We start from the raw sequence: 115,343 nt of genomic DNA on the forward strand, positions 1-115,343 counted from the left end.
TAATTCAGGGTCTTCTAACGACTACCACAGCTTTTACTCAAAGTCGGACGGGAACGCGGATAAGCCGAGAGGCCGGCCCGAACTTCCAAGTCAGTTCAAACATATCCTCAACCGAAAACCGGTCAAGGCAAGGATCGTCCAGATCGGAGAAAAACCCGAGAAGTGGTACCCGGATATCACCATCGATGCCGGAAAGGACAAAGGCGTGATCGTCGGGATGAGCTTTTGGCTGACCGGAGTAAAGAACACCGAAGTAAAGATCTCGGTCGCCTCGGTGAGTGAGAAGACCGCTGTCGCGAAGGTTGTGAGTGCGGGCTATAGTTACGAATACGACGACGACGGCAATCTTAAAGGGCCTGAACCCAAGGAATTCAGCCTCGCGGCAGGAATGAGGTTTTCAAGCCAAAGCCCGAAGAATTAATAGCGGCTGGCTTCGCGTAGCCACGCCCGTTTACGGCGTGGACACTCTCATACGAAATGCGATTTTCTACTGACCACTCCGAATATCGGATGTCGGCTGATTGATATGGGTAAGGGCGTTAAACGCCCTCGGGCCCGTCTTTATCGACGTTTCCACGCCCTAAAGGACGTGGCTATGCTCGATCGGGCGCTTTATTGAGCCGGTTTTTTTCGGCACTCGCATATCAGATCAGGGTAGACTGCTGCGACGGAAACAATGAAAAAGCCAAAAATAATCCTGACTTTTCTCTGTCTTCACATTTTCTTCACCGTGGCCCTGTCCCAATCGGGCAAGTTCGACATTGTTACATTCACCGCACCGGCCGGATGGTCGACTGAAAGGGACGCCAATTCGGTCCGCTTCAGCAAGGAAACGAGCTCGGGCTTTTGCACCATCTCGCTTGTCAGATCGATCGATGCCACTGGTGACTCGGGCAAAGATTTTGATCTGCTTTGGGAACTGATGGCGAAGGACGGCCTCAACGCCACCTCTGCTCAAGGGCGAAGGTCGGCCGAAAAAGATGGCTGGCTGGTCGAGGCCGGTGGAGGCGCGTTTGAGAAGGAAGGAGTAAGCGGGGCGGCGATCTTGACCACCTTTTCCGGCAACGGCAAGGCCGTGGCAGTGCTTGTGATTACGAATACCGACGCTTTCGAGTCCGACATCGCCGCCTTTATCGAATCGATCAAGCTGCCGCCGCTCACCGCCCCAAAAGCTCCGGCCGCTCAGCCCGCGGCCGCTCCCTCAGGCGATGCCGCAAAGCTCATCGGACGGTGGCAGCGTTCGAGTTCGAGCAGTCCGGCCTATGCCGATCCCGCAAGTTGGGGCACGGCCGGATACACTCGGAGCCGCTACGAATTCAATTCCGATGGAACTTATATCTACACCGAGCGGACGTTCAGGATGACCCATCCGCGGATCTTCATCGTCAAGGAAAACGGCCGCTATGCGGTCACCGGTAATACTTTGACCATCACGCCCGCCAAAAGCACTATTTCGGCATACAACAAGGCAGGCGGCAGCGACGCTCTCGGGACGCTCGCAACAACGCAAAACCGTAAGATCGAGAAGATCGCGTACAAGTTCACATTCCATTATTTCTCCGGAATCCAGGAATGGAACCTCGTTCTCCAGGCCGACGCCCCGACCCATCGAGACGGCCCGTTCAGCGGAAACACCACATTCAGTAACGCCTGGTACTTTGACCAGAAGTACACTAATACCGACCTGACTGCCGTACGGGTGAATTAGCCCGTTCCGTACCGATTTTGCTACCATTACCCTTTTTGAAAGAGTAATGAGCAATCAAGAACCAAACAAGATCATCTTTTCGATGGTCAAGGTATCAAAGTTTTACGACAAGAAGCCGGTCCTTAAGGACATTTATCTTTCGTTCTTTTACGGAGCGAAGATCGGCGTGCTTGGGTTGAATGGATCGGGTAAATCGTCGCTGCTGCGGATCATCGCGGGCACTGATAAGGAATTTAACGGCGAGGTCGTTTTTTCGAAAGGGTATTCCGTCGGCCTGCTCGAGCAGGAACCGAAGCTTGACGAAACGAAGACGGTCAAAGAGATCGTCGAAGAAGGCGCCCAGGAAACCGTCGATCTGCTCAAAGAATTCGAAGAGATCAATGCAAAGTTTGCCGAGCCGATGGACGACGAAGCTATGAACGCGCTGATCGAACGGCAGGGCGAGGTGCAGGAAAAGCTCGATGCCGCCGACGCCTGGGACCTTGATTCGCGGCTCGAGATGGCGATGGACGCTCTCCGCTGCCCGCCGCCGGAAACGCCGATCAAAAACCTGAGCGGCGGTGAAAAACGCCGAGTCGCTTTGTGCCGGTTGCTGCTTCAAAAGCCCGATATTCTATTGCTCGATGAGCCGACGAACCACCTCGACGCCGAGTCGGTCGCGTGGCTTGAACAGCACCTTCAGCGGTATGAAGGAACGATCATTGCCGTTACGCACGACCGCTATTTCCTCGACAACGTCGCCGGCTGGATTCTCGAGCTCGACCGCGGGGAGGGCATTCCGTGGAAGGGAAATTATTCAAGTTGGCTCGAGCAAAAGCAGAACCGCCTTGCCCAGGAACAAAAGACCGAGGACAAACGCGCCAAGACGCTTGAACGCGAACTTGAGTGGATCCGAATGTCGCCGAAGGGCCGCCATGCGAAATCAAAGGCCCGCATCAACGATTACGAAAAGCTGGTCGCGAGTGAATCTGAGAAACGCAGCGAGGAGCTTGAGATCTTCATTCCGCCCGGCGAACGGCTCGGCGATCTGGTGATCGAAGCTCATGGCGTTTCGAAGGCTTACGGCGACAAGCTGCTTTTTGAGAACCTCGAGTTCTCGCTTCCGCCGGGCGGCATCGTCGGCGTCATCGGCCCGAACGGCGCCGGCAAGACGACGCTTTTTCGGCTGATCACCGACCAGGACCAACCCGACGCCGGCACTTTCAGGGTCGGGCCGACCGTCAAGCTCGGCTACGTCGATCAATCACGCGATTCGCTCAATGCCGACAAGACCATCTTTGAAGAGATCGCCGATGGGCTCGATTTTGTTACGCTCGGCAAACGCGAGGTCAATGCCCGCGGTTACGTTTCGCGGTTCAACTTCTCGGGCTCGGACCAGCAGAAGCGCGTCGGGCAGCTTTCGGGCGGCGAGCGCAATCGTGTGCATCTCGCCAAGATGCTTAAGTCGGGTGCAAATGTTATTCTTTTAGACGAACCGACGAACGACCTCGACGTAAACACGATGCGCGCGCTCGAGGAAGCATTGGAGAACTTTGGCGGCTGCGCCGTCGTAATTAGTCACGACCGCTGGTTCCTTGATCGCATTGCGACTCATATCCTGGCCTTTGAAGGCGATTCTCACGTCGAATATTTCGACGGAAATTACAGCGAATACGAAGCGGACCGAAAACGCCGGCTTGGCCATGATGCCGACCAGCCGCACCGGATCAAATATAGAAGCTTGACCCGGGCTTGAGACCGATAAGTGTTTTTGTTGAGCAATTTTCCCCAAGCGAACCATCAGGCCGCCCCCGCGGCGGCTCTCTGCAGCAAGATGATGAAATATCGCATTTGGGTGTTTTTTGCGTTTCTCTCTGTTTCAATCGTCGCGGCCGGGTGCGGCTCGGCGGTCGATTCCGCACCGCCCGAAACCGCCGAAACTCAGCAGGTCGCCGCCGAGCCTGCAGTTCCGCCGAAGCCGACACCGGAGCCTACACCCGAGATACCAGACCTCCAGACCGAGATCTCAGACGGCCGCTTTCGCGAGACGGCCTCGCCGCTCGGCAGCTACGATTTTCTCAATCATTCCTATCCGTTGCCCCGCGGTTGGCAAAACCCCGACGGTAGCGATATTCGGCTCGAGAACGGCAAGGTCGCGGCCGTTTCCGGTACCGTTTCCGACGACATGAGCGAGGACGAGAAGGCCGAGGCACGGGCCGAACGACGAATCGGGATGTCGCATGTCGTGACGAAGTACTTTGATGCGACCGGCGACGGACAAGATGAAGCTATAGTTATTTTAAAGATAGAAACGGCCGGCAACGCGATTCCGCAGGTCATTTACGTTTTTACGTGGAAGGACGACAAGCCGGAACTTTTATGGCACTTCCGCACCGGTGACCGAACCGACGGCGGGCTGAAGGATATCAGGCCCGAGAATGGCCAGCTCGTCATCGAGCTCTATGGCCAGGATCGCTACATGCTCGGCGAGGTCGAGACCGGCAAGATCACCGGCGACGAGGCCCAGCTCTGTTGCCCCTCGCACTTCACACGCTCATCATATAAGTGGAACGGCCGCCACTTCATTCGCCAGGGCGACCGTTTGACGTTCTCAATGTCCGACCCCTCAACACCGCCGCTTAAGAACTACGGCGACATCGTCAACAACCCGAAGAACCAGCAGAAAAAACGAGGATAGCCGGCAAGGTTAGGTCAGCGGGCCTTAGGGTTATGGCTTGTCGCGCTTTGTAACACAAAGTACTTGACATCACCGACTACTTGGCATATATTCATCTTCGCGATGGCGAAGACATCTCCTCTACAGAAGACCGAACGCGATGAGCCCGTCAGCCTCGGCGATAGGGCGCTCGATAACCTCGACTTTATCCGCTCGACAATGGAACGCTCGACGAGCTTTACGGCCGTTCCGGGTTATGGCGGGATGCTGATGGGCGCGACCGCGATCGGCGCGGCGGTTTTTGCTAACCAGCATATCTACCTTCGCAACTGGCTTGTCATCTGGGTCGTCGAGGCATTTCTTGCCTTTGCCATCGGCCTTTTGGCGATGTGGCAAAAGGCAAAGCTCGGCGGGCAGTCGCTTTTCTCGGCTCCGGCACGCAAGTTTGCGATGAGCTTTGCCCCGCCGATCATTGTCGGGGTCGCGCTCACCTTCGGGCTCTGGCGGTTCGATCATTACGGCGTGATGGCCGGAATGTGGATGCTCTGCTACGGAGCGGCGGTCGTCGGCGGCGGCGCGTATTCGGTGCGGGCGGTGCCGGTGATGGGTTGGTGCTTCATCGTGCTCGGGGCGATCACTCTCGGCCTTCCAAAGGGTTCGGGCGACGAGATGATGGCCGCAAGCTTTGGCCTGCTGCACATAATCTTCGGCGCGATCATCGCCCGCAAATACGGTGGATAGCTTGCAGAAGCCCGCACGTAAGTAAGGGCGTTTCATCCGATGGCGAATGGTGAATGGTGAATCAAGAAACTGGACTCACTGAACACAGAACATGGAAAACGTAATTCAAATGAACAACAAACGGCTTGTGTTATTGATGTTGGCGGCGGCGGGTTTGCTTATGGTGCCGCTGATCGCGATGCAGTTCACTAGCGAGGTGGACTGGGGTGTCTTCGATTTCATCGTTGCCGGGGTGCTGCTTTTGGGGACCGGCCTCGCGATCGATCTTGCGCTCAGGATCGTGACGGGGTTCTGGACCCGGGTCGCCGCGGTGCTCGGTTTGCTCTTTATTCTCTTCTTGGTCTGGGCCGAACTTGCGGTCGGAATTTTCGGAACGCCGCTCGCTGGCAGTTAGTCTGATCGGCTTTTCCCTTTTCTTCTTTTTACGTGGTTGGAAAGAGATATTAACCACGGAAAAAGAAAAGAAGAATCAAAGAAAGCGGACAAGTGCCGCTCGTTAGTTATGGCGAAGTCTAATTTGGCAAAGGTAGAAAAGAACGAATCGCCGCCGCGGCTTTCGGTGGCGAAGGCGGCCGAGACCGTCTCGAACGACCTCGACAAGGTGATCCACGAGCGGATGCGGCTCGGCATTGTCAGCGCGCTGGCGGCAAATGAAAAGCTGAGCTTCGGCGAGCTGAAAACGCTGCTCGATACGACCGACGGCAACCTAAGCGTCCACGCTCGCAAGCTTGAGGACGCGGGCTACGTGACGATGAAGAAGTCCTTCGCCGGACGCATGCCGCTGACCGAATACAAGATCACTCCGGCGGGCCGCAAGGCCCTGACCCGCTACCTCGACCACATGGAAGCGCTGATAAAAGCGATGAAGGGCAGATGAGGACAGTTGAGAGTGGACAACGGACAGTGATCAGTGACGAGTGACGAGTGCGGTGTCAGAGGCCCGCGCGTAAGCAAGGGCTTATTGAATATAAGCAACTTGCCCGCAAGATATGGCGGGGTTTTCGTTCAGAGATAAAGAGACGTAGCGAGGCAATAATAATGAACCGACGAACACGGACCGGGCTTGAGATACTTCTTATAGCGATGCTTTTCGGCGTCTTCGGCAATGTGATGTTGCGGCAGACGCCCTGGGGCTTGAACGCTTTTCTTTTCGTCACGGTCTTTACGGCCGCGATGGCGGTGATAATGCTCCGCAACCGGCCGGAGCTTATGACGGCACGGACGCTCGGGCTTCAGGCGGCGATGCTCTTTTTCGGGGCGATGTTCGTGGTCCGCGATTCGATCGAACTTCGGATCTATGACACCTTTGCCATCATCATAATAATGGGCGTGCTCGTCCTGCCCAATTTCGGCATCAACCAGCGGATCGCGGGTGTATTTCACTACGCCGTCGGGTTTTTGTGGTCGGGTGTGATCTCGCTGCTCGGGCCGTTCTTTTTGATCGGTGCGGATATTGACTGGAAAGAGATTCCCGGCAATCGGCTGAGCAAGGGCATCTTTTCGGTGCTTCGGGGCTTGGCCGTCGCGTTGCCGCTGGTGCTTATTTTCGGTGCGCTATTCATGGCGGCGGACGCGGCGTTTGAGGATTTTGCCAATCGGGCCGTCAATTTCGATCTGGACACATTGCTCTCGCACGTAATGCTATCGTCGCTTTTTGCCTGGCTTGCGGCCGGTTACTTACGCGGTTCGCTAATGGAGCATTTCTTCGCGGCGGGAGTTGCCGCGGCCTCGCCGATCCCGACTGCGGATGAGAAGAAGCCGGCCGAGCCGACAGCGGCCGCGGGCGATTCGAGCTATGTTGACAAGTTCACGGCCGAGCCCGCTGAGGAGACTTCGCTCCCGAACAACGCCACGATTCTTGAGCACATAAACATCAGCGACCCGCCGAATGCAGAGGTCAGAACCGGGAGCGGTAGCGACCGGGCCCAAGAACCCGCACCGGCCGCGAAAAAACGCGACTGGCAAAATTGGGACAACACAAAATTTCCGCAGGTCTTTACGCTCGGCCGCATTGAGACGATCATCATTCTCGGCCTTGTCGATCTGCTTTTTGCGAGCTTTGTCGTCTTTCAGCTTCCGTATCTTTTCGGCGGGATGGACCTTGTGCAGACGACGCCGGACCTCAAGCTGGCCGATTTTGCCCGCCGCGGCTTTGGCGAGCTTGTCGCAGTCGCGTTTCTCGTCCTGCCGCTGCTGCTTGCCTCGCACTCGCTGCTTCGCCGCGATGAACGGCGAAACGAGACGCTCTTTCGCGTGCTCGCCGGGGTTCAGATCGTGCTGCTTTTTGTCATCATGGCCTCGGCGATGCAGCGGCTTGTACTGCTGACCGGCGAACTCGGCTATGGTTGGACGGCCGTCCGGTTTTACCCGATGGTCTTCATGCTCTGGCTCGCGGTGGTCTTCGTCTGGTTCGGCTGGACGGTGCTTCGAGGACGCCGGAATAACTTCGCCTGGGGAGCACTCTGGTCGGCAATAGTGATACTCGCCGCGACCAACCTGATGAACCCGGACGATTTCATCGCCCGCAAAAACATTCAGCTAATGCAGCAGGGGCGGGAATTTGACGCATGGTACCACTCGTACCAGTTGAGCGACGACGCGGTCCCGGTTCTCATCGAGAGCCTGCCAGTGATGAACGCCAAGGACGCGTGCTCGATGAAGCAATCACTATATAGTCGGTTGGTCGAGGCCCGCGACGAGAGCGACGTCCGCTCGCTCAATTGGTCCCGCGAGCGTGCCTTCCGCCTGCTCGAAAGCAACTCCGGACTGCTAATCAACCGCCCGGAGTGCGAGGTGCCGAATGCCGTTGGTGTAAAATAGCAGGAATGTCACGAGACCTCATCCGCGAGTATATTTCTTTCGTCCGGGTCGAGAAGGGCCTGGCGAAGAACTCACTGGCGGGTTATGAGGGCGACCTGCGGAAGTTCGAGGCCTGGGCGGGGAAGAACCGGATCGAGCCTGTTGCGGCTACTCGTGAAGACCTTCGCGAGTTTTTGATCGACCTGACCAAGCAGAAGATCTCTGAGAGTTCAAAGCGGCGTATGGTCAGTTCGCTCCGCGGTTTTTACGGCTTTCTGGCGATCGACGGCCACTTGCCCAAGAGCCCGGCCGAGGATCTTGAGACTCCGCGAAAGAGCTTTTATCTTCCGCGGTTTTTGAACCAAGCTGAGATCGAGCAACTACTTGCCGCACCCGATGTCGCAAGCGAAACAGGCCTCCGCGACCGGGCCGTGCTCGAGTTGATGTATGCCTGCGGGCTGCGGGTTTCCGAACTCTGTACGCTGCGGCTCGCCGATGTCGATCTCGAATCGGGAATCTTGACGACCACCGGAAAGGGCAACAAGACCCGCCGCGTCCCCATCGGGAAAAGTGCGATCGAATGGCTGCGGAATTATCTCGCCGCCCGCCGCGAGAAGGAACCGCAAGACACCGACCCGAACCTCTTCATCAAGCCAAAGGGCGGCCCGCTCTCGCGGCAGATAGTGCACGGCTTCATCAAGCGATATGCCGAGCAGTGCGGCTTCAAGGGCGTTTCGCCGCACACGCTCCGGCATTCATTTGCAACGCACATGGTCCAAAACCGAGCCGATATCCGCAGCGTCCAGCAGATGCTCGGCCACGCCGATATCTCGACCACACAGATCTATACCCACATCACCGACGCCCATCTAAAAAAAGCATACGAAAGCTTTCACCCGAGGTCGAAGAAGTAAACGGACGAAACTAGGCTCTGAGGACGCAGTTTTTCTGTGTTTCGGCGGCGGGCTGTGCTAACATCTTAGTTCCAAAATAAAACTATGCTTGACGAGATAAAACCTCCTGAGGAGCAGGATCTTTCTGTCGATGGTTCCCGCCGCGATTTTCTTAAGAAGAGTGCGGTTGCGGGTGCCGGGGTTGCGGCGATAAAGCTTGGCGGAGCGGCGCCGCTGGTGGCGATCGAGCCGGCGGTCGAAGGCGGCATTCCGGTTGAGAAGCTGACCGTGCGGCTCAACATCAACGGCAAGGAGCACTCGCTGCCGGTCGATACTCGGTCGTCGCTGCTTGATGCGCTTCGCGAGCAGCTTGAGATGACCGGCTCGAAGAAGGGCTGCGACCATGGCCAGTGCGGTGCGTGTACGGTGATCGTCGACGGCCGCCGACAGCTTTCGTGTCTGACGCTTGCCGCGATGTGCGACGACCGAAAGGTGACGACCATCGAGGGGCTCGCCGAGGGCGACAAGCTCCACCGATGCAGGCCGCCTTTATCGAGCGCGACGGAATGCAGTGCGGCTATTGCACACCGGGCCAGATCTGCTCGGCCGTCGCAATGCTTGAAGAAGCGCGGAACGGCGAGGCGAGCTTCGTTACGGAAAATCTCAACGCCGTTGCCCGCGGGCAGAAGCTGACCAAGGCCGAGATACAGGAACGAATGAGCGGCAATATCTGCCGCTGCGGAGCTTATCCGAACATCGTCGCCGCCATCGAGGACGTACAGGCAGGAGGTGCGAAATGAGGCCATTTGCTTTTAAGCGTGCGGCCGCACCTGCCGATGCCGCTAAGCTCGTCGCCGCCAATAAGGACGCACGGTTCATCGCCGGCGGGACAAATCTCATCGACCTGATGAAAGAGGGCATCGACCGCCCGAACGAGCTGGTCGATATCTCGCGGCTTTCGCTTTCGGTGGTTCGCTCGCTCGCGGGAGGCGGAGTTTCGGTCGGCGCACTCGCTCGGAACACTGACACGGCAAATCATCCGCTTGTAAAGAAAGACTTCCCGATGCTCTCGCAGGCGATCCTTTCCGGTGCCTCGCCGCAGATACGCAATATGGCGACCAACGGCGGCAACCTGATGCAGCGGACGCGATGTGCATATTTTTACGACCTCGGGACGCCCTGCAACAAACGCCAGCCGGGCTCGGGCTGCGGTGCGAAGGACGGGCTCAGCCGCTACTCCGCCATCTTCGGCTGGAGCGAGTCGTGCGTGGCCGTGCATCCTTCGGATATGTGCGTCGCACTCGCCGCACTCGATGCGGTTGTCAATGTTCAGTCGCCCGATGGCAGCGAGCGGAAGATCAAGTTCACCGACTTTCACCGGCTGCCGCTCAATTCGCCGGAGAAGGACAACGCTTTGAACCACGGCGATCTGATCACCTCGATCGACATCCCGAAAAACAACTTTGCCGCCAATAGCTATTACCTCAAGATCCGCGACCGCTCGAGCTATGCCTTCGCGCTTGTTTCGGTTGCGGCCGGGCTTGAGATCGACAAGGGCGTCATTAAGCAGGCTCGCATCGCACTCGGCGGCGTCGCTCATAAGCCATGGCGAGCCTCAGAGGCCGAACGTTTTCTTGTTGGCAAGAAGGCCGAGCCCGGAGTATTCCAGCAAGCCGCCGAACTCACACTCCGCGGAGCAAAGCCGCTCTCTGAGAATAAATACAAGATCAAGCTCGCCGAGCGTGCGATCGCCCGGGCATTGAGGAGGGCAGCGAACGTATGATGCAGGACGACCTAAAGAAACAACCGAGCCGCGTTGATGGCCGTGCGAAGGTGACGGGCAAGGCGACCTATATCGCCGAGTTTCGCTTTCCGGAACTGGCGTATGGATACCTTGTCCAATCGACCATCGCCCGCGGCACTATCCGAGATATCGAAACCGCCGAGGCCGAGAAACAGCCCGGCGTCGTAAAGATCTTGACGCACAAAAACGCTCCCCGGCTTGCGAACCCGCAGGCCGATGAGGACTTTGGCGAAAAGAGCCGGCCGTTTTTTGCCCTGATGACCGACCGCGTGCTTTTTAGCGGACAGCCGATCGCGGTCGTCATTGCCGATACATTCGAACAGGCCCGCTATGCGGCGTCGCTCGTAAAGGTCAGCTACGCCGAAGAAAAGCCCTCGACCGACATCCGCAACGTTATGGATAAAGGCTTCGCGTCGGGTAGGCCGCGGCCCGTTCGCGGAACGCCGGACGAGGCATTTGCGGCGGCCGACGTAAAGGTCGATCTTGAATACACGATCCCGATCGAGCACCACAATGCGATGGAACCGCACGCTACGGTCGCAAATTGGGACGGCGAACGGCTGACGGTTTACGACAAGACGCAGGGCGTGACCGGAGTTCGCAATTACCTCGCGACCAATTTCGGCATTGACCGCGAGAAGATCACGGTACTTTCGCCCTTCGTCGGCGGAGCGTTCGGGGCCGCACTTCGGCCGACGCCGAACACGCTGCTCGCCGTAATGGCGGCTCGCGAGACCAAACGGCCGGTCAAGATCGTTTATTCGCGCCGCCAACTCGCGACCGCCCACGGCTATCGCCCGGCGTCGATCCAGAAGATAAAGATCGGTGCGGACAAGGCCGGAAAACTTAATTCGATAATCCACGAGGCCGTTCATAACACGTCCGCGCACGAAGACTTTTCCGAGGACCTTGTCGGCATCTCGCGGACGCTTTACGCCTGCCCGAACGTCCGGACCGATGCCAAGATCACCCGGACCGACCTCCAGACACCGCTCTGGATGCGGGCTCCGGGCACGGTCTCGGGCGCTTTTGCCCTCGAATCCGCCCTCGACGAGCTTTCATACAAGCTCAAGATCGACCCGCTCGAGCTTCGACTTATCAACTATGCCGAAACGGATCCGGACTCGGGCCGGCCATTTTCAAGCAAGGAACTTCGCGAATGTTATCGGCAGGGAGCCGAAAAGTTCGGTTGGAAGAACCGCAAACCCGAGCCGGGGTCGATGCGCGACGGGCGGTTTATGGTCGGCTATGGCCTGGCGACCGGAACGTGGGGCGCGTTTCTCGCACCTTCGTCAGCCCGCGTCACATTGAAGGCCGATGGGACGGCTTTGGTCGAAAGCGGCACGACCGACATCGGTCCCGGAACTTACACGACCATTTCGCTAATTGCCTCTCGCCAACTCGGGCTGCCGCTCGAAAAGGTCACCTTTAAACTCGGCGACAGTAATCTGCCCGCGGCACCTTCGCAGGGCGGTTCGATCACGACCGCGAGCGTCGGCTCGGCGGTGCAGGAATGTGCACAGATCGTCCAGAAAGAGCTTTTGAGTGTTGAATCGAAGCGGGAAGCCTCGCCGTTCTCGGGTGTTCCTTTTGAGAATGTCGAATTTGTCGATGGCTCGGTAGGATCAAAGGCCGGCCGGAGACATCGATGACCATCGGCGAGATCTTAAGCCGCAACGGGCTGCCGGAGGTCTCGGCAACACACACGACGCGGCCGGATTTTGGCGAGCGTGCAAAATACGCCACCGCTTCACATGGAGCACAGTTCGTTGAGGTAAAGGTTGACGCAGATATCGGCATCGTCCGTGTTACCCGCGTGGTTCAGGCAACCGCGGCAGGCAGGATCATCAACCCGAAAGGTGCCCACAGCCAGGAAATGGGCGGCGTCGTTTGGGGCATCGGAATGGCGCTGATGGAGCATACCGAGATCGATCACCGGATCGGGCGGATAATGAACCCGAACCTTGCGGGCTATCACGTCCCGGTCAATGCGGACATCGGTTCCATCGAGACGATCTTTGTTCCCGAAGAGGACACCATCGTCAATCCGCTCGGTGCCAAAGGGCTCGGCGAGCTTGGGCTGGTAGGCATCCCAGCGGGCATCGCCAATGCGGTCTATCACGCGACCGGCATCCGCGTCCGCGATCTGCCGATAACACCCGACAAGATCACCCAATAAAAAGAAAAGGCCGCCACATCGGACGGCCTTTTGTTTCCTTCCTTGATTTACGCTTATGGGGCTACAGCAAAGGCAGCGGTCGCCGGGCGATCCGTTGCCAGGCCCCATACCGGAGAGTCAAATGAATCATAAGTTCCGTTATTGCTGTTACTTATGAACCAAGTCCCGGTTGCGGGCCTGAAGATCGCATAGTCAGTACGCCCGTCACCGTCATAGTCAGCCGGCTGCGGTATGTCGCCTGCGGTTCCCCACTGAAAACCGCTTGAGGTCGTGGCTACTGCATTTTGGGCCACGCTCGGGACTGTGTACCAAACGCCGTTCGACGGCCGGAAGACCGTAACGTCAGCCTTTCCATTTCCATCGTAATCACCCGGGACGACGATATCGCCCACGATTCCCCAGCTCGAAACTAACGTAAACCCGAAGTTGAAATTGGTCAAACGCTGATACCAACGGTAGTTTGGCGTGATTCCAACCTTGTCCGGCCGAACCACTACGCGATCGGTAAAGTGATCGCCATCGTAGTCAGCCGGTGCAGGAATATCGCCGTTTCGCCCCCATTGCACGAAATCAACGGTCGAATTCGACGACCTGAGTACATACCAGAAGCCGTCCGATGGACGCCAGATGGCAACGTCATTGCGTCCGTCGCCGTCATAGTCGCCCGGTACCGCAACGTCACCGGCCACGCCCCACGGCGTCGCTGTGAAGTTTGCCCCCGGATTCACCGTACTGTTCCCGTAATACCAAATATTCGTGCTTGGCCGATAAACTGAAACATCAGTCTGTCCGTCGCCGGTGTAATCGCCTGGGGTCAGAATGTCGCTAGAAAGTCCGAAGTTCTGGGTCAGCGTGCCGCCGGCGGAATTGAGCGTAAGCCAATCGCCCGTGCTCGGCCGAAAGACGACAGGATCTGCCTGGCCGTCATTTGTTTGATCGAAGCCCGGCTGACGGCAATTTTGCCTGTAGGTCACGGTAAATGAATAGTTCGGGCAAAACAGATTTGTTGCTTCCACGATGTCATGGACGACGACCGTGTAATTCTGTCCCTGTGTTACAGGGAAACTGAACGAAGCCGTTCCGGTAGTACTGAAGCCGAAGTCGCCGATAACGTTGGTCCCCGGGGTCGCTGGGTTGTAAGTGGAGTACGCTACGACCTGAGTGGTCGCTCCGGCGCATTGAGTCGCATCGAAGTTGACCGTTGCACAGCCTGTGACAGGTGCGTTGTAGGTGTAACTGTCATGGACGACCGGAGACGCGGTAAAAAGAGTGTTTGTCTTTCCCGTCGGACATGAACCGGTTATTCCGTTGCGGTTGACGCGACCCGTTTGAACTGCGTCGCCCGCGGTCAGCGCACCGGTCTGAACTACCGGGGCTCCAGAAATTTGGCACACGAGCTGTGAAAATCCGACCTGATTTACGGTCAGGACCAATCCGACGAGCAATGCCTTTGAAAAAAGGGACCTTAACGACAAGGTAAGTGAAACCATAGAAAACCTCCAAAAAGTTCGGCGTGAAATGCGGAGGGGAACCTGAACAAGAGCCGAAATCTAGTCCAGGCAATAAATTACGTGCAAAACGAGTGTGTTCGTTTGCAAACAATATCTCAATTCTTATTCTCACGCAAGGTTTTTTTGAAGTGTTAAGAAGCTCATTTCAGCAGACCGTAAGCGGCCCGGATGCTTCGCCACTACCCCCAACGCAATGATTCGTTCCTTACTTTATAGTTAAGCAGGTGAGCCGTCATCTGGCGGTGTCTTGGCTAAGCGGCAAAACCCGTTGACGCGGGCTTGCAACATATCTGCTTATTGGATATTATTGGAAATTTGCTAATTAGCTCTGAAAGCGGCTGGTTGCATTAATTTAAATTAGGCATGGGTGGTCGAGCGGTCAAAGGCAACGGGCTGTAAACCCGTCGGGTTAATTCCCTACGTAGGTTCAAATCCTACCCCATGCACCATTAGCGGGAGTAGCTCAGTTGGTAGAGCGTCAGCCTTCCAAGCTGAATGTCGCGAGTTCGAGTCTCGTCTCCCGCTCCATTAATTTATTTGGGCTTCGGCCCGAGTAGCTCAGGGGTAGAGCGCTTCCTTGGTAAGGAAGAGGTCACGGGTTCAATTCCCGTCTTGGGCTCCATTTGGTTTTAGCACTCTGATCCGATCAGAGACATTTAAGAGAGAAAAGATGAGCAAAGAGAAATTCGACCGGAGCAAGCCGCACGTGAACATTGGGACCATTGGGCACGTGGACCACGGCAAGACGACATTGACGGCAGCGATCACGAAGGTGATGTCGAAGCACAATCCGAAGATGATCGTGCGGGCATTTGATTCGATCGACAACGCGCCAGAAGAGAAGGCACGTGGTATCACGATCGCGACGGCCCACGTTGAATATGAGACGGCGAACCGCCACTACGCCCACGTTGACTGCCCGGGCCACGCTGACTATGTCAAGAACATGATCACGGGAGCGGCGCAGATGGACGGAGCCATTCTTGTGGTGGCAGCGACGGACGGTCCGATGCCGCAGACGCGCGAGCACATCCTGCTCGGAAGGCAAGTTGGCGTGCCGTCGATGGTCGTGTTCATGAACAAAGTGGACATGGTCGATGACGAGGAACTGCTGGAGCTGGTCGAGATGGAAGTGCGTGAGCTTCTCTCGAGCTACGAGTTCCCGGGCGACGACATCCCGGTCATCCGTGGATCGGCCCTCAAGGCACTCGAAGGCGACCCGGCATGGGAGCCGAAGATCGACGAACTGATGCAGGCGGTGGATGACTACATCCCGACACCTGCCCGCGAGACGGACAAGCCGTTCCTGATGCCGGTCGAAGACATCTTCACCATTCAGGGACGCGGCACGGTCGCAACGGGAAGGATCGAACGCGGCGTCATCAACGTCAACGAACCGGTCGAGATCGTCGGTATCAAAGATACCCGCAACTCGGTCGTGACCGGCGTCGAGATGTTCAAGAAGCTTCTCGATTCGGGAATGGCAGGCGACAACGTCGGGCTGCTGCTCCGCGGTGTTGAGCGTAAAGAGATCGAACGCGGACAGGTCATCGCCAAACCGGGCTCGATCACGCCGCACACCAAGTTCAAGGCCGAAGCGTACGTTCTTACAAAAGAAGAAGGCGGCCGCCACACGCCGTTCTTTACCGGCTACCGTCCGCAGTTCTACTTCCGCACAACCGATGTGACGGGAGTCGCGAACCTGCCGACGGGCGTCGAAATGGTGATGCCGGGCGATAACATCCAGATGGAGATCGAACTGATCGCCCCGATCGCGATGGAAAAAGGACTCCGCTTCGCTATCCGCGAAGGCGGCCGCACAGTAGGTGCCGGAACCGTCTCGGAGATCGTTGAATAAGATAGCAGTCAGCAGTAAGCAGTGAGCAGAAACGGTCTGCTCACTGCTAACAGCTCACCGCTTACAGAGGTAATATGCCGAGAGATAACATTATTTTGCAGTGCACGGATTGTAAGGAGCGCAACTACGTGACGACCAAGAACAAAAAGAACACGCCGGGTCGGCTGGAGTTCAAAAAGTTCTGTCGCCGTTGTCGCTGCCACACGCTGCACAGAGAAAACAAGTAAATGATGAATGATGAATGATGAATCAAAGCAACGAATTCATCATTCTGCATTCCGAATTCATCATTGGACACAGGGGTATGGTGTCAATGGTTAGCATGGAGGTCTCCAAAACCTTAGGTCCGGGTTCGAGTCCTGGTACCCCTGCCATAAAGTTCTGGGCTCCGTCCGTTTGAGCAGGACAAGTTAGTACGTGCCGGCGGGCTTTGCGGCCAAGGAGATAGAGAGTGTCAGAAACAGCAACCCTGGAAAAGGGCAAGAAAAAAGAAAGCGTTGGCGAATTCATCCAACACACCCGCGAGGAAATGTCGCGGGTCAGCTTTCCCTCGAGCGATGAGGTCCGAAAGACGACGATCATCGTCATCATCGGGGTCATCTTTTTCGCCATTTTCCTTTATTTGATCGATATTTTCTGGGGCTACGTTCTCCAGGGCATAACCTGGGTGTTCAATCAGCTCATCGGTGCATAGGGATATTTGAAGATGAAGCAGTGGTATTTTATCCACACTTATTCGGGGCATGAAAACAAAGTGGTCGAGAGCCTTGCGGCTCGCGTCCGCGATATGGAGCTTGGTGATTTGATCACCTCGATCCTTTTGCCCAAAAAGCCCGTGCTCGATGTTCGGGGTGGTAAGGAGCATGTCAGCGAGGTGCTGATGTACCCCGGATATGTACTTGTCGAGATCGATTGCGACGAAAAGGGCAAGGTTCCGGACAATGTGTTTCACGTTATTCGGGCAACGCCGAAGGTAACCGGCTTTCTTGGCGGCAAGGCCCCGACCCCGCTCAGCCACGAAGAGGTCGAGCAGATCATCCGCCACATGGAAGAGGCGGCGGAGAAGCCGAAACCGAAGTTTACCTACGAGGTCGGCGAGGTCGTCCGGATCAAGTCGGGCCCGTTCGCGAGCTTTACCGGTAAGGTCGAAGAGGTCAATGAGGACAAAACGACCCTCAAGGTCTCGATCACGATCTTCGGCCGTTCAACGCCTTACGAGCTTACTTTCCTCGAGGTTGAGAAGGTAACCTTCTCCGAGGACGAATAGGTAGGTTTTACAAGTTTTGAAGACGGCCCGGCATTGGCCGCGAGTTAAATTGAATGAGGACATTCCCCGCTTTAGGGGATCGTTAATCTAAGATGGCAAAGAAGATACAAGGTTATATCAAATTGCAGATCCCGGCGGGAAGGCCAATCCTGCACCGCCGATCGGACCCGCGCTCGGTCAGCACGGCGTCAACATCATGGAGTTCTGCAAGGCGTTCAACGCCAAGACGCAGAACGACGACCCGGATATGAAGATCCCGGTCGTCATTACGGTTTACGCCGATCGCTCGTTCACTTTTGAAACAAAAACGCCGCCGGCAGCAGATCTTTTAAGAAAGGCGTCCGGCATCCCGAAGGGCTCGGGCAAACCGAACCGCGAAAAAGCCGGCACCATCTCGCGAGACAAGATCCGCGAGATCGCCGAAAAGAAGATGCCCGACCTCAACACGACCAACATCGAATCAGCGATGAAGACGATCGAGGGAACGGCGAAGTCGATGGGACTAACTGTAGAAGGATAAAGGATAAAGGATAAAGGATAAAGTTTAAGATTTTGTCCCTGATCCTGCGGACTTTGCCCTGAGGGAGGGAATTGAACATTCCCGCTAACACCTGGAGGTAAAATGAAACGAGGAAAGAAATACCTCGCTGCGCTTGAGAAGATCGAGCCCGGCAGGAAACATTCGCTTGAAGAGGCGGTCGCAAAGCTCAAAGAGATCGCCTTTGCCAAGTTCGACGAAACGGTCGAATTGACAATGTGGCTCGGCGTTGACCCGCGTAAGGCGGATCAGCTTGTCCGTGGAACGGTCGTGCTTCCGCATGGCCTCGGCGGAGCTGCAAAGCGTGTGGTCGTTATCGCTCAGGGCGATAAGATCAAAGAAGCCGAAGAGGCCGGTGCCGATATGGCCGGTGGCGACGATATCGTCGATAAGATCAAAGGCGGCTGGCTTGATTTTGATGCGCTGATCGCAACGCCCGATATGATGGGCAAGGTCGGCCAGCTCGGAAAGGTCCTCGGTCCTCGAGGCCTGATGCCCAATCCCAAAACAGGAACGGTCACGATGGACGTTAAGACGGCCATCGAAGAGACCAAGGCCGGTAAGGTCGAATACCGCGTCGATAAGACGGGCGTTATTCACTCGCCGGTCGGCAAGGTCTCGTTTGATGATGCAAAACTGGCCGATAACGCCAAGGTACTCATCACCGCCGTTATCAAAGCGAAGCCGACGACCGCAAAGGGCCGCTACGTTAAGAAGATAAATCTTGCGGCGACGATGAGCCCGGGCGTTCTGCTCGATGAGCTTAGTTATTCTTAGTCAGTGAGGTGCGAAAAGAGAAATGAAAACCAGAGAAGTAAAACAAAGAGACCTTACCGCCCTCACGGAGTCGCTCCAGACCGCGAAGTCGGCGATGATAGTCAGCTTTCAGGGACTGTCGGTGGCTAAGGACCAGGAATTCCGAAACAATCTGCGAGCCGCCGGTGCGAAGTACCAGGTGGTCAAGAATACCCTTGCACGCATTGCGGTCAAGGGAACGGATTTTGAACAGGCGAGCGATCACCTCAAGGGTGTTACCGCTATCGCCTGGACGGACAGCGATCCGGTCGTACTTGCTAAGGCGATCTCAAAGTTCATGAAAGACAACGCCGACGTCTATAAATTCAAGACGGGCGTTGTAGATGGAAAGCTGGTTGACTTTAGTCAGGTTAGCGAGATCGCGAGCCTTCCTTCGAAGGAAGAGCTTATCTCGAAGCTGCTTTACGTGATCAATGCTCAGGCGCAGCGTATCGTTACGGTTATCAACGCGGTTCCGCGTGACCTCGCGATCGTGATCAAGCAGATCGGCGATCAGGAAGGCCGTGCCACGGGAGCTCCCGCGGTTGAGGCCGCTCCGGCTGTCGAAGCAGCTCCGACCGAGGAGACTCCGGCGGAAGCGGCACCGGTTGCTGAGTCAGCACCGGCTGAAGAAGCTCCGGTAGCGGAAGCAGCTCCGGCAGAGGAAACTCCGGCTGCTGAGGAAGCTTCGGTCGAAGAAGCTCCGGCTGAAGGGGCTCCGGTCGTTGAGGCTGCTGCCGAAGGCGGTGACGACAACAACGAAGAGGCCGCCGAGGAAGCTCAGGAAACGCGCGAGAATGAACAGGACCCTGGTTCAGAAGAGGCCGAGCAGGCCGCTGAAGCCGAGGGCGGCGAGGAAGCCGAGAAGTCCGAATAAGTTTTAGCCCGGGCGATGCTTTGGCTCGCCCGGGCCGAAAAAGCCGTACTCAGGGAAAACGAGCCGGGTGATATGTCAGGTCACCTGTGCTGCTCGGGTTCAGGTGAAAAGGAGATGCACCCGGTTCATTTGGCCCCATGGGTTCTAGCGGCAAGGCGAGGTAAATAGTGAATCGAAAATAGTGAATAGTTTTTTCTATTCACGATTTACTATTGACCATTTACAACGAGAAAAGAACCCTAAACAGGAGATAGAGTAAATATCATGGCAATCACGAAAGACGACGTAGTCGAATATCTAAAAGGAATGACGCTTCTCGAAGCGTCGGAATTGGTCAAAGAGCTTGAAGAGGTCTTTGGAGTATCAGCGGCCGCTGCCGCAGCTCCGATGATGGTCGCCGCTGCCGGTGCCGGTGGTGATGCAGGTGCTGCCGCTGAAGAGAAGGATTCATTTGATGTGGTCCTTGCTTCGCCGGGTGGCAACAAGATCGCCGTCATCAAGGTAGTCCGCGAGATCGTCTCCGGACTCGGCCTCAAGGAGGCTAAGGAACTGGTCGACAGTTCTCCGAAACCGGTCAAGGAAGGCGTTTCGAAGGACGAGGCCGAACAGATCAAAGCCAAGCTCACCGAAGCTGGAGCTACGGTCGAGGTCAAATAAATTAATCCTTAGGCCAGGGCCGGTTCCGCTATATTTTTGTGCGGAGCCGGTCCGGCTTTCGGTTTTGTTTGGAGTTTGAGAGAAAGACTGCTAAACTCTAAGTTTCAGCAACGGTCGGCCGATTTTCAAAAGACCTCTCGGATAGACGTTCAGGGCAAGGGCCCGGCAGAGCAAAAGCGGCATTTTCTCTGCAGAGCCCGGTACAATTTGGAGAGTGGGTGTCTCTTTTTTCGCGGCACGCTCGTAACAAAACAATCAGCTAAAAGCTGCTTAGAAAGCGGCCGGGGAAAATTTTGCCCTGGGCCGCAATTGGTGTCTTCGGACAAAAAAGCAGCAGGAAGTAACAACTTCCGGCGAATTTTAACAAGGCAAACATAAAGCATTTGCAGGCGAACTGCAACACTTTAACACCATGATCAATAATCCGCTACAACAAGGTTCGGTCGGTCTCGGGGTAAGGACCAGCAAGTCCCCCGAACGCGTCGATTTCTCAAAGATCCAGACCTCGGCACAGATCCCGAACCTGATAGAAGTTCAGCGTGAATCATACAACCGCTTTCTTCAGATGGACCTGATCCCTGAAGAGCGGGATAAGACGGGCCTGAATTCCGTGTTCAGCTCGATCTTTCCGGTGACCGATTTTCGCGAGACGGCGACGCTTGAATACGTCGAGTACCAGATCGGAAACTGGCAGTGCAAGTGTGGCAATCTTGAGGGGCTTGAGCACCTGCGTGCCAATTGTAAGAACTGCGGCTCAAAGATAAAGGTCGACCCCTTCAGCCCGGCCGAGGTCCTGTGCAATAGCTGTATGACCTTTAACGCCGTTCGCCCGAAGCTTTGCTCAAACTGCGGCGAACCGGTCGGCCTGAAGCACAAGCACGACCAGCAGGAATGCCAGGAGCGGGGAATGTCGTACAGCGTTCCGCTCAAGGTCAAGATCCGCCTCACGGTTTATGATAAGGACCCCGAAACGGGAACCTCGACCATCCGCGACATCAAGGAAGAGGATGTCTTCTTTGGCGAGATCCCGCTGATGACCGAGAACGGCACGTTCATCATCAATGGAACGGAGCGAGTTATCGTCTCGCAGCTTCACCGCTCGCCCGGAGTTTTCTTTAAGGGCGACCGCGATGAGTATCTCGCGAAGATCATTCCGTACCGCGGTTCTTGGGTCGAATTTGAGTATGACCAGAAGGGCCTGCTCCATGCACGGCTCGGCAAGCGAAAGATCCTTGCGACCATTTTCCTGCGGGCACTCGGCCTGTGGCTCTCGCCGCAGATCGATATGAAGACCGTCTCGGACAGCATTCTCGAAGAGGTCGTCAAGAGTGCCGAATATACCAATGCAGATATTTTGAAGCTCTTTTACACCATCGATGAGGTCGAGCTCGATAAGGGCAAGGTCTTTATCAAGGTGAAGAAGGACGGTGCCTCGCACCTTGCCGGCCTGCGTGCGGCCGAGAACATCAAGGACGGCAAGGAAGACGTTGTCCGCACCGGCAAGAAGATCACCAAATCGGCCCTTTCCGACCTTCGAAAGCTGAAGACGACACGGGTCGAGATCGACCCAGCAGACCTCGAAGGAGCGGTCGCTCTGGCAGACATCGTCAACACCGAGACCGGCGAGGTCCTGATGGAGTCGAACACCGAGATCTCGACGGCAAAGCTCCAGCAGATGATCGACGAGGGCGTCGGCAGCTTCGAGATCTTTTTCCCGAAGGGCGACGATATCGGCGAGGTCATCGCCAACACGCTCAAGAAGGACTCGATCAATAAGCCGGTCGATGCTCTGCTTGAGATCTACCGCAAGATGCGGCCCGGCGATCCGCCAACCGTCCCGACGGCTTATCACCTGCTTGAAGGGATGTTCTTCGATGCTCGCCGGTTCGACCTCTCGCGGGTCGGGCGGTTGAAGTTCAATATCAAGATGGGCCGCCCGGAGCGCGACCGAATTGACGATCCGCTCCTCGAAGCAAAGGATTTCATCGAAGTCGTCAATTATCTTCTTCGGATGAAGAGGGACAGCGATCACTATTCGCAGGACGACATCGACCACCTCGGTAATCGCCGCGTTCGCGCGGTCGGCGAGTTGCTCGAGAACCAGTTCCGCATCGGCCTTGAGCGGATGGAGCGTGCGATCAAGGAGAAGATGTCGATCCAGCAAGACATGTTCACCACGATGCCGCGCGACCTCGTCAACGCTAAGCCGGTAACGGCCGCGGTCCGCGAATTCTTCGGTTCATCGCAGCTTTCGCAGTTCATGGACCAGACGAACCCGCTCTCCGAAATTACGCACAAGCGTCGTCTTTCGGCTCTTGGGCCGGGCGGGCTTTCGCGTGAGCGTGCCGGATTTGAGGTCCGCGACGTCCACCCGACGCACTATGGCCGCATCTGTCCAATCGAGACGCCTGAAGGCCCGAACATCGGCCTCATCTCGTCGCTTTCGTGCTTTGCCAGGATCAATGAGTTCGGCTTCATCGAGTCGCCTTACCGAAAGGTCGAGGAAGGCCGCGTGGTCGAATACGTGAAGGTTTACAATGGCGGCGATACGCCGTTCAAGCCGCACGAGCACGTTCCGCAAGAGGCTGTCGAGAAGGCAAATAGAAAGGTCGCAAAGGAAGGCGGAAAGGAAGCAGTGTTTGAGCCCTTCCCGTTCTACCTGACGGCTTGGGAAGAAGATCGCTACGTCATCGGACAGGCGAACATCGAGCTCGACGCTAAGGGAGCTATCGTCAATGAACGAAATGCGGCCCGCCGCCGCGGAGAGTTCATCACGGCCGACCGCGACGAGATCCAGTATATGGACGTCTCGCCGAAGCAGCTCGTTTCGGTAGCCGCATCGCTTATTCCGTTCCTTGAGAACGACGACGCTAACCGAGCTCTCATGGGCTCGAACATGCAACGTCAGTCGGTGCCGCTGCTTCGTGCTGAGGCTCCTTATGTTGGAACCGGAATGGAGCGGATCGCCGCCCGTGATTCGGGTGCGGTGGTTATCGCCAAACGTGACGGCGTGGTCGATTATGTCGATTCCGAACGCATCATCGTCAAGGCTGACCATAACGTTGACGGCACCATATCGCGTGAGGTGACGGCCGACATCTATTCGCTGGTCAAGTTCACGCGTTCGAACCAGAACACGTGTATCAACCAGCGGCCGATCGTCCAGGTCGGCGAACGCGTCCGCAAGGGACAGGTCGTCGCCGACGGGCCTTGTACAGACCGCGGCGAACTTGCTCTCGGCCGAAACGTGCTGGTGGCATTTATGCCATGGCGCGGATATAACTTTGAGGACGCGATCCTCGTCTCCGAGCGGCTCGTTAAAGACGACTACTATACGTCGATCCATATCGAGGAGCTTGAGATCGAGGCGCGTGACACAAAGCTCGGCCCCGAGGAGATCACCCGCGATATTCCCAACGTCGGCGAGAATATGCTTCGCGACCTTGATGAATCGGGCGTTATCCGCATCGGTGCTCAGGTCAAGCCGGGCTCGATCCTGGTCGGAAAGGTAACGCCGAAGGGCGAGACCCAATTGACCGCTGAAGAAAAACTTCTCCGTGCGATCTTCGGCGAAAAGGCCGGCGACGTTAAGGACGCTTCGCTCACATGCCCTCCGGGCATTGACGGAACGGTCGTTGACGTTCAGGTCTTTACCCGCAAGGGCCAGGAAAAAGACCAGCGTAGCCTCGATATCGAGGGGATGCAGGAAGATGCTCTTCGCCGCGACCTTGAGGACGAGATCCGCATTCTGCAGGAGCAGCGTGACGAGCGTATCAGTGAGCTATTCGATGGCCGCAAGCTGACGAAGGACCTGACCGAGGACAAGGAAGTCATTCTCAAAAAGGGAACGGCCCTTGACCGCGAAACGCTCAAGACCATTTCGCTCAAGGTGCTTAAGACGGCAGAGGTCGCCGCGGGCAACATTGATATTAAGAGCGAGGTCAAGGAATACGAACAGCGGACCGAACGTCAGATCAGCATCCTCTCGGACATCTACGACGAGAAGATCACCAAGCTGAAGCAGGGCGACGAACTACCGCCGGGCGTTATCAAGATGGTCAAAGTCTTTGTCGCGATGAAGCGTAAGCTTTCGGTCGGCGACAAGATGGCCGGTCGCCACGGTAACAAGGGCGTCATCGCCCGCATTCTGCCGGAAGAGGATATGCCGTATCTTCCCGATGGAACGCCGGTCGAGATCGTTCTCAATCCGCTCGGTGTGCCCTCGCGTATGAACGTCGGGCAGATCCTTGAAACCCATCTCGGATGGGCGGCCCGCGTGCTCGGGTTCCACTTTGCGACCCCCGTTTTTGACGGAGCAAGCGAAGCGGAGATCAAGGAATACATCAAGCAGGCGAACGATAAGTTCGATGACCTTAACCTGCCGAATTCGGTCGGCCCCTCGGGCAAGACTCGGCTTTACGACGGGCTTACGGGCGAGGTGTTCGAGCAGAAGGTGACCGTCGGGTACATTTATATGCTCAAGCTCTCGCACCTTGTGGACGACAAGATCCACGCCCGCTCGATCGGGCCGTACAGCTTGATCACGCAGCAGCCGCTCGGCGGTAAGGCACAGTTTGGCGGACAGCGGTTCGGTGAGATGGAGGTCTGGGCACTTGAGGCCTACGGTGCCGCCCATATCCTTCAGGAACTGCTGACCTGCAAATCGGACGATGTGGCCGGTAGGTCGAAGATCTACGAGACGATCGTTAAGGGTGTTTCGGATTTCGAACCGGGCATTCCGGAATCGTTCAACGTGCTTGTCCGCGAACTGCAGTCGCTCTGCCTTGATGTTGAGCTGATGACCGAGGACATGATCGACCCCGATGCCGTCGTTGCCGGTGTCGATACTTTGGTCGGAGTTGATTAATCAGTCGAGAAAGTCTTGGAAGTCTAGACAGTCTAGGAAAAACTAGGTGTCAATAGCAGCAGACTTCCAAGCTTCCTAGACTTCCTAGACTGTCCAGACTGTCTAGACTTACGGAGATAAAATGTTTCGTTTTAATACTGAAAGCAAAACGCAGCTGACCTCGAACTACGAGGCCATCCGCATCAGCCTCGCATCGCCTGACAAGATCCGTTCATGGTCGCACGGCGAGGTTACCAAGCCCGAGACGATCAACTACCGGACCTTTAAGCCGGAGCGCGACGGGCTTTTCTGTGCCCGCATTTTCGGACCGGTTTCGGACTGGGAATGCCTTTGCGGAAAGTACAAGCGGATGAAGCACCGCGGCGTTATCTGCGACAAGTGCGGCGTTGAGGTAACTCAATCGAAAGTCCGCCGCGAGCGGCTCGGCCATATCGAACTGGCAAGCCCATGCTCGCATGTCTGGTTCTTTAAGGGCCTGCCGTCGCGTATCGGCCATTTGCTCGATATCACGCTTCGCGACCTCGAAAAGATACTTTATTTCGAGACCTACATTGTGGTCGATCCGGGCGAACTGCCGGACCTCAAGGAAAAGGACCTGCTTGCCGACGACCGCTTCCGCGAGCTCTCGCGTGAGTTTCCGGGCCAGTTCGTCGCCAAAATGGGCGCCGAGGCGATCAAAGACCTGCTGATGAAGATCGACATCGAGGAACTCGTCGAGGACCTTCGCCAGCGGATGAAGGACGAGACCTCGCAGCAGAAAAAGCTCAAGTTCTCAAAGCGGCTCAAGGTCGCGAGTTCATTCCTCCGCTCGGGCAATAAGCCGGAATGGATGATCCTGGACGTGCTTCCGGTCATCCCGCCGGAGCTTCGTCCGCTCGTGCCGCTTGATGGCGGCCGCTTTGCGACCAGCGACCTCAACGATCTTTATCGCCGCGTCATCAACCGCAACAACCGGTTGAAGAAGCTGATGGAGCTTCGGGCTCCCGAGGTCATCGTCCGTAATGAGAAGCGTATGCTTCAGGAAGCGGTCGATGCTCTCTTCGATAATGGCCGCCGCGGCCGCGTGCTTCGCGGTGCGAACAACCGCCCGCTCAAATCGCTTTCGGGTGCTCTTAAGGGCAAGCAGGGCCGCTTCCGTCAGAATCTGCTTGGCAAGCGTGTCGATTATTCGGGCCGTTCGGTCATCGTCATCGGGCCGGAGCTCAAGCTGCATCAATGCGGATTACCGAAAAAGATGGCGCTCGAGCTCTTCAAGCCCTTCATCTACAGCAAGCTTGAAAAGGACGGCCACGCCGCCACGATCAAGCAGGCCCGCGAGATGGTCGAGCATCAGGAACCGATCGTTTGGGACATCCTCGAGGATGTGATCCGCGAGCATCCGGTGCTTCTCAACCGTGCTCCGACGCTTCACCGCCTCGGTATCCAGGCCTTTGAGCCGGTGCTGGTCGAGGGCAAGGCGATCAAGATCCACCCGCTCGTCTGTACGGCGTTCAACGCCGACTTTGACGGCGACCAGATGGCGGTCCACATTCCGCTCTCGCCCGAGGCGCAGATCGAGGCAAGCGTTTTGATGCTCGCTTCAAAGAATCTACTTTCGCCGGCGAGCGGCCAGCCGATCACAGTACCTTCGCAAGACATCGTTCTCGGCTGCTATTACCTAACGCTCGACCGCCCCGAACTCGGGGGCGAAGGCAAGACCTTCGGCTCGGTCGATGACATTCTGCTCGCCCTTGATGCCGGTGTCATCGAAACGCAGTCGCGGATCAAGCTTCGCTGGCGTGGCGACCTGATCGACATGCTGACCGAGCATAACAATCAAGACGTTCTCCGTGCGACCATCCAGAAGGATGTTGACCGGCTGATCGAGACGACTCCCGGGCGCGTCATTCTTAATGAACGGCTGACCCGAGACGGCCTACCGTTCGTCAACGGAACGCTTAAGAAGAAGGGCTTGCAGTCGCTCGTTCAATTCTCGTACCTGATGCTCGGCCGCGAGAACACGGTCGCTCTTCTCGATGACCTCAAATCGATGGGCTTCCTTTATGCGACGAAGTCCGGTATGTCGATCGGCATCGATGACATGGTGACACCGGCAAGCAAGCCGAAGATCATCGAAGACGCTCGTAAAGAGGTCGATAAGCTCCAGAAGCAGTACGAGGACGCGACCATGACCAACATGGAACGCGAAAATAAAGTTACTGCGATTTGGTCCGAGGTGACCGACCAGGTCGCCAAAGAGATGTTCAAGGCGATGCACGCCCGCGAAGATGAGCGGAAGGAACTTAACCCGATCCTCGTCATGGCCGATTCCGGAGCCCGCGGTTCGGAAGCACAGATCCGCCAGCTCGCCGGTATGCGCGGCCTGATGGCCAAGCCTTCGGGCGAGATCATCGAAACGCCGATCGTTGCCAACTTCCGCGAAGGGCTCAACGTTCTGCAGTACTTCATCTCGACGCATGGTGCCCGAAAGGGCCTCGCCGATACGGCGCTCAAGACGGCCGACTCCGGCTACCTGACCCGCCGCCTTGTGGACGTCGCACAGGACGTCATCGTCTCCGAGCAAGATTGCGGAACGATGAAGGGCATCTGGGCAGAGGCGATCATCCGCAACGGCGAAGAGGTCGAATCTCTTCGTGACCGAATTGTCGGCTGCACTTCGCTCGACGACATCATTGACCCGGTCGACGGCACGACCATCGTTGAAGCGAATGTCGAGATCAACGAAGACCTGGCGGCTGCGGTTCAGCTCTCCGGTCTGCAGAAGGTCCGCATCCGCTCGGCGCTAACTTGTGAGAGCCGCCGCGGCATCTGCGTGAAATGCTACGGCCGCAACCTGGCGACCGGAAACACCGTCGAGATCGGCGAAGCGGTCGGCGTTATCGCCGCTCAGTCGATCGGTGAACCGGGAACGCAGCTCACGATGCGTACCTTCCACGTCGGCGGAACCGCACGGCTTGAGTCTGAGACCAAGCATGAGGCCGCAATGGACGGAACGGTCAAGTTCCTCGGCGATTGGAACGTAATTAAGAACCGCAAGGGCGAGATGATCTCGATGAAGCGGCAGCCCTCGGAGCTCGGCCTGCTCGATGAGCGCGGCCGCGAGGTTGCTCGCTATAAGATGGTTTACGGTGCCCAACTCCACGTCAAGGACGGGCAAAAGGTCAAGCAGGACGACGTGCTCGCCACGTGGGATCCGTTCACCTTCGCCATCCTGACCGAGGTCTCCGGTACGGTCAAGTTCCAGGACCTTAAGGAAGGCAAGACGGTCGAGCAGGAGATCGATAAGGTTACCGGCCAGATCCGTCTCGTCGTCAAGGACTCGGACGAAAAGAACCAACCGCGACTTGAGATCCGTAAAGGCACAAAGATCCAGAAGACCTATCAGATGCCGATCCGGGCAAACCTTCAGGTAGTTGATGCTCAGGAGGTCGAGGCCGGCGACGTCATCGCCAAGATCCCGCGTGAAACCACCAAGACGAAGGATATCGTCGGCGGTCTCCCGCGTGTCGTTGAGCTCTTCGAGGCACGGCGTCCATCGGAAACGGCTGTTATGTCCGAGATCGACGGAATCGTTACGCTCGGCACCATCTCAAAGGGTAAGCGAAAGCTCTTCATCACCGGCGAGGACGGCGAGCAGCGTGAATACGACATCCCACGCGGTGTGCATATTAACGTGCAGGAAGGCGACCACGTTAAAGCGGGTGAACCGCTGATGGACGGGCCGCTCAACCCGCACGATATTCTCCGCGTGCTTGGTATCGAGGCTCTTCAGAACTACATCGTTAGCGAGATCCAAGAGGTTTACCGCCTCCAGGGCGTTACGATCAACGACAAGCACATTGAAGTGATCGTTCGTCAGATGCTTCGCTGGGTCAAGATCAAGGACGTCGGCGACAGCAACTTCCTGATGGAAGAGCAGGTCGATCGCTTCCGTTATGAGGACGAAAACCGGCGTGTTCGCGATGAGGGCGGGACGGCCGCCGTTGGCGATCCGCTGCTGCTCGGCATCACGAAGGCATCGCTTTCGACCGACTCATTCATCTCGGCCGCGAGCTTCCAGGAAACGACCCGCGTGCTTACCGAAGCCGCCATCTCCGGCCGCGTGGATTATCTCCGCGGGCTTAAGGAGAACGTTATCATGGGCCGTTTGATCCCGGCGGGAACCGGTATGAAATACTACCGCAACGTCAGGATCGATCCGGATGCGACCGAGAACCGCAAGGTCGAGGATGAGTTTGATGAACTCGACATCCGCGGCGGATTTGATCTGCCCGTGATCGCCGATGTTCCCGGCATCATTGAACCGGACCTGGAAGATGATGACGATCTTGAGGAAGATGACATCATCGAGGACGACTCGGAAGACCTCGAGCTCGAAGAGACAGTCGAACTCGAGCTTGATGATGATGACGACATTTAGTCGATCTTCGAGCCTTCGGGTTCGTTAGCAAAATGGGAAAAGCCCCGGCGTTTCGCACGTCGGGGCTTTTTGCTTAGATCGAGGCGAGTCCGGAAACTGGCCGTTGATCGCCTACCAGATCGAACAGCGGTTCGCCCGGACCATCGGTTGTCCGGCCGAGCAACTGAACGCCTGCTGGAACTGCGGCATGTTCGAGAGCGGCCCGTTGACACGCCATTTCGGCAGCGAGTGCGGGCCGGTCTGTACCTGCCGCCGCTCGGCTTCGGGCGTATATTTTGAGGCCCAGATCTGTCCCCAACCGAGGAAGAACCGCTGCTCGGGCGTAAAGCCGTCGATCTCGGCGGGCTTCGGCTTTCCTTCGAGCGATCGCATAAATGCATCCCACGCAACACTTAGCCCGGCAAAGTCACCGATGTTCTCGCCGAGAGCAAGACGTCCCTGCATAAAGAGCCCCGGCTGCACCTCGTATTCATCCCACTGCTTGATGAGGCACGCCGCCCGCTCTTCGAACTGCGCACGGTCGGTCGAGGTCCACCACATTTTCAGGTTGCCTTCGGAGTCGAAACGGCTGCCCTGATCGTCAAAGCCGTGCGTGATCTCGTGGCCGATAACGCCGCCGATCGCTCCATAATTGACAGCATCGTCGGCTGTGAAATTGAAGAAAGGCGGCTGCAGAATGCCGGCCGGGAACGTGATCTCGTTATTCACCGGCGAATATGAGGCGTTGACGGTCGAAGGCGTAAAGCCCCAGCGCGTCTTGTCACGCGGCTTTCCGAGGTCCGCGAAATTGCGGCGGACCTGAAAGCGATTCGCTGTCAAAACATTGCCGGCAAATGAGGCACGGCCGACCCGCAGCCCCTTGTATCCGCGAAGCTTGTCCGGGTATCCGATCTTTCGCTTAAAGGTCGAAAGCTTCGTCTGTGCTTCCTGCTTTGTCGCCGGGCTCATCCATTCGAGGTTTTCGATACGGTTCTTCATCGCGACCATCAGGTTGTCGATCAACTCGTCCATCCTCGCCTTCGCCTCGGGCTTGAATTCGCGGCGGGCATATTCCATCCCGAGTGCCTCGCCGAGAACGCCGTTAACGGTCTGCACACACGTCCGCCAACGCGGCTGCTGTTCTTTCTGTCCGCTCAGATAGCGGCCATAGAATTCAAAATTCGCATCGCGAAAATCTTTCGAAAGCGACGGGGCAGCCGAGTTGACCAGCATCCAGCGGAAATAGGTCTGCCAGTCTCGCACCGGCGTTTCGGTCATCATTGAATTGACCGCGTCAAAAAATTTCGCCGGTGCCATATTGAAACGCCTTTCCGGAGCGATCCCGCGGGCACGCATATAGCTTGCCCATGCGACATTCGGAGCCGCCTTTTCAGCCTCGGCGAGCGTAACCATGTTGTAGCGATTGTCCGGGTTCCGAAGCTCGATGGGCGTGAGTGAAGCATTCGCGAGTGCCGTTTGCAGCAGCATAACGGTGTTCGCATTCGCCTTTGCCTGCGCGGGCTCGTCGCCCATTAGCTCGAACATCTTCGCCACATGCTCGACAAATTTTTGTCGCGTCTCGATGGTCTTCGCGTCTGTATTCGTATAGTAATCGCGGTTCGGCAGGCTCAGTCCGCCTTGATTGGCGTTGATGATAACGGCGTTCGAGTCCTTGAGGTCCGGGCCCGCACCGAAGCTATAGATCGAGGGAATGCCGGCGTTGTGAAGCATCGCGAGTTGCCGGCGGACATCGGCCGTGGAACGCATCGCCGCGATCTGGCCGAGCATCGGTCTGATGGGCGTGATGCCGGCTCGCTCGATCGCCTCTTCATCCATACAGGTCGCGTAGAAGTCACCGATCAGTTGCTGGTCGCTTCCTCTGCGTGCCTTCGCGGCCGAGGCGGTCTCAAGTACTTCACGCAAGATCTCATTATTTCGTTCGCCGAGGATGTTGAATGTACCCCACCGAGCTTCGGCCGCCGGTATCTCGGTCGTCCGCAGCCAGTTGCCATTGACGTATTGGTAAAAGTCGTTGCAGGGTGAAACGCTTCGGTCCATCCGCGAGGGGTCAAAGGCCGGAACGTCCGCAAATGCACTTACCGAGAAACTGAAGGCCACGGCAAATGCGAGCACTGTACGCAAGGGTCGAGTGAACATAGATATCTCCTGAAATAGCCAGATTTGCAAATAAATACGCGGGCGAAAGCCAAACGGTTTCGGCTTTCTGACCTAAAGGACCGGGATAAAGCTTTGCTCGACCTTTCGGTGAAGCTCGCCTGCGAGTTCCTTTCGGTCGGTCCGGATGATCGGCTCCGAGCCGAAGACGACCGTTGCCTCGTATCCCGATAGCGAAAACATCCGCAGCATATGCCTGAGAAACGGCGTATCGTCCCACCAGCAGATGTAGTCGCTCGCCGGGCCTTCGCCCTCGGGTGTGCGATAGCTGATCGCGGCATATGAGACCGGCACGTCGCTCTTGGCCGCAAACTCAAAAAAAGACGACCGGAAGGGAAGCACCTCTTCACCCTTTGTGCTCGTGCCCTCGGGAAAAACGATGATGCCTTCGCCGCCAGAAAGTCGATCAATGATCGCCCCGCCCGCTCGCGGAATATCCCGCCGATTGCCGCGGTTGATAAAGACCATTCCCATATCGCGCATCATTCGCCCGGCGAGAAACCAATCGGCCAGGTCGTGCTTTGCGACAAAAACGCCGCTTGCCGCCGCCCGCAATATCGGGATATCAGCATAGCCAAGGTGATTTGCGGCGAGAAAGAAGGGAGCTGTCGGCGGTTCGCCGATCACATTGAGCCGAACTCCAGCGATGCGGATGAACGAGCGTGACCAAAGGCTAAATGCCAATTGCCGCCAGTATATTTTGTTTGGAATGAAGAAAGACGAGACCCACCACGCGTAATAAATGCCGAACGAGGCAACGACGAAAAGCACGAAACGAATTATGGCTCGAATGTGATTCATGGAGAGCAGGCTGTGGCGATCCTTTGGAAGACCCTCAGAAAGCCCGCCAATGAGGCATCAGGGTTCTTCGCGTTCGACTTTCGTAAAATTGTAACGCAGGAGCACGCGTGCGGGCAATGGCTTGCCGTCACGCTCGCCGGGCCGCCAGTTCATCGCTCGGATGGCCTTATCGACCGAGGCCTCGAGGCCATAACCGGCCCAACGGGTGAATTCGATCCGGGCGACACGGCCCTCGGCGTCAATATCAACTTCGGCATCGACCGTCGCCTGAAGGCGGAAACGCGAAGCTTCGACCGTATATTCAGGCCGAAGGCGGCGATAGGGCATCGGCGGGCGAACGCCCTTGGCGGACGGCGTGTCGATCACTACAAGCCCCTCGATCTCATCATTAGAGTCAAGCGATGTGTCTTCCCGAACCGCGATCGAACCGCTCTCGCGGATGCGGGCGGCGATCTCTTTCGAGCGAGCTAGGAGCTTGTTCGCTGCCACGCTTTCCGAATCCTCTTCAGCCGATACGAGAAACCATTCGGCAAGCCTACCGGTCCGAGCACTTACGACAAAGACCGCCGCCGCCGCTTCAAAATAACGGTCGCGGCCGAAGGCACTCCGTCTTATGATCTCGGCGTGTATCAAAACAATGATGTCCGCTCCGATGACGCGGCCTGCACGCCGGGCGTCCTCGGCCGTTTGATTGAATGGTGTTTCGATACCAAGCGTGCCGAACGCGGTCTCGGCGGCCAGCCTGTCAACCGCATCGGTTCCAAGAGTTGTGATAACGCCATCCGCAAGCCGGGCCGAAAGCTCGCTCTTGTCCGGTGCGATCACCGCATAGCGTGCCGCAAAGCTCGGCACCGCCGCGAAACATATCGCGAGAAAAACGGCGGCGAGCGATGTGCGGCGTGTCGTCATCGGCGGTGGTAAAGGTCGGCGATCTCGCGGCGGAGTTCATCCGGGAAGCAGAGTCGATGGATTCGGTAGCCCTGCTGAAGCCCGCGGACAGCAGAGCTGACCTCGGAGATCTCGCGTATCTGCGGACGTGCGTAGCCGTCTTCAACGTAGATCAGGTTCTTCGGCTGCGACGAATCGGCGGTGTAAAAATTATGCTCAATGTCCCCGCCCGTATCCTCAAGAAGGTAAAACTCGGGGTCGAGGCCCGCGGCCGCGACGGCCTCGCGGGATCGCTCAACAAACTCTATCCGTTCGGTCTCCGGCATATCGAGGTCAAGGGCCTTGAAAAGCCGCCGATTCAGGAACCGAAAGGCAAGATCCGCAAGCACCGCATCGGCAGAACTCTGCCATTGCTTTATGTGAAAAATGAAGTCCGAATCGTCGATCGCCAAATGTTCTCCGAGCGAAAGCTTCGTTCCGGAGAGTATCTTTTCAAAGGGCGTCCCGCTCGCGAACCAGATGTCGCCGCCCTCTGCAAAGACCTTGAGGGCACGTCGGAGCAGCGACTTCAGGACCATCTCCGCTGCACGCAACGTCCGGTGGAAATAGACCTGGCGGAACATATAGTAACGCGCCTGCAGATAATCTTCGACCGCGTAAATGCCTGGTGCCGAGACGTAAAGCTGGTCTTGGTCCCCATTGATCTCAAGCGATTTCACGATCCATTCAAGGTCGTAAACGCCGTACTTGACGCCCGTCATCAGCGAATCGCGAAGGAGATAATCCATCCGGTCAACATCTAGCTGCGACGAGACGAGCTGAGCGAGCGCCATCGGGCGAAACGTTCCCTGAATGATCGCGGCGACGCGGCCGGGAAGTTCCGTGTCCACTTCGCGAAGCACTTGGCCGACTTCCGTATCGCTGCTCAGGACGCATTCGACCGTGAAGTCCTCGTGATGAAAACCGAGTATCGATTCAATGACGTGCGAGAAGGCCCCGTGGCCGACGTCATGGAGCAGCGTTGCGGCAAGAACGGCCGTGCGGTCGGCGGGCTCGATAGGGTATTTTTCTCCGAGCCGCCAGATTATCCGCGAGGCGAGATGATAGGCACCGAGGCTGTGCGTGAACCGCGAGTGCTCGGCTCCCTGATAGGCAAAATGCGCCAGCCCGAGCTGCCGCACCCGCCGCAGCCGCTGGAACTCAGGCGTATCGATCAGACGAATGATCAACCGCCCGTCCGGCTCATCGCCCCGGACGCGAATAATATTATGGACCGGATCGCGGTATATACGTTCTGACAGATTAATGTTACCTCACTAAAAACGGTTCGCAGGAGTCGCGCCGATTATGCTGATTCTATCAGCAATAAGACAAAAAACTATGCCACACGTTAAATTGGTGCTACTATAATCCCAATCTAATACTATATTTGACCCGGTCATTTGGAGGTTCCTATGGGAAATAGAAGTCGGCTGTTCGATGCAAGACGCGTCGTGATCGTTCTTTCGGTTTTTGCCCTATTGAGTGCGGCCGCTTCGGTATTTGCGGCAAGCACCATACAGGGTACGATCTACGACAAACGGCGAACCCCGCTTATTGATGTAGATGTAGAGTTGCTTGATCAGTTCAACCGTCTCGTTCAGCCGGGTGGGCGTACAAAGACCGACGGGGCCGGGACCTATATTTTTGGGGGCCTTTCTGATGGCCGCTATACGGTTCGCGTTTTGCCGTTTCGGTTCGACCTCGAGGATCAGGAACGATTGGTCACCATTGAATCGCAGAACATCCGCGGAGGGGAAGGCACGGTATTTCTTGTCGAGGATTTTTTCTTATCGCCCAAGAAAGGCGGTTTGGCCGACTCGGAATTGGGGGTTGTTTTTGCACAGGAAGTGCCGGAGGCCGCTCGCAGGGCCTTCGAACGGGCCGAGCGTGACTTTTCAAAGGGCCGCCGAAATGAAGGCTTCGCTGCATTGAATGAAGCGCTTTCAGCGTTTCCGAAATACTTTGACGCCCTCCATCGTGCCGGGAAGGAATTATTTTTCATGGGCAAGTTTGAGGACGCTGTCCCTTTTCTCTTGCGTGCCGCCGATGTCAACAATAAGAGTGCGTATTCTTTCTACTACCTCGGTGTTTGTCTAAGCTACCTGAAAAAGGACTATCACAAGGCGGCAAATACTGCCCTGACACAGGCAATGTTGCTCGCTCCGCAATCAGCTCAAGTTGCCTTTAGTCTAGGGAAGGTTCAAAGGTCTCTGGGTAAGTTTTCTGAAGCGGAAGCGAATCTGCTTAAAGCGAAAAGACTGACTCGTACAAGTATTCCTGAGTACCACAAGGAGCTCGCTCAGTTGTATGCGAATGATATGAAAAAGTTCAAGGAAGCAGCAGATGAGCTTGATGCTTACTTGAAGGCATCGGACGCCAAAGGCCCCGAAGCGGACGAGGTGAAAAGGTTGATATCTACTCTGCGTGAAAAAGCCAAAACGCAACCCGGTAAGAGCTGATCAGGGAGCTAAATGAAAAGATAAAAGATGCCCGAACCCGATGTGGTTTCGGGCTTTTTCTTTGGATTTGAGAGTGCCTGTCGATACCTAACTAGCCCCTCGGGGCCGTCTTATGCCGAGCCGTCCTGCGCAGGATCAGTTAACGGGAACGGATGACCAATTCGAACCGATATGAAAAAAGGCCCGTCCGAAACCGGACGGGCCTGAGTCGCTTTCTAAATCAGAATTAGAAGAAGAAGCGGAAACCAAAACGCACGCTTCGCGGGCTCTGGAAAGAATTAGCAAGACCATAAGTACTGCTTCGGCCGTTGCTGCCAGTGCCCTGAGCGGCAATGTAGTTGTTGACGAACTGCTGGATACCGCCAAGGTTGAAGATCGTGTTAAAGACCGCTGTTTCCTGCACTGCGCCGGAATCAGTCGGCAATCCACACGTCGTACAACCGCCGGTCCTCAACGTGCCAGCATTGAAGTTGGTCGTGTTGATCGCCGTCTGGGCTCCAAGGACGTTGTTTTCATCAAACAGATTCTGGAAATCGATGAACCCTTCAAGAGTGAAGCGTGCATCGCGTCCGAATTTGTAGCGATGGTTGATCGAAAGGTCCGTTTCCGTGAACATCTCCGTGCGACCGAGGTCGCCGCGGCCGTTCAGGATCGACGTTGTAACACTATAAAGGTTATAGATCGTCGTCAGCGGCGTTCCCGACTGGAATGTGGTGAACGCTGAGACCGTTGTCCGGTTGATGTTCGACCCCATCCAGTTGAAGCTGTAACCACCGTATGCCTTGAAGACATGCGGACGGTCAGTAGCCAAACGGCCGTCGTCCGGCTCGCCATTGGCGTTGAAGCCAAGCATCGGCAAGTCGAAGAAACGGTTTACGTTCGGGCTGTTGCGGCCGCCTTCATCCGAGCTGGCCAGACCTGAATAGTTGCCGAAAAGACGGCTCCAGGTATAGCTGGCACTGAAAAAGTAATCGGTCGCACGCTTGTCGAGACGAACCTCGACCGCGTCATACTCTCGGATAGCTTTCGGACACGGAAGGCCTCCCGAAAGTGCGATCTCGCAAACGAGTCCGCGTCCGGGATTTCCGATGATGTAAGCTTCCGATCCTTGGTCATTGAAAACACCTACGTCTTCGATCGCACGGTCAACATTCTTATGCGTGTACCGTCCGCCGATGAGGAAGTTACGACCAAGTTGATGGTCGATGCCGAAGGTGTATTCGCTCTGCCGGGCAGCAACAATATCCGGATCGATGGCACCGGTCTCGAAGATGTCGGCACCTGCGAGATTGGTAGCGATACGGAAGTCGAACTGACAGACAGAGTATCCCGGTCCGCCTACGATCGGGCATGTACCGCCGATCGGATCCGGAGCTCCACCAAGGATGTTGTTGAAGTTGTAGCTGGTGTAAAGGGCACCGCGAGCCGGCGTGAGTTCAAAGAAATCGCGGCGGAAGAAATCTCCACCGAACGAACCACGCGGAAGCTCATACTTGAAGCGGTCATAGAACCAGCCATAGTTACCATAGAGCTTGGTCTTGCCATTACCGGTAAGGTCAACAGCAAAGCCAAGACGCGGCGAGATCTTGTCTCCCCAGCCAAACTCAATGGCGTTCGAACCTTCGCTTCCAAAGTTGGGAACCACTTCGTTCTCAAAACGGACGCCAAGGTTGAGGGTCAACCGACGAACCGGCTGCCACGAGTCCTGAACAAAGATACCCGTGTTGTCGCTGCTGGCTTCGCCAACCGTTCCAAATCGGGTCATTAGGCCTGCACCATAAACGCAGCCGGGAGCCGGCGGTCCACCCGCAACGCAAAGCGGGCCCGACGCAGCAACCGGTGCAAGAGCACTGATCAAACGACCGTAGAACAACTGGATCAGACCGAGATCGGTATATCCGCGTTCGACGGTATTGAAGAGTCGATTGTACTGGAAGCCGACCTTGATGTTGTGTGTTCCGCCGGCTTCAACGCCAACGAAACCTACGTCGCCGTCCAACGTTGTACGAGTTGAAACGTCAAAGTTTACCTGTGAGTTGCTAGCAACGTTCTGGAAACCCTGAGCACAGCCTGTCTCGGCCGGTGTGATCACCGTCTGCGTAACCTGGCTGCAGAGAACGCGTGTCACACGGGCAAGTCCGTATGAACCAAGCTTCTCATTCAAGAAGCTGCGACCGCCACGAACATTGATAATGATCTTGCTCGTCGGCATATAGGTCATCTGACCATTGATCGCGTTTGCGTTCTGACGTCCGCCCTGTTGACGAAGGAGTTCGGCACCGCTAAGTACGCCGGTCGTTCCGCCAAAGTTAACCGACTGCGGGGCCGATAGGCCTTCGGTCGAAGCAGGAAGCAGACCCTTCTGAACCGTCGGGTTCCAAAGAAATGTTCCGAAAAAGCGTAACTTCTGGGTCGGGGATGCGTCGAGCCGAATGTTTGCATACTCCTGACGAACCGTATTGTTGTACGAGATCGTTTGGAGGGGCGTGCGGTTCACATTCGGGTTCGGCGTTCCAAAATAATCAATGGTTCGGGTCGTTTCAAAGATCTGGGGGGCATATGTAGCCTGGAACCAGAATTTATCTTTAACGATCGGTCCGCTGAACTGGAAGGTAGGGAAGTAATCCGTTCCACCGTCTGACGGGGGCTGGAAATACTCGAAAGTGCCGGGGCCGTTCGTTGAGTCGAATTTATTCAGAACCTCACGCCGGTCACCTTGAAGCTGACCCGGACGGAACGAGATACCGAAGTTTCCGCGCCACTGATTGTTGCCGCCGCTGGTGACAACGTTGACGATACCGCCGGTGGCTCCGCCGTATTCAGCTTCGTAACCGGTCGATTTTACCTGGACTTCTTGAACTAGCTCGAATGGAACGTTGAAGTTGCCATCAAGCGATCCGGTGCGGAAGTTCGTTACTTCCTGGCCGTCGATGATGAACACGTTCTCTGAACCTGATGCACCGTCGATCTGGAATCCACCGCCGAGAGCCTCAGGGCGAACGTTCGGAGCGATCTTGAGCAAGCTGGCAAAGTTGTTGCCGCTCGGCAGATCCTCGATCACGCGTTGTCCAATGGTGGTGTCCACCTTGGTTCCGCCAAGGTCGATCTGAATCGTATCAGAGGCAACGACATCAACGGTTACGCCCTGCTCACCAATTTCTAGTTGAGCACTCGCATTTGCCGTCGAGTCAATGCTTACAACGACCTCTCGACGCGAGGTCTTAAAGCCCGTGCCGGTCGCTGTAATTTCGTAGGCTCCAGAAGGAACCTGGCTAAAGCGGAAAACACCATTCGAATTGGTCGTCGTAGTTTGCGAGAAACCAGTCGTCGTACCAATACTGCGAGCCGTCACGGTAGCGTTGGGTACAACGGCTCCGTTCGGGTCTGTGATGGTGCCTTCAATGTTACCTGACGTTCGCTGCCCAAATGTCATTGCCGTGAGGCAAAACATAAAGGCAAGAACCGTAACAATAGACTTGAAGTTCTTTATCATTTTTTTCTCCTGTAGAAATTAAGAATCCGCTCTAAAAGAAAATCCCGCGCCTTTCTTACAAGCAAAGGCAAGCAAGTGCGGCAAGCGGTCCTCCTCGAGGCAGTTCTATAAAGGAAGGGGAAGCCTTTCTTTTTTCAAATTTGTAAGACCGAAAGTCGGGGAAGCTATCCTCCCAAAAACGATCTCGAGGCTGTTTCAGTTATCCAATGTGCTCAATTGTGTGGGAAGCACTATCTTAGGCCGAAACAGGCTCGAAATACTAACCGTCTTACTACTCCTATTTAATGCAACGAACGTGCCAAACTCTAGACCAGCGTATAAACCGTACAAACAGGGCATTTACACGTATTCGGCAAAAAATGCGACGGCGGAATAATTCAAAAAAATGGATATAATTACGGAATTGTGAACTGCTAGAAATTCAGCAAATGCCCGAGCTTTTCCTTTTTTGTCTTGAGGTAGTGGGCGGCGGGTTCCTGAGTCTCGATCTCGATCGGGATTCGTTCGACTACATTGAGGCCCGCTTCTTCGAGAGCCTCGAGCTTATCAGGGTTATTCGATATGATGCGGACCTTGCAGAGGCCGAGGTCAAAGAGAATTTCGGCACACTGCCGGTAGTTGCGGGCATCGATGGCAAAGCCGAGAGCTTCGTTTGCCTCGACCGTGTCGGCACCTTCGTCTTGGAGTGCGTAAGCCCTGATCTTATTGATAATTCCGATGCCGCGGCCTTCCTGCTGTTGATAGACGATGGCTCCACGGCCTTCGGCCTCGATCATTCGCATTGCCTGTTCGAGCTGCGGTCCGCAATCGCATTTGACCGAGCCGAAGACGTCGCCAGTCAGGCACTGTGAATGTATTCGGACGAGCGTCGGGACATCCGGCCGCATTTCGCCCTTATGGAGTACGACAAACTCCTCGGTGCTGTTGGTCGAACGATAGCCGGAGATAAGGAACTCGCCGAAGGTGGTCGGAAGCTTTGCGGTCGCGACGTGCTCTACGGTCAGCGGCCCCGTTTCGGGCGGGCATTTGGGTTCTGGTTCGGACAAGTAGCAATAACCTCTACGATCACTAAAGTTGCGGCATCGCGATCACACTACGCCGGCGAAACGAAAAGTATTTCACACTTCACGGCCAAAAGAAATAGCCGCTGCCGTATGGTAGCGGCAGCGGCGCGGTGTGGAGGAGTAACCCGTTCCGTTATTTCTCTTCTTCGTCGGAGCTTTCCGTGTCCTTCTCTTCTTTTTCCTTCTGCTCGTCCTCATGATGAGCGAAGACCGCTCCATCGGAGGTTCCGAAGATCTTGGCGAAGAGTCCGCTAAGGACCTCTGAGACCTTTCCGGGTTCGCCAGCAGTTTCAGTTACCATTGCCGGAATTTCGGCGAATGCAGTATCGAGCCGGATAAGTTCGGCAGAAACGTGCAGGCAGAAGCCGCAGTCGCCCATATGGCTGATCACCGGGCCAGCCTCTCGCTCGCTCAGGTTGCCGTCAACGAAAGCGGCGATGGTGTCCTGCTCGATGTGTCCGCCGGCGGGGTTTGTTCCTCTGCGAGTAGCCAGATATCCGCCAAGCAGTGCCTGGATCGCTTCATACTGTGGGTGAATTTTCTCTTCGTTAGCCATTGTTCCGGTTTTCCTCCCGTAACTTAGACGTCACGCTTGGAAATATTTTGCGTAACTTCTGTCGGCACCCGCAAAAAAGTTTTCGATGCCTAAGATGCTACGCTATGTTGCCGACAATTTTGCGAAAAGATCGCCCGAGCCAAGGTCTCGGGTGGCCAATTCCATGCAAATCGCTGATTCCTCGTGGGAAAGACCCTGCGTCGCCGAAAGCTCGTGTTTGAAGTTTTCAAGCACTCGGGCGTAGGACTTCTCAAGCCACCGCATCACTGTCGATTCGTGCGTGCGGCCGCCCGTTTCGCGGGTTTGCGACCGCCGCTGAAACCATCCGCGGAGCGGCGAATCTTCATTCTCCAAAAGCCGTGCGATCTCGCGCAGCTTCAGATTCTCATGGTGGTAATAAAGCAAAAGCAGCCGCTCGTGCGGTTCGAGCGATGCAAAGGCCGCTGAGAGCGATTCTATCGTTGCCTTTCGGTAACGCTTCTCAGCAAGCTGATCAACGGCTTCCTGCTCGCCATCATCAACGCCTGCGAGAAAAGCCGCATGAGCAGCTCCTTCGCCGACGTTTTCCGTCATCTCATCGAGCGAAACTTCGTCTGGGCTCGAGCGATGAAGATCGACCAGCGAATGCCAGACGACAGTCCGGAGCCATCCTCGGATCGAGCCACGACCGCTGTAGGTTGCAAACTTAGAAATGCGTTCGCCATCGACGACCCGCGTCCCGTAAAGCTCTACGTAAACCGTGTCGATCACGTCTTGGGCATCGACTTCGGTCTTGGCAAGGTGGCGGGCAACGCGTTCGAGGTACGGCCGATGTTGCTGGTCAAACTCCCACCAGGCACGCTCGCTGCCGTTCGAGCAGGCGATCGCCATAAACAGGTCATCGGCCTGAAGCTGCTCAATAAAGGCGTTTGCTTCCTCGGCGGTCGGCGGCGATTCTGCGGCCGAGCAGAATCTCTGAAGGCTGCGTTCGACCGAGCCCCGAAACTGCTCATCGGTCACGCCAAAATTCGGCGCGTTTTCATGACAACGGGCATAAAGGTCGCCGATCGAGGGGCCGGCCGCGGCAATGATTTCAGTAAATTGAGAGTCGCCTTCGTGCATCGCCCGAACATTATAGCGGAGCGGCCACAAATAGACTAGTAACTAACAAATACGGCACTTTGCCGCGATCAGTCAGGCGGCGTCCGGCTGCAAATCAGGAGCGAAACCGCCGGAAGAATGGTCGAGGTCAGTTTCGGAATATTGCAGCCGAAACAGCTTCCAATAAAGCCCGCGAATCTTCAGTAGCTCATTGTGGCTTCCCATCTCGCGGAGCTCGCCGTGGTGGAAGACCATGATCCGGTCGCACTTCTGGACGGTCGAGAGCCGATGGGCGACGACCAGCGATGTCCGGCTTTCCATCACGCGTTCGACCGCGATCTGGATAAGCTGCTCGGTCTCGGTGTCGATGGAGCTTGTCGCTTCGTCGAGAACAAGAATACGCGGATCAAAGGCAAGCGCACGGGCAAACGAGACAAGTTGTTTCTGCCCGACCGAAAGCCCCGCACCGCGTTCGCGGATGCCGTGGGCATACCCGCCATCAAGCTCGGAGATGAACGTATCAGCATGAACCTCTTTCGCCGCCCATTTTATGCGATCGTCGTCGATCGCCGGATTGCCGAGGCGAATATTGTCCTCGACCGAACCGCTGAAAAGGAATACGTCTTGTAGTACGACGGCGAAGTTCGACCGCAGATCAGCGAGGTCCCAATCGCGGATATCGACGCCGTCAAGCAAAATGCGGCCCTTCTGAATATCGTAAAACCTCATCAAGAGATTCGTGACGGTCGTTTTGCCCGAACCGGTGTGCCCGACCAATGCGACATTCTCGCCGGGCTCGATGATGAAGCTTACGTCTTTGAGCACCCAATCGTCTTCTTTATAAGCGAACCAGACATTGCGAAATTCAATCCGCCCTTCGGCCTTGCCGGTCTTTTTCGGATTTTCCGGGCTCTTGATGGCGATGTCCAGATCGAGCAGGATGAAGATGCGGTGCGAGGCGACGATGGCCGCCTGAAGTACATTAAATTTGTCTGATAGATCGCGGATCGGCTGGAAAAGCTGGAGCGAGTATTGGATGAACGAGGCAAGAATGCCGACCGTTAATCCCGCCTCTGCCGCGGAGAAGCTCGATATCTGCCCCCACGCAAAGAAAAAGATCACGGCCGCGATGCCGACCGCCCCAATGAAATCGACGAGCGGGTAGAAGACCGAGTAATAATAGATCGTCTCGATGTTCGCCTGCCGATAGTTGTCGTTTATCTTTGCAAATTTTTCCTGCGAGCCTTCCTCGGCGTTCATCAACTGAACTGTCTGCGCACCCGAAGTGTACTCCTGCAAAAACGCGGCAAGCCGGGCGTTGCGGGTTCGGACCTTGTCGAACCCCACGCGGGCATGCTTGCGGAACCAGTTGGTCGCGGTGAAGAGCAGCGGAACGGTAACAAGCGAGACGATCGCGAGCTTCCAGTCAAGCCAAAACATCCAGCCGATGATGGCGATGATGATGACAAGATCGCCGAGCACGTCGATGACGCCGGATGTGAAAAGCTCATTTAGCGCATCGACGTCCGAGGTCAACCGGGTGATGATGCGCCCGACCGGATACCGGTCGAAATATGCTACCTCTTGCCTCTGGAGCTTCGTGTAGATCTGGCTGCGGAGGTCGTACATCACCCTTTGGCCGACGCGGTTGAGCAAGATCTCCTGTAAATAAGAAAAGATGAAGCGGAAAAGAAAAACGCCGAAAAATGCGAGGGCGAAGAGCCAGATACCGTCGGTCGTCCGCGGCGTGATGTAGCTATCGACCGCGACCTTTGTGAAGAAAGGCTGGGTGCTGATCAACGCATTCGTTAGGAATGTCAGCACCAACGCAAGCGCCGCCAGGTGCCAGTAAGGCCGAAGATACCCGAGCAGCCGCTTGACGATGCGAAGATCGTAGGTCTTCCCGATGGCCTCTTCTTCGTGATATTTGGTTACTTCGGTTGACACGGTCTTTACCCGATTCTAGTTTGGTAAAAGCATTTGCGCCAATTTAGAATGCAGAAACGTGAACCGCTTTATTGACGAAAATAAGGATAATTGGCGGCGGCTTGAGGACCTGCTCGGGATGCTTCAGGGCTCGGGACTTCGGGGGCTTTCAAAGCTCGAGGTGCGCGAGTTTGGCGAGCTTTATCGCCGGGCGGCGGCGGACCTTGCGATAGCCCGTGCGGAGACGCGCGATCCGAAGGTCATCAATTACCTTAATAGCCTCGTCGTCCGTGCCCATGGCCGCATCTACCGGGCCGAGGGCGGTGCGGTCGGCATCTTCAAGCGCTATTTTCGCCGCGATCTTCCGGCGGCGTTTCGCTCCGTTCTGCCATTTTCGGCATTTTCGTTTTTTCTGTTCATGTTCTTTGTCGTCGCGGCCTTTGTGCTCGCTTTTCGTGATCCTGACTTCACCAATCTGCTCGGATTAGCCGATGTAGAAACAATGGCTGCCTCAAATAACCGCTGGTGGCTTTCGCTGAATGAAGCGAATCAGGTCGGGTCTTCAGCGATATTGACGAACAACATTCGTGTCGCATTTTTCGCGTTTGGGCTCGGGGCTTTTTTTGGTATCGGGACGATCTACGTTCTTGTTTTTAACGCACTCTTGATCGGCGGCGTGCTCGGCACATGTTATCGCGTTGACCCGAACTTCGGTGCGGGGCTTGCAAACTTCATGGTCGCCCATGGCGTCGTCGAGTTGATGTGCATCTTCATCGCCGCCGGAGCCGGGCTGTCGATCGGCTATGCCATTCTCGTTCCGGGCGACCTGACGCGGGCCGAGGCGTTGAAGAAGCGAGGTGTCGAGGCGGCAAGGATCGTCATCGGCATCGCTCTTTTCCTCTTTGTGGCGGGTGTTATCGAAGGCTTCATCTCACCCTCCGACCTGCCGGTCCCTGCAAAGATCGCAACCGGAGTCCTGACCGGAACTCTTATGCTGCTTTATCTCGGGTTCGTCGGGCTGAAGCCGGTAGCCGAAGCGGTCGAAAACTAAACGCCCCTCGTTGGTCAAAGCTCGAAGTTGTTCAGCGCCTGACTCCCTTCACATTGAAATGCCGGGAGTTTTCCGCAGATAAGTACCATCGGAAAGTTGGCGAAGCATGAACTCAGCAACATCAGCCCGCGAGACCCGGGTTGCCGGATGTTGGTTATCGATGGCGTCGCCGTGGCGGTACTTTCCTGTGCGGCGGCCGTTCGTTAGGCCGCCCGGGCGGACGAGCGTCCATTCCAGCGAGCTATCAAAAATATATCTTTCCTGGACCTCTTTATCTTCGAGGATATTCTTGATCACAAGCGGAACAAAGATGTACTTCGCAAACCATGTGAGGTGATCCTTGCTATCACCGACGCCGACCGATGATTCGAAGATCAGCCGCTTCGGCCCGAGCCGCTCCATTACATCGATGATGTTCTTTGTGCCCTCAGAAAGCTCGTCGCTCTTGCCGAGTCCGGGCGAACCTAAAGCAGAGAGTACCGCGTCGTGGCCCGGAAGGGCCGCTTCAAGCGAAGCCTTGTCCAAAATATTGCCGCGAGCCACACTCAACCGCGCGTTCTCGATTTTGAGCTTTTCAGGGTCGCGGACAAAGGCCGTGACATCGTGCCCGGCCTCAAGCGCCTGTGCAACAAGCTCCCGTCCCGTCAACCCGGATGCACCCAGAATTATCAATTGCATAGAAAATCCTCAGTATTAGTATCAAAGTAGGCCGCGTTCCTTTACTCGCAGATAACTTTCGAGCAGCCTTGGGCCGAGGGTTTGGGTGGTTACGTCGAGTGCGAGTCCGCCGAGCGATTCTACGAGCCTGAGAGCGGATTCGCGTTGGTGTATTATCTCTTCGGCGGCGGATTGCAGAAAGACCTCGCGGATCTCTTCCGGCTTTGCAGAGACCATCGCGTTCAGGTCGCGGTCGCCGATCGTTGCGACGAGCGGCAGGTGTCTCGGCCGGAGCAGCCGCAGGGAATTGATCAGCTCACGCGAACTGTCCTTATCGACCACGTCTGTCAGGATAACGACGAACGCACGCTTTTTGAGGTTTGAGGCGATGAACTGAAAAGCCCGGGCGTATGAGGGCTCGATGAGTTCCGGCTCCATGTCGTGCAGAGCCTCTAGCACCGCGTCCATGTGCTCAACTCCACGCTTCGGCGGCAGATATTTGCGAACACGCCGGCCGAAGACGACGATGCCTGCGTTGTCTCCGCCGCGTGCACAGGCGGACATCAGTGCGAGGGTTGCGTGGATCGCTGTGTCAAACTTCGTCTCGCCATCGATGCGGCCTGTCATCATTCGCCCGGCGTCGATGGCGATCATCACCGTTTGGTCGCGTTCGATCTGATACTGCCGCGTCGTCAGCTTTGAACGCCGGGCCGTTGCTGTCCACGAGATATGCCGCAGCTCATCGCCGCGGACGTAATCGCGCATTGATTCAAACTCGCGACCCTCACCGCGACGGGTCGAGCGCCGCTGAACAGCGATGAACGATTGATTCCCGAGGGCCTTCAACTCTATCTCGCGGGCACGCCGCATATTTGGGTAAACCTTTATGGCCTCCGGTTCGCCGATCTCCGCCTGGCTCCAAACGAGGCCCAACGTTGATCGAAACCGAGCCGCGATCCGTCCAAATTCGTAACGGCCACGCCGCGTCGGCCGAAGCCGGTATGAGAACTCTGCTTGTCGCTTTCCCGGTAACTCAAACTCGCTCTCGCGCGGATCGAGCACTTCAAGTCCGGGCGGATACTCGTCCTTTATCCTGATCAGGATGTCGCGTGTTCCCGTATTCTCGAGTAAAAGCCGCACCTCGTTGGCATTGCCGATAGCGAAACGCACCGGAAACTCACGCACGGCCGCAACGTCATCGATCCGCTTTCGGCTCAGGAAATGATCGGCGACGGCTGCGGTTATCAGCAGGATGTTGTAGGCAAGTGCAACCCATCGCAGGAACGGGAAGTTCCACGAAAGCGAGAGCGGGACAAGGCTGAGCACCGCGAGGAAGTAAAATCGTCCGGAGAAGACAAATCGCATCGGTTCGTCGGATTATACCATTGACGGAGCTGCTTGCCGCAAAATTAGCCCGAGCCCACAACCTTTGCTACCATCCTCGTTAAACGCTTGGTCCGGCATGTTTCAAAAAGGGCCGCCAAAACACAGATGCTCGAACAACTTAAGCGAAAGATCTACGATGTCCTGGTAGAGACTGATGATGGGGAAACGATAGACCGCATCGTTGCGGTCCTGTTAATGATCCTCATTTTCCTGAATGTGATCGCTGTCGTGATCGAGTCGGTCGAGTCGGTCGCCGTTCGCTATGCCGGTTTTTTCTTCGCATTCGAGCTCTTTTCCGTCGCGGTTTTCTCGGTGGAGTATTTGCTCCGCCTTTGGATCGCTCCGCTCGACCCGCGCTACGCGGGTGCGGTCCGCGGCCGCCTTCGGTATGCATTGACGCCGATGGCTGTCATCGATCTGCTGGCGATCCTCCCGGCGTTCCTGCCGCTGTTCATGGCGGTAGATCTCCGGATGATGCGCGTCCTTCGCCTTTTCCGGCTTTTTCGGTTGCTCAAACTTGGCCGATACGTCGATTCGCTCGATGCTCTCAGCCGCGTGGTTAGGGCAAAGCAGGAAGTCCTGCTCGTTTCGACAACGATGATCGTCATCCTCCTGCTTTTCGCCGGGAGCCTGATGTATGCCGCCGAAAATGAAGCTCAGCCCGATAAGTTCTCCGACATTCCTTCGGCACTTTGGTGGGGCATCGCGACCCTTACGACCGTTGGCTACGGCGATGTTTTCCCTGTTACGCCCATCGGCAAGGTGCTTGGCGGAGTGATCGCATTTCTCGGCATCGGAATGTTCGCACTCCCGGCCGGCATTCTGGCAAGTGGCTTTGCCGAAGAGGTCGAGAGCCGACGAGCGAAGTCGCGAGCCGAGGGCACCTGCCCGCACTGCGGTGAGCCTCTAGAATAGGTTCCGAGAATCACACAGAACAAAGCAACCATTTCCGCCCGTCGCGGCACTAAGAGTGCATTGACCTGATCGGAGCCGTGCCGAAATATGCGTAGAGTCTTGCTTCTCCTAATGTTATTGCTTTGCCCGGTGGCTGCCGAGGCTCAATCTGAGCCGATCACGGGCGCCGTTGCGGACGCGTTTTTGGCGTTAGCGAATGGCGACGACGGGCCCGGTGAGGAATCTGCCGAGTTTAAGACGACCGATAATCCGATCTACTGCGTTGTGAACCTAAGCGGCACCGACCCGCAGACCGTTCGGATGAAGCTTGTTGCCGTCCGCGTCGCCGGGCTTCGTGAGGGCTCGCAGATAGTTTCGACCAGCTATACGACCAAGGACGGCGAAAACATCGTTCAGTTTACCGGTGGGCCGAGCAAGGTCTGGTTTGTTGGGAAATATCGAGCGGAGATCTTTGTTGACGATAAGCTGGAAAAGACGCTTGAGTTTGACGTAAAGGGCCCTGCCGCCGTTCCATCATCCGCGTTTACCGAAAAGCCGAAACAGCCACCCGCTCCACGAAGGCCGCAGCGAAAGAATTAACGCACCCAAAGCAAAAGTAAAAGGGCCGCCCGCGAAGGCAGCCCTTTTCTAGTTCAGTTTCGTTTCCGGAACTTACCAGCGGTTACGTCCGCCGCCACCGCCGCCGCCGAAGCCGCCGCTGTCACGGCCATAGCCGCCGCCACCGCCGCCGCCACGGTTTCCACCGCGTCCGCCGCCGCCACCGCCGCCAAAGCCGCGATTTTCGCGGGGCTTAGCTTCGTTGACTTTCAGCTCGCGTCCGTTGTGCTCGGTTCCGTTAAGTTCCGTGATGGCCTTTTCGCCGTCTTCTTTGGTCGCCATTTCGACGAAACCAAATCCGCGCGAGCGGCCTGTGTCACGATCTTCAACTACTGTCGCTGATTCGACGGTTCCAATGCCTGAAAAGAGTTCCTGGAGATCAAAGCTCGAGGTCTGGAAGGAAAGATTTCCTACGTAAAGTTTCATTCTAAAAATTCATCCTTTGTCGCGCCATCCGACGGACAATTCAAGAGAAGCGTTAAGATAACGAAGGGTACTTTGGAGTAACGGCCTGCCCGCAAAGAATCGTATCTGGTTGCTCAAGAGCTACTTCTCAGCCTATCAACATAACCCGCTCTCGAACTTCCAAACGCCGTCGAACAAAACCTTATCGTATCGGGGCGCATCACCGTTGATGCGCGAGAGTAGGACCAACACTGCTAATAATGACGACGAACAATGCGTATAGCAAGCGGGTAAAGACGATTTTATGCCGGTTTGCTTACTGGCTCATGATCCGGCCATCGCGAGGATCTCCTCGAGTTTTTCCTCAGCCGCCGCCTCGCCGAGCTCGATCAGCTCATCGGCGCGCTTTATCTCATCGGGGCGGATGTGGGCGATCGCGGGTTCGATGATGATGTCAGCCCGGTAGTGGTGGCTTTTTGAGGAGTTGCGGATCATCATCATCGCGGCCTGAATAAACGTACCGACAAGCGTATTCGGTGTGCCGGCATCGACCGAGCCGCAGGTCAGCAGGTCAACGGCTATGACCTTATCGGCACCAAGTTTCCTGACGGCCCGCGTCGGCATCGGCGAGGCAATGCCACCATCGATCAGCACTTTTCCGTCAGTGCCGATAACCGGCACGAAAACGCCCGGTATCGCACAGCTTGCCCTTACGGCCTCCGCAACATTTCCCTCATCGCGAAAAACGACCTCCTTTCCGGTCGCGAGGTCGCAGGCAACGATCGCCAGCGGTATCTCAAGTTCCTCAAACCGTGTCAGCGGAAAATTATTCTCGATAAAGCGGCCAAGCGGTTCATTGGTCAGCAGTCCCTTGGGCGAATAAGAAAACGCGGAAACGTCGAACCAACCGAGCTTTCGGCTAAACTTGATTATGTCGTCGGCCTTAAGCCCGGCCGCGATGGCCGCACCGACGATCGAACCTGCGGAGCATCCCGCCGCCATGTCGATCTGGATCCCGGCACGCTCAAGCACCCGGAGCACGCCGAGATGTGAGTATCCGCGTGCACCGCCGCCCGAAAGAGCAAGGCCGATCTTCTTTCTTTCCATAAAGGTAAACGCAGGGAAGCGAACACTTTGATTTTACCGACCCTTTGTGGAAAACTTAAGCCTCGACGAACGTGAAACCTCAAGAAACCTTCTCATTTACGCGACATAAAACCAGTGCAGATATGGCCGCGGGCGAAAGCGTCTGCCCGGTATGTTCGCGTGAGACGCTCGATGAGTTCGTCCCGATGCGCGTGCTTGAGGACGATTTCCAAAGTCTGATCGCGGCCAACGCTCCGGATACTGCAGAGTTTAGAGCGATCTGTTCGCGGTGTCTTCGGCTTTTTGAGAAGGCGAAGGACCAAATAGTTCAGGATGCCGCAGTTCAGAAGGACGGCTCGCACGTCCTTTCAACGCCGCTCCGGCTCGATGCCGACGAACGCTTCACCGGCCGCGGCGTGACCATCGCCTTTCTCGACTCGGGCTTTTATCCGCACGTTGATCTGACGACCCCGCGGAACCGCATCGTCGGCTATCGCGACCTTCTCCGGGCCGATGGCGACCTCAGCTCGCTCTTTCAGCCGGACGTTGCAAGCTGGCACGGAATGATGACCTCGGTCGTCGCCGCCGGCAACGGCTCGCTCTCGAACGGCTTTTACCGCGGGCTTGCTCCGGAATCGGACGTGGTGCTTATCAAGCTGGCGCGGACCGGCCGCATCACCGACCAGAATATTCTCGATGGGCTCGAGTGGGTGTTTGAGAACCGCGAGCGTCACCGCATCCGTGTCGTCAATATCTCGGCCGGCGGCGATGACGAGCAGCACTACCTTTCCGACCCGCTTTCGCAGGCGGTGGAGCACTGCACGGCCGCGGGCATAACGGTCGTTTGTGCAGTGGGGAATGCCGGCCACTTGCCGAACCATCCGGTCGTGCCGCCGGCGAGCGCGCCTTCGGCGATAGCGGTCGGCGGCCTGGATGATAAGAATTCGATGAACCGTGCCAAACGCGGAATGTATCGCTCGTCATACGGCCCGACGGTCGACGGCCTCCAGAAACCCGAGGTGATCGCGCCTTCGATCTGGGTGCCGGCACCGATACTTCCGAACACGCCGACCGCCCAACAGGCATCTTTTCTCGAAAGGCTCGATAAAAGCGAAGACTCGGAGCTTCACCAGATCGTCCGCGACCATCCTGGCGTCGACGCCGAGCTCGATGCCGCTCTCGACCGGCCGATTCATACCATCCGCCAGATCATCACGCTCAAGCTCCAGCAGGAGAATGTGATCACCAAGCACTACAAGTACGTTGACGGCACGTCGTTCTCCGCACCGATCGTTTCGTCGCTTGTCGCGCAGATGATCGAGGCAAACCCGAACCTCTCGCCCCAACAGATCAAGCGCATCCTGATCACAACGGCAGAACGGCTGCCGCACTACGAAGTTGACCGCCAGGGATGGGGTGTTATCGATCCCAGGCGGTCGGTCGAAGCTGCTCTGAACTTCACTGAAAATTAATTGTCGCGGTCAGGCGTCGGCGTTCGCCGCGGGGTCGGGCTTGAGCCCGGGCGTATCACCGTCGGCGAAAGCACCGGTGCCGGAGTTCTTCCCGGCGTAGGTGTCCTTACCGGAGTGGCCGTAGCTGTCGGACGCGGCGTTGCGTCGTCGTCCGGGCCCGCGGTCGGCGTCGGGCTCGGAGTTGCCGTAGCCGTGGGGCTTGGCGTCGGCGTTGGAGTCGGCGTTCGCAAATTGGCGTTGGTGTTGGTGTTTGTATTTGTATTTGCCGGGCGGTTGGCGTTGATATTGACGTTCCAGTCAAAGAAGTCGCCCATGCCGGTGTTCGTATTGACGTTGGTGTCCACGTTCGCAAAGTTCGCATTTACGTTCGTGTTCGCATCACTTCCGCCGCGGGTCAGCAGCCAAAAGCCGCCCGCTCCGAGTCCGACCAAAGCCAAAGTCGCGATCATCGTTAGCATTACAACCACCGCAGTGCTCGGGCCTTTCGGGGGCGCTTGAAACTGCGATGCTGCAGGAGCCGCTGCTCGTGCAGGCGGCGGTGTGGTCGGGACAATTATCTTCGGCGGCGGAGCGGGCTCGTCTTCAAAATTGTCATCGTCAAAGCCCGGCGGCGGAGTTGGCGGTGCGATGTCCCGCTTTTTGCGGATGACGGTCACTTCGCCGGGATCGTCTTCATCGGGCGGCGTCCCGAGATCCTGGCTCGGCATCTCGATAAACTTCGGTTCGGCCTCATCGACGAGCGGCGAACCGTCCTTCATACAAAAACGCAAGATCTCTTCGTCGTAGCGGGTATTGCACGTCGGGCAATATTTCATAAGCGGGTTCGTGCCGCTGGACCGCGGCCTTCGTGACTTTCAGGAATATTACCACGTAAACCGCATCGCCCGGAATCCGCCCGCGTTGAGAAGCGAAACGCCGCCCTTAATTGTCCTCGCCGTCGTCGTCCGCTTCCTCGTCTTCTTTGGCAAATCGGTTCGGCATCGAGCGGGTTGCCCCGAGGCTTATGAGATATGCCTCGACCGCTTCATCTGCAACCTGGTCGAGCAAATTCTCGCCTTCCTTATCAATAATGTGAATGTCCGATCCGGCTTCGACCAGCATCCGAACCTTTTCGAGATCGTCGTCAAAGGCGGCGTGCATCAGAGCCGTCCAGCCGTTATCGTCCTTTGCACGGACGTCGGCTCCAGCATCGAGCAGCAGCTTCACCGCGTCAGCGTCCAGATCCTCGGCGGCACGCAGCAGGGGCGTTCGACCGCTCCGGTTTGCGGCGTTCACATCCGCACGATTTTCGAGCAGCAACTTTATGAGTTCCGGCGGCGTGTCGTCATCGATGCGGAAAAGCACGTTCTCGCCATTCTCGTTTCGGTGATCGGCATTTGCGCCAAAGAGTATCAGCCTTCGCACGATCCCCGTGTTTCCGGTCCGGACGGCAATGAAAAGCGGCGTCGAACCGTCGGACTCCTGCTCATCAGCGAATACGCCACGGGCGAGAAGGTCGCCGACCAACTCGAGATCGTCATCATCGACCGCCCTCGCGAGCTCATTTTCGATCTCGATCTCAACTTCCGACGAAATAGCTACTGCTCCTGTTAACACGAACTGCTGGATCGAAAGAGTTAAGGGCTGAATTCGTTCCGTGCCAGTGCCGATCACAATGTTATTCATCTGAAGCGCCATGAATCCATCGGATCGTGCCTCGATCGAGTACGTCCCGTCCGGAAGAGCCTCGAATCTATACGTGCCGTCATAGCCGGAAAGGACTGCCTTGATCTCATCCCCCTCGCCGTCCAGCAATCGCACCGAAGCACCCGGAATGACGGCGCCTGCCGGGTCTGTGACCGTTCCCCAGATGACCGCCGTTCCGGTTCCCGCCGGCAACTCTTTATCAATATTGATGGCGATTGCCGTGTCAGTTTGTTGCGGCGTCGTACGCGTTCCGCCCTGGGCATAGCTCATCGCAGAAAGGCTGAGCGTCGCTCCGACCACGCCCGCGGCGAGTGCCGGTGCACGGCGAGCGATCTGGTAAAGCCGGCCGGCAATGACCGGCTCTTTTGTCACCGGGTGCTCGATGTAGCGGATGCAAATATTGCCCCGCGAACGCTTTACGAGCCGAAGAGCTTCCTTTGGTGACATTGCCGAGATGTCGTTGACGCTCTTCGCACAATGGCCGCAGAAACGCACACGGTCGTTTCCGAACATCTCGTTCCAGTTCTCGCTGCAGGGCTCTGCTACTCGCAGCTTTCGGAGCTTCTCAAATTTAGACATAGGAATACCCTCCACATCGCATTTCGAGGAATGCGTATGACCACAAAGTTAGACAAGTTTTTCTGAGTTTTGTTCCCGCCGTCCGGTACGGCGTATTCGCGATGAACCGTTAGTGCCGCGGCCCGCGGATTTGGTTGCTTTGGCGGGCAAAAATTATTATCTAGCCATCACCTTGAAATTCGCCGCGAATGTAGCTGTGATATTGCGGACTTGAGAGCAGAGTCCCTTGCAGCTCTTGCATTATCTCAGAATCCGGCTCGCCGTCTCGGACGATCGAATCAACAAGAAGGACGCCCAGATAAGGCTGGCCTAGCTCATCAAGCCGTGAGCGGTGGAAACCGGAATTGCGCAGGTAATAACCTTGAGCGATATAGGCAGCAGTTTCGTTATCGAGCCAAGGCAGGCGTGAGCGGGCAAGATCGAAGGCGGCGTGGACCGCCTCATGAACGAGAAGAGCGTTGTATGCCCTCGACCATTCCTGTCCGCGGGCTACGCGAAAAACGTTGCTACGTGCGTTGTACTGCGCCGTGCCGGGCGGCACTCCGCCTTCGGAGACAGAAATTCTATCCGAGCGGATCGCGTCCGCTACGCGAATAAAGCTCGACGGCTTGACCTCAATGTTCAAGCCCGTCGAGCCGCTGAAAGAGAAACTGATCCGGCTCGTTTGCCGGTCGGTCAAGACCTGAAGCATCTGGCTCTGCAATGACATGTTGTCCGCCTCCTATCTCGCTGACGATTTTAGGGGCAACATTTTGTCATAATTTCTGAACCGAGGGAAGACTTTTTTTCTTCCGCATCTCCGCTTACAGGTAAGAGGCAATCCAAGCTACGAAGCCGAGCCACGGTTCCGGATTTGCGATCAGCGGACGGAGCGGAACCGCCGCGACTATCACCGCAACGCCCGCGGCGAAAACGCGATTGACCTTGCCGTGCTTTACCGAGTGCCAGATAAGTGCCGCCGTCGCCATCAGGGCAGGCACGCCAAACGCCCAGATGTTCGCGTACTCGGGCGGCACAACAGGCATCCGGAAAAGGGCCGCCGGTAGAAAGGCGATCGCCGTCAGGAACATCATGCTCTTGTGCTCTGCGGGCCGCTTGCGGAAATAGATCGCCGTCGCAAAGAGCCCGGCGAAGATCGCCATATCGCTCACCGGCAGGAAAAAGAAAGCGTGCGGGTTCGCTCCCGGAGGTGCCGCACTGCGGACCAGCTGGGCATCGACCGCAGTCGCGAGACCGACGACAATAACTAGCACCGCAAGAGCAACGCCGATCATTCCCGTCGTCATATGAAGCTTGACGTTGCGAGTTCGGATGAGCGCCGTCTGCATCACAAAGTAAAGCACCCAGGCGGACATTATTATGCCGTGTGCGTGGACAAGAGCATTCGCGACCGCCGGCACATCGAACAGGAAGCTGAAATAATACGACTTGAAATAGCCGATAAGGACAATTAGCGGAAAGCCGATCGCCGTCGCAAGGTGCAGCTTTCGCTCCGCCAGCCGTGGACTCAAAACTGAAACATTCGCAGCCATAAAAACTCTCCCGCAAACTTACGCGAAAGACGTGGCCGGGAAATATCAGCGGAGCTTATTTCAATTGAGGAACTCGGTAACGGGTGGCTCGGCGAAAACCGGAGCGTCGAACGCGGGCTGCTCTTCTTCAAGGTCCCAGACCTCAAAAAGTTCCGCCGGGCATTCGGTGATGAAACGCGAAGGTTTTTGGAGCACGGTCTGCCGGTTGTAGTCGGTCATCAGCAGCGGATAGGTCAGATAAAGCTCGTCCTTTGCCCGCGTCAGGGCGACGTACCAGAGCCGGCGTTCTTCCTCTTCGGCGTCGATCTCGCGGAGCGATTTGGGCGAGGGGAATTTGCCCTCGGCCGCCCAAATGATGAACACCGCTTTCCACTCAAGGCCCTTTGCCTGATGGACGCTGGTGAGCGTCAGCAACTCGTCGTCCTCGCCGCCCTCGACCACCTCTTCACCGACGATCGGCTGCGGCTCCTTGAACCGCTCGGTCGCGAGCAGGGCAAGTTCGGAGAGCAATCCTTCGGTCGATTCATATCGCTGGCCAAACTGCGCCAGGCCGCGGATGTCTTCGCTCCGGGCCTCGGCGTTCTCAAAATTTTCGAGCAGATACTGCTCGTAACCATTCCCAAAGATATGCGTGATCTGGCGCGCCGGCCGGTCGCGGAATTCGTCGGAGACGAGGGTTTCGAGGAGCTTTATCAGGTCTTCAAGCCCGCGGCGTGCTCCGCGCGATGCGTTGGTCGATGCCTTTAGCCGAGAAATCGCGGTGACGATTAGCCCCGCCGTCAGCGTAGGCGAGTCATCCGAAAATACAGGTGGCTGTAATTGAACGAACTGGCCGCCCGCTAACGCAGGCGGTTCTGACAGGCTGATCGCCTCGAAGACTCGGTTGGCCGTTACGTTGCCGACGCCCGGTATCAGTTTCAAGATGCGTTTCCATGCAAGCTCGTCACGCGGGTTGATCAGCACGCGGAGATAGGAGACGACGTCCTTTATGTGAGCCTGCTCGAAGAACCGGACGCCGGATTGCACCCGATAGGGAATGTTCCGCCGCGAGAGTTCGAGTTGGAGTTCGATCGAGTGATAGTGCGAGCGGTAAAGAACGGCCATTTCCTCGAGGCTCGTGCCCTCATCGCGAAGTTCGAGTATCCGTGAGGCGACGAATGCCGACTGCTGCTCGACGTCAGAGCAGGGCACAAGCGCAGGCTTGAAGTCCCGCGATCGCTTAACGGCCTTAAGCATTTTCGGGAACTGCCGACGGTTCGCTGCTATGGACGTATTTGCAAGGCCGAGTATCTCAGGCGTTGACCGGTAGTTCGTTTCGAGCTTGAAGAGCTGTGCCTCGGGGTAACGCTTTGGGAATTCGTAGATGTTCGTGAATTCCGCTCCCCGCCATGCAAAGATCGACTGGGCATCGTCGCCGACGACCATCACGTTGCGGTGCTTTACCGCCAGCAGGTCGATGATCTCGGCCTGCAGCCGGTTCGTGTCCTGATATTCATCGACGAGGATGTGCTGAAACTGCTCGGCGTAAAGCTCGGCGATCTCGCGTTTTTCGACCAGTAGCTGTTTGAGCTTGAGCAGCAGATCGTCGTAGTCCATCAGGTTCCGCTCGTGCTTGCGGGCCTGATAAACGGCATCTACGCGTTTGATCTGCGAGGTCAGCATCTCAAAATACGGGTACTTTCCCGCGATCACATTCTCAAGCGGCAGGTCCGTGTTGTTGGCGTAGCTGATGATGTCCTGGATGACCTCGGCCTTTGGGAAACGCTTTGTTTTCGTGTCGATGGCGGCTTCGTCGATGCAGACGTTGATAAGGTCCTTGGCGTCTTCGCTATCGAGTATCGAATAGTTCGCGTCGTAGCCGAGCGAAGAGGCGTGTCGGCGGAGAATGAGGTTGGCGATGCGGTGAAACGTCCCGCCCCAAACGCGGTGGACGTTTTGCGAACCTGTTAAGGCCTCGACCCGGCGGAGCATTTCACGCGACGCCCGGTTCGTAAAGGTCGCAAGCAATATCCGCTGCGGCGAAACGCCCTGCTCAAGCAAATACGCCACGCGATATGTTATCGCCCGCGTCTTGCCCGTCCCGGCCCCCGCAACCACCAGCGTAGCCTTCGGCTGAGCCGTCACCACCGCAAACTGCTCCTCATTCAGCTCGCTCTTGTACCGAGTAAGCCGCTCCGGCAGGGAACTCGCGTCCCGCTTGATAACATAGCGTGCCATAAATCTCGTTTCATTTATAGCACGCTATGCCGAGAGTTAGAAGTCTGTTTACGGGATCAATCGACCTCGAAGCTTACGTTGACGACAGCGGTCATGTCCTTTTCTATGGTCGAGGTGTCGTACATTCCATAGTCTGAGACCTCGGTCGAGTCGGCGGCGGTTATCTGGAGCACGCCCATCTTTGCCGAGCGGACGGAGCCGATGGAGTTGCCGGTCGATTGTGCGATCCGCTCGGCGCGTTCCTTGGCGTCCTTGGCGGCCTCGCCGAGCATTTCTATCTTCAAGTCGCCGATCTTCGTGTAGTAATACTGCGGCGTCTTTGATTCGATAAGAATGCCCTGGTTGATAAGCTCCGTTGCCTCGCGGGCGATCTGGGCGATCTTTTGCACATCGTTGGACCGAACCTCGATCTGTTGCGAGAGGGTGTAGCCGGTTATCTCGCCGGTGTCGTTTCCTTCCGAGTCGCGGCGTTTGAGCGTATTGGTCGAGATGGCCGAAACGGTCATCTGGTCCTCAGCGATGCCCTTTTGCAAGAGATACTGCTTGATCCGCGGAATGTTGTCGGCAAGCTGGCGATAGGCATCGGCGAGCTGCGGCGACTGGGCCGCAATGCCGGCGTTCCATAAAACAAGGTCCGACGTGATTCGCTTTTTGGCGGACCCGGTAACGGTTATCGCCTCGTCGCCGCGTTTCGCCGCGGAATAGAACCAGCCGAAGATCAAGGCGGAGAGCACCATCGCGATCGCGATGGCCAGTCCGCCATTTTGCCAGATCGGAGATCTCATTTCACTCATATATTTACTCCTGCCGCAGGGCAAGCGGCGGCAATGCAGGTGCGCGTTCGACGAGATGACGATATACCCGTCGGGCTCGCGTGTCAATGAAAAGTTTCCGCCGCGTCCATCGCCGAGGTGTTTGCAAATGCTGACCTCGGCGGTTACGATTGCGGTTAAAGAAAATTCTCTTTAAAGGGGCGACAAAACGATGAAATTTCCGGGTGGAATGGACATAAATTCAATGATGAAGCAGGCTCAGCAGATGCAGGAAGAGATGAGCCGGCAGATGAAAGAGACGGTCGTCGAGGCCTCGGCCGGCGGCGGAGCCGTCGCGGTAAAGATGCGTGGTGATTTTCAGGTTGTTGAAATGACGATCTCGCCCGATCTGGTCAAAGACGGCGACGTGGAGATGCTCCAGGACCTCGCGGTCGCCGCTCTCGGCGAAGCCCACCGCAAGGTCGAAGAATCGCTCAAGGGCAAGCTCGGCGGAATGCTGCCACCGGGTTTGATGTAGGTTTGGATCTAGTTCGGAGTACCGCCTTCAGGCGGCCTCCTTACGTATTTCAGGAAGCCGGCTAAAGCCGGAACTCCGAACACAATGTTGGATTATTCAGAGCCTGTCGCTCGGCTTATCGACGAATTCAAACGCCTGCCGGGCGTTGGTGGCAAGTCCGCTCAGCGGCTGGCGTTCTATATTCTCCGCCGGCCGCAGAGCGAGGTCGATAACTTCATCGAGGCGCTTCGCGAGGTAAAAGAGAAGATCGTTTTTTGTTCGGTTTGCAACAACCTTACCGACGTCGATCCATGCCTTTATTGTGCCAATCCGAAACGCGACCGCTCGGTCATCTGCATTCTTGAAGAGCCGTACAACCTGCTGGCGATCGAGAAAACCCGTTCATTCAAGGGGCTTTATCACGTGCTCCATGGCTCGCTTTCGCCGATCCGCGGCATCGGCCCGGATGAGCTTTTGATCGCCAATCTCCTGCCGCGTCTGCTTCCGGCAAATAACGAGGGCGTTGAGGTAACCGAGGTCATTCTCGCCACCAATCCTACGACCGAAGGCGAGGCGACGGCGAACTATATCGCCCGTCTGCTCAAGCCGCTCGGCGTCCGCGTCACGCGCATCGCGATGGGAATGCCGGTCGGCAGCGACCTTGAATACGTTGACGAGGTCACCATGGACAAGGCACTCTCGAACCGCCACGAGATCTAGCCGCACCGCACGCCCCGAGGATTTTCTCTGATGACCGACCGAGCGAAAGAGCTGACCTTCAGAGACGTCGTCATTAACCGCCGCGGAGGCCTGACCTATCGCTTTCTCCTCACCGTTTTCGGCGGAGCACTGCACCTCTTTTTCCGCCGGATCGAGACCGTAAACGCCGAGAGTGTCCCCGAAGGCACGGGCGTTATCTTCGTCCTCAATCACCCAAATGGCCTGATCGACCCCGCACTTGTTTTCGTCGCGCTACCGCGGCGGATCGCCTTTCTAGCAAAGTCCACGCTCTTTCGAATGCCGGTCATCTCGTTCCTGCTAAAGACGGTCGAGGCTTTGCCGGTCTATCGCCGCATCGACCCCGGCGAGGACATTACGAAGAACTTCGACACATTTGAGGCTGCCCATCGCCGGCTCCGCGAGGGCGGATCGATCGCCCTTTTCCCCGAGGGCGTCTCGCACAATTCGCCGAAGCTTCTGCCGATGAAGACCGGAGCAGCGCGTATCGCTCTCGGGGCCGTCGCGGTTGGCGAGGGCATCGAGCCGATAACGCTCCGCATCGTCCCGGTCGGGCTTTACTACAGCAATAAGACCACGTTTAGAAGCGAAGCACTGCTTCACTTTGGCGAGTCGTTCGAAGTCGTTCCGGCTGAACTTGACGCGGATGGCCAGCCTTCCCGCGAGGCCGTTCGCGAACTCACCGACCGCATTGAGAACGCCCTTCGCGAGGTAACGCTCAACGCCGAAAACGACGCCGAGCTCGCCGCCGCGGCCTTTGCCGAGCAGATCTTCCGCACAACGCTCGAGACGGACGACCTCCGCTCCCGCCTCGCGTTCAAACAGAAATACATCGAGGCAGAAGATCCCGACGGCGACGCCGAGGGCGGTTCGCGTCTGGAACGCAGTCTGAACAGCTTTGCCGCAAAGCTACACGCGGCAGGGCTTGAGCCCGAGCATCTTTCGCTCGCGAATCTTACCCGCGGCTTCGTCATCCGCCGGGCCATCGTCGGCACATGGTATCTGCTGATGCTATCGCCGGTTGCTATCATCGGCACTATACTTCACTTTCCGGCGTATCAGCTCTCAAAGCTCTTCTCGCATCTGATCACGCGACACGGAGCGGACGATGTCGCCTCGACCGTAAAGGTGCTCGCGGGCATCGTCTTTATGCCGCTGACCTGGCTGATCGGTGCGGGCTTTGCTTTTTACTTTTATGGGTGGGAATGGGCGTTGCTTAGCCTTCCGCTTGCGTTCCTCAGCGGCTACGTCGCCCTGGTCTCGCTTGAGAGTTTTGTCGAATTGAGCGGTTGGGGGCGGGCGATCCTTCGCTTCTTCTTTGACCGCGACGGCTTCCTGCGGCTTTACGTCGAACGGCGCGAGATCCAGCAGGAGCTTTCAAGACTCGACGCCGAAAACACGAAGGACGGCTGAGGCGTCAATTCGCCCCGCCGTCCATTCGCGTCTCGAAAAGACCCTACTAAGCGCGAACGCGTTCTTCGGGCGCATCTGAGGCGCTCCGCGAGGTGCTCCACTCTTCGCCGTTTTCGTAGAAATTTACATCGAAGCTCATCAGCGATTTCAGCGGTATGCCGTCGAAATCATTTGGCGAATCCTCAAAGCGGACGATCGTGCCGATGCCGATCACCTCCGAGCCGACTTCTTTTACCAGGTCGATCGTTTCCTGGATGGCCCGCCCTGAGCGGACGATGTCGTCAACGATTATCGCCGGGTAAACGTCGCCCTGGCCGATATATTGCCGAAACTGCCGTTTGCCTTCTTCCATCTCGGCCCAATAGATCTGATCGGCCCCGAGTGCCTCTCGAACGCCGAACGAGACCATGATGCCGCCTGCGCTTGGGCTGATCACAGAAACGTTCGGCAATCGGCTTGAGATGGCCTTTTGCATTCGAAAGAGCCTGCTCAGGCCCACTGAAAGCACGCGGGCGTTGTCGTAATAGCGAAATGCCAGCGGCATCTGAAAATAGTGCGAGGCGTGTTTCCCGCTCGGGTAAACAAAGTGGCCCCGGCGGTAAGCACCGGTTTCCTTTAGGATGTCCATTACGGATTCCGGCGAAGGTACGAGATCAACCATTCTTAACTCCTTTGTCTTGGATAATTGCTATAAACAATTGTACCATTCTAGTCAGACCCACACGTCGAATCAATCTTCCCCATCAAGAACCTTTTCGAGTATACGACGCTCACGTCGAGTAAGCCCTTCGGGAACCTCGCTTACGGCGAACCAGCGAAGGTCGAGTATCTCGTTGCTAAGCACCTGGCCCGGGCCTTCCCCGCGGGCACTGTAGATAAACTCTAAATGGCGGTCAACCGTCCGGACCTCAACTAACCGGACGTCCGCGATCTCAATACCCGTTTCCTCGCGAACCTCGCGGATAACTGCCGCTGACGGTGATTCGCCGTGGTCGATAAATCCGCCGGGAAAGCCCCACCCCGAATATGGCCTGAGGAGATGCTCAAGAAGGAGCACCTCGCCTTCGCTGTTAACTACAACCGCCGCCGCCGAAGCTGTAAACCGCGGCTGCGTCAGCCGGACGATACGTTTGCGAGCCGCCGGCGGCAGGCGTTTCCAGGAAAGTTTTATCAGCCGTCGTATCAAAAGTTGTTCAAGTTGCTCTGTTAGTTAGGGTTAACCGGACTCAATAAACATGGAACCCCACCATGCTTAGTCGTTTATTAATAATGAGCAGAAATTTTCTTTTTCGCTCCCCCACATCGTCCACTCTATACCGAAAAAGAGGCCTAACCGAAATGAAGTTTTATCGAAGTGTTCTCACACACCTTTTCACAGGTGCTGTTCTCGCCGTCGTGTCGGCAACGGCATTTGCTCAAGAAACAACGCTCAAACGCGATCTAGACACCGCTTTCGACCGCTACGAAGTCACCCAGATACGGCTGCCGGAATCAGCCGTGGAAAACGGGTCTTTCAGCTTAACGGTTCCCGCGGGCGGGCAGAATGCAACGCTCCGGCTTGAAAGGCACGATCTGCGCGCTCAAGATTTCATCGCCGAAGACACCGGCCCGATGGGCAGGACGCCGCTCGAGATGGGCGTTATCAATACCTTTAAGGGCTCGGTCGATGGCGTTGCGGGCTCCGAGGTTCGTGTCAGCATCGGCCGCGACGGGATCGAAGGATTTTTTGGAACGGAGTCTGGCCGATTTTTCATCGAGCCCGCCTCAAAATACAGCGAAAGTGCGGGGCCTGGACTCGCCGTAATTTACCGGGCGGAGGATTCGAAGAACGGGTCCGACTTCTGGTGCGAATCGGACATCCCGAGCAAGATCGAGTATGGCAAAACGCTCGCAGCGAGCTCATCGGCCGAGGCAGTGGCCTCGTTGCGGCGGATCGATCTTGCGACGGATGCCGACCAGGCTTACGTCAACATATTCGGAAGTGCAGCCAATGCGAACGCCGAGATACTAAGCATTCTGAACATGGTCGAGGGAGCTTATGCCTCTGAGCTGAACCTGACCATCCGTGTGACGTTCATGCATACGTGGTCGGTTGCTGATCCTTACAACGGAGCGAACACGTCGCAGATGCTCGATGCTTTTCGCATCCATTGGAACGCGAACTATTCGGTCTTCAACTATCCGCGCACCGCGGCACATCTTTTCTCCGGCAAGAGCACGGCCCAGTCTCAGGGCATCGCATATCTAAGTGTGATGTGCTCTAACAGCTCATTCGCCTATGGCATCAGCGGATATATCAGTTGGGCGCCGGGCAAATATCTTATCTCCGCCCACGAACTCGGCCACAACCTCGGGGCGAACCACGCCGAGGCGGCCCAGGGGTGCAGCAATACGCTTATGAACTCGACGCTGAGCGGCTCTACGCCGGTCAGTTTCTGCCCATATTCCCGCAACGAGATAACGAACTTCGTTTCTGCTTACGGACAATGTATGGCGTCCGTATCATCGCCGCGGTTCGATTTTGACGGCGATCGGCGAGCCGACATCGCACTCTTCCGGCCCGAAACAGGTGCATGGTATTTGAACCGCAGCCAGGCGGGCTTTGAGGCGTTTACGTTCGGAGCGGCAGGTGACGCGGTCGTTGCCGAAGACTATGACGGCGACGGCAAGGCCGACGCGGCAATTTTCCGAGAGGGACAGTGGTGGATGATCCGCAGCGGCACAAACACGATCGATGTCCGCAGCTTCGGAATGGCGGGCGACGTCCCGGTTCCGGCAGATTTTGATGGCGACGGCAAGGCCGATCTCGCGGTTTTCCGGCCCTCGAACGGCGTTTGGTACCGGCTCTTTAGTTCAACCGGCAGCTTTACCGGAGCACCTTTCGGCCAGGCCGGTGATATTCCGATGCCCGGCGATTACAGCGGCGACGGCAAGGCCGACCTTTCGGTCTTCCGGCCTGGGGGCGGTGTCTGGTTCCGGCTCAACAGCGGCAACGGAAATGTCGTTATAACGCAATTCGGAATGCTCGGCGACAAGCCGCTAACTGGCGATTTTGATGCCGACGGACGGCTCGACGTGGCCGTCTGGCGGCCGGCGACGGGAGCGTGGTATGTGCTCCGCAGCAGCAACGGCTCGTTCTATGCAACGACCTTCGGGATCGCCAGCGATGTTCCGGCACCTGCCGATTATGATGGCGACGGCAAGACCGATATCGCCGTCTATCGGCCAGCGGACGGCATCTGGCACCGGCTCAATAGCTCGAACGGTGCATACAATGCCATGCAGTTCGGGCTGCCGTCGGACGTTCCGGTTCAGGCAAGATAAGTATTACTCCAACCGAAAAAACTCGGGCGGCCCCGCAGCCGCCCCTTTTTTGTTTTGCTACCGGACGGGCCATTTCAAGGTTGTCAGTATGAGATCCGCACGACGTCCTGGCTGTGCTGTGTATTTGATATCACGATCCGTTTGCCGTCTTTCGACCAGTTGAATGAATTCGTCCGCCCGGAGCCAAGCCCTGCGATCTGTACAGCCTCGCCGCCGTTGATAGGGATCAGCAAGAGTCCAACATCATCGCCATCATAGACGATCTGCCCGATCGAATTCCCACTCGGATGCCAACGCAACTGACGCTCCTCGATCGTTCTCGGAATAGTGAGTTTGCCCAGAAATTTGCCCTCATCGCTCGACATCAGCCCGATCTTCCATCGGCCATCTGTTTCTGTGTCAATAAAATAATATGCAATAGTCGATCCATCCGGCGAGACCCTGGGCCGTGCGGCGTAGCTCTCGCCTACTGGCGTTCGCGAACCATCGTTAAGATCGATGCGTTCAGCCACCAAAGGAAGCGAGCGAAGCCCCCGCTGAAAAACCACAGATCGTCCGTCGGGCGAGAATGAGGGAAACATATCCTCTGGCCCCTCAGAAAGTTTCCGCAAATTCTTGCCCCCTTTGTCAGCGATCTTCAAAAAGTGCTTCCCATCTTCGGTCGCCGCAAAAACTATCGATCCATCGACCGGCGAAACTGCCATGCCAAACGTCGGGTTAGCATTTACGGTGAGCTGCTGCTGTCCGCTGCCGTCGGCTTCAATTTGCCACAGCTCGCGGCGGCCGGACGCGTGTGAGAGATAGAGAACCTCGCCTTCCGGTCCGAAATCCACGAGTTCGATCAAACCGGATTCGCGCAGTATCTCGCGGCCGGTGCCGCGCTTCGCTTTTTCATCTATCTCGAAGATCTCGACCGTTGACGTCGGACGCTTTTGAACGGCCAGGAGTTTTCCGCCCGAACTGGCAAGCCAGTTGTAGGCGTTCAAGTCGTTTGTGACCTGAGTGGCGGCACCGGTCCTCACCGCAATTGTCCAGATCTGGCTTGCCGAAGGCTCGATGGAATGTGCAATGAAGGCGATATTCTCGGCGTTGGTCCAGGTTAGATTTTCGATTATGTCCCATCGATGGTCCGCTACAGATATTTCGTCGCCTTCCCTTGGGTCAACAAGTATGATCCGCGAACCGCCTGCCTCATCATGCTCGTTTATCGCGGCTGCTATCGTCGTTCCATCCGGCGACCATGCGACCGGACTCGCACTAAAGTTAGCAAAGGACCGCTTGCCGTAATCCGCGCCTAGCAGGACACGCATGTTGCTACCGTCCGCGTCGGCGATCAAAAGCTGGGTCTGCTTCTCAGACGAACGCGACCGCGTAAACGCCATCTGCCGCCCGTCGGGTGAAAAGGAGACCGATGCTCCCGTCGTGATTCCTTTTATCTCCTCTATCGGTCCGCCGAGTATCGGCATTCGCAGCAATTTTGGGTCTGCGATATTGGCAGAAAATGTTGTCGCGTAGATGAAATTATTGTCCGGAGTCACGGCGAGGCCCACGAAACGCGTCTCAGTTGGCGGCATTATTCGTTGCTGCGCACCGGTTGCCAGATGGTGAAGCCACAGGCTTTCACCGCCAGGTTCGGTCTGCGAAAAAACCGCGTACACTCCGTCCGCCGATCCTGCGACATTTGTGATCCGTCCGGTCGACGTCACTTTTGTCAGCTCAAGCGAGCCGCCGGCTTCGCTCTGCTGCGGAGTCCCAAAATAGAAATACGCCGCGCCGGTGAAAAGAAGTGCCACAACGCCCACGAGTACGGCCCTGGTTCGTGTGCTCGATCCTATTCGCTTTCGAGATGGCAGTTGCGTCCGCTCGGCCGCGCCTTCATAGCTCGAAGAAACGATCTCTTCCTCGATCACGACCTGCGACCGGCTGTGGGTCTCAATAATTAGTTCGTTATGTTCGACGCCGCGTTCTTCGACCTTCGCCACAAACGCATAGCCTTTCCCCGGAATGGTCACGACGAACTGCCCGCCGCCATTCTGGGTGCCGAGTATCTTTCGAAGCGCGGATATTTGTACGGAAAGATTGTTTTCCTCGACAAATTGGCCGGGCCAAACGCCGTCCAGGATCTCGGATTTCGTCAACTGTTTGCCGCGGTTCTCGACCAAATAGCAAAGCAGGTCGAATGCCTTTGCCTTCATCGGGATCTCGCGTCCGGCGTGCGTCAACGTTCGGCGCTCACCGTCGAGTTCGAACTCACCGAACCTGAACTGTGCTGCCGAGAGTCTTTCCATACGGATTAGGAAGTTTTAGGAATATTTAACCCTGAAATTAAGGACATTCAGATCAAAATGCTCAAAACTCGATTCGTCCCAAAACAAATGTGTCGAGGCCCGGAACTGTGCGAAAGTCTGGAAATGATAACAGAGAATCCGGCTATGAACAATAAAATAAAGGAACTCTTCTAATGGACCGAACCGTAAGAAAACGAACCGAGATCACAGTCGAAACTCATTCCAGGACGACGATCCGTTGGAGGAACATCACGCTATATCCGCTCGTGCCCGGCACCGCCGCAAATAGCGAACCCGTTGAAATTGTGGGTGCAGTCGATCTACAAGACGATGCTATCCCCGGGCCTAGCCGGAGCCGGACAAAAGGGGAACAACAATAAGGAGAAAGATGAGACCGAAAAATAGACTATTCATTTCGCTGATACCAGTGCTTGCTGTAGCGCTTGGTTGTTCGAGTCTGATACCGCGAGGGGGCAACCTTTTTGAGGGCGACAATGCCGCCATTGCCGCGGCCGCGATCAAAGAAAAGGTTGGCACGGCAAAGGTACGGGTCATTCGCGGTGAGATCAGGCCGAACGTTATGAAGCTGGTCATTCAGTCCGAGACAAATCCGAAGGATCAGGACGAGTACACGTATGAACGCGGATCGGTCTCCGGCCCAGAACCGGTCAAGATCCACAAGGTTTTCGCCGACAACGTTCACCACGCCACGGATATTGACGAGATAAATTTCCTCGCATTACCCAAAACACTAGAGCGTGCCAAACAACTGGCCGACCCGGCTGGAGCGACCATTGATCTGGTCTCAATGGACAACCAATATGCCAAAACCGCCGATCCCCGGTTGACTGGCGAGGAAGCCAAGGCGTGGGCGCTTACATGGCGGATCTTTGTCGAGGGCACTCGATCACAAACTTACTTTTGGGCAAATAAGAACGGCAACCTGAACGAAAAGGCATATTAGAATAGAGGGAGCCAAAGGCAAGGTCGGAGAGGCGTACAGCTCTAACAGGACCGAGATCGAAGTAGGAGAAATCATCATGACAAAAGGAAAAATGTGGGAATTCCAAAGCGATCTTCAGATCACAGGCTCGTGCGGCGTTGAGTTGACAGCCGACGTGCCAGGGACGAAGAACTTTTCGGCCGGCCTCACTAAACAGGCCTTTCAAGTGACAGATCATAAAAATGGCCAGAAAGTATGGCTCGATTTCCACGGCTTTGGAGCCGGCGGATCGCTAGGGGTTTCCATTCTAGGTAACTTCGGATTTAGCGGTTCATCTGAGGACTTTTTTTCTGTCGGTACTCACTTCTACGGTGGAGCTCTCAACTACGGAGCTATTGAACTCGATGAGATGGTCAATCGCGAAGCCCTGATCTATTCGGGCAGCCTAACGGCGAGCAAAGGCGGCGGGCTAACCTTGATCTTTGTGCGACCGCTCCCGGTTTTTCCGTTTCCCGTTGCTTGGCATTCGATTGTTGCGGTCGCAGGCCTTTCGCTCTCAAGCAATTTTGGCGGAGGTCTTTCTCAATATTATGGCCTACTTACCCGCTCTTCGAAATAGGCCTTGTTGTCATTCGCAAATTGCGACTATTTGAAACGTCGTAGGACTGAATATTGTGGAGAAAGAGCTATGAACAGATCGACGGTTGTTGCAGTTATCATGCTCGCGTTGTTTATCGCGTGTTCAGAGGCAAATGCCCAGATGGGTGCGATCGCGGCTGTTGATGAGCCCGCGGAACGGCCAAAGCCGGCTGAGGGCGGCGGAGCTTCGGTCGGCGGCGGTGCCGGCGGAAGCACCGCACGAACTACAGGCACACGCCGCGGCTCGCGTACGACCGGCAAACAAACGACGGCGAAAAAGCCAGCGGCTCCTCGAAAGCCGGCCGCTCCTGCGAAGTATGACGGCTTTGTCGTCGGCGATAAGTACACGTTTCTAAATTTCGAGGTTGTCTCGGCGGAAAAGCCTTATCACACGCGAGCCGCGAAGGCGTCCGGGGCGAAGGGCCTGGTGCAGGTCGAAGTGCTTATCGGTGTTGATGGTTCCGTATTGACCGCAAAAGGGCGAACGGGCAATAAAGAGCTGTGGCCTGAAGCCGAGCGAGCCGCACTCGCGTCCAAGTTCAATCGCCCGACATTCGGCGGCAAGCCAGCCCGAGCGATAGGGTTTCTGGTTTACCGTTTCGGCCCGGCTGATGACTAAGGCCTGTTTGCCGAGAGTGAGGATAGATCCGCGTAGAGCACCGAGAAGATAGACATATGACCCGCATCATCTTATTTGTTTCGGTTGTGCTCCTGACCGGCGGCACGCTTTCGGGGCAGGAACCGATCATCCCGATCGTGCAGGGAAGCTACCTTGTCGGCGGAACACAGGGCGGAAAATGGCTAAAGCCCGCTCGCGTGCCTCTTGGGGCATCGCCGAAGTTTCGCTCCGTTCGAAACGACGCCGACGACAAAACGATCCTAATTGGCCGAACCAACGAGAAATGGGGCGCGTGTGATGAAAACAGGATCGTTCGGTTCGACAGCGGAGATGAGCCTGTTGACGAGCTGCCCGGGCTCTTTATCGGTGAAAGAGCCAACTGGAATTTGATCCCTCGCCGGCCGGTTAAGTCGGAAAGCGGGGACCCCGCCATAATCAATGCGGTCGCAACATTTCTGCGTTCGAAAGGCATTCGAAAGTCGCCGACACGCATCACGGAAGCTCTTTCCATCGATCTTGACGGCGACGGCAACGCCGAAGAGATCATCACCGGCTATTACTATCGGCGATGGGAGGAATTTGCCCTTTCAGCGGGCGATTATTCGTTCGCACTGCTTCGCGTCGGTTCGGGCCGGGCAATGCAGAATATACTTTTGGACGGCCAGTTTCTCGACGAACGCGTCCTCGCAGATTATGCCGAGCATTCCGTCGTCGCGGTTGCAGACATGAACGGCGACGGACGGATGGAGATCGCGATCAAGTCCACTCATTCGGAGAGCGATCGCCAGATGCTCTTCGAGTTTCAAAGAGGCAAGGCTGTAATGCTCTTTGACGAATCGTGCGGCGGCTAACACATTTATGAAACCTCAGCTTTTCCAACTTCTCTGCGTCCTGCCACTAGTCCTTCTTCTATTGCCGATCGGCGCCGCCGCCCAGACGCGTGAGGTGACCGTCTATTTCTGGGAGTTTAACCGCGACGAACCGGGCGACGATATGATTCCGTTCAAACGCGTCGTCGATGCCAAGGCACCGCTTCGCCCGACCATCGAAGCTCTCATCGCCGGGCCGACCGAGACCGAAGTAGCCGGCAAATATTCCGGCGTTGCCTATGGCGACTTGAAGCTAAGCGATGTTCGGGTCAAAGGCTCGACCGCACGCATCGATTTTGTCCGCGAGATCCGCGACGACTACTACCCCGGCGATCTCGAAACGCTCCGCTTCGAAGCGACCGTCATTCGTACAGCGAAGCAGTTTCCGAACATCAAAATGGTCATCGTCTGCGTAAACGGCATAAACGAATTTGGGATCGGAATGGTCGAAGACCGGCCCAGGCCGTGTCCTTCGAAATAGTAGCAAAATTATGACAGGAACAACCGCAAAGATAGTCCTCGCGATCGGGGCGACCGCGCTTTTTACGTCGGCCGTCCTCATTGCCACATTCGCCGGATTTCTCTATTTTCGGAAAGCTCCCGAGCCGACGGTAGTTACCGCTCCGGCCGATGGCCGGAAACCGCCTTCGGTGCCGGCCGGCCCGCGAAAAAGGGGTCCGGCGGTCGTCAAGGCAGATGAGATAGCCGAGATCTCTTTGTATCGAAGCTCAATGAGATCGACCGCATCGACCAAGCCGGCGGCGTTCTTCGGAAACATCAACGTCCAGAACTTTATCTCGGAAAGCTCGACCCTCACGTTTCTCGCGTCCGGAACGGCAACCAAGGTCGAAGCCGACGAACGAACCGACGATGGCATAAAGACCTTTAGCGGCCCGACGAAGTATGAAGTAAACATCGGCCGCGATGCTTTCGCCCGTCTTGCTGCAGTGATGGCGGAAAACGACTTCGCAAATGAGCCGGACTCAACGAACATCATTTCACTTCCGATACGAGTGGAACTGACCGTGAAATATGGTTCCAGCACAAAGCTGATCAAAGCAAGCAATGCCGGTCAGGACACGCTCGAAATGACGGCAATGCTCAATGCGATCGACCAGCTCGCGGGAAGCACCGACTGGCGCGCGGGACGAAAGTGATTCGAACTTTGCGATGCTAATATAAGACGCATGGCGTCTGGTGGACCTCTCACAACGATCAATATCGGTCAAGTGCTTCCGTGGGAGATCGTTGCTGCGGTCCATCGTTCGCGAAACGGCATTTATCAGAAAGACGGCCGGCTTGTCTCGCTGCTGACCGATTTCGGCCGGATCAATCCCTGCTATCCTGATTTCCACGGCGATACCCGCGACGTTATCCACTACACCGGCTCCGGCCGCCGCGGCGACCAAAAACTCGATGCCGCTAACAGCGCTGTCATTGCCGCGATCGATTCCGGCCACGCGGTTCCGTTATTCAACAAGCTCGGTGTGAACCGATGGGAATATCTCGGAGAGTGGGCCGTAACCGATGGCCGATACATCTACGATGAGCAACGCGAGCGAATGGTCTGGAAGTTCACCCTCGTCCGCTCCGCCGCCTGAGATTGCCGATGGCGGCAAATTGATGCACAATACCTGCCACATCCACCACGAATTCATTTCAGGAGACCGAGACCATGAGAACCTTTGCCCGCTTTGCGTCGTTGCTACTTGCCGTCACTTTTTTTACCGCTGCCGCCTACCCGCAATACACGTGGAGTCCGGAGCTCCAGGTGAAGTTAAAAGGACTCGGTTCGCCGGAGATCTCGCCGGATGGCCGAAGGGTCGTTTACACCGTCAACGAAGCAGTAATGACCGCCGAAAAGAGCGAGTTCATCACCCATATCTGGATGGCCAATACCGATGGCAGCGACAATCGGCAGATCACCTTTGGCGACAAGTCAGCCACCAACCCTCAGTGGTCGCCGGATGGCTCGATGATCGCCTTCACTTCGAACCGAAAGGATAATCGCAATCAGATCTACGTTCTGCGGGTCGCGGGCGGCGAGGCCGAGCAAATAACGGACGGCAAAGGTGCCGTGGGCAATTTCGAATGGTCACCTGACGGCCGCTCGTTCGCCTTTACGATGACTGACCCGCGAACCGATGAAGAGGAAAAGGACGGCAAGGCCCGAAACGATTTCCGCTGGGTCGATGAGAACGTAAAGCTTGCCCGGCTGTATCTAACGCCGCTCGCGGCCGATGCCGCCGGCAAACGCGAGGTGAAAAAGATCGGCGATGTCGGCCGCCACGTAACTGCGTTCGATTGGTCGCCGGACGGCAAACGGATCGCGTTCGCTCACGTAAAGTCGCCGGTCGTCGATTTTTGGCCTACCTCTGATATTTCTATCGTCGATGTAAGCTCGGGCTCGGTTTCAGTGCTTGCCGCCACCGAAGCGGCCGAGGCTAACCCGATTTTCTCGCCAAACGGTAATTTTATCGCTGCCTCGGTCAGCGATCTTCCGGTCCGCTGGGCGCAAAGTAATCGCATCGCCATCTACCCCACGGGCGGTGGCGCGCCGCGAAAGCTCTCAGCTTCACATGACGGCCAGCCGAACCTTCTCGCCTGGCATCAGGACAGCAGCGGCATTCTTTTTACCGAAGCTCGCGGAACAGGCACAGCACTTTACGATGCGAATATCGATTCCGGCACGATCCAGATGATGGACAATCAGGACGCCGTGATCAGCTCCCCATTTGCCGGCAAAGACGGCTGGTACGCCTTCGTTAAGCAGACGTCTGATTCACCGCCTGAGGTGTTCGTCGGCCGACAAGACGTAATGGAGGCTCGAAAGGTCTCCAACGCGAATGCCGAGTACGCAAAGTACACGGTTCCGCGGACCGACGTCATCAAATGGAAGAGCAAGGACGGCAGCGAGATCGAAGGGCTCCTGACCTATCCGATGGGCTATACGGCGGGCACCAAGGTTCCGCTGATCCTGAATATCCACGGCGGGCCTGCCGGCGTCTTTAACCGGAATTATGTCGGCGGCCGCGGCGCCTATCCGCTCGCCTCTCTTGCTGCTAAGGGCTACGCCGTCCTCAGGCCCAATCCGCGTGGATCGTCGGGCTACGGCGTCGAATTTCGCCGGGCGAACATCCGCGATTGGGGCGGGATGGATTACGAGGACCTGATGACCGGGGTCGACCACGTAATCGCGATGGGCGTCGCCGACGCAAACCGGCTTGGCGTAATGGGCTGGAGCTACGGCGGTTACATGACATCGATGATCATCACCAAGACCGACCGCTTCAAGGTGGCCTCGGCCGGGGCACCGGTGACGAATCTGATGAGCTTTAACGGCACGGCGGATATTCCCTCGTTCGTCCCCGATTATTTCGAGGCGGAGTTTTGGAACGACCCAGCCGTTTACGCAAAGCACTCCGCGATGTTCAACATCAAGAACGCCAAGACCCCAACGCTGATCCAGCACGGCGAGAACGACATCCGCGTGCCGATCTCGCAGGGCTATGAGCTTTACGTTGCGCTAAAACGCCGCGGCGTGCCGACACGGATGATCGTTCTTCCGCGCCAGCCGCACGGCATTCAAGAACCGCGGCTCCAGATCGCGACGATGCAAAGCAACCTCGACTGGTTCGAAAAATACCTTAAGTGAAATGTGAGTCCCGTTTTCTTGCGTACCGCGTCTTATTTAGGTATGGCCAAGATCCGAAAAGCGGAAACGAGCGATAAAAATGCGGTTTGGGAGATCATCCGGGAGGTGATCGCCCGCGGGGATACCTATGTCTTTGATCCGGGGTCTTCGAAAGAAGAAATGCTCGACTACTGGTTCTCGCCAGAGAAGAACGTTTACGTTGTGTCAGAAATGAGCAGCCAAGAAACCGAGGTCGTTCTCGGGACGTTCTGGTTAAAGGCGAATCAGCCCGGGCTTGGCGATCACGTCTGCAACGCGGCTTATATGGTTTCGCCCGCGGAGCACGGCAAAGGCATCGGGCGAAAGATGGCCGAGTTTTCGCTCGAAGAAGCCCGCCGGCTCGGCTTTACCGCAATGCAGTTCAACTTCGTCGTTGCATCGAACACGGCGGCGGTTCGTCTCTGGCAGTCGATCGGGATGGAGATCATCGGCACCATTCCAAACGCCTTCCGCCACAAAACTCTCGGTCCGACCGATGCTTACATAATGTATCGGGAACTTTAGCTATGCAGCACGATCATTGTGCAGGCATTCCCGCCTTCTCGGCGCGTTGCTGAAGGTCTTTAGCTTTTTCGGCGTCCAGCACTTGAAGAACCGCGATCTGCGCACGAACGCCGGAATAGTTCTTCAAATTCATATACGCAAGTCCAAGTCCAAGCTGAGCAACCGACTCCTTCGGGTCGTTCGTAATTGCCTTTTTGTACGAGGCGACTGCCCGTTCGTTCTGCTTGGTGTTCAGATACGCGTCCCCGAGATAGGCGAATGCAAGAGCAGCGTTCGGCAGCAGTTCGGTCGTCTTTTCATAATGGGGGATAGATTCGGTATACAACTTCCGATTGTAAAATGAGTTACCGAGCCCGAAATGGGCGTCTGCGATCTTGGGGTCAAGCCGGATGGCCTCTGTAAGCGGTGCAACTGATTCCAGATATCGTTTCTGTGCGTTATAGATCTTGCCGAGATTTGTTCGGGCTACGGCATGATTCGGGTCAAGCCGTATGGCCTCCTTTGTAAACTTTTCGGCATCCGGATAGATCTTGCTCTCAAGCAACGAGTAACCAAGAAAATAATTCGCATTGAAGTTGTTTGGGTCGAGCGCGATCTGGGTGCGGAAGGCCTTTGCCGCTTCCGCATAATCGCGGGTCAGGATGGATACCCGTCCGATGTATTCGAACGACTTTCCATCAGTCGCGTCGAGTTCCGCGGCCCGCCTAAATGACGGCAGGGCATCGCTGTATCGGCGAAGGTTGAAAAGTGAAAGGCCGAGATTAAAATGGGCCCCCTTGTTTGTCGGCTGTTTCACCGTCACTTTTCGGAAGGTTTCTGCCGAGGCCTCGAATTGTTTTGCTTTGAATTGTTCCAACCCGGCAGCAAAATCCGGGTCTTGAGCCTGAGCCGCGGCGGCCGAGAAAAAAAGAACTGCAATTATCGGAAGTACTAGTTTCTTCATAAGTGGACTTAGTTAATGAGTTTGGCAGTAGCCGAACCCGGAAAAAAAGGGGTGAAGAGTTCCTTGATCACGAGACCGATCGGATAAGGAACTGACCAAAAAATGATAACCCGAAATGGGGCGAGAGTGAAAATCTAACGCTGCGGACACAGCTTTTATCTGCGGGCAGATAGCCGTTCGGCGGCGAAGTGTCTTACAATTCTTGGTTTATATGACCATTGACGAACAGTTGGAGATCTTAAGAAAGGGCACCGTTGACCTGATCCGCGAAGAGGACCTGCGGGCGAAGCTGGAGCGTTCGGCAAAGACGGGCAAGCCGTTACGCGTAAAGCTTGGGCTTGACCCGACGGCGCCTGATATTCACGTCGGCCATACGGTCGTCATCCGCAAGCTGAAGGCCTTTCAGGACCTTGGACATACGGTCATCTTTCTTATTGGCGATTTTACGGGAATGATCGGAGATCCTTCGGGCAAGAACGTGACCCGCCCGCCGCTAACGAGAGAAGAGGTCAACGCCAATGCTGAGACCTACAAGCAGCAGATGTTCAAGCTGCTCGATCCCGAAAAGACCGAGCTTCGCTTCAATGGCGAATGGATGGACAAGTTTACCGCAGCCGACTTCGTAAAGCTCTGTGCAAAAACAACGGTCAAACAAATCCTCGAACGCGACGATTTCAGCAAACGGATTCAGGAGGAAAAGCCGATCTCGCTCCACGAATTGCTCTATCCGCTGACCCAAGGGTATGACTCGGTCGCGCTTGAATCGGACGTCGAACTTGGCGGGACCGATCAGAAGTTTAACCTGCTGATGGGCCGCAATCTTCAGCGAGAGTTTGGCCAGGAGCCGCAGGTCATCATCACCACGCCCTTGCTCGAAGGGCTCGACGGCGTCAATAAAATGTCGAAGTCGCTCAACAACTACATCGGCATCGAGGAGCCGCCGAATGAGATGTTCGGCAAGGTGATGTCCATCTCAGACGAGCTGATGTGGCGTTATTACGAACTGCTGACCGACCTAACGCAAAGCGACATTTCAAACTTGAGATCGGAGATCGATAGAGGCGAGAATCCGCGGAATGTTAAGGTGAAACTCGCAAAGCTCATAATTACCGATTTTCACTCCGCGGCCGATGCCGCCGCCGCCGAAGAGGAATTCAACCGCCTCTTTGTCAACAAAGAAGTGCCCGACGATATTGAGCGAAGGCAAATGCCTGCAGGCACTTACCGGATCGCGGACCTGCTTGCCGAAACCGGCCTTACCGCCTCAAAGGGCGAGGCCCGTCGTCTCGTCGAACAGGGCGGCGTAAAGATCGACGGCGAGAAAGCATCGAACTCTACGGCCGAGATCAGCGTCTCTGATACAGAGGTTCTACTTCAGGTCGGCAAGCGGAAGTTTTTGAAGCTGATAGGTAACTAACCGGCCGCAGACTATAATCTCAATCGAGGGTGTGATCAAACCTGCACGAGCAAAACGAGAACGACTGACCGAGCGGATCAATGAGTTGATCGCCGCCGACCAGCCCCTGCGCGAACTTGCCGGCAATCTCTCGCGGGTCGCGAAGTACGCGATCGATGAGGCGAACAGCCTTTCGCTCGAACATATTGTGGTTTCGCTGCCGCGGCTACCGAAAAAGCTCGACGGGTTTCGTATCATTCATCTCTCCGACATTCACCACAGCCCGTTCACCTCGCTCGAACACATCACGCGGACGGTTAAGGTTGCGAACAGGCTCAAACCCGATATGTTCGTGCTTACCGGCGACTACGTTTCGCACGATCGGACGTACATCGGCCCCGTCGCCGAGGTGCTCGGTTCGCTAAAGGCAGAGCACGGAACGCACGCCTGTCTAGGCAATCATGACCATTGGACGGACGCACCGCTCGTTGTTTCCTCCTTCAAAAAGGCGGGCATCAACATGCTTGTCAACGAAGGCCTTCGCTTCGGAGCACGCGGGGCGGCGTTCTGGCTTGCCGGAGTTGATGACCACATGGTCGGCGAAACGGATCTTCCGGCCGCGATGAAGGGAGCCTTTCCCGACGAGTTCAAGCTTTTGCTGGCTCACAACCCGCTCATCTTTCGTCAGGCTGTCCGCCGCGGCATCGACCTAACTCTGAGCGGCCACACCCACGGCGGCCAGGTCCGCGTCCGCACTCGCACACCAAAGGATCGCCTCATACCGCGGCGGCGGCTCTCGGCCGGGCTCCATCGGCGAAAGGATTCGCACATTTATATAACCCGCGGCATCGGCACGGTCGTGCTTCCGGTCCGCTATCAGTGTCCGCCTGAGATATCGCTGCTTGAGCTGAAGGCCGAATGATCTTGACCATCCCCAACCTTCTCACCTTTCTCCGCATGGCCCTGATCCCGGTCTTTGCCAGCCTTTTATTTTACGGAAACAGCCATTGGGCTTTGCTCGTCTTTCTCATCGCCGGCGTCTCGGATGGCGTTGACGGCTTCGTCGCTCGCCGGTTCAAGCAGGAATCAGAACTTGGGACGATCATCGACCCGATCGCCGATAAGCTCCTGATGACCGTAGCGTTCATCGTTCTCTCGCTGCCGGGCGTGCTTGAGCCCGTCCGGTTTCTACCGGTGCCATTTTGGGTAACGGCCGCCGTCATTGGCCGCGACGTGCTCATCATCACGGTCGCTGGCGCGATCAATATAATCACCGGATTCAAGGGCTTTCGCCCCTCGTGGCTCGGAAAGCTCTCGACCTTTGTCCAGGTCGTGGCAGTAACGCTCGTGCTTATCGCGGCCGTTACGGGCTACAGTTTCTATCTCCCGACCGTTTATTTCTTCGTTGTCCTTTTGGCCGTCGCGTCCGGCTTTCACTACATCTTTCAGGTCGCCCGGCTAATGAATGAAGACACCTCACTGCGCGAACGGTCTGAGGATCCGGATTTAAGACCACCTTCGGAATCATGAACTGAATGTTTCAAGCGAAAATGCGGCTTGTTTCGATCGTGTCTCCAAAGGCCGCCTGACCCTTTTGCCAAAAAAATGCTTACCAATTCGCCGATTTAGGTCCATACTGTCCATATGCCCGCGAATTTCGAATGATCACACGGGAGGATCGTATTTATGAACATGAACAAGATATCGCTGGCAGTTTTGGCCGGTGCGCTTTTTATCACCGGCTGCAACCAGGACCAGCCTCAGCAGAACGTCGTTGTTGAAACCAACGCGAACACAAACGCAAACACGCTGGCGATGGCGGAACCGACGCCTGACCTTAGCGACTACTGGGCTCGCGACAACTTTGACCTCCGACGAGCAGGTGCCTTGCTTGAGCGGTCGAACAGCCCGCAGGAATTCGAGCGTTACCTGAATGAACCTGACGGCATCAACAACCTTGACCTGAATGGCGATGGTTATGCCGATTACATAAGTGTGCAAGAGTTTGGCGGCGACAACGACCTCGAACGCGGCATCTCCCTTTTCGCACGCTACGGCCCGGACCTCGTCCAGGACATTGCCACTGTCTTCTTCTATCGCGATGAGCCGCGGTACACGGGAGCTCGCGTGATGTTTCGCGGCGACGAGGGGATGTACGGCGATAATTATAATTATGAGACGAATTGGCTCGACCGCTCGCTCGGCTTGGTAAATTCGCTGTTTGGTGACCGCGATTACTATAGTTCACCGTATTATTACGACAACTATCCGGATTACTACGATCCGTATTACGTGGTCGAAACGCCGTATTACCGCACCCGCATAACAGAACGCTATCCGGACCCCGTTTTCGCTTATACAACTCAACCGGCCTTCTACGACAAGATAAAGATCAAGTCGCCGAACAATGGCCGGCACCTCGGGCAGATCAAGGCCCGCTTTGCCAAACCGACAAAGGAACAGGCCGAGTGGTACAAAGCAAATCCGGGCCGCCCGCCATTCAGGAAACCCGGCAACAAAGGCGGTGTTTACGGCAAAGGGCCGGACGGCGTCCGTGACGAAAAGACGTCTCAGGACGAGAATCCCGGCCGCGGCGATGACCGCCGCGAAGAGCGTCCGGGCGACAAGGGCCAGGGCCGTGACGACAAACCCGGGAAGCCCAATGATCCGGGAAAGAGCGGCGGTAAGCCTGACAACCCAAACAAGGCCGGCAAGTCCGACAAGCCTGGAAAGGGCAAACCGTAGATCGTGAATCGTAAATCGCTGATCGTGCGGGCTGTGGATCTCTTGATTTCGCAGTCCGCATTTCTCATTCCGCATTCCTCCGGGCGGGAAGCACAGAGAACCTAGATCTGTGTAAGTGTCTCAGCGCACAGACGTGTTGCAGGTTTCGGCACTATTATTTAGTTATGGGTTAAGGTGCCGTGATTTGCGGCTATCAGTTGCCCGGGTCTTCGGAGGAGACCCCTGAAATGAGTAAAAATAATAAAGCGTTTCTTATCATCGGGCTTGTCGTAGTTGCCGGTCTTTTCTTATTCTTCGCCAGCGGATTGTTTGGCAATGGCATGATGGACGGTTGGCGGTCTGGCGGCGGCATGATGGGCGGTCGCGGTAGCTTTGGCTCCGGCTTTATGTGGTTGCCGACTCTGCTCTTTCTCGGCCTCGGTATCGCCCTCGGGTGGCTGATCTGGGGAAGAAACCGGGCGTAGGCTTCGCGGGAAAGACAATTATCTTGATCATGCGGGCAAGGCTTCAGCCGCACATTTTGGTGTAGTTTGGAATTCCGGCCGATATCCGCCGGCCTTGTGACCGGAGATCATGACCGAGCAAAGAACAAAAAGGGCCGCCTCGTCTGAAGCGGCCCTTGGTCATGTTTTGTGCAGTGTGGGCTATTGAGCCAGGCTAAGGCTGATCGTCCGGCGGCCGAAGCGGCGTGCGTCCGCACAGCTTGCCATCCAGATGTCGATCTTGTTTCCTTTGATCGCTCCGCCGGTATCGGCAACCAGGTATTCGCCCGATTGGCCGCCGCCGTCGATATAGACCTTTGTTCCAAGCCTAAGCACACGCGGGTCAGCTGCGATGATGCCGCGGCGAACCATCGCACCGCTTGCCGTGCGGCCGCGGAGGCAATAAGCGGTCGCCACAAAGCGGCCTTTGCTCGCACCGCGGGCACGCGAAGCAGCCGTTTTCTTTACAAGCGGGTTGCCTTCTTGCTGGGGTTCTTCGGCCTTTGCGGGTTCTTCTTTCTTCTGTTCGGCAGGCTTTGCGGGTTCTTGTTTTGCTGCTGCCGGTGTCTCTGCGGGAACTGCTTCTGGAGTTGTGGTGAGCTCTGTTTCCTGTTCGTTAAAGTTAAAGTTTGCGTTTTCGTCGGTCGTCGTTTGTGCATAGACAAACGCGACCAACAGACTAAAGAGCGCCAAGAGCACGCCCGTTTTCATTATATTTTTCATAAATCCGACCATTAAAAATTCAAGTAGCTATAAAAAGTCAAAAATAGCGGATGTCACCGTGGGGAACAGCCACTATTCGTTAATAAACATGACCTAATTAAATGTGCCGAAACATTGGTTTCGGCATGCTCCTTGGCATTGGCTTTGGAACAACTTAAAACCCTATCATCTAAAAAAGGGCTTGTCTAGCTCAAAAAAGGGGTCAAAATCGCCGGGCGGCGTTAGCTACGCAGTAAATAATTGTGCAAAAAAGAACCGTTCTGTTAGAATATCGGGGCACTCGCGGAAGGCGATTTCTCCGAGTTCACCCTACTCAAACGTTTCTACAACACAAAAGTTGAGGCCCAACGAAATGCAGGACAGACGCCACGGCTCGCGATACGCCATATCTTTTCCTATCCAGATCCGCTGGAAGGACGAAGCCGGCAATGAGGTTACCGAGGACGGATTGACCGAGAATGTCGGCCCGGCCGGAACGCTCGTTTATCTGCCGCGAAAGCTCCCGACCGTCGGATCAAAGGTGAACCTGACCGTCACCGAAAACCTTGACGACCCCGTCACCGTAACGGCCGAGGTCATCCGGCTCGAACGCAACGCGGCCCACCCGCAGGCTGCGCTCAACCTTGTAGAAGGAATGCGGAGCTGGAAGAAAAAGGTATGGGAACTCGCAGGCGAAACCATCGCCGGCCAGGAGCCTGAAGATACTGACGATTGGTAGATAAGTGTGAGCGGTGAGCAATGAGCAGTAAGCAGTAAGAAAGCTAAAAGCTAACGGCTTATAGCTTATAGCTTGATCGAGAAAATGATCTTCACAACGCTGCTCACTGCTGACAGCTCACCGCTCACTTTTAAAGTATGAAAATTCTCGTTCTCGGAGCCGGCCGCATGGGACATGGTGCGGCCTTTGATCTTATTCACAACTCGCCGGGCGTTGAGGGCGTCACCGTCGCCGATGCCGACCTGAAAAAGGCCGAAGCGGTCGCTGAGGCGGTCGGCACCTCGCGGATCGACGCTCATCACGTCGACGCCGCAAACCACTCGGACATCGCCCGCCTGATGCAAGGCCACGACTCGGCCATCTCGTGCGTCAATTATTGGTACAACGAGTCGCTCTCGCGGGCGGCCATCGAGACCGGTACCAACTTTTGCGACCTCGGCGGCAATAACTACGTCGTCGATGCGCAGCTTGCGATGGATGAGCAGGCGAAAGCCGCCGGCATCAATATCATTCCCGACTGCGGACTTGCGCCCGGAATGGTCTCGATCCTTGCAATGCACGGTGCCGCCCGATTCGAGCGGCTCGACGAGATACACATCCGCGTTGGCGGTCTGCCGCAGCGGCCCGAACCGCCGCTCGATTACCAGCTCGTCTTTTCGGTCGAAGGCCTGATCAATGAATACATCGAGGTCGCCCGCGTTATCCGCGTCGGCGAGATAACCGAAGTGCCGTCGATGACCGAGCTCGAAGCGCTAGAGTTCGAAGGCTTTCCGCCGCTCGAGGCATTTCAGACCTCCGGCGGCACCTCGACGCTGCCCGATACATTTCTCGGGAAGATCAGGGAACTCGACTACAAGACCATCCGCTACGCCGGCCACTGCGAGAAATTCCGGACAATGATCGACCTCGGCCTCTGCTCAAGCGAGCCATTGTCAGAACCGCCTGCGTCAGCGGGCGGCCAGTTCGCCGCCATCGATGCGTCTCAAATCATTCCCCGCAAGGTCTTCGGCGAATTGCTCCAGAAACACCTGCCCGCCGATGGCCCCGACTACGTCCTCGTCCGCCTCGAATTCGTCGGCCTCACAAAGGCAGAAACCCGACCGGTAGGGAGGGTGTCGGATAGCGATGGAGCTGCGACGCGTCTCCGCTACGACATCGTAGACAAACAAGACCCTGAAACCGGCCTCTCAGCAATGATGCGAACCACCGCCTTCCCCGCATCCATCATCGCCCAAATGATGGCCCGCGGCGACGTACTCTCCCGCGGAGCAACCCCGCAAGAAAAAGCCATCGACCCGGACAAGTTCGTCGCGGAAATGCGTCAGCGGAACATAAAGATTAAGGAAATGGAAGTATCCGCATAATACGGAGCCTCTTTCACCGTCGCATTTAGATGCTTGGTCCAAGAACTGATTCCGGCCCGGAAGCAGGCTAATATCTACTTTTATGGAACGCTTGCGATTTTTATTCTGGACATCGTTCTCCAACCTTTGCAGTCAGGGTTAAAATGCCGTCGTCCACAAGCAATCGCTGTACTCCTACGAACGACAAATGCTCTTCGGTAATTTTAATCCCCCCGTCTCGGTCGAACCCCGCACAATTATTCATAGTCAAAATCTGCATTTGTCGATTGCCTCGCGTATTTGACTACCGAATTCGGTTCTTCCAAGAACATCAGAAGAATAGTGTTTCGGAATATCGACGGCCTCTCCGGACGTGAGCATGAAATAGACATAATCACTCCCATCGTGATCAATAATCTCCACGATTTGCGAGTAAAGGATACATCGGTCAGAGCGCCACCATCGTTTTAAGCAGAATTTATCTCGGTGAAACTCAATTCGATTAAACGTGACGGTGAGTAACGATCCCAGTTGAAAGATAGCGAATAGGATCACCAGTGGGCTAAAGAATGGTTCCATCAAAGCTTGTAGGATGGACTCTGCTGATCCATTGCTGTCGCGGAATGCTGGAAAAAGAAGGACAGACCAAATCACGCAGCTGAGGATGACGAACACCCATCGTGCAATTCTATTAATTCGGAAGGTGACAACTACCGAAGATTCGCGATTTGATTTGCTCATCGATTTTCTCGAGAAAGTTATTACCCAAACCATTATCGACGGTCAAAGGATTTGTTGCCGATTAAGACGCTCGTAACCGTACGGCCACTGATAACAAGCACATTCTGACAACTAAATTACCCCATCCTAAGACGCATGGCCGTTATCTGGATGGTTTTTCGCGGGGGCGGTAGTAAGGGCTCCAATGCAGTAGCCCGAGCGTCAGCAAGGGCTTAACATCCATCGCGGATTTCGGAATCTCTGTGTTTGAGGCCGCACGCAAGTAAGGGCGATTCACCCAACAAGACCTTTCGCTTCTGCCTCCCGGCTTCTAAATCCCACCTTCTGCCCTCAACCTGCCCAGTTCTTCCACAAACGGCGGCGGCAGATCAACATCGCCATTTTTCCAATCTCGAACGCCATCCTTGCTGATGTGCACAACGCCTATGCTTCCCGTTCCTAGGTCGATGAAAATGACGTATCGATTATTGGCACAGTTTTGAGCTTCGCAGCCGGTCATCATCAGGAAGTCGCCAAATTTTCTAATGGGCGTTTCCTTGTTCCAGTACTTCCTCATAGCTGCGTAATCTTTCCCCATAAACCGTCTGAGTTCCCCGTCGAACATCTTATTCTGCCAGAGCTTGCTCTCGGTCACCGTCTTTCCGACGATCTCCGTTGCCGACTTTCCGGATGGCGATAGCTCGCGTGCAAGAACCGAGTTCTGCGCCAACATGTAGGCATTCTCAGATTGTGAGTACGGCGTCCTGTTCTCCACATTTACATTTGTCTTCGAAGCCCGCCGAATTCGAACCCGAACTCCCCGCTGGACCACACGCGAGGCTAAACGACACGCCAACAAATAGCAGAACTAGTTTCTTCACAGCAATACCTCGCAAGATCAACACAAACAATAGGGATAATTGTAGCAATGGTGTCAAGGAAAGAAGCGAGAAGTCGGAAGGCAGAATTCAGAATCCAGAAGTCAGAAGTCAGAAATAGGCCGCTGAAGCCGGGATCCCGAACTCCGTAACTCTGCAACTCTGCAACTCGCACCTTCCATATCATCCATATCGTCCATATCTCACGGATCGCCATTCACATGTGGGCGGGGAATGAGCAAAATGGACAGCGGGAGGTTATGACCAATTGATAATGGACAGTGGTCAACGGACAGTGATTGGAAAAAAGAAGCAAGAGGTCAGAAGTCAGAAGTCAGAAGTCAGAATGCGATCATGGAAAAACCCAAGACCAAAGCTCAAAGCCCGATGTCCATTTTTAACCAATTAGCGATGATCCAATTAACAATTGACAATGCGAAACAATGCCAAAGACCGAAGACCCAAGCCCGGCCGCGCGTTCCAGGCGTTCCAGATGTCCCATACGTTCCAGATGTTCGCGATGTTCGAGGCGTTTCCGTTGTTCGCGATGTTCACGGTGTTCACGGCGTTTCCGCGAACGCGCAATGCCCAAAAAAAACAGAACACCAAGAAATGCGGAATTCAGAAATCGGAATGCGGAATGTCGTGTCGGAGGCCCGCGCGTCAGCAAGGGCTCATCTTCGAATTCGGAATTCGGAATCTGGAATCCGGAATTCTCGAAAGCCGGGACTCAAAACTTCAGGGCATTTCAGGCGTTTCACGTGTTTCAGGCATTTCGTTTCTTTCATTCGTTTCAATCGTTTCAGAAACGCGCGGTCTCCTTGTAGAAATGAAACGCTTCGACCAGCAGAGTTTGTCAACGCACGGCCTTTTCGCCGGGGCGGTACCGCTTTATCGCTTGCTTGTCGACGTCGGCCTCGGTAAAGGCGACGCGCTTTGCTTCGCCGGCAGCGAACATCGCAGCCTGGTCGACGTGATGCGGCGAATCGGGCCGGTTGCTTTGGCCATAGGCGAGCACAGAAAAGGCTCGCGGCACGTCGCCAAATTCGACCGCGAACGTCCAGCCATCGCCGCCGATCGCGGCCATCTTGCCGTCCGCGGCGCGTTCAAAGGTCATTATGCGAAAGCACCCGAGGTCGTTGCCGCAGCCGCCGACGGGCACATCAACCGAGCCGCGGCGGACGCGATGCACCTCGCCCCAGGCGACGTCAAAGCTGCCGTAACGCTTTTTCACCTCTTCAACCGTCCAGGCAAAAGACTCGGCCGCTCGCTTTGCATCCGCAAGCCCGCGGGGCGTGTTGAACGGGTCGTCGATGCTCCAGGGTTTGGCGTAACGCTCGGCATCCGGCAGCGTTTGCCCGCGGCCGTCGCGAAGCCCGGAATAGTGCCGCCACCATTCCTGAAAAAGCACCGAACCGCGGCTCTCGGGCGAAGTGGTGTTGTCCCATTTCTCGAGCACTCCGATCGCTGCGGCGACATCGCCCTCGGGCTTTGCCGCTTTCACCGCCGCGATGAGGTCGGGCTTCACGCGGTCGGCGAGCAACGCTCGATAGTTGTGCTTCAGCTTCCATATGTCTTCAAGGCTGAACTTCTCATCGCCGCCGACAAGCTGAAGCCCGAGCTGGCTGCGGAGCGAAAGCCGTGGCCGTTCAAAGTTTGGAAAGGCATTCTTGGTCACGACCGGTGTCCGGATGTTGGTGTAATGATGCGAGCTATTCTCGTTGCGGACATAACCGCCCGGCGGGTTGAGCACCTGCGGCAGGGATTCGAACGGCACGTATTCGGTCCAAACGTCTTTCATTCCTTTCGCCGGCAAGGCCGTCAGATCATCGACCGGCGGATGCGGCAGCAGTGGCAGTGCGGCGTTCCAGAGATAATAGATGTTGCCGTCGCGGTCGGCGTAGGTAAAGTTCGAGGTGGTGCGGGCACGCATCTTCATTGCGTCCTTCCACTCGGTGAGCGAACGAGCACGCATCATCTTAAGGAACTGCTCGCCGCCGCGGACCTCGGCCTCGCCCGCGTACTTGAAAACGAAGATCTTGCCGTCCTCGCGTTTGATCACCGGCCCGAGCGGCGTCGACCAAAACTCGCGGGTCTCGGTCGAGACGGCGTCACCATTGCGAAAGGGAACAGTCACCAATTCGCGTATAAGCGGCACCGAAGCACCGTCGAAAAGATAGTGATCGGGCTTGGCCGGGTCGGCGTCGAGCGTGTAGATCTGATCGAGGTCCTGCGAGTTGTTCGTCGTCGAAAAGCCAAGATGGCGATTAAAGCCGCCGATCACGCCGAACGCACCGCCGATGCGGAAATCGCCGTAAAAATCGATCACGCCCGGCACCGTCATATGAGCTTCGTAGTAGCCCGCCGACCAGCGGAGATGCGGGTTGCGGAGCAGGATCGCCTTGCCGGATTTCGTTCGGCTCGGGGCAAGCGCCCAGGCGTTCGAGCCGTCGTCCGGCCCTTCGCCTTCCTCTTCCATCGTCGTCGGGTCGTCGTCGCTGCGGGCGGAACGTTGGTTGAGAAAGTTGCGGATCTTCTGGGCCGAAGGCTGGGCGAGTTCGGTCGAGAGTACGTCGAAGCCGGTGAAGTCGCTCGGCATTCCGGCCGTAAACTCGCCGGGATGCAGCTCTATAAAGCGATTGATCCCCGCAGCAAAGCCTTCATAGACGTCGCGAACGTCCTTCGAAAGCGTAGCGTATTTCGGCTCGGCCTTTGCCCGCACGCGGCGGATGGCGAAGTCCGAGTCCATCCGCTCATAACCCGAAACCGACGCCCATCGCCCGCTCGCCGCCAGCAGCCGCATACCCGTTTGGTCGCCGTAATCCTCGGATTGCAGCCAGGCAAGCGCGTAGCCCGCCGCATAGAGATCCTTCGCCCGGATATGCGGCACGCCTTTTTCAGTACGGATAACCTCGACCCGCTGCCAGGGCTCGTCCTCCGCCGGAACCACCACCGGCGAGGAAAATGCGGTGAACAAAAGAGTGGCGAAAAGAAGGATCGTCGTCTTCATAATCGTGTTTGGATAAGAAGGAAAGAACGTGTAACGGGAATGGTAGAAATATACCATCTAACCAAACAGGCAGAAAACTCGGCCGCAAAAAACGAAAAAGGCCCGCCGCTTTCGGCGAGCCCTGCGTTCTCAGACAGGAGACGCATTTCGAATTTAGATATTTACACCAACCAGACGCGGGTTGGCCTTCTTCTGCAAAAGCTTGCGAAGCTTAAGCCGTGCCTTATGGAGCTGCGACTTCGATGTGCCGACCGAGCATCCGAGGATGCGTGCGACCTCTTCGTGCTCAAAGCCTTCGACGTCGTGGAGCAAAAAGACGTTCTTGTAACCAGCCGGAAGCTGCTCGATCGCGTGCTCAAGGGCGATCTTGTCAACGACCTGCATCCGTTCCGGATCGGTCGTGCCGGTGACCACTTGGTCCGGCGTTTCGCCTTCCTCGGTGACCTTTTCGTACTTCACGTTTCGCTTACGGAAGTGCATCAGGACCTGATTGACCGTCATCCGGTGCAGCCACGTTGTGAAGGCCGAGTCGCCGCGGAAGCTGCCGATCTTACGATAAAGCTGGATGAATACATCCTGCGTAAGGTCTTCGGCCTCATAGGCATTCTGGAGCATGCGGAGGCAGATCGAATAGACCCTGCGGTGATGCCGCTGATAGATCTCTTCAAAAGCCGCCATGTCGCCCGTTGCAGCAGATTGCGTGAGTTCGAAGTCGCTCGTGGTTGCGAGCGGAGAAACGTATTTTGCCTTCGCCGAATCGCTCTCCGCGGCCGCCGTGCCGCTCTGCCAAATAGGATAGTTCAAGGTTTCTGTAGTCATTTCCGTGTCTCCCCCGATATCCCAAGCTTCAAAAAGCGTGCCAAACCTCGAAAATCGCCGCGTACCGGCCTTTTCTTTCATATTTTTACTGTATTTTCGAGGCATACCTTTGATTTCGCTGAACATCATAGAGAGGATTCAATTCGTCCACTTGACGGCTTTCCGTTGCACTGCGCACGATATGGTATAGTTGTCTCTTGATCTATTTTGATACATTTCCCGTGGCCACACTTACTGACAAATACAAAACGCGAAACGGTTTATTCCGCACATCAAGAACGCTTGGGCTCAGCGGTATTTGCAGCCGAATGATCGCCGCGGCATTGTTCGTTATATTCGCGAGCAGCATTGTCGCCGCCCAGCCTAAAACGGGCGTCCGCGCGCAGGAAATTGACGAGGATTCCGGAGTGCCGGTGATCGTGACCCATCTGCCGAATTGGGAAGCAGTTCGGGAAAATGCGTCGTTCATAGCATCAAAGGAAGAGCTTGCACGGGTGATCGGCGATCGCCCGGTTAACACCGCGATCGAGTTCATCGGCGGGACCGAGGCCGCAAGTGCCGTTTATCCCGAAGGCCGGCTGCTTATTATTGAGTACCCCACGCCGCAGTTTGCCTCCTCGGCAGATGCTGAATTTCTCCGTATTTTGACCGAAACTCCGACCGAGCCGCCTACGGTTTACCGCCGCGTCGGGAACTACTCCGTCTTTGTTTTCGATACGCCAGATACCGTTGCCGCAGCTGCACTGATCGATCAGGTTACGTACGCGAAGGACGTGCAGTGGCTTGGCGAGAGCCCGTTCCTGTTGCAGAACCTCGAACGCTATTTCATCACGACCTCGCGCGACATCATCTACTCGACGATCATGTGGATGGTTTTGGGTTTTGGACTTGCTATCTTGCTGGGAGCAACCGTTGGATTTTCCTACTTCAAATACCGCGAAGGGCAACGGGAGAAGATGGTCGCATTTTCAGATGCGGGCGGGCTGACGCGGCTAAACCTTGACGACCTTTCGGAACCGCTCAGGCTAGAACCGTAGGCATTACTCGGGCAGTGAGTCGATGAGCCGATCGATATCTTCCTTGTTGTTGTAAAAATGTGGAGCGATCCGAAGCCTATCACCCCGCGGCGAGACGATGACGCCCGCAGCCCGCAGCCGCTCTGCGATCTCATTGCAATGCATCCCGCCGAGATGCTCGATGCAGACGATCGCCGTTGCTTCCGAGGGCTCTCGTGAACTAATGATCCGGTAATTCTTGCCTGCGAGCCGTTCGCAAAGATAGCCAGAAAGCTCGGTAAGGTAACTACGAATGTTGGCAAGCCCGACGCTGTTGAGAAGAGTCAAGCTTTGCTCCAAGCCATAAAAAAGCGACGAAGGCCCGGTACCGCTCTCCCAGGCAAGGGCGTTTGGCTTGAAGGGCTGTTCGCGGTCCTCAAAGTCCCAGGGCGTCTCTACGCTTATCCAGCCGACGAAAGCCGGATCGACCCGCTCACGTGCTCGTTCGGAGACGAAGAGAATGCCGCAGCCCTCGGGAGCACAAAGCCATTTATGGCTTGCACCCGCTGCGATATCAACCTTCGCCGCTTCGAGCTCAAAACCCATCTGCCCGAGACCCTGAATAACATCGACTGCGAAAAGGGCGTCGGCTGCCCGGGCCGCACTGCCGATCCTTTCAAGGTCCGCGAGATAACCGGAAGCGAACTGCACGGCACTAACCGCGACGACCCGCGTGTTCGAATCGATCATGTCGATGAGATCGTCGACCTCGTATCGTCCGTCGCGTTCGGGACAGATACGCAGTTCAACTCCATATCGGTCGCGAACGCGCCGCCAAGGGTAAAAATTTGCGGGGAACTCATTGCCAAAGGTCACGATGTTGTCGCCCGGCTTCCATTCCAGCCCCACCGCGACCGCCGCGAAGCCGTCGGAAGTGTTACGCATAAATGCGATCTGCTCAGCCCGGACGCTCAGCATCCCGGCCAGAAGTTCGCGGCAGCGGCCTTTCGTCTTGACCCATTCGGGATAGTGCTCCGAGCCGTGTGTCGCGACATCGTTAAGCTGCCAATTGACAGCCTCGATGGCAGTACGCGGCATCGGCGAAACCGCAGCAGAATTAAGGTAGGCGTAGTGTTCGGTGGCAGCGAAAAGCGATCGTATCTCAGGCGTCATTTGGAAGATTCTATATCAGCAGGACGTGCTTTGCTGAATTAAAGCCTCTGAACCACTGAAAAAAAGAATGCGTTGACAAAATCCGCACTGAGGCACAGAATCAAATAAGAGTAATGCGGCCAACATTTTGACCGCATTTGTGTATCAAACGAAAAGTGTTCAAACGCCGCAAAAAACCAACAATACCCTTTGGCCCGCTCCACCCGGCGGATGATCTCGACATTGCCGTACATCATTACCGCAGACAGTCGCGAACGTTTCTTTGGGCAGAGGGCGCTCGGCTCGCGCGCGATGTTTTCCTTATCCTCGTCGTATTCGTTTTGCTCGGAGTTTTTGCGGTTCAGCCGGTCGTGGTCGAGGGCGAATCGATGCTACCGCACCTGCACAACGGCGAGCGTCTGCTGGTCAACAAGCTCGTTTACTACAACATACAAGGCGTTAGTTGGGGCCATCTTGAGCGCGGTGACATCGTTGTCTTCTGGTTTCCGCGGGAGCCGGATAAGAGCTACGTAAAGAGGATCATCGGCCTGCCGGGCGAAACGGTCGAGGTCAGGAACGGTCGCGTTAACATAAACGGCGTGGAACTGCAGGAAGATTATCTCGACATAGAGCATAACCAGAGCCTGCCGACCTGGCCGGCAAAAAAGGTCGAACCACACCATTATTTTGTGATGGGCGACAACCGCGATAATTCGTCCGATTCGCGCTATTGGGGCCTCGTCCCGGAAAAATACATCTACGGCAAGGCTTTTTTCCGTTACTGGCAGCCGGATAAGATCGGCTTTGTCGAACACGGCGACTACAAGGAATCGGAACTCGACAGCCTCTCCGATACAAGAGCGATCCAGCAGTGATCCGCTAGCGAAATAAATTCTCACACACACCAATTTAACTGGCGCTACGCATTGCGATAAACTGCTTTTCAGATGAATAACGCAAGTTCGGCAATGATCGTTCTCGAAGATGGGCGCTCCTTTCGCGGAAAAGCTTTTGGGGCCGAGGGCGAGGCCTTCGGCGAGATGGTCTTCAACACGTCAATGACGGGCTATCAGGAGATCCTGACCGACCCGAGCTACGCCGGACAGATCGTCTGCATGACGTATCCACTCATCGGCAACTACGGCGTCAACGAGATGGACGTTGAATCCCGCCGGCCCTGGGCTGAGGGATTTGTCGTCAAAGAAGCATCGCGGATCGCCTCTAACTGGCGATCGACCGAGACCCTGCAGTCATATCTTTCACGCAACAACATTGTCGGGATCGAGGGGATCGATACACGGGCACTTGTCCGCCACATTCGCGATAAGGGGGCGATGCGTGCCGTTATCTCGACGACCGATCTGGACGAGGCGAGCCTTCTAGAAAAGGTTCGCACTTCACCTGATATGAAGGGCCGCGAGCTTGCGACGGAAGTGACCACGGAGGCGAGATTCGAATATCCGGCAGCAGCCGATGCCAAATATCACATTGTAGCCTTCGACTTTGGCGTAAAGACCAACAGCCTTCGCGAATTCGCAAAGTTTGGCTGCAGGGTAACGGTCGTCCCCGCAGACACTTCGGCCGAAGACGTGCTTGCCCTCGCGCCCGACGGCATCTTTCTCTCGAACGGCCCCGGCGACCCGGCTTCGATGAGTAAGGTTATCGACGAGATCAGGAAACTCGCAGCATCGCAGAAGCCAATGTTCGGCATCTGCCTCGGCCATCAGTTGATCGGGCAGGCATTCGGCGGGACGACATTCAAGATGAAATTCGGCCACCGCGGCGGTAACCAGCCGATCATGAACCGCGAATCGGGCAAGGTCGAGATTACCTCTCACAACCACGGATTTGCCGTCGATCCCGATTCGCTTCCGGCGGATGTCGAAGTAACGCATATCAACCTGAACGACAACACCGTCGCCGGACTCCGCCACAAAACCCTTCCGGTCTTCTCGGTCCAATATCACCCCGAATCCGCTCCGGGCCCGCACGATAGCGAGTATCTCTTTGGGCAGTTTGTGGAGATGTTAGAAAATAGGGACGATAAATGAAGGTCTTAGGTGTTCATCCGGTCGAGGCACCCGAACCATGTTATTTGATCGAGGTTGAAATCGACGAAGATAACGAAATCGACTGGGAGTCGATAACCCAACCATCGGAGGACGTGCCTCCGCTAGAATGGCAAGTTCCTTGGGATGAGCAGCGCGTGAATAGTGAACAAAATCGATGGGCGTTCTTCTTTCATTTCCTAGATGTCGGAAAACCACTTCTGGTAATGGATAGACCGATCACTTTCCCCGTTCCGACGCCGCTTCCTGAGCACCTTAGAAAAATTAAGTACTTCCCTCCATGCTAGCAAAGATACCGACGAAAAGTTTGTCCGCGCATTTCTTTTCCAGGAAGATGAACGCGGAACTTACCGGGGTTCCCACCTCCAGTTCTTTGGACTAGCCGAAGCGTATTTTAGCCTTTTGAACCGTTAAATGAACATTCTTTCGCTTGAAAATGTCTCGAAGAATTATGGCTTCAAGCCGTTGTTTGAGAATGTAACGCTGGGCCTCGAAGACCGAGACAAGATCGGTATAATCGGGGCTAACGGCTCAGGTAAAACGACGCTTTTGCGGATCATCGCCGGAATGGAAGAGCCTGATACCGGTCGTGTCGTCCGTGCTAGAGGACAGACTCTCGCCTATCTTTCGCAGAATCCGCCGTACGACGAAAACCTGACCGTACTCGAGACGATCTTTGCTTCGAGCAGCGGTGTGATGCAGACGATCGCCGATTACGAGGCTGTGTGTCACGAGGTCGGCGCGGGTGCTCACGACGATGCGACGCTTCAGCGGATGACCGATCTTCAGCACGAACTCGAAATGAACGGCGGCTGGGATATCGAGGCGAACGCTCGAGCGGTCCTGCAGAAGCTTGATATAATCGATACTTCGGCAAAGATGGGCACTCTCTCGGGCGGGCAGCGAAAGCGGGTTGCGTTGGCGCACGAACTGATATTTAAGCCCGACATCCTAATCCTTGATGAGCCGACCAATCATCTCGACGCTGACACGATCGAATGGCTTGAATCATACCTCGCACGCTATACCGGCGCTCTGCTTCTCGTCACGCACGACCGCTATTTTCTCGACCGTGTGACCGACCGCATTTTTGAAGTCGACCGCGGAAGGGTGCAGAATTTTAGCGGAAATTATGCTTACTACCTTGAGAAGAAAGCCGAGCAAGATGAACTGCGAGAAGTCGAGGGTCATAAGCGCGAACAGCTTATAAAGAAAGAGCTAGCATGGCTTCGCCGCGGAGCGAAGGCTCGGACGCGGAAGTCGAAACATCGTATCGAAGCCGCTCACACGCTGATGGCCTTGCCGAAAGAGCAGGCGAAGGGCGAGGTGGATATCGCGATCGGATCGAAGCGACTCGGGTCGAAGGTGATAGAGATCAATGGCGTGTCGAAATCTTATGGCGCGAACAAGCTTATCGACGATTTCACATACCAGCTGAAACGCGACGATCGAGTTGGCATCATCGGAGCGAACGGCAGCGGCAAGACGACGCTGCTTGATATGATCACCGGCCGCGTCGAACCGGACGAGGGCGAGATCGAGTCCGGAAGGACGGTGCATATCGGTTATTACGATCAGGAGAGCCGGGAACTCAACGACGAGCAGCGTGTCATCGATTACATCCGCGATATCGCCGAGTTTGTGACGACCAACGAAGGAGTACAGATCTCCGCGGGCAAGATGCTTGAGCGGTTTCTTTTCACGCCGGCGCAGCAGTACGCAGTGATCGGTAATCTCTCAGGCGGAGAACGTCGTCGTCTGTATCTACTTCGGATCTTGATGGGTTCGGCGAATGTGCTGCTGCTGGACGAGCCGACCAACGATCTTGACATACCAACGCTGATCGCGCTCGAAGAATATCTCGACGACTTCGCCGGGGCCCTGATCGTCGTCAGCCACGATCGCTACTTCCTCGACCGCACGATCGAGAACGTGTTCCGATTCGAACCCGGCGGCCACGTCCGCGAATACGCCGGCAACTACACCGCCTATCTCGAAGCCAATGCCCGCGAAGAAACCCAAGTCAGAACCGCGAGCGGTAGCGACCGGATTCTGCAGAATGCACCAACAACCGCCGCAGCCCCCGAAAAGCCTAAATCCAAGAAGCTCACCTTTAAAGAATTGCGCGAGTTTGAATCGGTGGAATTGCGAATAGCCGAGACCGAGAAACGGCTTCCAGAGATCGACAAAGAACTCACCGCTGCCGCCAGCGATGCCGGCCGCGTTCACGAACTATTCAACGAACAACAAATGCTGACGTCCCGACTCGAAGCAGACATCACCCGCTGGACAGAACTAGCCGAGCGGCATGAAGGTTAAAATCTCGCTTAAGACTTGTGTAACTGAACTATGTGAGAGCTTCCGCCTCGCTTCGTGCAGCGATCACGGCAGGCATATCGGGGTCGGCGTCTTTCCACAAATCGAAAAATTTCTCATATTCGTCTGTCGTTTTCATCGCTCTGGCTTTTCCTAATTGAGCGAGCGGAAAAATGGACGAAAGGGGTGCTTCGCCTCGATTGCTTAGGATCTTGTCGAACTCTTTGACGGCGGAGATAGTTTGCCCCCATCTCTGGTATCAGTCAAATCGGCGCAAAAAGATCGCGATGAACCAATCGAGTCATCGCGATCCATCTGGCGAAACCTAGGCGATACTACTGCCCGATACCGAAAATATACGGTGCGATGACTAGCGAGACGATGGACATCAGCTTGATGAGGATGTTCATCGAGGGGCCCGACGTGTCTTTGAAAGGATCGCCGACCGTGTCGCCCGTTACCGACGCCTTGTGCGGCTCGGAGCCCTTGTAATACATCTCGCCGTTGATCTCAACGCCTTTCTCAAACGACTTCTTCGCATTGTCCCATGCACCACCGGCGTTGTTCTGGAAAATACCCATCAGCACGCCGGTTACCGTCACACCCGCGAGCAATCCGCCGAGCACTTCAGGACCGAATGTAAAACCGACAATGACCGGCGTGATCAACGCGATGGCACCGGGAAGCATCATTTGTCGGATCGACGCTTTGGTCGAGATCTCAACGCATTTCTCGTATTCCGGCTTGGCCTTGTATTCCATAATGCCGGGTATCTCGCGGAACTGCCTGCGAACCTCGTGCACCATTTCCATCGCGGCCTTTCCAACTGCCTGAATGCAGAGAGCGGAAAAGATGAACGGGATCATGCCACCGATGAAAAGCCCGCCGAGCACGTTTGCCTTGTAGATGTCGATCCGATCGATACCGGCGATGCCAACGAATGCTGCGAAAAGGGCGAGCGCAGTTAGCGCCGCACTTGCGATCGCAAACCCTTTTCCGGTTGCTGCGGTCGTATTTCCGACGGCGTCGAGGTTGTCCGTCCGTTCGCGAACTTCCGGCGGCAGTTGGCTCATTTCCGCGATGCCGCCGGCGTTGTCGGCGATAGGGCCAAAGGCGTCGATGGCAAGCTGCATGGCGGTTGTCGCCATCATTCCAGAGGCTGCGATGGCCACGCCGTACAGCCCGGCGAAGTAATACGAGGTCATGATACCGGCGGCCAGTGTGATGATCGGTATCACCGTCGACTTCATTCCGACGGCCAACCCGCCGATGATGTTCGTCGCGTGGCCGGTGGATGATTGCTGCACGATCGAATTAACGGGCTTCTTGCCCATCGCGGTGTAATATTCGGTCGCGTAGCTCATGATCGCGCCGACGATCGTGCCGACGACGATCGAGTAAAACACGCCCCATTTGTCGAACGATTGCGTGCGAAGCGAGAGTTGGCCGTCCGGCAGGATCCACATCACGGCAAAGAACGAAGCGATCACCGTAAAGATCATCGCCGACCAGTTGCCGATATTCATCGCCGCCTGAACGCTCGATTTATCGTCGCTAATGCGGACGAAGAGCATGCCGACGACCGAGAAAACGATTCCCAAACCGCCGATAACCATCGGCAGCAGGATCGGTGCGAGCCCGCCGAACATATCCCGCGACGTTATCTCTTGCCCGAGCACCATCGTCGCCAGGATCGTCGCGACATACGAACCGAAAAGGTCGGCGCCCATGCCCGCGACGTCGCCGACGTTATCGCCTACGTTGTCGGCGATGGTGGCCGGATTGCGGACGTCGTCCTCCGGAATTCCCGCCTCGACCTTTCCGACGAGGTCCGCGCCCACGTCAGCCGCTTTTGTATAGATACCGCCGCCGACGCGTGCAAAAAGGGCGATCGACTCGGCACCTAGTGAGAAGCCTGTCAGAACTTCGATCGCCGTTCGAACTTGGTTAGCTCCGAGCTCTGCGAAGATCGCCAGAAACGCGATGAACAAACCGCCAAGCCCGAGGATCGCGAGGCCGGCAACACCAAGCCCCATTACCGCACCGCCAGTAAATGAAACGGCCAGAGCCTGTTTCAGGCTTGTCCGTGCGGCCTGCGTTGTGCGGACGTTCGCCTTCGTGGCGACCTTCATCCCGATGTATCCGGCGGTCGCTGAAAGCACGGCACCGATCAGGAACGCAACGGCAATCAGCCAATGCGAGTGGATCTCGCGGCCGTTCACTTCATGGACGGTTCCCGAATATGCAAGCAAAGCGGCCGTTATCAATGCAAAGATGCTGAGAACTCGCCACTCAGCTTTCAGGAACGCCATCGCTCCATCGGCGATATAGCCGGCGAGCTCCTGCATGTTCTCGTCGCCGGCCTCCTGCTTGCCGACCCAGGCCGACTTGTAGGCCATCACCAAGATCCCGAAAAGCCCAAACGCGGGCACCAGATAAATAACGTAATCGTTCATACTCTTTTTCGATCTTGTGTTCCCGGCCCGTAGGCCGCAGAAACACGCTCTCAAGATAGATTTTTACTAACTGTAAGTGGGATACGAACTAAAAAAGTCCTTTGAATACCAAAACTTAGAATTATCGAACAATTGCGGGCATTTCACAAATAACCACGGGCGAAAACTCGCGTAGCCGTCCGTTCCGGGCTCGCGGTTTTCTTTGATGTCGGGTGTTTCATTTTTTGCGGGGAGTATATGCATCTGAAACGGTTGAAACGCTTGAAACACCTGAGACGGTCGGAACCGCCTGTGTCGTCCTGAAAAAAGTTGACACATTTTGGTGGTAAACCTGGTATAGGTTTCCTGTTTTGTGTTGGTCCTGAAGAAGGTTTACGGGCATCTCCTTATATTGGTTTTGAGTTTCACTCTCAGGCCGCGGCCTGAGAGTGAAAAGTTTTGGCCGGATAGTATTTCTTCCAGCGCTTGAGCTCGCCGGTCCTGGCATGGGCCTCGGCCGGGGTGAGCATATCGATCGACAGATGCGGCCTCAGGTGGTTGTAGGTATTGACCGCCTGATCGATCTGCCGGGCCGCCTCGGAGAAGCTTTGAAGCTTGTCCGGAGCAGTTCCTGTTTGAGAATGCCGTTGACGCGTTCGGCAATGGCGTTCTCCAGCGGGTCGCTCTTTTCGCTCATCGAGACCCGGATCTGTTTCCCGATCAGCTTCATGTACCGCGAACTGTAGTATTGGAGGCCACGGTCCGAGTGGTGTATCAAGCCTTCGCGTTCCGGGTTGTCCCTGAGTGCCATCCGCAGTGCCGCCGCCGGCCCTCTGGCCGTCAGGTCCTCGCTGAGGCAATAGCCGACAATCTTTCGTGAATACGCGTCCGTGATCAGGCTCAGATAAGCAAACCCTTCCCGGACCCTGATATAAGTGATATCGCTGACCCACAATTGATTGCAGCGGGTCGGCTCGAAGCCCTTTGCAAGATTCGGGAAGCTCTTCATCCAGAGGCCCGAAAACGTTGTCCTCGGACTTCGCCTCCTTCTCTTTCGGACCAGCATCGAATGCTCCCGCAAGAGGTCGTACAAAGCGTCGCGGCCGATCTCTACCGAGTGCTCGCGGGCAAACCCGCTCATCATGTGATGCAGCTTTCTTACACCGATCCGCTTTTGCTCCTTTCTCAGCCTTCCTACCTCCTGCAGCACGATCTCGGCTTCGAACGCCCTCTTCTCCACTCGCCGTTTCCCCTTGTAATATGCCTGTCTCGTATAGCCAAGCAGCCGGCAGGCCTCTCCCAGGCTTCTTCCCCTGCCGCTCTCTACCACTTTCCTCACCGCTTGGGCCCCAGGTTTTTTTCTGATCGGTACCTCAAATCGATCTTCCGCGATGTCGATCATCGCATTCAGCAACTCGTTGTAGAGCCGGGCCTCCTCAAGCTCCTTCCGCAACCGCCTCACCTCCGCCGACCCCGACCCATGCCCAGACCCGGCAGACGACCCCGTCGCCGAACCGGCCCCGGCCTCACGACCCCTTATCCATCTATGTACAGTCGACGCCGAAACCCGGTATATCCGCGCCAGCTCCCGCATCGACACACCCCCTCTCCGATACCTCTCAACTGCCTCTCTCCCCATCTCTTCTTCTTGTTTCATCTGTTCCCTTTTACCTGTAAACCTATTTCAGGACAAGACAGCCTGCGTGAGCGAACGGCCAGTTCGTTGACCGCCAAGGGCTTGTGTCTTTGGTCTTGGGCCTTTGGTCCTGGGATATGGTTCGCGGGTATTTGCATCTTCGCACTCTGACTACTGACTACTGGCTTTTGATCATCGGACATTGTTCTAAAATCTCTGGCTAACGGCTTATGGCTAACAGCTATCGGCTGATTCCCAAAATCAAAATTGATCGACTGTCGTACCGAAAGTTCGTACCGCTACTCACCGCTCTATGCCTTCTATTCACCATTCACTATCTCCCCGCTGTCCATTCTGCCCGCCCATCGCCAGCAAGTGAACGGTGATTCGTGAGATATGGAAGATATGGATGATTTGGATAGTTGAGAGTTGCTGAGTTGCGGAGTTTCGAAGTTTGGAGTTCCAGCTTTAGCCGCCCTGCCTGAGTCGTCGGCGACGGCCGCATATACGCCAACCCCTTCTGCAAACACTTCCGCATCCGGCTCAAAACCACCGAACGCTTCATCAACCCCAAAGTCGACGCCGTCGGCCGCATGTACCTAACCCTCTCCGAAACCGTAACAGTCTCCCGCGGCCCCCGAGAAAAGCGCCAGAACCGCGAGCCGTAGCAACCGGGTCTTTCCGGCTACGCCGCCCGGTTTGCGGAAAGGCTCGGCCTTTCCGTGGTGCTACCCCTAAACCACGCGGCTCCGCCGCTGCAATTTCGGGCGATCTATGCCCGGGCAAAACTGTTGGATGAACCGCTTTTTTGGAATCAAGAAAATTTATTGCTTTCATTGCGAAAAGTTATTGACATATTTGCGAATCGGGGTAAAATTTTAAGCACGAAACTCGAAGTTCTAGTGGTAATTTTCGTTGAAACTCAAGACCCTCCTAGCTTTTGGAACCCTCCTTGCCGGCATTTTCTTATTGCGGCCGTCAACCGATGACACGCGTGTTTGGGAGCCGAAGGACGTGGCTATAGCACTCTGGACGTGGGGCGGCAGAATGCCGGACGCTCAAGAGACGGAGACAGCCGCTGACGTTTTTGGATCGGCCGAACTTTTCGTCCATGCTGGGCAGATCGATAACTCGAACGGGTTTCAATTGGTCCGAACCGCAAAAGGCGAACCGACCGCAGCCTCGAAGATTAACCTAGTTTACAACGCTACGCCGTCGTTGCTCCGTGATCTTGAAAGAACCGACCAGAATGAACTAGCTGCCTTCATATCAAACGCTTTTCAGGTTTCGTTCAAAAGCAATCGATCTTCGATCATCGGCCTCCAGCTTGACCTAGATGTTCCGACCCGACTGCTTCCAAGGTATGCCGAGTTGCTCCGTCTCGTTCGAGACCGGATGCCGCCTGAAGTGAAATTGTCGATAACGGGTTTGGCCACCTGGATGTCTTCGGCTGACATTCGCGAGGTTTTGGATCAGGTCGATTTTTGGGCACCACAATTTTACGGCGACACGGTTCCGCAATACCTTGGATCGCTCTCGCCGATCTCGTCGCCTGACGGAGTTCGTCGCGGTGTGATCCAGGCAAGGCGTTTGGGGAAGCCATTCTTTGCCGGGCTTTCGATCTACGGAATGGCTCTTCATTATTCGCCGGATGGTTCGCTGATCGAGATCCGCGGAAATATTCCGCCCGATTTAGCCATGAAAACAAGAGGGTTGCAGTTGGCCGAGACCGGCGGTTTCGGCACGCCCGCTGATGGCACGGAGAAGTACTACAGATTCGTGGCCATGTTTGACACGGTGATCGACGGTTTGAGCCTTTCTGCGGGTGAGCAATTGGTCGTTCTTCAGCCAAGTTCTGCCTCTCTTCGACGGGCTGCAAGAGCCGTCAGGGAAGAGGGCGGTGAAAAACTTCTGGGAATTTGTCTGTTCCGTTTACCGCTGAGTGGCGATCAAACGACGCTTTCACTAGCAGAGGCGGCCGCGGCGCTCGATGATCGAGCGTCGGACATAGCCACGGCTTCAGACTTTAAGCTGATCGAACCCGGCCGAGGCAGGTTGAGCATCGAGAATACCGGAAGCTCGGCCACGGTGATCGCTGCCGATTCCTTCACGCTTGATCTTCCGATCGCGAACGACGGCGTTTTACGGGTCACCTCGCAGACGGGTTTTGATGCGATCGAACCGATGTGCAGCATCGGAAACGCGGTCACAACCTGCAGCGTTCGGCGAGCGAACATTCTGCGGCTGAGGTGTTCACGATGGCGGCCGGGTTCAAAAGCGTCGATCGAGATGGAGTTTCCAGAGAAAACGCCCGTTCGTGAACTTTCTGCGAAATTGTTAATGCGGCTCGATGACGGACGCGAACATTCTGAGCTGCTTTCGTTTGGTCCCCCGGACTTGGTTTCTTACTCGAGGTAAAGATGATGTTAGCCAGGCTGAAACTCACAAAAGGAAATGTACAAAAGTTTGCCGTCCGCCTTCTGATCGGTTTACTCGCAGGTTCTGCGGTCGTATGGGCATGTTCCTGGAGTTTCACGACGGATCACTCGGTAAGGTTTAACAGCTACCGTACGGGGCGTGGATTCTATCGTTTGGACCCGCTTCCGATCATCTATGATGCGAACGCAAAAAAGGAGTTAACGGCGAATCAGGTGACCGGGGAGGACGAAGAACCAACTATCCTCGAACCTATCGATCAAGCCGAATCAAACGATAAGATCGTCGCGTCGGTACGTGAAGCGATATCGGAATCGCGGCTCGACGAGGTCAATACGCTATTGAGGAAATTGCTCGACGATACCGAATACCGATCGATCGACGAAGATCCCGCGAGGCAGGAACGCCGAAACTCTGCGTTCGATATGCTTGATGCACTAGCCGAACGACGGCGCGGTGTTTCGGCCGGGGAAATAAAGGCGTATCTGGAAGCTCGCACTTTCTATGATCGCTCAATTGCGACCCCTGAGCCCCCGGTAAAAATTGCCTTGAACCTCCGGGACAACTGGGCGTATCTTCAGGCCGCGGAGTTGTATCGCGGCGAAAAACTCCCCGAGGCACTTGAGGCATTTCTTCGCCATGCATCCGTTTACCCAACAAGCGAGAAGAACCAAGCAGTGCTTTATATGGTCGCAAAGCTCAGGATCGAGTTGAGCCATGCATTCAAAGAATCGGACTGCGGAATTCAGGGCGAGGACTACAATGGCCAGCCGCTTGTTGAGGAACTGGTGGAGAATTGTCGCGATGAGAATTGGAAGCAAGCGATTACCGACCTGAAGCGTTTGATCCAACGCTATCCGCACGGACGCTATGTCAATGATGCAAAGGGCTGGTTGGCTTTTCTCTATCGTCGTGGCGGAATGCGGGAAATGGCCTTGGCTGAGTATTACCGTCTGCTCGGCCATCCGACCGATCGTAATGCGAGGCTCGAGGCCAAGAAGTCGCTGCAGGTGCTCGGCCACGAATACGATGATGAGACGCTGGACAAGACCGAGGAACTGATCATCGGAGATATCAATGCGGCGATGGCTTATGCTTACCACCGGATATACAACCACGCCGTAGACCTTACCTACGCGGAAAGAAGTTACTACGGCTCCTACCGCGAGCAGATGGAAGAAAGAAAGGAGGTTAGCGAAACGCAAGCGAAGGGTCGTCACGAGCTTGAGCGGGTCACTCGTTTTGCGAGCCGGATGATGAAACGTCATCCGAATGCTCGGGTCAGCGGAGGATTCGTCGTTCGGTTGGCTCAGGCCCAGATCGAACTCGAAGAGTATGCAGAGTCCGAGGTGTCGGCTTCGAGGGCTCTATCGCTCGGTGTTTCGGGCGAGCTTCGGGCGGAGGCGCTTTTCATCAAGGCAAGCAGCGAGCACGCCCAGCGAAAATATGAAGCGGTGAAACGAACACTCCGGACGTTGTTGCGTGACTTTCCGAACTCAAGACACTACGAACATGCTCGCCGCCTTCTGGCATTGGCCGCGGAAGATACAGGCGATCTTGAAGGGGCGCTCGAACAATACCTCGCACTCGGATACCGGTTCGATGTTGCGTACTTCATTGATGTACTTTTGCCGACCGAACGGCTTGAGAAATTCATCGAAACACGAACGAACGCAGCCGAACTGAGCTACCTTCGCTACAGCCTCGGGGTCCGACTAATGCGAGAGAAGGAATGGGAAAAGGCCCAGCGAATACTCAACCAGGTAGTTGCTTCCGAGATCCCGATCGAAAGCTACGATTACAGTTGGCCGCCGCCACGGAGATTCGAGAAAGATCCCTACCAATACAACTACAACGGGATACAGATCGGAAGCACGTGGATTCGGAGAGATCTTAAGACAATTGAAACTTTCCAATACTGGGAAAAGCGAGTAGCCGAGGCCGCCGACGATGAATCGAAGGCTGAAGCTCTCTATCAGTTAGCAAGCGCCTACTATCAGTCCGACAGCCTGACCTTCTATAATCCTGCGGCTTGGGACGGACAGCGATCCGATCTACTTGCGAGTCTGGAGTCAGGCGAAAGTCTTCGGCTTCCGGGCGAGATGAATCGGGTATTCGAGCATTCACAGCTACACGAAAGTCTCGCGCATTCGATCCCGATCTATTTGGAAGTTGTTTACAAATACCCTAATACCGAGGCTGCGAAGGACGCTCTCTTTTCGGCGGTGATCGCTCACGAGCGGCTTGGGGATCTCAATTATTACTGGCGAGAGATCTATTCCTCCGGGTTTTTTGCCGGACCTCGGTTGGTAACGAACGCAGATATCAACGGCCGCTTTCCGAAGTTCAAATGGCCACTGTCACGGCTGGGGTGGGAGCCCGCAACGCGGACCGTTAATGGCGGCCCCGCGTACCCGCCGCCACCGAAACCCGCACCGAAACTTTCTTTCACTCAGCGTGTGGAGCGAAAAGTATCGCGATACGGCCCCGCAGCGAAAGAGTTGGCGCGGGAGATCTGGACCGCGGCAGACGCCGGCCTGCGGCACTTGCTGATGTACTCTCTGTTTGGCTTCGGCCTCTTCCTGTATTGGCGACACCGCATGTTGAAGTAGTCCGGCACAGGAGTGATTTGGGTTTAGCCGTTAGCTTTTAGCGGTAAGCTGTAAGCTTTTTGGCGGGTTGGGGCGGGCGAAAATTGGTCTTCGGCCTAGATATTCGTTTATAATCCCTTAGCGTTTCAAACAGCAGCGAGGCCTTTATTGAGGAGGACGCGAGCGATGCCCGTTACGGATCCGAGAATCGATGCATATATTGAGAAGTCGGCGGAGTTTGCGCGGCCGATATTGATGCATATTCGGAAGCTGGTGCACGAGGCGTGTCCGGATGTGGAGGAGAAGATCAAGTGGGGGATGCCGCACTTTGATTTCAAGGGGCCGCTTTGTCATATGGCTGCGTTCAAGGAGCATTGTGCGTTTGGTTTTTGGAAGCAGCAGTTGATGGACCATCCGGCGATCGACGTAGAAAAAAACGCGATGAGCAGCTTTGGCAAGATCGCCTCGCTCAAGGAACTGCCCAAAGACAAGGTCATCATCGAACTCATCGATCAGGCCGTCGAGCTTAATGAAAAGGGAATCAAGCTGCCGCAGAAAAAGCCGGCCGAACGTGCGGAGTTGGTCGTCCCGGAAATACTCGCAAAGGCGCTAGCCAAGAACAAAAAGGCAAAGGCCGCGTTCGACAAATTCAGCTACAGCCACCGGAAGGAATACATCGAGTGGATAAACGAAGCCAAGACCGAACCGACCCGCGAAAAACGAACCGCCACCGCCATTGAATGGCTGAGCGAAGGCAAAGGGAAGAATTGGAAATACGAAAAATGCTGACGAGCAAAGCATGGGCAGCTCAATGAAATATCTAATCCTTATCGGCATATTCCTCATCGCAACGGCGGCGGGTTATTTCATGCTCCGAGAAGCGAAGCACGAGAGCGACACCGCGATGATCGCGACCTTTTACGCGAATCGTGAGGCCTTTGACGAAGTCGTAAATGACAGGCGAGAAACGATCCCGTTGGTGATTGGCGGGTGGAGAGAGTCGCTCTCGGTTTACCGTGACAGGGGACGGGTCGAGCTCTGTTGTGTATCGCACCTTTCTTGGCCGATCGACGGACAAGAATCGTACGTATCGAGTAAAGGTTTCGTGTATTCTGAAGCAGAACTGTCGCCATTGCAGGACTCGCTTGACGAACGGTCCCCTACAGGCAGTTACTACCGCCACATCGAAGGTAACTGGTACATTATAAAAAGCAATGGTTATTCGAAGCCCGAGTAACCGAAAAACTTCCGAGCTCATATGTCTGAACCAATACTTGTTGCGAAGCGTGACGACGCGGAATTTAACCTCTTGATGCAGATGGCGAACCGGCACGGTGTCGTCACCGGTGCGACCGGAACGGGTAAGACCGTGACGCTGCAGAAGCTTGCCGAGGGCTTCAGCCAACGCGGCGTTCCGGTCTTTGTGGCCGACATCAAAGGCGACCTGAGCGGCGTTAGCCAAACGGGCGGCAACCACCCGAAGATCCTGGCACGGCTCGAGCAGCTTGGGCTTGCGGACACGACGTTTGAAGGCAGCCCGGTCACTTTTTGGGACGTGTTTGGCAAAGAGGGCCATCCGCTTCGGGCGACGATCTCAGAGATGGGCCCGCTGCTGATGTCGCGAATCTTGCAGCTCAACGACACACAGGAAGGCGTGCTGACGCTGGCATTTAAGGTCGCCGATGAAGGCGGAATGCTGCTGCTCGACCTGAAAGATCTGCAGCAAATGCTTATCTTCGTCGCGGAAAATGCGAAGGAATTTACGACGCAATACGGCAACGTCTCGAAGGCGTCGGTCGGTGCGATCCAACGCGGCTTGCTGCAACTGGAGCAGCAGGGCGGGCACGAATTCTTTGGCGAGCCGGCCGTTCGGCTTGAAGATTTTATGCAGACGCTCGGCGGCAAAGGCGTGATAAATATTCTCGCCGCAGACGAGCTCATAAATTCGCCGAAGCTGTATTCGACGTTTCTGCTGTGGCTGCTCTCCGAACTTTTTGAGCTGCTGCCCGAGGCCGGCGACCTCGATAAACCGAAGCTCGTATTTTTCTTTGACGAAGCTCATCTGCTCTTCAGCGACGCGCCGCGGGCTCTGGTCGAAAAGATCGAACAGGTCGTGCGGCTCATCCGCTCGAAGGGCGTCGGGGTTTATTTTGTGACTCAGAGCCCGGCGGACATTCCGGACAAGGTGCTCGCCCAGCTCGGCAACCGCGTCCAGCACGCGCTTCGCGCCTACACGCCGAAGGAACAGGAGGCCGTCAAGGTCGCGGCGAAGAGCTTTCGCGAAAATCCGGAAGTCGATACGGTCAAGACGATCTCGGAGCTCGGCGTCGGCGAGGTCCTGATTTCCTTGCTTGATGCGAAGGGCGTACCGACGGTAGTTGACCGCGCGTTCGTCGTGCCGCCCGCCAGCCAGATCGGACCGATCACACCTGAGCAACGCAAGCAGCTTGTGGACACCTCGATAGTCGCCGGCATCTATGACACCGCCATCGACCGCGAGTCGGCGTTTGAAATGCTCTCAAAACGTGCCGAGGAAAAAGCGGCAGCAGAAGAGGAAACGAAGGCCCAGCTCGAGGCACAGAAGGAGGCCGAACGGCAGGCAAAGGCCGAACGCTCCGCCGCCCGCGGGCCGGACACGCTGGTCGAATCGGTGGTAAAGAGCGCCGCCCGCTCTGCCTCGACCTCAATCGGCCGGCAGATCGGCAACACGATCGTCCGCGGCATCCTCGGCGGGATCTTCGGCGGATCAACGTCAAAGAAGAAATCGAGTTGGTTTTAGAAGGCATCGAAGTTAATAGCGAGGAAGTATGAAATTGAGCTTAGTGTTGTGGATCCTTTTTGCAGTTGTTGGGGGCACAGCTCAAGTGCAACTGGAATCTCAGGACCTAGCAAATCTCGTAAAGGTGAGCGAAATATACTCGGCCGACGTAAACCTACGCAGCGAGGGACTCGAGAGTTCACTTAAACCTTATCGGTCACCAAAGCTGAATCAGTTGATTGATACTCTTGTCGTATTGGCTAAAGGTGAAGGAGGAATTCTCGCTGATCGCTACCTGAAGCGGCCGAGTGACGATGACCTCTATCTTTGGTATGTCATAAGAGAGATTCACTACAATCGCACACACGAATCGAAGAAGCCTCGTGCCGGGGATGAAGTCGCCAAAGAGACCCTCGCAAAAAAGATCGATACTCGATGGCTACTCGATAACTACTATTACCGCATCCGTGGCGGTATCGCGTCTCACTTTAATGATGCCGACCTTAGCAAACTCGACTTGAAGATCGATGAGCTTGGCTTCAACGACAAGACCGAAAGAGCGATCTTCTATCTTAATTTCATGGAAGCAATCGGCGGCGGGAGATTTATGGTGTTGCTTGCTACTAAGAACTTCCAACGAATACTCGATTTTACAAAGCGCTTTCCAAAATTTAACGGCAAGGAGTATTACACTTTCAACAATTTCGACTTCGATGATTTTGAGTGGATTGGATATGAAAAAGTCGAATCCTACAATTCACGACACCTAGAGAGGTTATACGTTACGTTGATTGCTCATCATCGGGCGGAGACATCGGCAGGAAGCAAAACGATTGCCGAAAAAATTCGAAAGGAGTCAATCCTAAGCGAGCCGAAGTATTTTGAATACAGCAGCGTTCCCGATATTTTGCGTTCGATCAATGATTCCCCAAATTAGATACCTAACGTCAGGAAACGGGCGCAAGACTATATACCCCGGAGCATGTTGATCAAGAGTGCAATTTTGGAACGCGTTAAGGCGGGTGAGGTCTCGCTGATATTTCGCCGCTGGAAGAAGGTAGGCGTTAAGGCGGGCGGGACTCAGATGACGCAGCGTGGCGTGCTCGGCATCGACGCGGTTGAAGTCGTGAAGGAGAGCAAGATCACGACGGCCGATGCGAAAGCCGCGGGATTCGACTCGCGAAAAGATTTGCTCGACTCGATGCCGCCGGCGAGCGACGACACCGACATTTATCGCATTGGCGTCCACTGGGTCGGCGAGGATCCGCGAAAGGCTCTGCGTGCCGATGCTGATCTCTCCAAAACCGGACTCGACGAGATCATCTCCAAACTCAAGATACTCGACGCAGGCAGCAAACGCGGCCCGTGGACGAGAGACTATCTGCAGATGATCCACGATCAACCCAACACCCACGCCGCCATCCTCGCCGAACAGATCGGCCTCACCATCCCGACCTTCAAACCCTGGGTCCGCAAACTAAAAGCCCTCGGCCTGACCGAATCTCTCCGCCCCGGCTACCGCCTCTCGCCGCGAGGCGAAAAGGTGCTGGAAGCTTTGACACAGAGGCGTGAAAAAAACGAAGGAGCGGAGTGACCGAACAGTTATGCTAAAGGACCGGCTGTCGCTCTTGTTCCACATCATATTTTCGACAAAGAATCAGGAACATCTTATCGATGAGAAGGTAGCGCCATTGCTTTATTCGTGTATCGAAGGGGTTCTGTGGGAACCGTACTATTCGCCTGCCTTGATAACGGGAGGCGGAAGCGATCATGTCCACATTTTTCTCGGGCTTTCGCGCATTGTTACTCCGGACTTGCTGATTTGCGGGGTAAAAGAACGAAGCGCAATCTTTATGCGATCGCTAGGCGAGAAGTACGCCGGTTTCGAATGGCAAGAAGGATACGCTGCTTTCACTATCAGTAGGTGGGAAACGGACGACCTAAAAGCGTATATCGCTAATCAACGTGCGTTTCATAAGACAACTTCATTTCAAGACGAGTACCGTTCGATTCTGACGGAGAACAGCATCGAATACGACGAGAACGCATTGTGGGACTGATGCGAAGCCCGCCCTCTTGAACGGGTCTGGTAGTAAACTAAAGATGATGAAAGTTCTACTGACCGGAGCCAATGGCTATATCGGCAAGCGGCTTCTGCCTCTTTTGATCGAGCGGGGGTGCGAGGTCGTCTGCGCGGTGCGCGATAAAAGCCGATTTCCCCGAGACGGATTCTATGCCGATCCGAATGTTTCTGTGATCGAGATCGACTTCCTCAAAAACGCTTCAGCCCAAAAGGACCTGAAGGATATTGATGCGGCTTACTACTTGATCCATTCGATGAGTGACGACAACTCTTCCGGTTTCGAAAAGCTCGAGAGCACTGCCGCGCTTAATTTTGTTGAGCTCTTAAGCGATACCCCTGCAAAACAGATAATCTATCTCGGCGGGATCACAAACGAAGAAGCACTTTCGACCCACCTGGCCTCGAGAAAAAAGGTCGATGAAGTGCTTCGTACGGGCCCGGTTCCGGTCACCTCCTTAAAAGCCGGAATTATTGTTGGCTCGGGCAGTTCATCATTTGAGATCATCCGCGACCTTGTAGAAAAGCTGCCGATAATGATCGCTCCCAGATGGCTGGAGACGCGGACGCAGCCGATCGCGATCCGCAACGTCCTCGAGTATCTGACAGGGGTGCTTCTTCGCGAAGACACATACGATGCGTCTTACGATATCGGCGGCCCGACCGTAATGACGTACAAGGAAATGATCCTGCAGTTTGCCGAAGTGCGCGGCCTGAAGCGTCATGTCTTTACAGTGCCGGTGATGACGCCGAAACTCTCGTCGTATTGGCTTTACTTCGTTACGAGCACCTCGTACCGGCTTGCCGTAAATTTGGTCGACAGCATGAAGGTGGAGGTCATTGCAAAGCCGAACGACCTTGGTGAGAAACTTGGCATTCACCTTTTGACCTACAAAGAGGCTGTGAGGTTGGCATTCCAAAAGATCGGACAAAACAGCGTCGCTTCAAGCTGGAAAGACTCGCTCGTTTCGAGTTTCGGGAACAATTCGCTGCGTGAGCATTTGGAGGTGCCGGTGAACGGATGCCTGATGGACGAGCGTTTGGTGCCGATCACAACGGATGTCGACCTGGTGGTTGATAATATCTGGGCGATCGGCGGCGGCCGCGGCTGGTACTACGCGAATTGGCTATGGGCGATCAGAGGACTGATGGACAAGATGGTCGGCGGCGTCGGGCTGCGACGCGGGCGGACAAATGCCACGATCATCAATAACGGCGACACACTCGATTTCTGGCGCGTCTTACTGGCTGATCGGGAAAACAAACGCTTGCTGCTTTATGCCGAAATGAAGCTGCCCGGTGAAGCCTGGCTGGAATTTATGGTCATGCGAAAAGACGGGCGTGACTATCTGAAACAGACTGCAACCTTTCGGCCAAAAGGCCTGCTCGGCCGGCTCTACTGGTACTCGGTCCTGCCGTTCCACTACTTCGTCTTTCGCCGCATGGCTGAAAATATTGTCGGGTACCACGCGAAGTAAATCCCTCAATAAAGCAGAAATGGCTTTCGGGCTTCGTCGAAAGCCTTCAGGTCGGCGGCCCAGGAGGCTTCGATGTCCTTAAGCGAAGCGCCGGATTCGATCGCCTTGCGGATCTTGTCCGTGCCGGATACTACGTCGAAGGGGTTCTTGTCGAATTCGTATTCGTAGGCGTTTTGCCGCCACTCAAAATGGCCGGGGTACATTTCGTAGGCGGTTTTGACCATGGCGATGCCGGTGATGACGGGTTTGATGGCAGAGCGGTCGGTGATGTGGATCTGCACGCCGCCGCAGGTCTGGCCCGCAAATTCGCAAAAGGTCGGCTGAAAGTATGCCTCGCGAAAGGCAACGCCGGGCAGGTCAAATTTGCGAAGCTCGGCGGCCCAGGCGTAGGCGTCAATGAACGGCGCGCCATTCAGGAAAAAGGGCAGCGTCGTTCCGCGGCCTTCGGAAAGCTCGGTGCCCTCAAGGTGGACGGTCGCCGGAAAGACGACGCAGGTATCCACGTCCGGAATATTCGGCGAGGGCAGCACCCAGGGCAGCCCGGTCTCGTCGCCCCACATCTCGCGCCGCCAGCCCTGCATATTTACCACTACAAGATCGCAGCCGATCCCAAAGTAGTCGTTAAACATCTGAGCAAGCTCGCCGATCGTCATCCCGTGCCGCGTCGGCAATGCATATTGCCCGACGAACGAAGTGAACGCGTCTTCGGTGACGTTGCCGTCGATGTTGTTGCCATTGATCGGGTTCGGGCGGTCGCAGACGACGACGCGCTTGCCAAACTTTTTCGCCGCACGCATGCAGTTCGCCATCGTATAAACGAACGTATAAATGCGGCAGCCGACATCCTGCAGATCGACGACGATCGTATCCACATCGGCTAGCATCGCCTCGGTCGGTTCGCGCGTTTCGCTGTAGAGCGAATAGACCATGATGCCGGTCCGCGCGTCGGGCATGTGCGGCGTCTCGATCATGTTGTACTGCACATCGCCGCGGATGCCGTGCTGCGGCCCGAAAAGCGTCGTCAGGTTGATCGCCGGATGCTCATAAAAAACATCCGCCGCGTGGCGAAGGTCAGGCAAAACCGTCGCCTGATTACAGACCAGCCCGACCCGCTGCCCGGCCAACAATCCGATCTCTTCATCAAGCAGCCGCTCAATGCCAATCTTCACTCTTTTGCTCATTATTCGAAATACTGACTTACACCTACACGGTTGAGAGGCGTGCCGCCACAGTAAATTCAATGATTATCGCCCAAACTGTGATATCTCAATGCTTTTGCAGATCTAATTCTGCATGTTTTTGCTAATAAACGGCGTCGTTAAGCCGTAAACATTGACGATGGATTCCGACTCGAGAAGGAAAATTTTCCATTTAGAATCGACCCGGGTTAACAGAAAGTCCGTCTTTCGCAAGTATGAATCAAATTTGCGAGAGCGTAATTCAACGCGTACTCTGGCTTCATCAAAATGCGTCCAACTCGTAAGAATTCGTTCGATGTACACCTGATTGTCTCTCATAGAGTCTACCTGATGATCGATCAACCTAATCGGGTTGCCTTCAGGGATTTCCAACCTAGGGCTGTGTTTACAATCGATCTCGGTAGTACGCAAGTTACTGACCGATTCTCCTTTCATCCGTGAGTAAAGTTCTACTTCCAGCTGTTTCGCAAGATAATATCCTTCGGGAACCCAAGTCGTTAGTTCAGCTAGTTGTACCCGATCGCCATTCTCAACTGCCTTAACATAGAGTTGAACGACCTCACTAGGACTTGAGGTCGCCTCACTCTCATTTTGTCGAAGGTCGCTATCTCCGGTCGAAAACAACGCGAACAAAACTATTCCTATAACGGCCAATTTCATACCTACACCTCTCAATTTTGACGGGTCAGGAATTATGATTTGCTCAAATGGGTCGCGATTTGCTCACCAGTGGACGCTCCTCCCCCTGCCTCCTCTTTCGCAATCTTCGCTGGGGTTAAAGTTACGCCACGATTCGACCGTAATTCTACTTTAATTTGAGCATCAACTGCTTGTACTCGAACGTATCGCGGTCGATATTTAGTTCGGACAACAGCCCCAACGCCTTATCTCTATCTAGCTGCCCATATACATCAAAGGCACTGTGGAAAATGCTTTTGAAGATGGTTTCGTGGTTACCCGAGTCAGCTAAAAGATCATTATAGACGGGCTCTTTCAATTCATACGGAACCGGGCCGGCGTGTTCAAGCAATTTCGATAAACTCGTCTTCGTTGCATTCTTTGTAAGACCATTCCATGTTTCGGCGACAGTCTCCGGGTCTTCGAAGAAATCAACCCACAGAACATATCCGACTGGATCCGCATAATGATCCTCTGCTCCCAAATATTCCATGAACTTTTTCCAGACGAGTTGTTTCTGACCTTCATCGATCGCTCCATCGCTTCTGATCAATTGGTAAAACGGAACTAGAAAATGGTAATAATCCGGGAAGAGAACAAATAGCTTGAACCCGAGTTCTATCTTCTGACTCGTTGGCGATGACGAACCCCAAACTGTCTCAGACATTTTATAAAACAGATCCCATGTTTCCTCCGAAAGCTCCTTAGAAACATTCATCTTTCCGCAACCGACCGCGTGCTCCTTGGCCTCGCTACTCAGCCGGGCTTGGTCGTCGTCGGCCAGATCGAACTCGGCAAAAATGTCTTCGACGTTTTTCATGCCTCTCTATTATAGAACCGAAATGAAAAAGCCCCGCGGGGCGAGGCGTTGATTCTGGATTACAAGTCCGACGGTCGTGTTTCTGACTCATTTCGCGTCGGCGACGGATGCGTCGGGGGCGTTCTTTTTAACGGAGGCGATGCCGCCTTCCATGCCGCGTTTGGTCTTGTACATCTCGCTTTTGCCGAGCGGTTCGCCGTTCGCGGCCTTCAGCACAAAATACGGCGAGCCGTCCTTGGCGGTCTTGCGTTCAAAGCGGCCGTCGTTGGCCGCATTCTTGCGGACCGAGGCGATGCCGCCCTCGCACGCCTTTCGCGTTTCGTACTTCTCGCTGGTCAAAATGACCTGGCTGTTTGCGGCCTTCAGATTAAAGTGAAACTTTCCGTTCTTACCTGTCTTGATCTCAAATTTTCCCGGCATTCGATCTGCTCCTTATGTCTTGGTTTGGATTACGAAGATGGGTACTGCTGTCGCCGCATGCGGCTTGGCGAGAAGAATATCATAAGCCAAACTCATCGGACAACGAATCCGAATATTCTCACGGGCGGGCGGCGTAGCCGCGGAAGTAATTTGGGCGTCGGACGGAAAGGCGGAGCCATTCCGCTCATCGGCGGGCAAAGCCCGAAGACGCCCACTAAGGCATCCGCTTCTATAAAAAAATTCTTCCTGACTGAGCCGCTTTCGTTGTATTATTCTGGATTATGTTTAGGCTCCCGATCGTCATTGCGTTTGTGCTCGGTCTGGCTGCATCCGTATCCCCACAGAACACGCTCGAAGGTGCTGGTTTCGTAGCCGGACAGAAATGTCCGACCTTGACGGTCGTTGGTCCGGCAGGCGTGGTGCGGCCAGGCGAGGTGGCGATCTTCACAGTCAACCCGCCATTAGAAAATTACGATCAATATAAATTTGTATGGACCGTGTCCCGCGGCACTTTAGAAAGCGGCCAAGGGAAACCGTGGATATACGTCCGAACAAGCGAAAAGGACAACGGGACAGTTCTGAAAGCAGAAGTGAAGATAACAGGACCGTCTGCTGAATGCGTCAGAACCTTAACAAAAGACGCCGAGATTCAGGGCGGCGGCCATCCCATAAAGTTTGACGAGTTTGGAGATCTTGACCTTGCTGCTTGCCCGACTTTGTCGGTCACCGGGCCGGCAGGAATTGTTGAGCCCGGCAAAAATGTGCGCTTCCATTTTTCGGCCGAACCCGAAATACCTTCGAGAGACCTTAGTTTCGAGTGGACGGTCTCCGGAGGAAAGATAGTTGGCCGAAATGATAGAGACATTTTGGAAGTACGGCCGGAGCGATATTTCAACACAGACACGACCGCGACGGTAACTGTCAGAGGGTTGCCCGAAGGCTGTCCATTTACCGCATCTGATCTCTTTCACGTGAGCTGCGACCCTTGCCTCGTCATCAGTTCCGACGTCTCATTCTGGACTCAGTACTTTGATCTGGAGTGGGAAGAAGAAAAGGCCCGGCTTGATGCCGCCGTCACCGATGGGCTCAAGCGTTTTCCGGGCCGGACAGTTTATATTGAAACAACATTTGATCACAAACTATCGCAGGCGCAAATGGAAGAGCGAACGCGGCGAATCAAGGGTCACCTATTGAATAGACTTTCGGCCAACCGCTCATTTGTCCGAACGCTTCGCGGGAACCGGACATTCACCAACATTTATCTTGTGCCCGGCGATGCACCGGTCTTGGATCCTGGCTATAAAGAATACTGCCTACAGTAAAGGTACTTGCAACGCGGGACCGACAGGCGGCGTAGCCGCAGGCATATTTGGGGCGGCGGACGGAAAGGCGGAGCCATTCCGCACATCGGTGGGCATAGCCCAAAGATGGGGTCAGCGGGCGGACGGGTTTTGGGGTGGTCGTGGCTTGACATATGTTAGAATTAGAATTATTCTAACTGTGGCTCGGCGATTTGGGTTTTAGTATGCCGGGCGAAAGTTTAATGGAAGTAAAAGCAATAGAAGAATTAGGGTTAACGCGGCAGCGCAAGGTCGTGCTGAGCGTGATCCTTGATGCCGATGAGCATATGACGGCAAATGATGTGTTTGCGGCGGCTAAGGATAAGCTTCCGACCATTTCGTTCGCGACCGTTTATAACAGCCTTCGCTTCCTGAAAGAAGCCGGGCACATCGCCGAGGTACAGTTTGGGAACGGTGCAAGCCGGTACGACCGGACGACGCACCGCCATGACCACGCCATCTGCACCGAGTGCGGGCGGCTGGTCGATATAGAGTTGAGCTATCCGGACGATCTGATGAAAAAGGCGGCTCGCCTTTCGCATTTCAAACCGGAATCGCTCGAATTTACGCTTCGGGGCCGCTGCCCCGAGTGTGCAGGTAAGTAGCCACAGAGAACATAGAGCAAGGCAAAATAATTCGATGAAATTTATCGGACGTGCATGCTCGCGGTTCTCGGTGGCCACATTTTTTCGATCATAGATACATTCATAGGAGATAACGTAATAATGTCAGCAGTAGCACCAGCACTTTCACCGCTTCCGGCGGTCGATTTCGCCAAGGTCGGCAAGCCGGCCCCGGATTTCAATCTGCCTTCAACCAAGAACATGGAAACGCTTGCCGAAAACGTCAAGCTTTCCGATTACAAGGGCAAGTGGCTCGTCCTCTTATTCTACCCGCTCGATTTCACCTTCGTTTGCCCGACCGAGCTGATCCATTTCTCGGATCGTCTGGAAGATTTCCAGGGCATCGGAGCAGAGGTCATCGGAATTTCGACCGACTCGGTCCATTCGCATCGTGCGTGGCTCAAGACCCCGCAGGATAAGAACGGCATCGAGGGCGTCAACTACCCGCTCGCGTCGGACGTAGGCGGCAAGCTTGCGGCGAAGTACAACATCCTTGTTGAAGAGGCGAACATCGCTCTTCGGGGGCTGTTTATCATCAACCCGGAAGGCGTTTTGCAGTATTCGGTCATCCACGACCTGAATATCGGACGCTCGGTCGATGAAACGCTTCGCGTTCTGCAGGGC

98 protein-coding genes, 4 tRNA genes and 2 pseudogenes (2 of these 104 only partly in view) are annotated in these 115,343 nt (G+C 55.8%); 68 read left to right on the top strand and 36 right to left on the bottom strand.

Annotated features, from left to right (window positions below; translation table 11 throughout):
• From IPM21_07115 to IPM21_07170, 12 genes and pseudogenes are all read left to right on the top strand, one after another.
• Window positions 1-421, top strand: partial view of a hypothetical protein gene (locus IPM21_07115; protein MBK9163670.1) — the 3' portion only. It extends 398 nt beyond the left edge of the window; only the last 421 of its 819 coding nucleotides appear in the window; its start codon lies beyond the left edge, outside the window; the stop codon is at window positions 419-421.
• 255 nt (window positions 422-676) lie between these two features.
• Complete coding sequence (locus IPM21_07120; protein MBK9163671.1) at window positions 677-1,708, top strand: hypothetical protein; 1,032 nt, start codon at window positions 677-679, stop codon at window positions 1,706-1,708.
• 46 nt (window positions 1,709-1,754) lie between these two features.
• On the top strand, window positions 1,755-3,443 hold the full coding sequence (gene ettA, locus IPM21_07125; protein ID MBK9163672.1) for an energy-dependent translational throttle protein EttA: 1,689 nt from the start codon (window positions 1,755-1,757) through the stop codon (window positions 3,441-3,443).
• Window positions 3,444-3,461: 18 nt separating this feature from the next.
• Window positions 3,462-4,385 carry a hypothetical protein gene (locus IPM21_07130; protein MBK9163673.1) on the top strand — a complete coding sequence of 308 codons (924 nt, stop codon included), beginning with the start codon at window positions 3,462-3,464 and terminating at the stop codon, window positions 4,383-4,385.
• A gap of 102 nt (window positions 4,386-4,487) precedes the next feature.
• Complete coding sequence (locus IPM21_07135; GenBank protein ID MBK9163674.1) at window positions 4,488-5,105, top strand: hypothetical protein; 618 nt, start codon at window positions 4,488-4,490, stop codon at window positions 5,103-5,105.
• A 103-nt stretch (window positions 5,106-5,208) separates the two neighbouring features.
• Window positions 5,209-5,499, top strand: a complete 291-nt coding sequence (locus IPM21_07140; protein ID MBK9163675.1) for a hypothetical protein — start codon at window positions 5,209-5,211, stop codon at window positions 5,497-5,499.
• A 108-nt stretch (window positions 5,500-5,607) separates the two neighbouring features.
• The gene (locus IPM21_07145) at window positions 5,608-5,982 is read left to right on the top strand and encodes a transcriptional regulator (protein MBK9163676.1); all 375 of its coding nucleotides are present in this window, start codon (window positions 5,608-5,610) and stop codon (window positions 5,980-5,982) included.
• A 161-nt stretch (window positions 5,983-6,143) separates the two neighbouring features.
• Entirely contained in the window at window positions 6,144-7,925 is a 1,782-nt protein-coding gene (locus IPM21_07150) for a DUF4173 domain-containing protein (GenBank protein MBK9163677.1), read from the top strand.
• 5 nt (window positions 7,926-7,930) lie between these two features.
• Entirely contained in the window at window positions 7,931-8,818 is an 888-nt protein-coding gene (gene xerD / locus IPM21_07155; protein MBK9163678.1) for a site-specific tyrosine recombinase XerD, read from the top strand.
• A gap of 84 nt (window positions 8,819-8,902) precedes the next feature.
• A pseudogene (locus IPM21_07160) lies at window positions 8,903-9,597 on the top strand (2Fe-2S iron-sulfur cluster binding domain-containing protein).
• On the top strand, window positions 9,594-10,580 hold the full coding sequence (locus IPM21_07165) for a xanthine dehydrogenase family protein subunit M (GenBank protein MBK9163679.1): 987 nt from the start codon (window positions 9,594-9,596) through the stop codon (window positions 10,578-10,580). Before IPM21_07160 ends, IPM21_07165 begins: the two are co-directional and overlap by 4 nt.
• Window positions 10,580-12,780: pseudogene (locus tag IPM21_07170) on the top strand (xanthine dehydrogenase family protein molybdopterin-binding subunit). Before IPM21_07165 ends, IPM21_07170 begins: the two are co-directional and overlap by 1 nt.
• Window positions 12,781-12,833: 53 nt before the next feature.
• On the opposite strand, the gene IPM21_07175 reads toward IPM21_07170, so the two are convergent.
• Window positions 12,834-14,270 (bottom strand): hypothetical protein, encoded by a 1,437-nt coding sequence (locus tag IPM21_07175; protein ID MBK9163680.1) that lies wholly within the window; start codon window positions 14,268-14,270, stop codon window positions 12,834-12,836.
• 382 nt (window positions 14,271-14,652) lie between these two features.
• On the opposite strand from IPM21_07175, the gene IPM21_07180 reads away from it, so the two are divergent.
• The 14 genes from IPM21_07180 (at window position 14,653) to rpoC (ending at window position 29,570) form a co-directional block, all read left to right on the top strand.
• Window positions 14,653-14,740 (top strand) — tRNA-Tyr (locus IPM21_07180).
• 3 nt (window positions 14,741-14,743) lie between these two features.
• Window positions 14,744-14,819, top strand: a tRNA-Gly gene (locus tag IPM21_07185).
• A gap of 19 nt (window positions 14,820-14,838) precedes the next feature.
• Window positions 14,839-14,913: transfer RNA gene (locus IPM21_07190), tRNA-Thr, on the top strand.
• A gap of 48 nt (window positions 14,914-14,961) precedes the next feature.
• Window positions 14,962-16,149 (top strand): elongation factor Tu, encoded by a 1,188-nt coding sequence (gene tuf, locus IPM21_07195; GenBank protein ID MBK9163681.1) that lies wholly within the window; start codon window positions 14,962-14,964, stop codon window positions 16,147-16,149.
• Window positions 16,150-16,223: 74 nt separating this feature from the next.
• A complete protein-coding gene (rpmG, locus tag IPM21_07200) occupies window positions 16,224-16,376 on the top strand; it encodes a 50S ribosomal protein L33 (GenBank protein MBK9163682.1) in 153 nt (50 codons plus the stop codon).
• A gap of 71 nt (window positions 16,377-16,447) precedes the next feature.
• A tRNA-Trp gene (locus tag IPM21_07205) sits at window positions 16,448-16,523 on the top strand.
• A gap of 77 nt (window positions 16,524-16,600) precedes the next feature.
• Complete coding sequence (gene secE, locus IPM21_07210; GenBank protein ID MBK9163683.1) at window positions 16,601-16,843, top strand: preprotein translocase subunit SecE; 243 nt, start codon at window positions 16,601-16,603, stop codon at window positions 16,841-16,843.
• Window positions 16,844-16,855: 12 nt separating this feature from the next.
• Complete coding sequence (gene nusG / locus IPM21_07215; protein ID MBK9163684.1) at window positions 16,856-17,416, top strand: transcription termination/antitermination protein NusG; 561 nt, start codon at window positions 16,856-16,858, stop codon at window positions 17,414-17,416.
• 121 nt (window positions 17,417-17,537) lie between these two features.
• Window positions 17,538-17,936: a 50S ribosomal protein L11 gene (gene rplK, locus IPM21_07220; GenBank protein ID MBK9163685.1), complete on the top strand. Its 399-nt coding sequence runs from the start codon at window positions 17,538-17,540 to the stop codon at window positions 17,934-17,936.
• Between the two features lie 102 nt (window positions 17,937-18,038).
• The gene (locus IPM21_07225; protein MBK9163686.1) at window positions 18,039-18,731 is read left to right on the top strand and encodes a 50S ribosomal protein L1; all 693 of its coding nucleotides are present in this window, start codon (window positions 18,039-18,041) and stop codon (window positions 18,729-18,731) included.
• Between the two features lie 22 nt (window positions 18,732-18,753).
• The gene (locus tag IPM21_07230; protein MBK9163687.1) at window positions 18,754-19,626 is read left to right on the top strand and encodes a 50S ribosomal protein L10; all 873 of its coding nucleotides are present in this window, start codon (window positions 18,754-18,756) and stop codon (window positions 19,624-19,626) included.
• 270 nt (window positions 19,627-19,896) lie between these two features.
• A complete protein-coding gene (rplL, locus tag IPM21_07235) occupies window positions 19,897-20,283 on the top strand; it encodes a 50S ribosomal protein L7/L12 (protein MBK9163688.1) in 387 nt (128 codons plus the stop codon).
• A 412-nt stretch (window positions 20,284-20,695) separates the two neighbouring features.
• Window positions 20,696-25,150: a DNA-directed RNA polymerase subunit beta gene (gene rpoB, locus IPM21_07240; protein ID MBK9163689.1), complete on the top strand. Its 4,455-nt coding sequence runs from the start codon at window positions 20,696-20,698 to the stop codon at window positions 25,148-25,150.
• 121 nt (window positions 25,151-25,271) lie between these two features.
• Complete coding sequence (rpoC, locus tag IPM21_07245; protein ID MBK9163690.1) at window positions 25,272-29,570, top strand: DNA-directed RNA polymerase subunit beta'; 4,299 nt, start codon at window positions 25,272-25,274, stop codon at window positions 29,568-29,570.
• Window positions 29,571-29,681: 111 nt separating this feature from the next.
• Here the strand turns inward: rpoC and IPM21_07250 are convergent, their stop codons facing one another.
• The 4 genes from IPM21_07250 to IPM21_07265 form a co-directional block, all read right to left on the bottom strand.
• The gene (locus IPM21_07250; protein MBK9163691.1) at window positions 29,682-31,706 is read right to left on the bottom strand and encodes a M13 family metallopeptidase; all 2,025 of its coding nucleotides are present in this window, start codon (window positions 31,704-31,706) and stop codon (window positions 29,682-29,684) included.
• Window positions 31,707-31,778: 72 nt separating this feature from the next.
• Window positions 31,779-32,525 (bottom strand): 1-acyl-sn-glycerol-3-phosphate acyltransferase, encoded by a 747-nt coding sequence (locus IPM21_07255; GenBank protein MBK9163692.1) that lies wholly within the window; start codon window positions 32,523-32,525, stop codon window positions 31,779-31,781.
• Between the two features lie 57 nt (window positions 32,526-32,582).
• Window positions 32,583-33,434: an energy transducer TonB gene (locus IPM21_07260; protein MBK9163693.1), complete on the bottom strand. Its 852-nt coding sequence runs from the start codon at window positions 33,432-33,434 to the stop codon at window positions 32,583-32,585.
• Window positions 33,431-34,642: an HD domain-containing protein gene (locus IPM21_07265; protein MBK9163694.1), complete on the bottom strand. Its 1,212-nt coding sequence runs from the start codon at window positions 34,640-34,642 to the stop codon at window positions 33,431-33,433. The genes IPM21_07260 and IPM21_07265 overlap by 4 nt, the downstream gene beginning before the upstream one ends.
• Before the next feature lie 225 nt (window positions 34,643-34,867).
• Between IPM21_07265 and IPM21_07270 the strand changes: the two genes are divergently transcribed.
• On the top strand, window positions 34,868-35,914 hold the full coding sequence (locus IPM21_07270; GenBank protein MBK9163695.1) for a hypothetical protein: 1,047 nt from the start codon (window positions 34,868-34,870) through the stop codon (window positions 35,912-35,914).
• 226 nt (window positions 35,915-36,140) lie between these two features.
• On the opposite strand, the gene IPM21_07275 is transcribed toward IPM21_07270, so the two are convergent.
• The 5 genes from IPM21_07275 to IPM21_07295 form a co-directional block, all read right to left on the bottom strand.
• Entirely contained in the window at window positions 36,141-39,407 is a 3,267-nt protein-coding gene (locus IPM21_07275; protein MBK9163696.1) for a TonB-dependent receptor, read from the bottom strand.
• A gap of 413 nt (window positions 39,408-39,820) precedes the next feature.
• Window positions 39,821-40,453, bottom strand: a complete 633-nt coding sequence (gene ribA, locus IPM21_07280; protein ID MBK9163697.1) for a GTP cyclohydrolase II — start codon at window positions 40,451-40,453, stop codon at window positions 39,821-39,823.
• Between the two features lie 151 nt (window positions 40,454-40,604).
• Window positions 40,605-41,027: a hypothetical protein gene (locus tag IPM21_07285; protein ID MBK9163698.1), complete on the bottom strand. Its 423-nt coding sequence runs from the start codon at window positions 41,025-41,027 to the stop codon at window positions 40,605-40,607.
• Between the two features lie 102 nt (window positions 41,028-41,129).
• A complete protein-coding gene (locus tag IPM21_07290) occupies window positions 41,130-42,158 on the bottom strand; it encodes a sigma-70 family RNA polymerase sigma factor (GenBank protein MBK9163699.1) in 1,029 nt (342 codons plus the stop codon).
• A 42-nt stretch (window positions 42,159-42,200) separates the two neighbouring features.
• Window positions 42,201-44,054 (bottom strand): ABC transporter ATP-binding protein, encoded by a 1,854-nt coding sequence (locus tag IPM21_07295; protein MBK9163700.1) that lies wholly within the window; start codon window positions 44,052-44,054, stop codon window positions 42,201-42,203.
• A 58-nt stretch (window positions 44,055-44,112) separates the two neighbouring features.
• Here IPM21_07295 and IPM21_07300 point away from each other — a divergent pair, with 58 nt between their 5' ends.
• Window positions 44,113-45,084, top strand: coding sequence for a stage II sporulation protein M (locus IPM21_07300; protein MBK9163701.1), 972 nt, complete (start codon window positions 44,113-44,115; stop codon window positions 45,082-45,084).
• Between the two features lie 48 nt (window positions 45,085-45,132).
• Here IPM21_07300 and IPM21_07305 read toward each other — a convergent pair whose 3' ends face one another.
• Together IPM21_07305 and IPM21_07310 are read right to left on the bottom strand one after the other, a co-directional pair.
• Entirely contained in the window at window positions 45,133-45,762 is a 630-nt protein-coding gene (locus IPM21_07305; GenBank protein ID MBK9163702.1) for an SDR family oxidoreductase, read from the bottom strand.
• A 21-nt stretch (window positions 45,763-45,783) separates the two neighbouring features.
• A complete protein-coding gene (locus IPM21_07310; GenBank protein MBK9163703.1) occupies window positions 45,784-47,106 on the bottom strand; it encodes a DUF58 domain-containing protein in 1,323 nt (440 codons plus the stop codon).
• Window positions 47,107-47,232: 126 nt separating this feature from the next.
• Between IPM21_07310 and IPM21_07315 the strand changes: the two genes are divergently transcribed.
• Together IPM21_07315 and IPM21_07320 are read left to right on the top strand one after the other, a co-directional pair.
• A complete protein-coding gene (locus IPM21_07315) occupies window positions 47,233-48,042 on the top strand; it encodes an ion transporter (protein ID MBK9163704.1) in 810 nt (269 codons plus the stop codon).
• An 87-nt stretch (window positions 48,043-48,129) separates the two neighbouring features.
• Window positions 48,130-48,621, top strand: coding sequence for a hypothetical protein (locus tag IPM21_07320; protein MBK9163705.1), 492 nt, complete (start codon window positions 48,130-48,132; stop codon window positions 48,619-48,621).
• 72 nt (window positions 48,622-48,693) lie between these two features.
• Here IPM21_07320 and IPM21_07325 read toward each other — a convergent pair whose 3' ends face one another.
• Entirely contained in the window at window positions 48,694-49,065 is a 372-nt protein-coding gene (locus tag IPM21_07325; protein ID MBK9163706.1) for an RNA-binding protein, read from the bottom strand.
• Between the two features lie 303 nt (window positions 49,066-49,368).
• Window positions 49,369-50,151 (bottom strand): patatin-like phospholipase family protein, encoded by a 783-nt coding sequence (locus IPM21_07330; GenBank protein ID MBK9163707.1) that lies wholly within the window; start codon window positions 50,149-50,151, stop codon window positions 49,369-49,371.
• A 185-nt stretch (window positions 50,152-50,336) separates the two neighbouring features.
• On the opposite strand from IPM21_07330, the gene IPM21_07335 reads away from it, so the two are divergent.
• A complete protein-coding gene (locus tag IPM21_07335) occupies window positions 50,337-51,602 on the top strand; it encodes a S8 family serine peptidase (GenBank protein MBK9163708.1) in 1,266 nt (421 codons plus the stop codon).
• On the opposite strand, the gene IPM21_07340 is transcribed toward IPM21_07335, so the two are convergent.
• The 6 genes from IPM21_07340 to IPM21_07365 form a co-directional block, all read right to left on the bottom strand.
• Window positions 51,599-52,417 (bottom strand): hypothetical protein, encoded by an 819-nt coding sequence (locus IPM21_07340; GenBank protein ID MBK9163709.1) that lies wholly within the window; start codon window positions 52,415-52,417, stop codon window positions 51,599-51,601. The two genes, IPM21_07335 and IPM21_07340, sit on opposite strands and share 4 nt — an antisense overlap.
• Before the next feature lie 106 nt (window positions 52,418-52,523).
• Window positions 52,524-53,867, bottom strand: coding sequence for an ankyrin repeat domain-containing protein (locus tag IPM21_07345; GenBank protein ID MBK9163710.1), 1,344 nt, complete (start codon window positions 53,865-53,867; stop codon window positions 52,524-52,526).
• Window positions 53,868-54,027: 160 nt separating this feature from the next.
• The gene (locus IPM21_07350; protein MBK9163711.1) at window positions 54,028-54,576 is read right to left on the bottom strand and encodes a hypothetical protein; all 549 of its coding nucleotides are present in this window, start codon (window positions 54,574-54,576) and stop codon (window positions 54,028-54,030) included.
• A 94-nt stretch (window positions 54,577-54,670) separates the two neighbouring features.
• Complete coding sequence (locus IPM21_07355; GenBank protein ID MBK9163712.1) at window positions 54,671-55,399, bottom strand: hypothetical protein; 729 nt, start codon at window positions 55,397-55,399, stop codon at window positions 54,671-54,673.
• Between the two features lie 60 nt (window positions 55,400-55,459).
• Window positions 55,460-57,616 carry an ATP-dependent helicase gene (locus IPM21_07360; protein ID MBK9163713.1) on the bottom strand — a complete coding sequence of 719 codons (2,157 nt, stop codon included), beginning with the start codon at window positions 57,614-57,616 and terminating at the stop codon, window positions 55,460-55,462.
• Window positions 57,617-57,672: 56 nt separating this feature from the next.
• Window positions 57,673-58,410 (bottom strand): SIMPL domain-containing protein, encoded by a 738-nt coding sequence (locus IPM21_07365; GenBank protein ID MBK9163714.1) that lies wholly within the window; start codon window positions 58,408-58,410, stop codon window positions 57,673-57,675.
• Between the two features lie 190 nt (window positions 58,411-58,600).
• On the opposite strand from IPM21_07365, the gene IPM21_07370 reads away from it, so the two are divergent.
• The 3 genes from IPM21_07370 to IPM21_07380 all read left to right on the top strand — a co-directional run bounded on the left by IPM21_07370 (window position 58,601) and on the right by IPM21_07380 (window position 61,036).
• Window positions 58,601-58,906: a YbaB/EbfC family nucleoid-associated protein gene (locus IPM21_07370; protein MBK9163715.1), complete on the top strand. Its 306-nt coding sequence runs from the start codon at window positions 58,601-58,603 to the stop codon at window positions 58,904-58,906.
• An 84-nt stretch (window positions 58,907-58,990) separates the two neighbouring features.
• A complete protein-coding gene (gene recR, locus IPM21_07375) occupies window positions 58,991-59,605 on the top strand; it encodes a recombination protein RecR (protein MBK9163716.1) in 615 nt (204 codons plus the stop codon).
• A 30-nt stretch (window positions 59,606-59,635) separates the two neighbouring features.
• Window positions 59,636-61,036 carry a 1-acyl-sn-glycerol-3-phosphate acyltransferase gene (locus IPM21_07380; GenBank protein MBK9163717.1) on the top strand — a complete coding sequence of 467 codons (1,401 nt, stop codon included), beginning with the start codon at window positions 59,636-59,638 and terminating at the stop codon, window positions 61,034-61,036.
• A gap of 46 nt (window positions 61,037-61,082) precedes the next feature.
• Here IPM21_07380 and IPM21_07385 read toward each other — a convergent pair whose 3' ends face one another.
• Both IPM21_07385 and IPM21_07390 read right to left on the bottom strand, forming a co-directional pair.
• Window positions 61,083-61,697 carry a phosphoribosyltransferase gene (locus IPM21_07385; GenBank protein MBK9163718.1) on the bottom strand — a complete coding sequence of 205 codons (615 nt, stop codon included), beginning with the start codon at window positions 61,695-61,697 and terminating at the stop codon, window positions 61,083-61,085.
• 69 nt (window positions 61,698-61,766) lie between these two features.
• Window positions 61,767-62,222 carry an NUDIX hydrolase gene (locus IPM21_07390; protein ID MBK9163719.1) on the bottom strand — a complete coding sequence of 152 codons (456 nt, stop codon included), beginning with the start codon at window positions 62,220-62,222 and terminating at the stop codon, window positions 61,767-61,769.
• 152 nt (window positions 62,223-62,374) lie between these two features.
• On the opposite strand from IPM21_07390, the gene IPM21_07395 reads away from it, so the two are divergent.
• Window positions 62,375-64,360, top strand: a complete 1,986-nt coding sequence (locus IPM21_07395) for a VCBS repeat-containing protein (GenBank protein ID MBK9163720.1) — start codon at window positions 62,375-62,377, stop codon at window positions 64,358-64,360.
• An 83-nt stretch (window positions 64,361-64,443) separates the two neighbouring features.
• On the opposite strand, the gene IPM21_07400 is transcribed toward IPM21_07395, so the two are convergent.
• On the bottom strand, window positions 64,444-66,648 hold the full coding sequence (locus tag IPM21_07400) for a PD40 domain-containing protein (GenBank protein MBK9163721.1): 2,205 nt from the start codon (window positions 66,646-66,648) through the stop codon (window positions 64,444-64,446).
• 388 nt (window positions 66,649-67,036) lie between these two features.
• On the opposite strand from IPM21_07400, the gene IPM21_07405 reads away from it, so the two are divergent.
• From IPM21_07405 to IPM21_07445, 9 genes are all read left to right on the top strand, one after another.
• The gene (locus tag IPM21_07405) at window positions 67,037-67,612 is read left to right on the top strand and encodes a hypothetical protein (protein MBK9163722.1); all 576 of its coding nucleotides are present in this window, start codon (window positions 67,037-67,039) and stop codon (window positions 67,610-67,612) included.
• A 76-nt stretch (window positions 67,613-67,688) separates the two neighbouring features.
• On the top strand, window positions 67,689-68,210 hold the full coding sequence (locus IPM21_07410; GenBank protein MBK9163723.1) for a hypothetical protein: 522 nt from the start codon (window positions 67,689-67,691) through the stop codon (window positions 68,208-68,210).
• Window positions 68,211-68,279: 69 nt separating this feature from the next.
• The gene (locus tag IPM21_07415; protein MBK9163724.1) at window positions 68,280-68,849 is read left to right on the top strand and encodes a hypothetical protein; all 570 of its coding nucleotides are present in this window, start codon (window positions 68,280-68,282) and stop codon (window positions 68,847-68,849) included.
• 56 nt (window positions 68,850-68,905) lie between these two features.
• On the top strand, window positions 68,906-69,700 hold the full coding sequence (locus IPM21_07420; GenBank protein MBK9163725.1) for a VCBS repeat-containing protein: 795 nt from the start codon (window positions 68,906-68,908) through the stop codon (window positions 69,698-69,700).
• A 7-nt stretch (window positions 69,701-69,707) separates the two neighbouring features.
• Window positions 69,708-70,199 carry a GerMN domain-containing protein gene (locus tag IPM21_07425; protein MBK9163726.1) on the top strand — a complete coding sequence of 164 codons (492 nt, stop codon included), beginning with the start codon at window positions 69,708-69,710 and terminating at the stop codon, window positions 70,197-70,199.
• 10 nt (window positions 70,200-70,209) lie between these two features.
• Window positions 70,210-70,875 (top strand): hypothetical protein, encoded by a 666-nt coding sequence (locus tag IPM21_07430; GenBank protein MBK9163727.1) that lies wholly within the window; start codon window positions 70,210-70,212, stop codon window positions 70,873-70,875.
• A 30-nt stretch (window positions 70,876-70,905) separates the two neighbouring features.
• The gene (locus tag IPM21_07435; GenBank protein MBK9163728.1) at window positions 70,906-71,319 is read left to right on the top strand and encodes a hypothetical protein; all 414 of its coding nucleotides are present in this window, start codon (window positions 70,906-70,908) and stop codon (window positions 71,317-71,319) included.
• 74 nt (window positions 71,320-71,393) lie between these two features.
• Window positions 71,394-73,373 (top strand): S9 family peptidase, encoded by a 1,980-nt coding sequence (locus IPM21_07440; protein ID MBK9163729.1) that lies wholly within the window; start codon window positions 71,394-71,396, stop codon window positions 73,371-73,373.
• 42 nt (window positions 73,374-73,415) lie between these two features.
• Complete coding sequence (locus IPM21_07445; protein ID MBK9163730.1) at window positions 73,416-73,916, top strand: GNAT family N-acetyltransferase; 501 nt, start codon at window positions 73,416-73,418, stop codon at window positions 73,914-73,916.
• 13 nt (window positions 73,917-73,929) lie between these two features.
• On the opposite strand, the gene IPM21_07450 is transcribed toward IPM21_07445, so the two are convergent.
• Window positions 73,930-74,859, bottom strand: coding sequence for a tetratricopeptide repeat protein (locus tag IPM21_07450; protein ID MBK9163731.1), 930 nt, complete (start codon window positions 74,857-74,859; stop codon window positions 73,930-73,932).
• A gap of 211 nt (window positions 74,860-75,070) precedes the next feature.
• On the opposite strand from IPM21_07450, the gene IPM21_07455 reads away from it, so the two are divergent.
• The 5 genes from IPM21_07455 (at window position 75,071) to IPM21_07475 (ending at window position 79,464) form a co-directional block, all read left to right on the top strand.
• Window positions 75,071-76,276 (top strand): tyrosine--tRNA ligase, encoded by a 1,206-nt coding sequence (locus tag IPM21_07455; protein ID MBK9163732.1) that lies wholly within the window; start codon window positions 75,071-75,073, stop codon window positions 76,274-76,276.
• Between the two features lie 31 nt (window positions 76,277-76,307).
• Window positions 76,308-77,177: a metallophosphoesterase gene (locus IPM21_07460; GenBank protein MBK9163733.1), complete on the top strand. Its 870-nt coding sequence runs from the start codon at window positions 76,308-76,310 to the stop codon at window positions 77,175-77,177.
• The gene (locus tag IPM21_07465) at window positions 77,174-77,785 is read left to right on the top strand and encodes a CDP-alcohol phosphatidyltransferase family protein (GenBank protein MBK9163734.1); all 612 of its coding nucleotides are present in this window, start codon (window positions 77,174-77,176) and stop codon (window positions 77,783-77,785) included. Before IPM21_07460 ends, IPM21_07465 begins: the two co-directional genes overlap by 4 nt.
• Window positions 77,786-77,941: 156 nt before the next feature.
• The gene (locus IPM21_07470; protein ID MBK9163735.1) at window positions 77,942-79,000 is read left to right on the top strand and encodes a hypothetical protein; all 1,059 of its coding nucleotides are present in this window, start codon (window positions 77,942-77,944) and stop codon (window positions 78,998-79,000) included.
• Between the two features lie 227 nt (window positions 79,001-79,227).
• Window positions 79,228-79,464: a hypothetical protein gene (locus IPM21_07475; GenBank protein ID MBK9163736.1), complete on the top strand. Its 237-nt coding sequence runs from the start codon at window positions 79,228-79,230 to the stop codon at window positions 79,462-79,464.
• Between the two features lie 180 nt (window positions 79,465-79,644).
• Here the strand turns inward: IPM21_07475 and IPM21_07480 are convergent, their stop codons facing one another.
• Window positions 79,645-80,205, bottom strand: a complete 561-nt coding sequence (locus IPM21_07480) for a hypothetical protein (protein ID MBK9163737.1) — start codon at window positions 80,203-80,205, stop codon at window positions 79,645-79,647.
• Window positions 80,206-80,557: 352 nt separating this feature from the next.
• Between IPM21_07480 and IPM21_07485 the strand changes: the two genes are divergently transcribed.
• Together IPM21_07485 and IPM21_07490 are read left to right on the top strand one after the other, a co-directional pair.
• On the top strand, window positions 80,558-80,923 hold the full coding sequence (locus IPM21_07485) for a PilZ domain-containing protein (GenBank protein MBK9163738.1): 366 nt from the start codon (window positions 80,558-80,560) through the stop codon (window positions 80,921-80,923).
• 137 nt (window positions 80,924-81,060) lie between these two features.
• Entirely contained in the window at window positions 81,061-82,287 is a 1,227-nt protein-coding gene (locus IPM21_07490) for a saccharopine dehydrogenase NADP-binding domain-containing protein (protein ID MBK9163739.1), read from the top strand.
• Between the two features lie 1,030 nt (window positions 82,288-83,317).
• Here the strand turns inward: IPM21_07490 and IPM21_07495 are convergent.
• From IPM21_07495 to IPM21_07505, 3 genes are all read right to left on the bottom strand, one after another.
• Window positions 83,318-83,761 carry a hypothetical protein gene (locus tag IPM21_07495; protein MBK9163740.1) on the bottom strand — a complete coding sequence of 148 codons (444 nt, stop codon included), beginning with the start codon at window positions 83,759-83,761 and terminating at the stop codon, window positions 83,318-83,320.
• 959 nt (window positions 83,762-84,720) lie between these two features.
• The gene (locus IPM21_07500) at window positions 84,721-86,874 is read right to left on the bottom strand and encodes a penicillin acylase family protein (protein ID MBK9163741.1); all 2,154 of its coding nucleotides are present in this window, start codon (window positions 86,872-86,874) and stop codon (window positions 84,721-84,723) included.
• 153 nt (window positions 86,875-87,027) lie between these two features.
• Window positions 87,028-87,693, bottom strand: coding sequence for an RNA polymerase sigma factor (locus IPM21_07505; GenBank protein MBK9163742.1), 666 nt, complete (start codon window positions 87,691-87,693; stop codon window positions 87,028-87,030).
• Window positions 87,694-87,890: 197 nt separating this feature from the next.
• On the opposite strand from IPM21_07505, the gene IPM21_07510 reads away from it, so the two are divergent.
• Entirely contained in the window at window positions 87,891-88,730 is an 840-nt protein-coding gene (locus IPM21_07510) for a hypothetical protein (GenBank protein ID MBK9163743.1), read from the top strand.
• 3 nt (window positions 88,731-88,733) lie between these two features.
• On the opposite strand, the gene IPM21_07515 is transcribed toward IPM21_07510, so the two are convergent.
• Complete coding sequence (locus tag IPM21_07515) at window positions 88,734-89,861, bottom strand: aminotransferase class V-fold PLP-dependent enzyme (GenBank protein ID MBK9163744.1); 1,128 nt, start codon at window positions 89,859-89,861, stop codon at window positions 88,734-88,736.
• Between the two features lie 155 nt (window positions 89,862-90,016).
• Here IPM21_07515 and lepB point away from each other — a divergent pair, with 155 nt between their 5' ends.
• The 4 genes from lepB (at window position 90,017) to IPM21_07535 (ending at window position 94,228) form a co-directional block, all read left to right on the top strand.
• Window positions 90,017-90,715, top strand: a complete 699-nt coding sequence (lepB, locus tag IPM21_07520) for a signal peptidase I (GenBank protein MBK9163745.1) — start codon at window positions 90,017-90,019, stop codon at window positions 90,713-90,715.
• Between the two features lie 72 nt (window positions 90,716-90,787).
• Window positions 90,788-91,891, top strand: coding sequence for a glutamine-hydrolyzing carbamoyl-phosphate synthase small subunit (gene carA / locus IPM21_07525; protein ID MBK9163746.1), 1,104 nt, complete (start codon window positions 90,788-90,790; stop codon window positions 91,889-91,891).
• Entirely contained in the window at window positions 91,888-92,196 is a 309-nt protein-coding gene (locus IPM21_07530; protein MBK9163747.1) for a hypothetical protein, read from the top strand. Before carA ends, IPM21_07530 begins: the two co-directional genes overlap by 4 nt.
• A 127-nt stretch (window positions 92,197-92,323) precedes the next feature.
• The gene (locus tag IPM21_07535; protein ID MBK9163748.1) at window positions 92,324-94,228 is read left to right on the top strand and encodes an ABC-F family ATP-binding cassette domain-containing protein; all 1,905 of its coding nucleotides are present in this window, start codon (window positions 92,324-92,326) and stop codon (window positions 94,226-94,228) included.
• Window positions 94,229-94,560: 332 nt separating this feature from the next.
• On the opposite strand, the gene IPM21_07540 is transcribed toward IPM21_07535, so the two are convergent.
• The 3 genes from IPM21_07540 to IPM21_07550 all read right to left on the bottom strand — a co-directional run bounded on the left by IPM21_07540 (window position 94,561) and on the right by IPM21_07550 (window position 98,317).
• On the bottom strand, window positions 94,561-96,681 hold the full coding sequence (locus IPM21_07540) for a sodium-translocating pyrophosphatase (GenBank protein ID MBK9163749.1): 2,121 nt from the start codon (window positions 96,679-96,681) through the stop codon (window positions 94,561-94,563).
• A gap of 410 nt (window positions 96,682-97,091) precedes the next feature.
• Window positions 97,092-97,244 carry a hypothetical protein gene (locus tag IPM21_07545; GenBank protein ID MBK9163750.1) on the bottom strand — a complete coding sequence of 51 codons (153 nt, stop codon included), beginning with the start codon at window positions 97,242-97,244 and terminating at the stop codon, window positions 97,092-97,094.
• Window positions 97,211-98,317 (bottom strand): IS3 family transposase, encoded by a 1,107-nt coding sequence (locus tag IPM21_07550; GenBank protein ID MBK9163751.1) that lies wholly within the window; start codon window positions 98,315-98,317, stop codon window positions 97,211-97,213. The genes IPM21_07545 and IPM21_07550 overlap by 34 nt, the downstream gene beginning before the upstream one ends.
• Window positions 98,318-99,211: 894 nt before the next feature.
• Between IPM21_07550 and IPM21_07555 the strand changes: the two genes are divergently transcribed.
• The 9 genes from IPM21_07555 to IPM21_07595 all read left to right on the top strand — a co-directional run bounded on the left by IPM21_07555 (window position 99,212) and on the right by IPM21_07595 (window position 109,639).
• Window positions 99,212-100,714, top strand: coding sequence for a DUF3142 domain-containing protein (locus tag IPM21_07555; GenBank protein ID MBK9163752.1), 1,503 nt, complete (start codon window positions 99,212-99,214; stop codon window positions 100,712-100,714).
• Between the two features lie 2 nt (window positions 100,715-100,716).
• Complete coding sequence (gene bamD / locus IPM21_07560) at window positions 100,717-103,344, top strand: outer membrane protein assembly factor BamD (GenBank protein MBK9163753.1); 2,628 nt, start codon at window positions 100,717-100,719, stop codon at window positions 103,342-103,344.
• 165 nt (window positions 103,345-103,509) lie between these two features.
• On the top strand, window positions 103,510-104,112 hold the full coding sequence (locus IPM21_07565; GenBank protein ID MBK9163754.1) for a YdeI/OmpD-associated family protein: 603 nt from the start codon (window positions 103,510-103,512) through the stop codon (window positions 104,110-104,112).
• 22 nt (window positions 104,113-104,134) lie between these two features.
• On the top strand, window positions 104,135-104,560 hold the full coding sequence (locus IPM21_07570) for a hypothetical protein (protein ID MBK9163755.1): 426 nt from the start codon (window positions 104,135-104,137) through the stop codon (window positions 104,558-104,560).
• 21 nt (window positions 104,561-104,581) lie between these two features.
• A complete protein-coding gene (locus IPM21_07575; protein MBK9163756.1) occupies window positions 104,582-106,102 on the top strand; it encodes a DUF853 family protein in 1,521 nt (506 codons plus the stop codon).
• A gap of 28 nt (window positions 106,103-106,130) precedes the next feature.
• Window positions 106,131-107,018: a hypothetical protein gene (locus IPM21_07580; protein MBK9163757.1), complete on the top strand. Its 888-nt coding sequence runs from the start codon at window positions 106,131-106,133 to the stop codon at window positions 107,016-107,018.
• Window positions 107,019-107,063: 45 nt separating this feature from the next.
• Window positions 107,064-107,675: an ASCH domain-containing protein gene (locus IPM21_07585; protein MBK9163758.1), complete on the top strand. Its 612-nt coding sequence runs from the start codon at window positions 107,064-107,066 to the stop codon at window positions 107,673-107,675.
• Between the two features lie 10 nt (window positions 107,676-107,685).
• Window positions 107,686-108,141, top strand: a complete 456-nt coding sequence (locus tag IPM21_07590; GenBank protein MBK9163759.1) for a transposase — start codon at window positions 107,686-107,688, stop codon at window positions 108,139-108,141.
• 46 nt (window positions 108,142-108,187) lie between these two features.
• Window positions 108,188-109,639 (top strand): SDR family oxidoreductase, encoded by a 1,452-nt coding sequence (locus tag IPM21_07595; protein MBK9163760.1) that lies wholly within the window; start codon window positions 108,188-108,190, stop codon window positions 109,637-109,639.
• Between the two features lie 5 nt (window positions 109,640-109,644).
• On the opposite strand, the gene IPM21_07600 is transcribed toward IPM21_07595, so the two are convergent.
• The 4 genes from IPM21_07600 to IPM21_07615 form a co-directional block, all read right to left on the bottom strand.
• Window positions 109,645-110,808, bottom strand: a complete 1,164-nt coding sequence (locus IPM21_07600) for a DUF1343 domain-containing protein (protein ID MBK9163761.1) — start codon at window positions 110,806-110,808, stop codon at window positions 109,645-109,647.
• Window positions 110,809-110,922: 114 nt separating this feature from the next.
• Window positions 110,923-111,498, bottom strand: a complete 576-nt coding sequence (locus IPM21_07605) for a hypothetical protein (GenBank protein MBK9163762.1) — start codon at window positions 111,496-111,498, stop codon at window positions 110,923-110,925.
• 145 nt (window positions 111,499-111,643) lie between these two features.
• On the bottom strand, window positions 111,644-112,336 hold the full coding sequence (locus IPM21_07610; GenBank protein ID MBK9163763.1) for a hypothetical protein: 693 nt from the start codon (window positions 112,334-112,336) through the stop codon (window positions 111,644-111,646).
• A gap of 87 nt (window positions 112,337-112,423) precedes the next feature.
• On the bottom strand, window positions 112,424-112,756 hold the full coding sequence (locus IPM21_07615; GenBank protein ID MBK9163764.1) for a YegP family protein: 333 nt from the start codon (window positions 112,754-112,756) through the stop codon (window positions 112,424-112,426).
• Window positions 112,757-113,037: 281 nt separating this feature from the next.
• Here IPM21_07615 and IPM21_07620 point away from each other — a divergent pair, with 281 nt between their 5' ends.
• The 3 genes from IPM21_07620 to IPM21_07630 form a co-directional block, all read left to right on the top strand.
• Window positions 113,038-114,078 carry a hypothetical protein gene (locus tag IPM21_07620; protein ID MBK9163765.1) on the top strand — a complete coding sequence of 347 codons (1,041 nt, stop codon included), beginning with the start codon at window positions 113,038-113,040 and terminating at the stop codon, window positions 114,076-114,078.
• A gap of 221 nt (window positions 114,079-114,299) precedes the next feature.
• Window positions 114,300-114,701, top strand: coding sequence for a transcriptional repressor (locus IPM21_07625; GenBank protein ID MBK9163766.1), 402 nt, complete (start codon window positions 114,300-114,302; stop codon window positions 114,699-114,701).
• A gap of 120 nt (window positions 114,702-114,821) precedes the next feature.
• Window positions 114,822-115,343, top strand: the 5' portion of a protein-coding gene (locus tag IPM21_07630; protein ID MBK9163767.1) for a peroxiredoxin. The gene runs 63 nt beyond the window's last position; only the first 522 of its 585 coding nucleotides appear in the window; the start codon lies at window positions 114,822-114,824; its stop codon lies off the right edge, out of view.

This window comes from Acidobacteriota bacterium, assembly GCA_016716435.1.
In the GTDB taxonomy this organism is placed as follows: Bacteria; Acidobacteriota; Blastocatellia; order Pyrinomonadales; family Pyrinomonadaceae; genus OLB17.

Coding starts and splice junctions, on each gene's coding strand:
- IPM21_07120 (MBK9163671.1), top strand. CDS start 677: ATGAAAAAGCCAAAAATAATCCTGACTTTTCTCTGTCTTCACATTTTC.
- ettA (MBK9163672.1), top strand. CDS start 1,755: ATGAGCAATCAAGAACCAAACAAGATCATCTTTTCGATGGTCAAGGTA.
- IPM21_07135 (MBK9163674.1), top strand. CDS start 4,488: ATGGCGAAGACATCTCCTCTACAGAAGACCGAACGCGATGAGCCCGTC.
- IPM21_07145 (MBK9163676.1), top strand. CDS start 5,608: ATGGCGAAGTCTAATTTGGCAAAGGTAGAAAAGAACGAATCGCCGCCG.
- IPM21_07150 (MBK9163677.1), top strand. CDS start 6,144: ATGAACCGACGAACACGGACCGGGCTTGAGATACTTCTTATAGCGATG.
- xerD (MBK9163678.1), top strand. CDS start 7,931: ATGTCACGAGACCTCATCCGCGAGTATATTTCTTTCGTCCGGGTCGAG.
- IPM21_07165 (MBK9163679.1), top strand. CDS start 9,594: ATGAGGCCATTTGCTTTTAAGCGTGCGGCCGCACCTGCCGATGCCGCT.
- IPM21_07175 (MBK9163680.1), bottom strand. CDS start 14,270: ATGGTTTCACTTACCTTGTCGTTAAGGTCCCTTTTTTCAAAGGCATTG.
- tuf (MBK9163681.1), top strand. CDS start 14,962: ATGAGCAAAGAGAAATTCGACCGGAGCAAGCCGCACGTGAACATTGGG.
- rpmG (MBK9163682.1), top strand. CDS start 16,224: ATGCCGAGAGATAACATTATTTTGCAGTGCACGGATTGTAAGGAGCGC.
- nusG (MBK9163684.1), top strand. CDS start 16,856: ATGAAGCAGTGGTATTTTATCCACACTTATTCGGGGCATGAAAACAAA.
- IPM21_07225 (MBK9163686.1), top strand. CDS start 18,039: ATGAAACGAGGAAAGAAATACCTCGCTGCGCTTGAGAAGATCGAGCCC.
- IPM21_07230 (MBK9163687.1), top strand. CDS start 18,754: ATGAAAACCAGAGAAGTAAAACAAAGAGACCTTACCGCCCTCACGGAG.
- rpoB (MBK9163689.1), top strand. CDS start 20,696: ATGATCAATAATCCGCTACAACAAGGTTCGGTCGGTCTCGGGGTAAGG.
- rpoC (MBK9163690.1), top strand. CDS start 25,272: ATGTTTCGTTTTAATACTGAAAGCAAAACGCAGCTGACCTCGAACTAC.
- IPM21_07250 (MBK9163691.1), bottom strand. CDS start 31,706: ATGTTCACTCGACCCTTGCGTACAGTGCTCGCATTTGCCGTGGCCTTC.
- IPM21_07255 (MBK9163692.1), bottom strand. CDS start 32,525: ATGAATCACATTCGAGCCATAATTCGTTTCGTGCTTTTCGTCGTTGCC.
- IPM21_07260 (MBK9163693.1), bottom strand. CDS start 33,434: ATGACGACACGCCGCACATCGCTCGCCGCCGTTTTTCTCGCGATATGT.
- IPM21_07270 (MBK9163695.1), top strand. CDS start 34,868: ATGGGAAATAGAAGTCGGCTGTTCGATGCAAGACGCGTCGTGATCGTT.
- IPM21_07275 (MBK9163696.1), bottom strand. CDS start 39,407: ATGATAAAGAACTTCAAGTCTATTGTTACGGTTCTTGCCTTTATGTTT.
- IPM21_07285 (MBK9163698.1), bottom strand. CDS start 41,027: ATGGCTAACGAAGAGAAAATTCACCCACAGTATGAAGCGATCCAGGCA.
- IPM21_07305 (MBK9163702.1), bottom strand. CDS start 45,762: ATGCAATTGATAATTCTGGGTGCATCCGGGTTGACGGGACGGGAGCTT.
- IPM21_07310 (MBK9163703.1), bottom strand. CDS start 47,106: ATGCGATTTGTCTTCTCCGGACGATTTTACTTCCTCGCGGTGCTCAGC.
- IPM21_07315 (MBK9163704.1), top strand. CDS start 47,233: ATGCTCGAACAACTTAAGCGAAAGATCTACGATGTCCTGGTAGAGACT.
- IPM21_07320 (MBK9163705.1), top strand. CDS start 48,130: ATGCGTAGAGTCTTGCTTCTCCTAATGTTATTGCTTTGCCCGGTGGCT.
- IPM21_07325 (MBK9163706.1), bottom strand. CDS start 49,065: ATGAAACTTTACGTAGGAAATCTTTCCTTCCAGACCTCGAGCTTTGAT.
- IPM21_07330 (MBK9163707.1), bottom strand. CDS start 50,151: ATGGAAAGAAAGAAGATCGGCCTTGCTCTTTCGGGCGGCGGTGCACGC.
- IPM21_07335 (MBK9163708.1), top strand. CDS start 50,337: ATGCGCGTGCTTGAGGACGATTTCCAAAGTCTGATCGCGGCCAACGCT.
- IPM21_07340 (MBK9163709.1), bottom strand. CDS start 52,417: ATGAAATATTGCCCGACGTGCAATACCCGCTACGACGAAGAGATCTTG.
- IPM21_07345 (MBK9163710.1), bottom strand. CDS start 53,867: ATGTCTAAATTTGAGAAGCTCCGAAAGCTGCGAGTAGCAGAGCCCTGC.
- IPM21_07350 (MBK9163711.1), bottom strand. CDS start 54,576: ATGTCATTGCAGAGCCAGATGCTTCAGGTCTTGACCGACCGGCAAACG.
- IPM21_07355 (MBK9163712.1), bottom strand. CDS start 55,399: ATGGCTGCGAATGTTTCAGTTTTGAGTCCACGGCTGGCGGAGCGAAAG.
- IPM21_07360 (MBK9163713.1), bottom strand. CDS start 57,616: ATGGCACGCTATGTTATCAAGCGGGACGCGAGTTCCCTGCCGGAGCGG.
- IPM21_07365 (MBK9163714.1), bottom strand. CDS start 58,410: ATGAGTGAAATGAGATCTCCGATCTGGCAAAATGGCGGACTGGCCATC.
- IPM21_07370 (MBK9163715.1), top strand. CDS start 58,601: ATGAAATTTCCGGGTGGAATGGACATAAATTCAATGATGAAGCAGGCT.
- recR (MBK9163716.1), top strand. CDS start 58,991: ATGTTGGATTATTCAGAGCCTGTCGCTCGGCTTATCGACGAATTCAAA.
- IPM21_07380 (MBK9163717.1), top strand. CDS start 59,636: ATGACCGACCGAGCGAAAGAGCTGACCTTCAGAGACGTCGTCATTAAC.
- IPM21_07385 (MBK9163718.1), bottom strand. CDS start 61,697: ATGGTTGATCTCGTACCTTCGCCGGAATCCGTAATGGACATCCTAAAG.
- IPM21_07395 (MBK9163720.1), top strand. CDS start 62,375: ATGAAGTTTTATCGAAGTGTTCTCACACACCTTTTCACAGGTGCTGTT.
- IPM21_07400 (MBK9163721.1), bottom strand. CDS start 66,648: ATGGAAAGACTCTCGGCAGCACAGTTCAGGTTCGGTGAGTTCGAACTC.
- IPM21_07405 (MBK9163722.1), top strand. CDS start 67,037: ATGAGACCGAAAAATAGACTATTCATTTCGCTGATACCAGTGCTTGCT.
- IPM21_07410 (MBK9163723.1), top strand. CDS start 67,689: ATGACAAAAGGAAAAATGTGGGAATTCCAAAGCGATCTTCAGATCACA.
- IPM21_07415 (MBK9163724.1), top strand. CDS start 68,280: ATGAACAGATCGACGGTTGTTGCAGTTATCATGCTCGCGTTGTTTATC.
- IPM21_07420 (MBK9163725.1), top strand. CDS start 68,906: ATGACCCGCATCATCTTATTTGTTTCGGTTGTGCTCCTGACCGGCGGC.
- IPM21_07425 (MBK9163726.1), top strand. CDS start 69,708: ATGAAACCTCAGCTTTTCCAACTTCTCTGCGTCCTGCCACTAGTCCTT.
- IPM21_07430 (MBK9163727.1), top strand. CDS start 70,210: ATGACAGGAACAACCGCAAAGATAGTCCTCGCGATCGGGGCGACCGCG.
- IPM21_07435 (MBK9163728.1), top strand. CDS start 70,906: ATGGCGTCTGGTGGACCTCTCACAACGATCAATATCGGTCAAGTGCTT.
- IPM21_07440 (MBK9163729.1), top strand. CDS start 71,394: ATGAGAACCTTTGCCCGCTTTGCGTCGTTGCTACTTGCCGTCACTTTT.
- IPM21_07445 (MBK9163730.1), top strand. CDS start 73,416: ATGGCCAAGATCCGAAAAGCGGAAACGAGCGATAAAAATGCGGTTTGG.
- IPM21_07450 (MBK9163731.1), bottom strand. CDS start 74,859: ATGAAGAAACTAGTACTTCCGATAATTGCAGTTCTTTTTTTCTCGGCC.
- IPM21_07455 (MBK9163732.1), top strand. CDS start 75,071: ATGACCATTGACGAACAGTTGGAGATCTTAAGAAAGGGCACCGTTGAC.
- IPM21_07465 (MBK9163734.1), top strand. CDS start 77,174: ATGATCTTGACCATCCCCAACCTTCTCACCTTTCTCCGCATGGCCCTG.
- IPM21_07470 (MBK9163735.1), top strand. CDS start 77,942: ATGAACATGAACAAGATATCGCTGGCAGTTTTGGCCGGTGCGCTTTTT.
- IPM21_07475 (MBK9163736.1), top strand. CDS start 79,228: ATGAGTAAAAATAATAAAGCGTTTCTTATCATCGGGCTTGTCGTAGTT.
- IPM21_07480 (MBK9163737.1), bottom strand. CDS start 80,205: ATGAAAAATATAATGAAAACGGGCGTGCTCTTGGCGCTCTTTAGTCTG.
- IPM21_07485 (MBK9163738.1), top strand. CDS start 80,558: ATGCAGGACAGACGCCACGGCTCGCGATACGCCATATCTTTTCCTATC.
- IPM21_07490 (MBK9163739.1), top strand. CDS start 81,061: ATGAAAATTCTCGTTCTCGGAGCCGGCCGCATGGGACATGGTGCGGCC.
- IPM21_07500 (MBK9163741.1), bottom strand. CDS start 86,874: ATGAAGACGACGATCCTTCTTTTCGCCACTCTTTTGTTCACCGCATTT.
- IPM21_07505 (MBK9163742.1), bottom strand. CDS start 87,693: ATGACTACAGAAACCTTGAACTATCCTATTTGGCAGAGCGGCACGGCG.
- IPM21_07515 (MBK9163744.1), bottom strand. CDS start 89,861: ATGACGCCTGAGATACGATCGCTTTTCGCTGCCACCGAACACTACGCC.
- carA (MBK9163746.1), top strand. CDS start 90,788: ATGAATAACGCAAGTTCGGCAATGATCGTTCTCGAAGATGGGCGCTCC.
- IPM21_07530 (MBK9163747.1), top strand. CDS start 91,888: ATGAAGGTCTTAGGTGTTCATCCGGTCGAGGCACCCGAACCATGTTAT.
- IPM21_07535 (MBK9163748.1), top strand. CDS start 92,324: ATGAACATTCTTTCGCTTGAAAATGTCTCGAAGAATTATGGCTTCAAG.
- IPM21_07540 (MBK9163749.1), bottom strand. CDS start 96,681: ATGAACGATTACGTTATTTATCTGGTGCCCGCGTTTGGGCTTTTCGGG.
- IPM21_07550 (MBK9163751.1), bottom strand. CDS start 98,317: ATGAAACAAGAAGAAGAGATGGGGAGAGAGGCAGTTGAGAGGTATCGG.
- bamD (MBK9163753.1), top strand. CDS start 100,717: ATGATGTTAGCCAGGCTGAAACTCACAAAAGGAAATGTACAAAAGTTT.
- IPM21_07565 (MBK9163754.1), top strand. CDS start 103,510: ATGCCCGTTACGGATCCGAGAATCGATGCATATATTGAGAAGTCGGCG.
- IPM21_07570 (MBK9163755.1), top strand. CDS start 104,135: ATGAAATATCTAATCCTTATCGGCATATTCCTCATCGCAACGGCGGCG.
- IPM21_07575 (MBK9163756.1), top strand. CDS start 104,582: ATGTCTGAACCAATACTTGTTGCGAAGCGTGACGACGCGGAATTTAAC.
- IPM21_07580 (MBK9163757.1), top strand. CDS start 106,131: ATGAAATTGAGCTTAGTGTTGTGGATCCTTTTTGCAGTTGTTGGGGGC.
- IPM21_07585 (MBK9163758.1), top strand. CDS start 107,064: ATGTTGATCAAGAGTGCAATTTTGGAACGCGTTAAGGCGGGTGAGGTC.
- IPM21_07590 (MBK9163759.1), top strand. CDS start 107,686: ATGCTAAAGGACCGGCTGTCGCTCTTGTTCCACATCATATTTTCGACA.
- IPM21_07595 (MBK9163760.1), top strand. CDS start 108,188: ATGAAAGTTCTACTGACCGGAGCCAATGGCTATATCGGCAAGCGGCTT.
- IPM21_07605 (MBK9163762.1), bottom strand. CDS start 111,498: ATGAAATTGGCCGTTATAGGAATAGTTTTGTTCGCGTTGTTTTCGACC.
- IPM21_07610 (MBK9163763.1), bottom strand. CDS start 112,336: ATGAAAAACGTCGAAGACATTTTTGCCGAGTTCGATCTGGCCGACGAC.
- IPM21_07615 (MBK9163764.1), bottom strand. CDS start 112,756: ATGCCGGGAAAATTTGAGATCAAGACAGGTAAGAACGGAAAGTTTCAC.
- IPM21_07620 (MBK9163765.1), top strand. CDS start 113,038: ATGTTTAGGCTCCCGATCGTCATTGCGTTTGTGCTCGGTCTGGCTGCA.
- IPM21_07625 (MBK9163766.1), top strand. CDS start 114,300: ATGGAAGTAAAAGCAATAGAAGAATTAGGGTTAACGCGGCAGCGCAAG.